This is a genomic window from Arthrobacter sp. PvP023 (assembly GCF_017832975.1).
GTDB lineage: Bacteria > Actinomycetota > Actinomycetes > Actinomycetales > Micrococcaceae > Arthrobacter.
Genome location: NZ_JAFIBI010000001.1, coordinates 4170904 through 4286246, shown reverse-complemented (window position 1 = coordinate 4286246; position 115343 = coordinate 4170904). Strand labels below are relative to the sequence as shown.

Genomic DNA, 115343 nt, shown 5'->3' with positions numbered 1-115343 from the left:
GGCAGGGGACCGCCGCCGGCGAAAGCCGGGGAGCTAGCTGCCGGAGCGGCCGGCCAGGGAACGCCACAGGAAATGCTGGCTCCGGCTCTGCAGTGCGGCCGCCTGGCGGTTATCGGAAGCGCCGGCGTGTCCGCCCTCCAGGGCCTCGTGGAACCACACATTGGGGATGCCCATGGCCTGCATGCGTGCAGCCATCTTGCGTGCCTGCACCGGACCAACCCGGTCATCGGAGGTTGCAGTCCAGATGAAGGTTTCGGGGTAGTCCACCCCGTCGCGGAGGAGGTGGTAGGGCGAGAAGGTCCGGATGAACTCCCAGTCCTTGGCCACGTCCGGGTCCCCGTATTCGGCGATCCAGGAGTGGCCTGCGGACAACTTGGTGTAGCGGCGCATGTCGAGTAGCGGCACACCGCAGGACACGGCACCGAACAGTTCCGGGTACCGGGTCAGCATGTTGCCCACCAGCAGCCCGCCGTTGGAGCCCCCCACGCAGCCAAGGCGTTCCCTGGAAGTGACTCCCCGGGAGATCAGATCCCGGGCCACGGCCGCAAAGTCCTCGAAGGCGCGGTGGCGGTTTTCCTGCAGCGCTGCCCGGTGCCAGGAGGGGCCGTATTCGCCGCCGCCGCGGATATTTGCCACCACGTATACCCCGCCGCGGGTGTGCGTCGGGCTGCCGGCGCCATCGCCGGCGGAGCCGGCGGATCCAGCGGCGCCCTGGCCTGCGTCCGGTGCGTCCGTCCTGCGTTCCAGCCAGGCCCGGCCGATCGCGCCGCTGTAAGCGGGAGTGCGGGAGACTTCGAAGCCGCCGTAGCCGGACAGCTGCGTGGGGTTCTGGCCGTCGAGCACCAGGTCCTTGGACGCCACCTGGAAGTACGGGACCCGGGTACCGTCTTCCGACATGGCGAAGTGCTGCTGGACCTCGTACGCCGCCTCGTCAAAGTAGGACGGCGAGGTACGGACCACCTCGTGGGTGCTGACCACGTCCCCGTCGCCGCTGCGGCGCAGGGTTCCCCGTGTGAGCGTGCTCGGCGTGGTGAAGCCGGTGGCAACGAGCCAGAAGTCGTTTCCAGCGCCGGGCGCCTCGCCTTCCGGCACGGGCACGTTGCCGCCTGTACCGTCGTCGTGCTCCTCAACCTCGACGCTGTCGTCCTCGTCGTCAACGGCGAAGGCGTTGACGTCGTGCAGCGGAGGGCACGCGTCCAGGAGGCTGGATGCCCAGGCGGAATCAGTCCCCGGCCGCTCCGGATCGAGGACGCGGATCTCCGAGGACACGTCCCGCAGGAGGTTCAGGAGGAGGAAGTTGCGGGTCCAGCTCCAGGACTGCAGCGAGGTGTGCGCATCCGGTGTGAACAGGACAACGAGTTCGCGGCTGCCGGCAAGGTAGTCCTCGAACTTCGCGGCGAGAAGCGAGCCGGCGGGGTACGTCGTGTCCCCGATGGCCCAGTCGCCCTGCGGCCGGAACAGCAGCCACTCGCGGTGCACGCTCAGGTTCACGTCGGTGGGGGCGTCGATCACGACCCACTGCCCGTCGCGCAGCACGGACGTCCTCTTGTTGAAGAAGCTGATCCAGTCCATCGCGAAGGTCCGCTCGTACCCCGGGGTGGAGTCATGGGCCACCAGGGCCATCATGTGGTCTTCGGGGATGTCGAACATCCGCTCGGCTGCCGGGAGCGACCCGCCGCGGGCCAGCTTCACGGCGGTGCGGGCGTAGGACGAGGAGGTCTTGGGCATGCCTTCCGCGGTGGTGGACACCAGCAGCGTGTCCCGGTCCAGCCAGGAAGCATTGCCCTTCGCTGTGGGCAGGTCGAATCCTCCCGACGCGGGGTCCACGAACGTCCGGCTCTCGACGTCGAACTCCCGGTAGCGGTTGGCGTCCCCGCCGTCGGGGGAGAGCGCCAGCAGAGCCAGCCGGTGCGGTTCGCCGGGAGCAGGACGGAGGAAGTTGGCGCCGTGGAAAACCCACTCCTCGCCTTCGGCAGCGGCCAGCGCGTCGACGTCCAGGAGAACGTCCCATTCGGGCTGCCCGCTCTTGTAGCTCTCCCAGGACGTCCTGCGCCACAGCCCCTTGGGGTTCTGCCCGTCCCGCCAGAAGTTGTAGTACCAGTCGCCGTGCTTGCCCACCATGGCGATCTTGTCCGTTGAGTCCAGCACCTCCAGGATGCGGCTTTCGAGCCTCGCGTAGTCGGCGTCTTCGAGCAGGTCCTCGGTGCGGGCGTTCTGTTCGCGGACCCAGGCCAGCGGTTCCTCGCCGTAGATCTCCTCAAGCCAGATGTTTTCGTCGGTCGGTTCGGGTGCTTTCGCGGCGGCGGAAGGGGCGCCGGAGACGGGCGGGTGATCAGCTGCTGTGGTGGTCATGCGCCCTACGAAACAGCATCGGGGCGCAGCTAGCAAGTCACATGCGGATACTCTGGAGGGCGTGGGCACATCGCAAATCATCCGGACGGTACTAATAGGGGCCGGACCCCGCGGCACCAGTGTCCTGGAGCGCCTCCTGGCCAACTGGCGGCTCGGGAACCCCTCCGCTTCCGGACCCGACGGCGTTGCGGGCCTCCACATTGACGTAGTGGATCCCTACCCGGCGGGGCCGGGCCACGTGTGGCAGCCCGGCCAGTCCCGGCTGTACCTGATGAACACCCAGTCGTTCTATCCCACGGTCATTCCCGAAGACCCTGAACTGGCTGCACCGGTGGCCGGCTGGACCTTCGACCAGTGGCGGGAAGCCCGGCAGGACAGTCCGGACGCATCGCTGACGGAGGACGAGCAGGCAGAACTTTCCGCCCTCGGGTCCCGGGATTTCCCGAGCCGTGCGCTGTACGGGCGTTACCTCAGCTCCACGTTGGACGAGCTGCTCGCGCACCTGCCGCAGGGCGTCACCGTGCAGTTCCACCGCACTACCGCCACGTCCGTCCGGCATGCCGGAAACGGAATGTTCGACGTCGAACTTGGGGACGGCGGGCCGCTCACCGCCGGTTCCGTGGTGCTTGCCCTGGGTCACCTCGAGTCCCGGCTCAACGCCGAACAGCGCGAACTGCAGGCGGGTGCCGGCCAGCTGGGACTCCTGTACCTGCCGCCGGCGGTGCCCGCCGACGTCGACTGGGCCGCGGTGCCGGCCGGCCAGCCGGTGCTGGTCCGGGGCATGGGCCTGAACTTTTTTGACGTCATGGGCCAGCTGACCGAGGGCCGCGGCGGGAAGTTCGTGGCAACGGAGGGCGACGGCACTGCGTTTCCAGGGCAGGGGAGGGCCGGGCTGGAGTACATCCCGTCCGGTGACGAGCCGCTGATCATTGCGGCGTCCCGGCGCGGGACACCGTACCGCGCCAAGGCCAATCTGGCGGGGTATTACCCGTCCGGTGTGACGCTGCGGTACTGCACCGAAGCCGCCGTCGGACGGTTCGCTGCAGCCGGAATCACCCCCGGCTTCGACCACGACCTCTGGCCGCTCCTGCAGCGCGACGCGCTCTGGGCCTATTACTCCACCCTGGTCCGGACCCGTCCGGACGCCGTCACCGAGCCGGACGCGTTCCTGGCCCTGCTCCAGGAGACGATGCGTCCCCACGCCCACAGCGTTTCCCACTGGGAAGCCGAAGCGGACGCCCTGGTCGCCAAGCACGTGGCGCCGGACCAGCGCCTGAACCTGCCGGGCCTGGCGGCGCCCCTGGCCGGGCGCAGCTTCGCCTCTCAAGCGGAAGTGGATGCCGCCGTCGTCGAATACCTGCTCGACGACGCCCGACGCTCGGTGCTGGGGGAGGACGACCCCGTGAAGATGGCCATCGGGGCGCTGCACCACGGGAGGGCGGTGCTGAAAACGGCGGTGGCCGACGGCGGCATCACCGACGAGTCCTGGGTCGCCGGACTGCGGGGCTGGTTTGAGTCGTTCGTCGAGGGACTGGCCAGCGGCCCACCGGCCATCCGGGCGGAGCAGCTTGCGGCGCTTGCCCGGGCCGGAGTGGTGAGTTTCGTGGGACCGGACCCAAAGTTTTCACTGGACCGCGCCGCCGGCACGTTCAGTGCTGCCTCGCCGTGGGTCAAGGACGGAAAGGTCCGCGCCCGCGCCATGATCGAGGCCCTTGCTCCCGCCAACCGGGTTTCAGTCAATGTGTCGCCGGTGCTGGAGCAGCTCCTGGCCGACGGCCTGGTGCGGCCCCGGCTGATGATGACGGCGGAGGGGGCTCCGGTGGAGACTTCAGGCCTGGACGTCAGCCCCCACCCCTACCGGCCGGTGGGCGCCAACGGATCCGTCACCGAAGGGCTGTATGTCCTGGGCCTGCAGCTGTCCGCAGCGCAGTGGGGCACGGCCATCGCTGCGGAGGCGCGGCCTCAGACGGGGCCGGTGTATCGCAGCGGCCAGCGGACGCTCCGCGACGCCGACGAAATAGCCCGCCACATCCTCGGCCTCTGAACCGGCCTCGGACCAACGCCCCGCCCCGGGACGCTCTCTCACTTCCTGCGCTTTTTTGCGGACGCTCTCTCACATCCTGCCGGTGAACTCCCGACGCTCTCTCACTTCCTTCAACGCAGTGAGAGAGCGTTGCAGGAGGACCGGCAGGAAGTGAGAGAGGGTCGCGGGAGGACCGGCAGGAAGTGAGAGAGCGTTGCAGGGAAACGAAACATGCCCCGCCTCCGGAGCTGGGAACCGCAAGGGTTCCCAGGCCCGGCGACGAGGCATGTTCATTCTGTGTCAGGCTGCGAAACTAGCCCTTCAGGCAGTTCTGGTACTTGAGCCAGGCCAGGCCGTACTTGATCCAGCCCGCAAAGTCGTACCACTTGGTGGGTGCTACAGGTGCCGAGCAGACCGGCGGTACCGGGCCGCTGTCGGCGACCTGGACTGAGGCCTTGACCACGGTCCCGGACTCAGCAGCGGTGAGCACCAGGGTGCCGGTGCCGGCAGCCGCGCCGGCCGGGACCTTCACGTCCACTGCCGCGGCTCCGCCGGACACCGGGATGGTGCCGAGCTGCGTCACTGTGCCGGCGGCGTCCGTAAAGGAGGCCGTCAGCGACGTGTTGACCGGGCTGCCCAGGGAGGTGAGGTCCAGCTTGGAAACCGCCAGCGTGATGGAGTCCCCGGCCTTGACCTCGGCGGCCGTGGTGTTCACGACAGCCACGGTACGGCGGGCAAAGTCCGGCGATACCGGGTTGTGCTCCTGCAGGTATTTGATCCAGGCATCCCGGTCCACCAGGCCCGAGTCCTTGGTGCCGGCACCTTCCTTGAAGATCCGGAAGTTGTCGCCGCCGGTTGCCAGGAAGCTGAAGGTGCCGATCCGGTAGGACTTGGCCGGGTCGATCAGCGAGCCGTCAACCCGGATGGACGTGACGCGGTCCCCTGCGGCGCGTGCAGCGTCGTAGGTGTAGTTGACATTCTTGGACAGCCCGAGCTGCTGGTAGGCGCGGCTCGGGACGGTGCCGTCCGGGTTGGTCTGCCACTGCTGTTCCAGGAGCGTCTTGAACTGTGCCCCGGTCAGGGACGTGGTCCAGAGGTTGTTCACGAACGGCAGGACGGCGTTCGCCTCCGCGTAGGTGATGGTTCCGTCCGGCGCGTAGTACAGCTCGTTGCGCAGGCCGCCGGGGTTTACGACGCCGATTTCGGCGGCGCCGAGGTCCGGTGCCTTGAGGGCGTCCACGAGCGAGTCCGCCACCAGGTTGCCGAGGGTGGATTCGCTGGCGCGGTCGTCGCGGGACGCCGGGCTGGTGGCCGTGGCGGGCGTGAAGGCTGTGGTGATATCAGCGGTGACCTTGCCGACCGGCTGGTTGCCGATCACGGCGGCGTCGGCGATTGCCTTGTCAACGGTCGCCTTGACGGCTGCCACCCGCGGGTACTTGGCTACGAGGTCAGCGGCCGTCTCGGTGGTGGTGGGAACGGTGCGCTTGACGTTGCCGGCCTGGTATCCGGTCACCTGCATGGTGGCGGTGTCGACTGTCAGCTGGATCTGGCCGATGAACTCGCCGTAGCTGCCGGTCTGCACGATGGGGCGCGTCTTACCGGTCGGCTGTCCGTTGGCATCGAGCACCGGAGCGTCCCAGGCGTACTGCTTGTGGGTGTGGCCGGTGAAGATGGCGTCCACCTCGGGAGACGTTTCGTTGACCAGCTTGGCGAAAGGACCGCCGGCAGCGACTTCCTGCTCCACAGTGGAGCCGTCAGGGGTGCCGGATCCGGCGCCGTCATGATCTTCCACGATGATGACGTCAGCGAGCTTTTCGGCGGTGATCTTGGCGGCAACGCGGTTGATCGCGTCCACCGGATCGCCGAACTCAAGGTCGGTGATGCCCGCCGGGGTGACCAGCGAAGGAACTTCCTGGGTGACAGTGCCGATCACCGCCACCTTGACGCCGTTCAACTCCAACACCGTGTATTCAGGCAGTGCCGGCTCCGTGGTGCCCTTCTTGTACACGTTGGCACCGAGGTAGGGGAACTTCGCGTTTGTCCCGCCGGCGATGACGCGGTCGCGGAGGTCCGCCCAGCCGCCGTCGAACTCGTGGTTGCCCACGGCGGACGTCCGCAGTTCCAGGGTGTTCAGCACGTCGATGGTGGGCTGGTCCTTGGCGACGGCGGACGCAAACAGCGAGGCACCGATGTTGTCGCCTGCGGACAGGAAGGCCGTGGCGCCGGGAGCGGCGGCCTCGCGGAGCTTTTCGATGGTGGCGGCAAACAGGACCGTGTTGGAGTCGATGCGTCCGTGGAAGTCGTTGATGCCCAGGAAGTTCAGGTCAACGCTGGGCGGCAGGACCGGTGCGGCCGGCAGATCAAGGCCCACCACCACGGGATCGTGGTCGCTGGCCCGGAACTGGTCCGGCGCATAGTAGTTGGTCACATTGTTGTTATACCGGCTGTACTCCAGCGCCACGGACTCCACGGAGTTGATGTTCCAGATGTCGGCACCGGTGACCACCGAGTTCGCACCCGGCGTGGCGAGGACGTGGTCCAGGGAACCCACTAGGCCGCCGAACAGGTACGAGTGCTTGGCTGACCCGTCGGCATTCCGGGCTTTTTCGTCCTGGTTGATGTAGCCGGCGGCCGTGAGGACGTTGATGGGGTCTTCCTTGGCGTAGGCGTTGAAGTCGCCCATCAGGAAGACCTTGTCCGTACCCTTCGAAGCCTGGAGGTCGTTGGAGAAAGCAAGGAGCGACTTGGCCTGTTCGGTGCGGGCAAGGTTCGAGGCGCCCTGGCCCTTGTCGGTGTCTTCAGGAGTTGTGGCCGAGCCCTTGGACTTGAAGTGGTTGGCAATGGCGATGAACTTCTTGTCATCGGACGCGCCGACCGGCTTGAACACCTGGGCCAGCGGCTTGCGGGCACTTGCGAAAGCCACGGTGTCGTTGTGGATGATGGATTCGCCCACCGGTTCCGCAGCTGCCTTTTTGTAGATGAACGCGGTGCGGATCATGTCCTCGTCAGCCAGCGGGGGAGCGTTGGCGGGCGTGCGGACGTAGTCCCAGATCCCCGGGGCGGGAATGTTCAGAGCGTCCACCAGCTTGGCCAGGGCGTCGTCCCGGTCCTTGCCGAACTGGGCCGAATTCTCAACCTCCATCAGGGATACAACGTCGGCGCCGGACTTGCCGACGGCCGCCACGATCTTGTCCTGCTGGCGCTTGAGGTTCTCGGCGTTGGCTGCACCGCGGGCGTCGCAGCCGCCGCGGACGGTGATGGGGTTGCCGTCGCGGTCGGTGTAGAACGTGCAGCCGGCCAGCATGTCACCGGTGGTGGGGAAGTAGTTCAGCACGTTGAAGGAGGCAATCTTCAGGGTGCCTCCGACGGCGGCGGGGGCTTCGGCACGGGTGGCGCCGAAGGTTGCCGGCTGGATGATGCCGGCGTTTTCCGGCGTCAGGTGGGTCAGCGGCTGGAACTTCCAGGAGTTGTTGGCGTAGCTGAGCACCACGTCGGTCTTGAACGTCACGGGAGACCCGACGCGGACGGGATCCGCGGTGGTGAGGTACGGCAGGACCTGCGCCTTGGTGGCGGCATCTTTCAGGAAATTGGTGGTGGCCCCGTCGTCGAGCTTGATGCCGCGGGCGGCGTTGGCCGCCACGGTTGCCGTGTATTCGGCGGAACCGTAAGGGGCGACGGCGGTGGGCTGCTCCAGCGGAGTGGTCCCGCCGGCCAGGCCGATTTCGCCGTACTGGTTCAGGGAGTAGTTGTCGGTGACCGTCACAGGTCCCTGCGGTGTCAGCAGCATGCCTTCGAGGGACTCGCGGAAGGCCTCGGTCGCCGGGAGGGCGAAGCCGGTGGACTTCACCTCCGGAGCGGCCTCGTCGAGCTTCTTCAGGCTGGCGGCATCCGCCACGTTCACCTGGGTCATCCCGTAGAACTCGGACACGGCCCCGGTGACTTCGACGTAGTCGCCGATCGCGACGGAGCCTACCGTTGCGGGCGAGTAGACGAAGATGGCGTCCGACGCCGTGTGGTTGGCCGGCGTCAGGTCGCCGCCGGTTCCGGGGGTCTGGAGGTAGAAACCAGCGAAGCCACCGGTGGGGAAGGCCGCAGTGACCTTGCCGCGGGTGGTGACGGAGGTGCCGACGAACGGGCTGGCCGCGCCGGATCCTTGGATTTCCGCGATGGTCCTGGCGGCGGGTGCCGGCGGGGGATCCACCGGATCGGGATCAACCGGATCCGCGCTGCCCCCGGCTGGGGTCGGGGTGATTGCGGCGCTGAGCGTGAAGTCGGCGGAGTTGTTGTTGGTGTCCAGGCCGGCGCTGCGGTTCAGGCTCTTGACGTCAGTGTTGCTTCCGGGTGCGGTAGCGGCCTTGGTCTCGAACGTGTTGGAGGTGCCGTAGCCCAGCAGGTCCGCGACGTTGGCAGGCTCGATTACCGAGCCGACGGCCAGCGGGTTCAGGGTGGTGGACTGCTTGGCCAGGACGATTGTGCCGCCCGCGCCCGCCGGGTTGAATCCGGTGGCGGTCACGTCTGCGGCGGGAAGATCCAGGCCGACGGTGCCGTTGCTGCCGCCCTTGAGCAGGTAGTACCCCTTGGCCGCAATGGTGCCGGCGAGGGGCGCTGTGCTGCTCGGCGCGGCCGTGCCCGTGCCGGAGCGGTACTGCAGGGACCAGCCGTCCAGGGTTACCGGCGCGTCAGAGGCGTTGTACAGCTCTACGAATTTGTTCTTGTAGGCTGCTCCGGCGCTTCCGCCGCTGAGGTAAGCCTCGTTGATGACGACGGGGGAGGTGCCTGCAGCGGCCGGTGAGACCTCCACTGCAAACGCCGGGACGGAAGCCAGAGGAGCTGCGATGAGCCCCGCTGACAACGCCGTGCCCAGCGCAATTTTCCATGGTGTGCGTTTCATCCGCTCTAACTCTCATTAGGGTGCCCCGGGTAAAGGGCTCGGTGGAATGTGTCCGGCGTTGTGGCGCGGACAAAGGGCCCGGACTTTACTCCTGGTCAAGTAGTTTCCGGCACAGCAAAACAGAGTCGAATGAACGTGCAGTAGATTCAGCGTGCATTCTGCGAGACGTCCCCCAGCGAAACGTTCGCTGCCGGCGAAGGGGCGGCATAGGCCCGGTTCCGGCAACAGTGTTTTTGGTTTTGTGCGTCTGCCGGCCCACCCCATGTGCCGGACATGCCAAAAGAATACCGGCCAGTAGCTCCGATGGAAGCCGCTGGCCGGTATTTTTTAGATCAATTTACTTAAATGAAATGCGGTGACGTTTCAGGCCCCGGTGGTATCTCCTGATTCGGCCGGATCGCCCGCTCCCTGCCCGGTGTCAGCCACGATCTTGAACATCGCCCCGGTGGGGTCGGCAAGGGTTGCCAGCCGGCCGAACGGGGTGTCGTCCGGCCCGTCGATCACCTGAGCACCGAGGCTGAGGGCTTTGTCGATCGAGGCGTCGGCGTCCTCAACGGCGAAGTAGACCTGCCAGTTGGACGGGACTTCGGCCGGAAGGTACGCGGAGGCGTCCATGATGCCTGCCTTCGCCGCGTCTCCGGCCCCCAGGGTGGTGTAACGGAACTCGGGGGTGTCGCTCATGACGTCGGTGTCCCAGCCGAAGACGTCCTCGTAGAACTTGACGGCAACGGGGTAGTCCTTGGTGTGAAGCTCGTGCCACGCCGGTGCGCCTGGTTCGGCGACAAGCTCGTAGCCGGTCATTTCGCGCGGCTGCCAGATGCCGATGGCGGCGCCGGTGGCATCGCCGAAAATTGCCATGACCCCCTGTTCGGGAACGTCCATCGGGGGCATGAAGACCTGGCCGCCGTGCTCGGTGACGGCAGCAGCCGTGGCGGCTGCGTCGTCCGAACGCAGGTAGGTGGACCAGGCATCGGGCATTCCGGCCTGGCTTTCGTCCTTCTGCATGATGCCCGCCACCGACTTGCCGTTCTTCGTGGCGGTGATGTAGCCGCCATACTTCTCCTGGTCGCCGGCCTGGAAGTCCCAGCCGAACAGTCCGCCGTAGAACTGCCGGGCCTTCTCGGTGTCAGACGTCATAAGGTCGATCCAGCAGGGTGCGCCGGGAGTGATGTCAGGGCTGGGCATAGTGGCTCCTGTCGGTTTCCGCGGCAGACGTGGCCGCGGAGAAGGCTTGGTCAGTGAAGACAAAGCAGACACTATTCCGGAGCGCCGACACTTTCAATGGTCCCGGTCCAAACTTTCCCTTAACGGAAAATGCCCCGGATCCTGATGCTTCAGGACCCGGGGCATTCTTCGCGGAAGGTAAGAGATTCGAACTCTTGGTACGGGGTTACCGCACACTGGTTTTCAAGACCAGCTCCTTCGGCCGCTCGGACAACCTTCCTTACCGAGTAGTGTTTCATAGGCAGTTGGCTGCGACAAAAACCGTCCGGAGTGTTTGCGGGCAGGCGCTGCCGCTGCACACTATTTTTTGTGGCAGGAAGCAGCTAGGAATCGGGAGTTCACCATGAAGGCCGTCTACGTTAGAGAGGCCGGCGGGCCAGAGGTGCTCGAAGTGCGCGAAGTCCCGGCACCGGTTCCCGGTCCCGGCGAAGTGCTGATCGACGTCGTCGCAGCAGGCCTCAACCGCGCCGATGTCCAGCAGCGCCGGGGTTTCTACCCGCCGCCGCCCGGGGCGTCGGAGATCCTTGGCCTGGAGGTATCCGGCCGGATAGCGGGCTTCGGCCCCGACGTGACCAAGCCGTTTTCCGTTGGGGACAGGGTGGTGGCGCTGCTGGCGGGCGGGGGCTACGCCCAGCGCGTGGCAGTCCCTGCCGAGCAGGTACTGAGAATTCCCGACGGCGTGGATCTGGTCACCGCGGCCTCCCTCCCCGAAGTGGCGGCCACCGTCTACTCGAATCTGATCATGACGGCGCAGCTGCAGCCGGGGGAGACGGTGCTGATCCACGGCGCCACCGGAGGCATCGGCACCATGGCCATCCAGCTCGCCAAAGCCTTTGGCGCCACAGTAGCCACCACGGCCGGAACTGCGGAGAAGGTTGGCACCGCCAAGGCCTTCCTCGGGGCGGACATCGCCATCAATTACACCGAAGAGGACTTTCCCGAGGCCCTCCGCGCACAAAACGGCGGACACGGTGCCGACGTCATCCTGGACGTGGTGGGTGCCAAGTATCTCCGGCAGAACGTTGACGCACTGGCGGACTACGGCCGGCTGATCGTGATCGGGCTCCAGGGCGGCACCAAAGCGGAACTGGACCTCGGGACGCTCCTGAGTAAGCGGGCCGCCATCATAGGCACGGCCCTGCGTCCGCGTCCGGTGGCGGAGAAGGGCGTGATCATGAATGCCGTCCGGGAAGCCGTGTGGCCGCTCCTTGCCGACGGGCGCATCCGGCCTCTGGTTGCCAAGACCTTCCCGCTGGACCAGGTGCGCGCAGCCCACGAATACTTCGACTCCGGCGACCACGTGGGGAAGGTCCTGCTGGTCATGTAGCCGGACATTCGGGCCCGCGGATGGATACCCGGTATTGCCTTGGCGGCTGAATAACGCTAATGTAATTCCATACGCGGTATGCACGCGTCTTGGGGGCGCGTGTATGCCGTCGTCTTTGCGACATCAGGGGGCAGCATGTCCATTCGCCATAGTCTCCTCGCCCTGCTCCAGGACAAACCCCGTTACGGGTACCAGTTGAGGGTTGAGTTCGAGGACCGCACCGGCTCCGCCTGGCCGCTGAACATCGGGCAGGTCTACACCACGCTGGACCGTCTGGAACGGGACGGGCTGGTCAGGAACGACGGCGGCGACGGCGAGGGCCATGTCATCTACAGCATCACAGACGCAGGCCGGGCCGAAGTCACGGGCTGGTTCCAGGCTCCCGTTGGCCGCGGCAACCCTCCCAGGAACGAACTCGCCATCAAGCTCGCCCTCGCCGTGACCATTCCCGGCGTGGACGTCGCAGCTGTCATCCAGGCCCAGCGCGGCGCGTCCATGAAGGCCCTGCAGGACTACACCAAGTCCCGTCGGGACGCTTCAGCCAGCCAGCGCCGGGCGGACACCGCCTGGCTGCTCGTACTGGATTCGCTGATCTTCCAGACCGAAGCCGAAGTCCGGTGGCTGGACCTTTGCGAAGCGCGGATGGCGCAGCTCAATTCCCCTTCCAACCCGTAGCTGGACCGCACTTTCGTGCCACTCAACGCTGGCGTCCGACCGTTCGGCGAGGCGCGCAGTGCACTCCGTCCCAAAGCAGTATCCGTGCGTCCCCGGCATTGGTATGGTGCGAAGGGGATATCTAATCAGCTGGGGTTCTCGAGGAGGAGACATGGGCAAAATGCCGGATGGCAAGGCGCGGACAGCATTATCGGAGGACGCGCTGGTGCCTGATCCAAAGCTTCCGCCAACATCGGTGGACGAGGCGGTCCTCGAGGCGGAAGAGCGCAAGTGGACACCCGCGAAGATCGCGATCTGGGCCGCCATCGCGCTGCTTGGCGGCGTTGCCTGGTTCATGCTGGCCATCATCCGCGGCGAAACAGTCAACGCAATCTGGTTTGTGTTCGCGTCTGTCTGTACGTACCTGATCGGATACCGCTTCTACTCCAAGGTGATTGAACGGTACATCACCAAGCCCAATGACCGCCGGGCCACACCCGCGGAATACAAAGCTGACGGCAAGGACTACGTCCGCACGGACCGCAACGTCCTCTTCGGCCACCACTTTGCCGCCATCGCCGGCGCCGGGCCGCTGGTTGGCCCTGTACTTGCGGCCCAGATGGGCTACCTGCCGGGCACCCTCTGGATCATCATCGGCGTCGTACTGGCCGGAGCGGTGCAGGACTACCTCGTGCTGTTCTTCTCCATGCGCCGCGGAGGCCGCTCGCTGGGCCAGATGGCCCGCGAGGAACTTGGGGTGATTGGGGGCACGGCAGCCCTCATCGCCACCCTGCTGATCATGGTGATCATCGTGGCCATCCTGGCCCTCGTCGTCGTGAATGCACTGGCCGAAAGCCCCTGGGGTGTCTTCTCCGTCGGCATGACAATCCCCATCGCCCTCTTTATGGGCGTTTACCTTCGCTTTCTGCGGCCCGGCAAGGTCCTGGAAGTGTCGCTGATCGGCTTCGTGCTGCTGATGGCTGCCATCATCGGCGGCGGCGCCGTGGCCGGAACCGAGTGGGGCGCAGCGTTCTTCACTCTGGACAAGGTCACCATCGCGTGGGGCCTGGTTGTTTACGGCTTCATCGCCGCCATCCTCCCGGTGTGGCTCCTGCTGGCCCCCCGGGATTACCTCTCCACGTTCATGAAGATCGGCGTGATCGTCATGCTGGCGCTGGCCATCATCGTGGTCCGCCCCGAAATCACTGTTCCGGCGTTCAGCGAATTCGCGAGCCGGGAGAACGGGCCGGTGTTCCCCGGGGCGCTCTTCCCGTTCCTGTTCGTCACGATTGCCTGCGGCGCGCTATCCGGGTTCCACGCCCTGATCGCCTCCGGCACCACCCCGAAGCTGATCGAAAAAGAACGCCAGGCGCGCATGATCGGCTACGGCGGCATGCTGATGGAGTCCTTCGTGGCCATCATGGCCCTCGTCGCAGCCATCTCCATCGACCGCGGGCTGTACTTCGCGATGAACTCCCCGGCGGCCCTGACCGGAGGCACGGTGCAAACGGCCGCCACCTGGGTCAACAGCCTGGGCCTTGCCGGTGTGAACCTCACCCCGGACCTCCTGGCCGAGACCGCCAGGAACGTCGGCGAGGAAAGCATCGTGTCGCGCACGGGCGGTGCACCAACGCTTGCTGTGGGCCTGGCCCATATCATGCAGCAGTTCATCGGCGGCACGGCGATGATGGCGTTCTGGTACCACTTCGCCATCATGTTCGAGGCGCTGTTCATCCTGACCGCCGTGGACGCCGGCACCCGCGTGGCCCGCTTTATGCTGCAGGACTCCATCGGCAACTTCATTCCCAAGTTCAAGGAACACTCGTGGCGGCCGGGAGCCTGGCTCTGCACGGCCATCATGGTGGGCGCTTGGGGTGCGGTGCTGCTGATGGGCGTCACTGACCCGCTGGGCGGCATCAATACGCTGTTCCCGCTGTTCGGCATCGCCAACCAGCTGCTCGCGGCCATCGCATTGAGTGTCTGCATGGCCATCGCCGCCAGGCGTGCCTCGTTCAAGTACCTCTGGATCGTGGCGCTGCCTCTGGCCTTTGCAGCGGTCGTCACCATCACCGCCAGCTTCCAGAAGATCTTCTCTACTGTTCCGGCCGTGGGCTACTTCGCCAACAACGCGGCGTTCGCCAAGGCACTGGCTGACGGCAAGAAGGAATTCGGCACGGCCAAGACCGTCGCAGCCATGGAAGCCGTGGTGCGCAACACCATGATCCAGGGCTGGCTGTCGGTGATCTTCGTGGTGCTGAGCATCATCGTCATCATTACGGCGGTCGTGGCAACCGCAAAGGCGTTCCGCAACGCACGGGACGGCGTCGCCCACACGGACCACGAGGACCCGGCCGTGCCTTCCCGGACGTATGCTCCAGCGGGATTCATACCCACGGCGGCCGAGCGGGAGCTCGTGGGCGAATGGAACAAACTTCCCGCCGAGCTGCGTCTCGAAAAGTCCGCACACCACTGATGGGAAGCCGGTCATGAACGCGATCCTCGAAGGGTTCCGGGGCTTCGCCCGGTACTTCGCCGGAGTGATGGGTGCGGACGCCTATGCGAAGTACCTGGAGCACCACGCGGACTCGGGACATGGGGAAGCGCCCATGACCGAGCGGGAGTTCTGGAGGGACCGCACGGACCGCCAGGACAGCAATCCCCAGGGCCGCTGCTGTTGAAGGGCCGCTAAGCACACGTGCGCCGGGGGCGCCGCCGGACCGTTAAGGTCCGACGGCGCCCCTGGCCGTTCCGGGGAACTGCCGGTTCCGTTCGGGTCAACTGGGTTCATTGACTGACGCCTGCACTGGCGGCTCGTGAGAGTATGAACCCATGAGCGATCCGAACGACACTCAGCCTGCTGTTGAGGACCCCGTAGAGGGCACCACTCTCGACGACGCGGCCGCGTCCGGTCCGGCGTTGAACCCTGAAACCGGAGCCCGGCCCAAGGGGAGCAACCTCCAGGACCTGGTGGACGAGCCTGCCAAGGTGATGCGGATCGGCACCATGATCAAGCAGCTGCTGGATGAAGTGAAGTCGGCGCCCTTGGACGAAGCCGCGCGCGGGCGCCTCGCAGCGATCCACGAACGCTCCATCAAGGAACTCGAGGACGGGCTGGCCCCGGAACTCGTCGCAGAGCTGGAACGGATCAGCCTGCCGTTTCCGGAACAGGCCACGCCGTCTGATGCCGAACTGCGCATCGCCCAGGCCCAGCTCGTCGGCTGGTTGGAGGGGCTGTTCCACGGCATCCAGACCGCCATCGCCGCACAGCACGCCGCCCGCGAACACGCTGTGGCGCAGAGGCAGCTGCGCCAGCTGCCGCCGGGCACGGTGATCGCTCCCGGCGTCGTGATCGGCGAGGACGGCGAGCCGCAGCGTGCCCGGGCACCTCATCCCGCCGGGGAACGGGCAGGAGCGCCGGAGGACCCGGACCACGGTCCCGGCCAGTACCTCTAGGTTCCGCGTGGCATTTTTCGCAGCCGCCCGCCAGGGGCGCAAAGACGACGCCGAGCTCGGCAAAGGGCTGTGGCGCCGCGCCCACGACCGTTTCCTTCGCGGGCTTGACCGGTTCCATCAGGTCCTGGAAGGCGTCGAGGACGACCAGCTGTATGCCGAGCTGGTGGAGATCGCCAACGACCTTTCCGCCCTCTCGGTCCGGGTCCGGCAGGTCTGCGTCGAAGCCCAGCGGCGTTCGCCCAGCGAGGGGCTGGACATCCCGGGGGCTTTGGCGGGCGTGCACTGATCGCTGTCCAAAGCAGGCAACTCGCTCGCCACCACGGCTGAGGCCGCGGCGATGCTCCGCCTCGCCGTCGGTCCCGTCCCGGTAGGTGCAGCCTCGGTCCGCCGCCGGGCAGAGTCGGTCTTTGAACAGATCGCCGACGCCGAGCGGCGCCTTTCCGAGCAGCGGCCGGAATCGTAGGGGACAAGGGAAGATCAGTTCCGCGAGGTGGCAGTCGGACCGGCTATTCCCGGTTAAGCGCCTAGCTTAGCCAGCCGCTTTTGCTGGCCGGACGGTGCTGCGGTTGGCAGTATGAACTAATGACTTTTTCTCCTGAACTGACTTTCAACGACGGCAACACCATTCCCCAGCTTGGCTACGGAGTGTGGCAGGTCGAAGACGACGTAGCGGAAAAGGTAGTGGTCCAGGCTTTCGAAGCCGGGTTCCGCCACATCGACACCGCCAAGATCTACGGCAACGAAGCGGGCGTGGGGCGCGCCATTGAGCGCTCCGGGCTGAAGCCGGAGGACATTTTCATCACCACCAAGCTGTGGAATGCCGACCAGGGGTATGAGTCCACCCTTGCTGCCTTTGAGGCGTCCATGGAACGCCTGGGCCTCGAAACCCTGGACCTGTACCTGATCCACTGGCAGCAGCCGCAGCAGGACAAGTACGTGGACACCTGGAAGGCGCTGATCGAGCTGCAGAAGCGCGGCCGAGTGAAGTCCATCGGCGTTTCCAACTTCACCACCGAGGGACTCCAGCGGATCATCGACGAGACCGGCGTTGTCCCGGCCATCAACCAGGTTGAGCTGCACCCGTTCTTCAACCAGGCCGAACTGCGCGAATTCAACGCGTCCAAGGGCATCCTCACCCAGGCATGGTCGCCGCTGGGCCAGGGCGGCGAGCTCCTGGAGCACCCGGCCGTCGCCGAGATCGCGGCCAAGCACAATGCCACGCCGGCCCAGGTGGTCATTGCCTGGCACCTGGCCATCGGCAACGTGGTGATTCCGAAGTCCGTCACGGAGTCCCGGATCCGCGAGAACTATGCTGCCCTGGACGTCACTTTGGACGAGGCAGACATCCAGGCGATCAACGGGCTGGACCGGACTGCTGAAGGCGCAGGCCGCATCGGCCCGGACCCCGCCGTTTCCGACTTCGCCTAGGCAGCTGCGCTTCGCCTAAGCAGCTGCGGCGCCAGATAGCTTAGCGCAGGCGCACAAGCACCAAGGGTTCCTGATCAGGAGGCCCCGCACTCACACAGTGCGGGGCCTCCTGCGTTGACTTAGGCTGCCAGCCGTCCCTGCTCCGCCGGAACGGCATCGATCACTGCCCAGCCGTCCTCGTCGGAGACGTTACGGCTGGCAAACCGCTCTGCTTCCGGCAGGGTGTCGAACGCTTCCGTACGGATCAAGCCGCAGTCGGCATCAAAGTAGGTGACGTGGAATTCCCGGTGCCCCGCGGCGTCGCCGCCGAGGTGCCCCGGAGTGGCTGCCTGGCTGGTGCTGAGGTTCTTGTCCATGAATCCAGTGTGCAACCGGCCTCTGACAGAAAAGGCCACTCAGTCCGGCGTGTTGCGAAGCCGGAGCACCCTCTCCCGGGCGAGAACCTCCGCGCGCTGCTCCTTTTCCGCGGCGCGGACTGCCAGCTGCATCCGGGCGGCAGCGGCAGCCTGCTGTTTCCTTGCCAGGTCGAATTGCTCGTCCACCTTCTTGAGGCGCTCGCGAAGGCTGCGCGCTTCTTCGCCGAGACGTGTCATTGCCTGGGCGGCCTCCTCGAATTCCGATGTGCGGTCCCGGGCTTCCTCTGCCGCCGACCGGGCAGCCTCTTCAGCTTCGGCCAGGCGCGCCGCGGCGCGTTCGACCGCCGACGGCGTGGGAGCCGGGCGCTTCGTCCCCACCGCCTTCAACCGCGGTTTTTCAGCGGAAGCTGCCGCCGGGATGCTGTCCGGCGGAGCGGCCTCCACGGACGGTCCGGCATCCGACGGCGGCTCTGCGGGCAGCGCGGGGCCGCCCGGGGCCGCCATTGCCTCCCGGAGATCCACCCGGTCCACGCCGTCCGCCGACAGCACCCTGAGCAGGCGGCCGCTCCGCACGGCTGCCGCGGCACCCTCGTCAACAGTGGCAGCCCGCAACGTCGCTTCGGCCTCCGCTGCGACGGCGGCGCTCACTTTGCGGCCCTGCTGTTCCGCCACCTCACGCAGCGTTCCCATCACGCGGCTGAGGAGCTGGCGACGCTCCTGCGAGAGCGTGCGGAGTGCGCCGGCGTCGAGGTCTTCCTGGGCCCTGCGCATGGCGGCTCCCAGCTCTGCGAGCTCGCGCAGCGAGTCCGGGCGGTGCACAGCGAGCATGTTCACCGCCCAGGCGGCCGCGGACGGCTTGGGCAGTGCACGGACAGCCTCGGCAAGGTCACGCCCGCCGTCCGCAGCAGCAGTCTTCGCCGCCGCTGTCCGGGCCGCCACGAATCCCTCGAGGGGAAGCCGGTAGAGTGCGGAGGCAATTTCCACGAATTGTTGCTCTCCCATGCGAGCATCATAGGGGTCCGGTGCAGGCGTCAGCGTGTCAGCCCATCGAACCACCGGGTATCAACGTCGTCGTGGAGGAACTCGAATGATCGAAATTGCCGGGCTGCCCGCCCATATCCTGCTCATCCACGGCGTCGTGGTCCTGGCTCCGCTCGCCGGGCTGGCGGCCATCGTGTACGCCGCGTGGCGCGCCGCGCGCCGGCATCTGGCGTGGCCGCTGGGGGTGCTGTCCCTGGGGCTGGTCCCGTTGACGCTGCTCACCGCGCAGGCAGGTGAGCAGTTGGAAAAGACCAGGCCGGCCTCGCGCCTCCTCCACGAACACGTTGAACAAGGCGACCTCCTGAAGTATCTTGCCGTGGCCTTCTTTGTGGTGGTCGCGATGACGCTGGCGGTCACCTACGAACCTTTTGCCCGGCGGCTTGACCTCCTGGGGGCCCGGGGTTTCATGGGCCGGCTGCGGAGCAACCGCGCAGTGCGGATTGCCCTGCAGGCCGCCGGAGCGGTTGCGGGAGCGGTGTTGATCTACCAGAGCATCATCACCGGCCACTCCGGGGCCGCATCGGTGTGGGCAGGCCGCTAAGTCGAATTAGGGTGGGGGCCCTTGGCCCCTTGCGCCGCCCCGGACGGTGGGCAAGTGTGGGGGCATGTGGGTGACAGCGGCATGACGGATGCTCCCCGCCAGGCGGTATCCCACGATGCCGCCCCCTGGCACCTCCGCGATGCCGTCGAGGCGGTGGCCGCTTATGGCGTTGACCCTGGTATCGGCCTCGCCTCGGACGAAGCCGCACGCCGGCTGGCGCGCGACGGTCCCAACGAACTCGAGTCCGCGCCGCCGCAACCGTGGTGGCGACGGGTCCTGTCCCAGTTCCAGGATCCGCTGATCTACCTGTTGCTGGCAGCCATCGCAATTTCAGTCGTGGCCTGGGCAATGGAAGGCGCCCGCGGCGTTCCGGTCGATGCCCTCGTGATCAGTGCTGTGGTCTTGTTCAATGCGGTACTGGGCTACGTCCAGGAGAACAAAGCCGAGAACGCCGTGGCTGCCCTGAAGGTCATGACCGCGGCCAACTCCACCGTCCTGCGCGACGGTGAGCTGAAGACGGTGCCCTCAGCCGGACTCGTCCGCGGCGACATCCTTGCACTGAGTGAAGGCGACGCCGTGGGCGCGGATGCCCGCCTGCTCACCGCCACGTCGTTACGTGTCAGCGAAGCCTCGCTGACGGGAGAAAGCGAACCGGTCTTCAAGGACCCGGGCACCTTGACCGGCAGTGTCCCGCTGGGGGACCGGTTGAACATGGTATTCAAAGGCACGGCCGTCGCCCAGGGTGTAGGCCGCGCAGTGGTGACCGGAACGGGCATGGATTCAGAGGTCGGCGCCATCGCCGGCATGCTGGAACGGACGGTCGCCGAGCCCACGCCGCTCCAGAAGGAAATTGCGGGAGTGAGCCGGCTGCTGGGCATTACGGTGATCGTCATCGCCGTCGTCGTCATGGCCACCGTGGTCGCGGTTAACGGAATTGCCTCACTGGGCGATCTGGTGACCGTCCTGCTCCTCGGCGTATCGCTGGCCGTTGCGGCTGTCCCGGAGGGGCTGCCCGCCATCCTTTCCGTAGTGCTGGCGTTGGGCGTCCAGCGCATGGCCCGCCACAACGCCGTCGTCAAGCAACTGCACTCGGTGGAGACTCTCGGCTCTGCCACGGTGATCGCCTCGGACAAGACGGGCACACTGACCAGGAACGAGATGACGGTGGGCCGGATTGTCACGGCCTCGGGCGAGGTGGAACTGACGGGGGTCGGGTACCGGCCCGAAGGCGGTGCCCGCCAGGACGGCCGCGACGAAATTGATCCGGCTGTGCTCCTTGAAGCGGGGCTGGTCCTTGCCGGGGGCACCTTCGCGAACAACGCACAGCTGAGGGAGCACGACGGCGAGTGGGAGATCCAGGGGGACCCCACCGAAGCTGCCTTCCTCGTTGCGGCCCGCAAGCTGGAAGGCGTTATCGAGCGCGTCGGCGAATACGAACGCCACGGCGAGGTGCCGTTCACCTCGGAGCGGAAGCTGATGTCCGCGGTAGCCCACCACAAGGAGCTGGGCACCCTGTCCCTCATCACCAAAGGTGCCCCTGACGTGCTGCTCGGACGCTGCACCGGGCTGCAGGTGGGGGAGCGCATTGTCCCGCTGGACGACAGGCGCCGCGAACAGGCGCTCGCGGCGGTGGATGCCTTGTCCGCACAGGCCTTCCGGACGCTCGGCGTGGCCTATCGCCGGTATGGGGACGAGGACAGGCACGAACTCGAGGTGCTGGACGAAGCTGATGAGAGCACCCTCGTCTACCTCGGAGTGGTGGGCATCATCGACCCTCCCCGGGCCGAGGCCGCCGCTGCGGTGGCCGCCGCCCAGCACGCCGGGATCCGGGTGCTGATGATCACCGGAGACCACCCGCTTAGTGCGGCACGGATTGCCGGTGACCTGGGGATAGCGCATGCGGGCGAGCGGGCTGTCACCGGGGCGGAGCTTGATGGGCTGGACGAGGAAGGGCTGCGTGCCGTCACGGCTTCCGCCTCGGTTTACGCGCGGGTGGCCCCGCAGAACAAACTGCAGATCATTGATGCCCTCCAGGCGCAGGGCAACGTTGTGGCCATGACGGGGGACGGGGTCAACGATGCGCCGGCGCTGAAGTCTGCGGACATTGGCATTGCGATGGGCATCGCCGGGACCGAGGTGACCAAGGAAGCGTCCAAGATGATCCTGGCCGATGACAACTTCGCCACCATTGTCTCGGCCGTCCGCCAGGGCCGCATCATCTTCGAGAACATCGAAAAATTCCTGCGCTACCTCCTGTCCTCCAACATGGGCGAAGTGTTCACAGTGTTCCTCGGCGTCGTTTTTGCCGGGGCGCTGGGGCTGGCCGGCGCCCCGGGAGAAGCCGTTGCGCTGCCCCTGCTCGCCACCCAGATCCTCTGGATCAACCTGGTGACGGACTCCGGGCCGGCGCTCGCCATGGGTGTGGACCCGGAGATCGACGACGTCATGGCCCGAAGGCCCCGTCAGGGCACGGAGCGCATCATCGGGCGTCGGATGTGGTCCGGAATCCTGTCGGTGGGCCTAGTCATGGGGCTTGCGTCCCTGCTCAGCATCGACATCTTCCTGCCGGGCGGGCTGGTGGAAGGCGATGATTCCCTGCAGGTGGCGCGTACCGCCGGGTTCACCACCCTGGTGTTCGCCCAGCTGTTCAATGCGTTCAATTCCCGTTCCGAGACCTCCAGCGCCTTTCACCGCCTGTTCGTCAACAAGTGGCTGTGGGGTGCGGTCGCAGTGGCCGTTGTTCTCCAGGTCGCCGTGGTTCAGGTGCCGTTTCTGCAGAGGGCCTTCGGGACGGAGTCCATGGATGCCCGCCACTGGGGAATGTGCGTTCTGCTGGCGTCTGCGGTGCTGGCTTTTGGTGAACTCCGGAAGCTGTCATTCAGGCTCCGGGCCCGGCTGCGCACCGGGGCGGCGGCGTGACCGGATGACTGTGGCTACCAGCAGAACCATCGCCACTGCCTGCAGGGCCGCCACGGCGGCAATGAGCGCAGGACGGGAGCCGTACAGCGCGCCGTACAAGGCTCCGCCGGCGAGTGCGCCGCCTCCTTCGAAGGCGGCGAAGATTCCATAGGCTGTCCCTTGCCTGGCAGGCACCACCAGATCGGCCACCAGCGCCTTGACCGTTGAGTCCTGGATGCCCGTGGCGGCGCCCCACACGAGGATCCCGGCCAGCACCGGCCCCATACTCACGGCGAACGCCAATACCGGGATCACAGCAACCAGGACCGGCAGGACCAGGAGCACGGCACCGCCGGCGCGGTCGTAGCCGTATCCGCTGGCGAGGGCTCCCAGCGCAGCCGCCGCCATGGCAGCCGCGTAAACCAGCGGGACCGCGGAAACAGGGACATCAACCGCGGCCGTCAGATGGAATGCGATGACACCGAAGGCCACCAGGCCCGCACTCCAGAAGAAGGCGGAGAGGGCGAAGAGGAGGAACACCCCGGGAAGGCGTTCCGCCGGTTTGTCAGCACGTTCCCGGGAGCCCGGGGTGTCAGGCGCCTCCGGTACTTCCTGCTCCGCCGCTCGCTGTGGTTCTGGTACGCGGGTCCGCAGCCGGAACAGAAGGGCCATGGCAAGGGCCCCGGGAACAGCCAGGACCGCAAAGGCCGGCCACAGTGATCCGGTGGCAGCGATGACCGCGGAGGCGATCAGGGGCCCTGCAAACGCACCGGCAAGGTCCAGTGACTTGTGGACGGCGAAACCTCGCCCACGCCCGATCGGCACGGCAACGGAGGCTAGCAGGACAGTCTTCGCAGGGCTGCGCACGGCCTTGCCGACGCGGTCGCCAATGATCAGGGCGGATGCCAACACCAGCCCCGCTGCACCGGCAACGGGGGTAACAGCGAGCAAGGGAACACACAGGACGGTCAGCGCATAACCGGCAATCGTGAAAGTCCAATATTTACCGGTGCGGTCCGCCCATGGGCCGAAGATCAGCCGGAGCCCCTGGGCTGCGGCTTCGGCGGCGCCTGTGACCAGTCCAACCACCAAAGCGGAGGCACCGAGCTGGGCCAGCAGGGGGCCGGCGAGGGGACGTGCGCCATCGGACACTGCATCGACGGCCAGGCTGACCAGACCGAATCCAAGCACCATTCTCCACGGCGAGCCCGGCAACGCCCGGCGGCCTGGAGCAGCCTGGCCAGAAGGATGCAGTTTCACAGCTCAAGGGTTTCGGACGGCCGGCAGGAACACAATAGCTCCTGCTTTTGCCGGTCGCTTTTGCCGGTCGCCGTTGACCGACCAGCGGATAAGATCACAGGGTGACGAACTCACCGAGTGGCGAACGCTACGTTGTCCGCCGGTGGTGGAGGAGCCGGGCGTTGCCGTGGGCGGCGTTGGTCGGAGTCTCCATCATCATGACGGGCATTTCCCTGGAACGGACAATGTTGTTCGCCTACGAACCGGTACCCGAGTTTGTAGAGCGGCTGCGAGTCGGCAGGCTGTTCATGCTCGCAGGATCGGCTGCCTCCATTGCCGCGGCCGTCTGGTCCCAGATCCGGCAGTATCCGCTCTGGGTAACGCTCTGCGTTGCGGCACCGGTGGCGCTGGTGGGCCTGGCCACGATGATCACCACGCCGCCATCGTTCGTGCCGCAGATCTTTGGCCTGTTCGCCCTCCCGGCAGCACTGGCAGGGCTCATCGGAGGGGTCACCTTCAAACGCCGGTGACGGGGCGAAACGTCTTCCGGCGCTCTGCTCAGCCCACCTCATTTCAGACCAAGCTCGACGAAAGCACCGGGCCCTGCTGAGCATGCAGTGCGGACTGCCATCAAGATTCTCGCCGTCCACGGACCATTCACCGACCAGACCCTCAGCACTCACAAGCCGACAACGCCCAGGGTTGTCGCCCGCCAACGCTGCGCGTCCGGGTGGCCAGCCAGCGGAGCCGGCAGGTGTGGGTTACGCCACCGTGCACTGGATACCGGAAGGTCCGGGACTTCGTTCCTGTCCTTGTCGAGCATGCCGCACGCCCCGGAGATTGTTATCACAATGACAATAATGCTGCTAGGGTGGATATTGTCAGCTTGATAACAATGATGGGAGCGACATGAATGCCCTGCTCGACTGGATGAACTCCGCAGCCATCCCCAACCTCCTCGGCAACCCCGTGAGCTGGATCGAGATCATCGGTTTCGTCACCGGCGCCGCCTGCGTCTACGGCGTCGCCCGGCAGAAACTGTGGAACTGGCCCATAGGCATCCTGAACAACCTGGCGTTCATCGTCCTGTTCTTGGGCGCCGGCCTCTACGGCGAAACCGTTCTGCAGATCATCTTCGCCGCCGTCGCCATCTACGGCTGGTACAACTGGATCCGTGGCAACGCCGCCACCGACGGCACGAACGACCTTCCCATCCGGGATGCCAACCCCAAGGAGATGATCCTCGGACTGGGCGCCACCGTGGCAGGTACGGCCGGGGTCGCCATGATCCTCACCCACGGCACCGACTCTGTAGTGCCCTGGCCGGACGCATTCGCCTTGACCGCCTCCCTGGTCGCCACGTACGGGCAGGCGAAGAAGATCTTTCAGCACTGGTACGTGTGGATCATTATCGACGTTGTCTCCATTCCGCTGTACTTCAGCCGCGGCCTGACGCTCACGGCAATCCTCTACATCGGCTTCCTCGCCCTCTGCATCTACGGCCTCATTGACTGGAAGCGCACACGCACCCTGGAAGCCCCGGCCGCCTCTCCCGAGCCTGTCACGGCAGGAGCCTGAGATGTACAAGAACTCCATGGTCATCGGCAAGTTCTACCCGCCGCACGCCGGCCACGCCCACCTGATCAACACCGCCGCCGCACAGTCCGAGAACGTCTCGGTCCTGGTCCTGGGAAACCGCTTCGAGTCCATCACCGTCGCCGACCGGACCACATGGCTGGCGGCCGAGTTCGAGGACATCGCCGGAGTGCACGTTATCGGGATGCCCAACGACTGCCCGGAAGACTACAACTCCGAGGAGATCTGGAAGGCGCAGAGCGAACTGATGCGCCTGGCCCTGAAGACCCGCGGGGTGACAGAAGTCGAGGCGGTGTTCAGCTCCGAAGAATACGGGGCCCAGCTCGCCCAGGCGTTCGGTGCCGAGCACGTCCTCGTGGACCAGTCACGGACCACCTTCCCGATCAGCGGGACGCTCTGCCGGGATGACCTCGGGTCCGCCTGGCCCTACATTATCGGCCCTGCCCGGCAGGGCCTGGCCACCCGGATCATCCTCGTCGGCGCCGAATCCAGCGGTACCAGCACCTTGGTCAAGGCGCTCACCGAGCACTACCGGCCACGGTTTCCCGGGATCACAGATGTCCCCGAATACGGCCGCGACTACACGTACGAAAAGTTCGACGCCCTGCGCGCAAAGATGCCGGAAGCCGTCCTTGAGGACATGGTCTGGAATGAGCAGGACTTTGGCCGCATCGCGACCCGGCAGAATGAGATGGAGAACGCCGCGGCTGATGCCTGTCCGCTGGTTATCGCCGACACCGACTCACTGGCCACCACCCTCTGGGAACGGTTCTACATCGGCGAACGCAGCTACGGTTCCTACCTCGCCGCCAGCAACCTGCCGCCCCGGGACCTGTACCTGATCACCGATCACGAAGGTGTGGAATTCGAAGACGACGGTTGGCGCGAAGGCGAACACCGCCGGGCCGAAATGACCGAATGGTTCAAGGAGGCCCTGACCGCAGAAGGCCACTCCTGGATCCTGGTCAGCGGCGACCACGAACGCCGCAAGCAGACCGCCGTCGAGATCATCGAGCTCATCCTCATGCAACGGAGCAAATTCACCTCGCCTCCCTGGGCTACCCGCACCGTCCTGGAAGGAGCAGCGGTATGAGCCGCAACTCAAAGGCCGAGAAGGAGTTCCTGGACAGCTACAAGCCCAAGGACTACCCCTCGATCGCACTGACGGCCGACCTGGTGGTCTTCGCGGTATCCGGGGGAGTGCTGCACACCGCCCTCGTCCGCCGCGGCGGCCACCCGTTCAAAGGCGCGCTGGCGCTTCCCGGCGGATTCGTCGGCCCCCACGAATCCGCTGAACAGGCCGCATACCGGGAGCTCGCCGAAGAAACCAGCCTGGATTTGGGGCAGCTGCCGGTGCACGTCGAGCAGCTGGCCACCTACACCAATCCGGACCGGGACCCCAGAATGCGGGTGGTCTCCGTGGCACATCTGGCATTACTGGCCACCGACGGCCAGGCCCTGCCGGAGATCTCCGCCGGCACCGACGCCTCATCCGCCGCCTGGCACCCGGTCCACGACGTGCTCGATAGCGGGAACCTCGCGTTCGACCACGCCGCCATCCTGCGCGACGGACTGAACCGGCTCGCCGGAAAAATGGAATACACCACCGTGGCCGCCCGGCTGCTGCCCGCCGAGTTCACCATGACCCAGCTCCGCACCGTCTACGACGCTGTGTGGAACACCACCCTGACAGCGGGGAACTTCACCCGCAAGATGATGCCCCAGCTCGAAGACACCGGCAGGAAGTCACAAGCGGCCACAGGCGCCCCGGCAGCCTTGTTCACCGCCACCGACCGGCACATCCACCCACCGCTGACCAAACCCAGGGCGGGATGATGCAGACGGTAACGTATCTTTGCCATCCTGACCGGCGCCACCATGACGCAGCCAGTGTCCGCTAGGCTGGCACTAGCCGGACGCGTCCAGCGAGATATTGGGTGAATCAGTGCGAATCGAGTTTTGGGGAGGGCTCTGCCTTGCCATCCTTCGTGAGCTGCCGCCGCCAGCCCCGCTCCTGCGCCGGTCGTGGCGCCGACACAGACGATAGAGGATGCTCTGGCTTTGGCTACCGGTCAGCGCTCGGACCAGTCCAACCCATGAAACGCAGAGAAGTCTGGGGGAGCGCCCTTATCGTCACAGCGGCTCTGTGCACCTGGGCAGACCTTGCCATCAGTGAGGCGTACGGGGCCGCCGCCCGGAAGGACCTGTTCCTCTACGTCGGCATCCCTGCGGACTCCGTCGCGTCCTGGTTCCTGATCGTGGCGCTCCTGTCTGGCGCCGTTGGATTATCTCTCCTGCTCGCGGCAATGACCGGCCGCATCACCAAAAGGGCACCACGGCGCATCATCGGCTGGACCATAGTGGCCGGGGCCGCGGCTGCCGTGCCGTGCGTCGGCCTGATCTTCATCTTCACGGCCCTGGGCGCATTCGGCATCGGGGACACCGTGAAGGTTACAGCCGCGGACGGGCAGTCCGTACTCATCAAACAGGACGGGTTCGACGGCGACAGCGTCGTCGTCTACACCGAGCACGACGAGTTCCACTACAAGCGGGCCAATAGCGCTCCTGAGCTTTCGGGCTGGCCGCGGGTCAAAGACCAGGACTGCCAGCTCGAATCCGCCGCGAACGTGCTGCAGTTGAGATGCGGAGTTAGGACAGTAACCATCCACCCAGAAGGCAACAGTTGATGACGCACATGCCTGCAAGGATGCAGCCGGCCCATCCCCTGGATTCCTGGCTCTCCCCGGACCTCGCCAGGGTCAGCCCGCCGAACGCCCCGTCCCGGCTCCGGCAACTGGCCGATGCCCAGGGAACCCTGGCGGCCGCCTGGAGCAGCGCGATCAGCGGCGGACCCGTCCTTGTCTTCACGGGCGGTTTCGTCTCAGTCCTGACCGGGAATACCGTCTGGGTGCTGGTTCTGGGCCTGATCGGCGCCGCTCTGACCGTCGCCGGGCTGCTGGCCTGGAAACGGGTCCGCGCCACCGTCCCCAGCACCGATACGGCCCTCATCACCCGAGGCCCCGGCAGCGCCCGCGGCGGCATCACCATGGTGGCCGTCCTGGCCGGCCTCACGGGCGCAGGCATGGCAGCAACCCTTCCTTCGGCCGAAGAGCGCGGCACCGTTGTTGCGCTGGTCGGTGCGTACCTGCTCCTCGTGGCCCTCCTGACGGCCTGCATTCTGGTCCCCTCGGCGGTGATGGGCCGGGCCCGCCAGTCCTTCCGCCGGCGGCTCCACACGGACCCGCACCTCCGGAGGGCTGTGGAGGGTGACCTGGCCACCTGGCGGGACCCGAACGGCAACGCCGGCTACGGTCCGCTCTAAGGATACGGAAGCTGGGATAGGCAGCCAGTGCCGGATCCCCGCAGCTGGTCCCCGGCCCTGCCGTACACATAGAATCCGAATTCCATTACCGATAGAAAGACACCGTGAAGCAGAGTATTTTCGCCCGCGTCGGCCAGCTCGCGAAGGCCAACATCAACGCCCTCCTGGATTCCGCGGAAGACCCGCAGAAGATGCTGGACCAAATGGTCCGGGACTACTCGGCGAACATCCGTGAGGCTGAGACTGCCGTCGCCCAGACCATCGGCAACCTTCGGATGGCCGAGGACGACCACGCCCGCGCCGTCAACGACGCCAACACCTGGGGTCACAAGGCGGTCGCCGCCTCCCGCAAAGCTGACGAGTTCCGGGCCGCCGGAAACGGCGTTGACGCCGACAAGTTCGACGCTCTCGCCAGGCTCGCTCTTCAGCGGCAGATGTCCGCCGAATCCACCGCCAAGGCCCAGGCGCCCGGCCTGGCCGCGCAGAACCAGGTCGTCGACCAGCTCAAGCACGGTCTGGACCAGATGAGGGGCAAGCTCGGGGAGCTGACCGCCAAACGAAACCAGCTGGTCAACCGGGCCAGGGTCGCCGCCGCGCAATCCCAGGTCAACGACGCCCTCAAGGCCCTGGACGCCGGCGACCCGACGTCGGCCATCGGCCGGTACGAAGAGAATATCCGCCGCCAGGAGGCTACGGTCCGTGGCCAGCAGGAACTCGCCGCCTCATCCTTGGAGGCCCAGTTCGCCTCTTTGGAAGACCTCGGGGAGCAGACCGAAGTGGAAGCCCGCCTCGCCGCGCTGAAGTCCATCGACCGTAAAGCCATCGAGTACTAGGGGGCGCCCACGTCCGCGCATAGGGGTGCCGGGTGACCGAGGAGCCCGTAAAGCGCCGCTTTCTGACGATCAAGCAGGCAGCCGAAGAGCTGAACGTGAAGACGAGCCTCATCCGGGGCCTGATAAAGACCGGGGAGCTGCGCGCCATCCAGGTCGGCGGCCGAGGTTCTTTTGGGCGACCCGCTGGGTTAAGGCCGGTCGTGCCTGCGACTACGCGGCAATAGGGGTGTCGTTATTCGTTTCTGTGCGGTTCGTGAGGATCGTTGGGCTGGCTTCGGTACGTTCCCCCAGTCAACATGAAGGCCGGCACTCACATGACGGGTGCCGGCCTTCCGTGTGTTTTTCTGGTGGCTCAATTTCTAGTGAACCCAGGTGTTGCGGTTGGTGCGCAGGTTTTGGCATTGCCCTGGGAGGAGGCGGCATTGCCGCCTCGGTGCAGTGTTGGGCTAAGCCCAGGACTGGTCCCGTTGGATGCATTCCGCCCCGCCATCAGACCCCCATAAAAAGATCGAAGAAATGTCGTTTTTAGCGTTGATGGCGGACAGGTTCACACGCGAGCCAGGGGGCAGGACGCCAGACCCACCTCTGTAATCGCAGTTGGCGTCTTTGTACCAGTAGAGGTGTTTGCCGGTGTTATTGATCACTGATGCGGCGTTGTTGTTGACCTGGACGCCCCATCCGTTCCGGCCAGCCGGGCCATCTGTGAACAGTTCGTTGCCCAGGCCTGCGTCGCTGTAGGCGTAGTCGGCCCGTGCGCCCTGGAAATCGGAATTGAAGTAGAAGCACACCCGTTTTGATGGGCACGCTGTACCTGTACCTGAAGCGTTGGCAGCGGGCGCGCCCGCAAGAAATGCGCTGGCCCCCAGAGCCAGAACGGCTCCGGCAGTAGCTGTTTTATGCTTCGTGAGTTTCATGATGTTCCCCAGTCACTTTTGCTAACGGACCTGTCATCCGGGTGCCCAACGGAGGCGCCTCCATCATTCTCTGGCATCCCTGTCTCTTGCAGCCATGGGGACATCTGCCCTAACCCTGCGTGGCTGGTCCGCGACGCCACGTTCAGCCTTCTGCGTCCGTTGGCTGCCACGACGGCCGCGGCCCTGGTGAGGAACCCGGCGCAGGTCGGGCCTTTCTCGTCGGGCAGTACCTCGGCGTAAGCGAGCCGGGTGTAGTCATCGACAGCGACGTGCACGTAGTCGAAGCCGACCTTTTGGGGCGATTTGCGGTGGTTGGCTCGGCTTGGCCCCTCGCGGTGCTCCACACGCTGAGTCAGGACCTCGGCAACGATGTTTGCCGGGGTGGCGTGCGGGCATGATTTTGGCCTGGAGCTGCGATCTTGAAGACCGTCCCAACCATGGGCCCGGTACCGGCTGATCCAGCGGTGGGCGCAGGTCCGGGAGATGCCCATTTCCTTGGCCACATGCGCAATCGGACGGCCGCCCAAAACGCGTTCGACGAGGATCCGCCTTCCGGTCGGGCGCCAGGCGGCGGCTCCGCCTCGAACGACCAGATAGCCCCGCCCCGGTAGACGGTGATCTCGCCTGACGTCTTCCACCGACAAACCGATGACGGCCATCCCGCAACGCTTGCGAAGAATCGAGCCCCTCCACGATGCGCTTCGAACCCGCTTCGTCCGCAGCCGAAGCCAACGTAATCTGCTCCGGGAGGTGCCTGAGTTCTCAAGCAGGGCCCTCTGCCCATTCGGCTGGCGTCGTGTCCCTAATCATGGGCTCACAGTGGCGCCGGATCCGGCAGCATGTCCTTGATGCGCGGCTAGAATCGCCCCACATTTGAAGATGGAAATCGGATGGAGGGAGACCAAAGTGTGCCATAAGTATGCCCTGGACCTACGCGAGGACTTCGGCTTAACCAGCGAAAAACCCCGGAAACCCCTAGATTTAGGGGCTGTCCGGGGTTTATCCCGAGCTTCCTATCAGAATCGAACTGATGACCTTTTCATTACGAGTGAAACGCTCTACCGACTGAGCTAAGGAAGCACCGCATGAAATTCCCGGAAGAACCGGGCGGATCATGCAAGAGACAACTGTAATAGAGTCCCTTGCCCGGGTCAAAATGAGCGGATCAGGCGCCCGCAGAATGGCCGTGGCGGACGTTGTCTGGATGTTCACCCGGCGGTCGGGGCGGGTTCAGCAACGGGTCCCGAAGGGCCCGCACTGTGGAACGACCAAATGCGGCCGCGTCGGCGGGCGCTTCTCAGCGAAGGGGCTTGGGCCATGACTCCGGACACAGCAGACACATCCGCACGGCACGCAGCCTCCGCGCTGGACCCCACGCTGCCGTGGGCCGCCCGGGATGGCCGGCAGGAAGTCCGGCTGGCCGTGCTGGCGATGGTGGGAACAACAGTTTTCGACGGCGGCCTGTTGGAGCGTGCCATGACCCGCACCCTTACCGACCAGGGCGTAGCGGAAGGATCTGTGCAGTTTGAGCGCATGCTTCGGTACGCCAGGGACACCTCGGGGATGTCAAAACTCGCCGTGTTCAACCACCTGTTCGAGGAGCGGTCGAGGGCCGCGGCAGCGAACACCTTCTTTGAGCGCAGCTGCGATGAACTGATAGCCGACGGCATCATCCGGGCGGTTCCCGGCGCCGAGGACGCCATTGGCTGGCTGCGCGAAGCAGGCATCATGGTCTGCCTTGCCACCGGGTTCGGCCGCCACACGCAGAACATGGTGCTGGAGAGCCTTGGCTGGATGGGACTGGCAGACCTGAGCCTCTGCCCCGCCGACGCAGGGCGGGGCAGGCCCTATCCGGACATGATCCTGACGGCCGTCCTGGCGCTGGACCTGGACGACGTCCGGAGGGTTGCCGTCGTGGGTGACAGCTGCGCGGACATCGAATCGGGACTGCGCGCCGGCGCCACCACTGTGGCCGGGGTCCTTACCGGGGCGCACCGGGAGCCGGCGCTGCGCGCGGCGGGTGCCACCGCCGTCGTGCAGTCCATCTGTGACGTGCCGCAGCTGCTGGCGCGACGTTCCGCGTAGCCCGTTACGCCAGGGCGGCAGGCACCCGGCCTAGCACTGCGTGTTGTCCGCGGGGGCCTCGCCGGTCAGGAAGTAGCCGTCCACGGCATCGGTGACGCAGCTGTTCGAGCGGCCGTAAGCGGTGTGCCCTTCGCCTTTCCATGTCACCAGGGAAGCGTTGCCCAGCTGCTTGCGGAGAGCGCCGGCCCATTCCACCGGGGTCGCGGGATCACCGGTGGTGCCCACCACCACAATGGGTGCCGAGCCCGGGTACTCCACGGGTGCCGGCGTGCGGATGCTCTTATAGGGCCAGTCCTGGCAGTTGGTGCCGCCGTACGCGAAGAAGTAGCCCAGGGTGGGGGATTCCTGCCGCAGCTTCTGCTCTTCTGCCCGCATGGCGGCGGGGTCCGTCACCATGGGGTAGTCAAGGCAGTTGATGGCGTTGAAGGCGAAGGCGCTGTTGGACGTGTACTTGCCGCTCGGATCGCGGTCCGCGCCGAAGTCGGCGAGCCGCAGCATCGGTGAGGGATCGCCCTTGAGGGCCGCGTCCAGCGCCTGGGTGAGCAGGGGCCAGTTGTCGTCGTTGTAGAGCGGGAGGATCAGGCCGCTGACGAAGGCGGACCCGGTGACCAGCCTGCCGTCCTGGGCGCGCTGCGGGTTGGCGTCCACGGCCTGCACCACGTCACGGATCTGCTGGACACCGCTGTCCACGGTGCCGCTCAGGGGGCAGTCTTTGTCCCCGAGGCACTTCTGCACGTAGGCGCGGATTGCCTTCTCAAAGGCTCGGGCCTGGCCGCTGGTGAGCTCCTCGTTGCTGAGCGAAGGGTCCAGCGCTCCGTCAAGCACCATGCGGCCCACGTTGTCCGGGAACAGGGAAGCGTAGGTGGAACCCAGGAAGGTGCCGTAGGAGTAGCCCAGGTAGTTCAGTTTGGTGTCGTTGACCACGGCCCGCAGGATGTCCAGGTCCTTGGCGGCGCTGACGGTGTCCACGTGCGCCAGCACCGGGCCGGTCTTTTCGGCGCACTTGGCCGCAGTTGCCTTGTTGTCGGCGAGGGCGGCCGCCAGGCCTGCGTCCGAGCTGAGGTCGTAGTTCTTTGCGCGGGATTCGTCGCGTTCCTGGTCAGTGAGGCAGGTGACGGGGGATGACCGCTTCACGCCGCGGGGGTCGAAGCCCACCAGATCGTACTTGGCGCGCACTTCACTGGAAATGTTCGTCGCGCCGGCATCCTTGACGAAGTCGTAGCCGGAGCCGCCCGGGCCGCCGGGGTTGACCAGCAGGCTGCCGGTCTTTTTGCCTGTTGCCTTCATTTTGAGGACCGCGATCTCGATGCTGTCGCCCTCGGGCTTGCTGTAGTCCACGGGCACCTTGATTTTGGCGCACTCGAGCTTGTCCTCGCAGGACGTCCAAGAGACCTCTTGGGAGTAGAAGCTCCGGAGCTCTTCAGGAGCCGCCTCGGCGATGGAAGGGTCGGCCTTGCCTGTGCTCCCGCCGGCTGATCCGCCGTCGGACTGGCCCAACAGGGTGCAGCCCGTCAACGCGAGCAATACGGCCAGGGTGCCAGCAGCTGCCTTGGCCGCGGTCGATCCGGACCGGGACCGTAGGGGCAGACGTCGGGCAGGCTTCATGCAGGGCTCCTTGAGGGACTTGGCGTGGACTCGGGGGACATGCGGCGGCACTAGATCAGGCTCGCGGCCATGGATTCAATGGCCAGCAGGGGCGCAACGTTGGTGGTGGTGATCCGCTGCCGGGCCTTGTTGATCGCATCCATGCGGGCCAGTGTTGCCTCCGGACCTGAACGGGCGGCAAACTCAGCCAGCTCGCTCTTGAGTTCAACGTTCACCAGTTCCACGGCGTTCCCCATCTGGATGATCAGCACGTCACGGTAGAACGAGAGCAGGTCCGTGAGCGTCCGATCAAGCGAATCGGTGATGGAGCGCTTCGCGCGCCGCTTCTGGTCATCCTCCAGCTGTTTGATCTGGCTTCTCATGGCCGGCGGCAGGGTGCCGCTCTCCGGAGCGCCGAGCGTGGCCAGGAGCGCTGCCTTTTCTTCGGCGTCGCGCACTTCGTTGGAGCTGTTGGCTTCCTCGGTGGCGATTTTCACCAGCTTTTCGGCCATCAGGACCGCTGCGGTGATGCCCCGCAGTCCCAGCGGGAAACGGACGGTTTCCATGCGCCGTTCGCGGGCGTCGGCGTCGCGGGCGAGGCGGCGGGCAATGCCGACGTGGCTTTGCGCCGCGCGGGCGGCGCGCTCGGCGAGAGCCGGATCCACGCCGTCGCGCCTCACCAGCAGAGCCGCGACGTCGGCGGCCGGTGGGAGCCGCAGCGCCACCGGCCGGCAGCGGGAACGGATGGTGACCAGGACGTCCGCCGGGGACGGCGCACACAGCATCCATACGGTGCGGGGAGTGGGCTCTTCGATGGCCTTGAGCAGCACATTCGTGGTCCGTTCCGCCATGCGGTCGGCGTCTTCCACAACGATGATCCGCCACCGTCCGGATGAGGGCCGGTTTCCGGCGGTCGAGACCAGTTCCCGGGCTTCGTCAATGGTGATGGTGACTTTTTCGGTGCGGACGAACGCCACATCCGAATGAGTTTCCCCAAGGATGGTCAGGCAGGCCGCGCATTCGCCGCAGCCGCGCCTGGTCACGTCCTCCTGGTCGCAGTTGAGGGCGGCGGCAAAGGCCTTGGCGGCGTTGGACCTGCCGGATCCGGGCGGGCCGGTGAACAGCCAGGCGTGGGTCAGGCCTTCGCCCTGCGCGGCCTGGCGGAGCTGGGCGACGACGGCGGGTTGGCCCTGCAGGTCATCCCAGACGGTCACGGGGCCACGCCTTCTGTGCTGACCTGCCTGGAAAGCTGCCGGGACCCTATCAGCGAGTCCACCCGTGCCAGGATGAGCCCGGCAATCTCGGCGACCGGCAGGTGGGCCGGAAGCACCAGGTAGTGCTCGGGGCGGTCGGCGGCGAGGTCCAGGAAAGCGGTGCGGATCTTGGCGTGGAATTCGTCGGCTTCTGATTCCATCCGGTCTTCGGCGGCGTCGCCCGCGGTCCGGCGGAGGCGGCCGAGATCGGGGTCGACGTCGAGCAGCACGGTGAGGTCCGGCTGCAGGCCGGAGGTGGCCCATTCGTTCAGGTCCCGCACCGCCGCGGTTCCGAGGTCCCGTCCTGCGCCCTGGTAGGCCACCGAGGAGTCGATGTAACGGTCGGTGAGGACGATCTCGCCGCGCTCGAGGGCGGGGAGGATGACCTGGTCCGCGTGGGCAGCGCGGGACGCGGCAAAGATCAGGGCTTCGGTGCGGGCATCGATGTGGCCGTGGCCGTGGTCCAGCACCAGGGACCGCAGCTTTTCGCCGATCGGCGTGCCGCCCGGTTCACGCGTGCGCAGCACCCGGAAGCCGCGCGAATCAAGGGCCCCGGCCAGTGCTGCGGCCTGCGTGGACTTGCCTGCGCCGTCGCCGCCTTCGAAGGCAATGAACAGTCCGGGGTTCTGGGTAGTCACATGACCAGCCTACCGACAATCACCGACACCGTAGGTGCCGGACCGTAACGCCTTTCCTGCGTTGTGGGCCTCCCACGTACTCTGTGACCATGAGTCTTTCCGAACAGCAGGCTGCCGCGCTGTCGGCTGAAACGGTGGTTGTGGCCGCCGGCCGCCCGCCCCGCAAACGCGATGCGCCAGTCAACCCGCCCATCGTCCTGTCCTCCACTTATTTCGGGACCGGACCGCTCGCAGACGGCGACCGCGGCTACGGGCGTTATTCCAACCCCACCTGGGACCCGTTGGAAGAAGCACTGGGCCAGCTGGAGGGGGCGTCCCTCCCAGGGCTGCTGTACGCCTCCGGACTGGCCGCCGTCAGCTCGGCACTGTCCCTGATCCCCGCAGGGGGAGTGCTGGTGATGCCCTCGCACAGCTACGCCGGTTCATTGGTGATGGCAACGGAACTCGCGGAGAAGGGATTGTTCGAACTTCGCACCGTGGACATCGCGGACACCGACGCCGTGAAGGCACTGCTGGCTCCGGCGGAGGGCAAGCCCGCCAGCATGCTGTGGCTGGAAAGCCCCACCAACCCGATGCTCGGCATCGCGGACATCCGGGCCCTGACCGCCGCAGCCCACGCGGCAGGTGCCATTGTTGTCACCGACAACACCTTTTCCACGCCCCTGGTCCAGCAGCCGCTGAGCCTGGGGTCCGACGTCGTCCTCCACTCCGTGACCAAATACCTGGCCGGGCATTCCGACGTCGTCCTCGGCGCCCTGGTGACCTCCGACGCTGCGATCCGTGCGACGCTGCTGCACCACCGCATCATCCACGGCGGCATCGCCGGACCGTTCGAGGCCTGGCTTGCACTGCGCGGGCTGCGGACCCTGGCGCTGCGCATCGAGCGTTCGCAGGCGTCGGCGGCCGTCCTTGCCGGGCGGCTGAGCAACCATCCCCGGATCGAGAGCATCCGGTTCCCGGGGCTGGAAACGGATCCCGGACACGAACGCGCCAAGTCGCAGATGAAGGGCTTCGGTTCCATCCTGTGCGTGCAGATCGCCCCTGCCGGCGGCCTCAACGGGGCCGACGCTGCGGACAAGCTGGTCCGCGCCCTGCACCTGTGGCTGCCCGCCACCTCGCTGGGCGGGGTTGAATCCCTGATTGAACGACGACGCCGCCATACGGCCGAGCCGGTCAGCGTGCCGGACAACCTGGTCCGCCTGAGCGTCGGGATTGAAAACGTTGAAGACCTCTGGGCCGATTTGGAGCAGGCCTTGGACACGTTGGGCGGCTAGGCTGGGGACGTGGACGGAAAACTGTTGATTCTCTTCGTCGAGACCTGGGTGTATTTCATCCTTGCGCTCGTGGCTTTTGGTCTTGAAGTATGGGCGTTCTTTGATTGCCTGCGCCACAAGGCGAACGCCTTTGAGGCTGTTTCCAAGCGGACCAAGACGTTCTGGCTGGCATTGACCGGCGGTGCTGTGGCCATTGGCGGCCTTTCGCTCTTCGGCGGCGGAGGCGGCGGTTTCGGCACCCTGGGCCTGTTCGGGCTCGCGGCGGTCACCGCAGCCTCCGTGTACCTCGCTGACGTGCGACCCGCAGTGAAGGACGCCGGCCGCGGCGGCAGCCGCAACATGGGCCCCTACGGCCCCTGGTAGCAAACGGCCGTGTAACGAGATAACCCTAGGCGGGCGCCACAGCGTCCCAACCCACCGTTAACTCGCCAAGCCGCCAACGGGCCGGTCCATCCTGGACCGGCCAGCCGCCGTCGAGCATTGAACGGCACATGGCGGTCCACCGTTGCCTGTTCCCGAAAGCGGCCAGCGGCGCTGCGTCCAGCCAGGCCTTGTCCAGTGCTTGCAGGAAAGCATGTATTTTCTCCCCGGGCACGTTCCGGTGGATCAGGGCCTTCGGCAGCCGCTCGGCAATCTCCGAGGGCAGTGCGAAGCCGCCGAAGCGCATGGAGATGCTCAGGCTCAGTGGCCCGCCGGCGTCCAGCGCCACCCACGTCACACGCCGTCCAATCTCGTCGCAGGTGCCGTCGATGAACAGCCCGCCGGGGCCGAGCCGGCCCCGGACCAGTGCCCAGATGGCCTCAACGTCCGCTTCCTCGTACTGCCGGAGGACGTTGAACGCCCGGACTATCACCGGGCGCCCGGGCACGGGAATCTCGAATCCGCCTACGTGGAAGCTCAGCCCGTCCCGTTCCAGGGCTTTGGCCGCCCGGACCCGCGCCGGCTCGATTTCTATCCCGGCCAAACGGACATCAGTGCGCACGGTGGACAAACGCTCGAACAGTTCGACGGCGGTGGCCGGCGAGGCGCCGTACCCGAGGTCGATGACGAGCGGATCAGCTGCCCGTCGCAGTCGCCAGGCCTGCGTCCCCGTGAGCCACCGGTCCAGGCGCCGCATCCGGTTGGGGTTGGTGGTGCCGCGGGTGACGTTGCCCACCGGTCTGCCGCCTCTGCCGACGGCGCCACCGCCTCCGCCCCTGGTTCCGCTCCCGGTCCGGGCGGCGGCCACCCGTTCAGCTTTCTGCACCACCGGACAAGCCTAACGGTCCCGCCCCCGGCGTCCCGCCCCGGTTACGCCCACCCGATGTAACGCTCGGCGGTGCCGCAGTCTGCTCGGCTAGGATGAAAACCATGACTTACAAGCTGATTCTGCTGCGCCACGGCCACAGCGAATGGAACGCCAAGAACCTGTTCACCGGCTGGGTGGATGTTGACCTCAACGACCAGGGCCGCGAGGAAGCGGCTCGCGGCGGTGAGCTCCTGGTCGAGAACAATGTTCTCCCGGACGTCCTCTACACCTCCCTCCTGAAGCGGGCCATCAACACGGCAAACATCGCCCTGGACAAGGCCGACCGCGGCTGGATTCCGGTCAAGCGCGACTGGCGCCTGAACGAACGCCACTACGGCGCCCTGCAGGGCAAGGACAAGGCCCAGACGCTGGCCGAATACGGTGAAGAGCAGTTCATGGAGTGGCGCCGTTCCTACGACACCCCGCCGCCGCCCCTGGACGACGACAGCGAGTTCTCCCAGGCGCACGACCCCCGCTACGCAGACCTCGGCGAAGCCCTCCCGCGCACCGAATGCCTGAAGGACGTCCTCATCCGCCTGATGCCCTACTGGGAATCGGACATCAAGGAAGACCTCAAGGCCGGGAAGACCGTCCTGGTCACCGCGCACGGCAACTCCCTGCGCGCCCTCGTCAAGCACCTCGACGGCATCAGTGACGAAGCTATCGCCGGACTGAACATCCCCACCGGAATCCCGCTGGTCTACGACCTCGACGAGGACTTCAAGCCGCTGAACCCCGGCGGCACCTACCTCGACCCCGAGGCCGCTGCCGAGTCCATCAAGGCAGTCGCGAACCAGGGTAAGAAGTAAGCGAACGACGGCGGGCCGGTCACCTCAGGTGACCGGCCCGCCGTCGTTATTTCCCCGTACCGGAGTTTTTGTCCAGATAATGGCACCAAAGCGCCCGCCAAAGGCCGTTATCTGGACAAAAACTCGGAGCCGGTCAGCTGATTTCGGTGCTGTGCGGGTGCCACGCGCCCGTGACCAGGTAGGTGACTTTCTGGGCGACGGAAACGCCGTGGTCCGCGAAGCGTTCAAAGTAGCGGCTGGCAAGGGCAACGTCCACCGTGGTGGCCGGCGACTCGTTCCAGTCGCTGCGGGCGATGGCCTTGAAGACGCTCAGGTGGAGGTCGTTGACGGTAGCGTTCGCCTTGAGGATGTCGCGGGCAACTTCGAGGTCGCGTGTTTCCAGGAGTTGTGTGAGCTTGTCCGCGATCAGCTGGTCCTGCTCGGCGAAGCTCTTGAAGGTATCGGCGAGCTGCGGCGGAATCACGTTGGCCGGGTAACGGAGCCGCGCGAGCTGGGCGATGTGCCGGGCGAGGTCTCCCATGCGCTCCAGCGAGGCACTCATCCGCAGGGAACCCACGATCATCCGAAGGTCGCTGGCAACGGGTCCCTGGAGAGCCAGGATGTCGATGGCCCGCTCGTCCAGGCTGTTCTGCAGGAAGTCGATCCTGGCATCAGCGGCGATGACATCCTGGGCGAGGTCGACGTCAGCCCCCTCGAAGGCAGTCGTGGCCTTGGCGATGGCCTCACTGACCAGCTTTGAAATCTCAACGAGCTGCTCGCCCACCTGTGTGAGCTCCTCCTGAAAAACCTTGCGCACTACGCGTCCTTTCCTTGGAAATCCGTGCCCCCACCGCAGTGGCAGCCGGATTTCGTGTCACCGCTCTGCAGTCCAACTAATAACTCTGCCAGCGTCCGGTGAACTGTTACGCACCTATAGGTGAACGTTAGCTGAACCCGGAGGCGAAACCCATCAGATTCGCTTCCGGCGCCCGGGGCAGAGCATAAGCTGGAGCCGTGGATCCTATGCTCATCGGTGTCATCGCAGGCCTCATCGGTCTGTCATTCGGCATCTTTGGCGTGCTCGCCTTCCGGGTCAGCGAACAGCAGCGCAAACTGGTGGATGTTGAATTCGACGAACCGGCGCTGCCGCCCGGCGCCGCGGAGGTGCTCGCCGTCGTCGGCCGTGCCTTTGTGGTGGTGGACGCGATCGACGGTGTGGTGCGGGCAAGTCCGGCGGCATACGCCTTTGGCCTCGTCCGCGGACACACGGTGGTCCACAAGCAGCTCCTCGATATGACGGCGAGGGTGCGGCGAGACGGTGTGATCCTCGAGAAGCAGTTCGAACTGCCTCGCGGTCCGTTGGGGCAGGGGACCATCATCGTCCAGCTCCGGGCGGCCATGCTCGGTGAGGAATACATCCTGCTGCTGGCGGACGACCGGACCGAGATCACCCGCACCGAGGAGATCCGCAACGACTTCGTGGCCAACGTCTCCCACGAGCTCAAAACTCCGGTCGGCGCCATTTCACTGCTGGCAGAGGCCCTTGAGTCATCAGCAGACGACGAAGAAGCCGTCCGCCGCTTTGCCAAGCGCATGCAGAAGGAATCGACACGGCTTGCTGCGCTGGTGCAGGACATCATTGAGCTTTCCCGGCTGCAGGGCGCCAATGTGGCACAGCAGGGGCACCCCGTGGACATCAATTCCGTCATCACCGAGGCCGTGGACCGTTCGCAGCTGCCGGCCGAGACCAAGAATATTTCCATCGTGGTCGGCGGCCATGTGGACGCCATGGTTTATGGAGACCAGGACCTGCTCGTCACGGCGCTGCGAAACCTGATCGACAACGCCATCCGCTATTCGCCGGAGAACACACGGGTGGGGATCGGCGTGCGCGCCAAGGAAGGCCTGATCTCCATTTCCGTCACCGACCAGGGTGACGGCCTGAGCCCGGAGGACCAGGAGCGGGTCTTTGAGCGCTTCTACCGCGTGGACGCCGCGAGGTCGCGGCAGACCGGCGGTACCGGCCTGGGCCTGAGCATCGTGAAGCACGTTATTTCCAACCACGGCGGCGAAGTGACACTGTGGTCGCAGCCCGGCCAGGGGTCCACTTTCACCATCAGGCTTCCAGAGATGGAGGGGCAGGACGACGGCGACGCCTCCGCGGCGCCGGCACCGGCCGCCCGCAGCACCTCACCCCACAGTGACGACGCCACCGGCGTCCATGAGCAAGGAGCCAGCGCTTGAGCAGGATTCTCATAGTCGAGGACGAGGAGTCGTTCAGCGACCCGCTGTCCTACCTTTTGGGCAAGGAAGGATTCGAGGTGGAGGTCGTGGACAACGGCCTGGACGCCATCACGGAGTTCGACCGCAACGGCGCTGACCTGGTGCTCCTGGACCTCCAGCTGCCCGGCCAGTCCGGCACGGAAGTGTGCCGGCAGCTGCGCCAGCGCTCCTCGGTCCCTGTCATCATGCTGACCGCCAAAGACGCTGAAATCGACAAGGTTGTGGGGCTGGAACTCGGGGCTGACGACTACGTCACGAAACCGTATTCATCCCGGGAACTCGTTGCCCGCGTCAGGGCGGTCCTCCGCCGGCAGGGCGAGCCGGAAGAGCTCATCACCAATACGGTCCAGGCGGGCCCCGTCAGGATGGACGTCGAACGCCACGTGGTGAGCGTGGACGGCGAACAGGTATCGCTGCCGCTGAAGGAATTCGAACTGCTGGAGATGCTGCTGCGCAATTCAGGCCGCGTGCTGACCCGCGGCCAGCTGATCGACAGGGTCTGGGGATCCGACTATGTCGGCGACACCAAGACCCTGGACGTCCACGTCAAAAGGCTGCGCAGCAAGATCGAGCCGGATCCGTCAGCCCCGAGGTACCTCGTGACGGTCCGCGGCCTCGGCTACAAGTTCGAGCCCTAGGCGCATCGGCCCAGGGTGTGCCGGTCGGCGAAACCGGCACGGCAAAACCGGACAACAAAAAGGAGGGCTCCCGCGCGGCGGGAGCCCTCCTTTCCGGTGTTGCGGGCTAGTGGCTTTCGCTGCTCGTGGGAGTCGGCGTAGCGGTTTCCGAGGGGGTGGGCTCGCTGCCTTCCGGCAGGTACTCCTTGTACTCGGGCAGCGTGGCGTCCAGGACGGGCACCTTGACCTTGGCGGTCTGGTTGGTGCCGTCCTCGGAGATCGTGACCTCGGACAGGGAACCCGGGATGGCTCCCGTGGTGCTGAGGATCGCCGGATCCGTGGATTCGTTGAGCAGGGTGTAGGAGTTCTGCTTCACAGACACCTGCGTCTGTGAACCGCGTGCACCGTTGATAGTCAGCTTTACGTCGCTGGACGAGGAGTTGTAAACGGCACCGACCACGCGTCCCGGCTTGTCCTCGCCGGAGGAAACGATCATGAAGTTACGGAGCTGGAGGGGGCCGAGATCTTCCCTGGTGCCGTCCGACGCCGAGTACTGCTCAGAAGTTTGCTGCGGGTTGATGTAGCCGCAGCCGGTCACGGTCAGCAGGCCGATGGCAAGTGCTGCCGTTGCCATTGCCAGCTTGCCGCGCTGGCCCCGGTTCATCGCAGTGAAACGCACGTCACGCACTCCTTGAGAGTCTTGAAACATTATTCAGCCATAGCCTATCCTCAAACGGTCTCAAACAAGGATTCGGGCCGTACACATTAGCGACCGGAAACCCGTCCCGCCTGACCGCTCCGTACCCCGTCGACTGCGCCGCAACCCTGGCCGTCGGCTGCCTCCCGCTGCCCTTGGCACACCCCTCCCGATGCACTAATATCTGCATCCGTCAAGGGGTTGGAGGGGGTTGATTGGCCCCATTTTCCTTGTATTTACTGGGTTCGAGGCCCCGATCCGTGCCAGTTGTATGCCTGAATCGTGATAAACTGGTCTGCGGGAAAGGGGAAAGTCCACATGGTTTTTGAGGTCGGCGAGACAGTAGTTTACCCTCACCACGGTGCAGCAAAAATTGAAGAAATCAAGATGCGCACCATCAAGGGCGAAGAGAAAATGTATCTCAAGCTCAAGGTGGCCCAGGGTGATCTGACCATTGAAGTTCCAGCAGAGAACGTTGACCTTGTTGGGGTTCGCGATGTAGTGGGCAAAGAAGGTTTGGAGCATGTCTTTGACGTGCTGCGGGCCGAGTTCACTGAAGAGCCTACCAACTGGTCGCGTCGTTACAAGGCAAATCTGGAGAAGCTTGCTTCCGGGGACGTCATCAAGGTGGCAGAGGTCGTTCGCGACCTGTGGCGCCGTGATCACGACCGCGGCCTTTCCGCAGGTGAGAAGCGTATGCTGGCCAAGGCCCGCCAGATTCTGATTTCAGAACTGGCGCTGGCTGAAAAGACGGATGAAGAGAAGGCTGCAAGCGTTCTCGACGAAGTCTTGGCTTCCTAAGAATTGAACCCCGGTGGCTCACCAGCCGCCGGGGTTTCTTTTTGCCCTTTTTTGGGCGAATCCCGGAATTTTGCCCCGCCCGGGGAGGGTTTGGCCACGTAGTGTTGTGCCCATGAGTGCACGAGAACCTTCCGCCGGATCCGGGCCGGAATCCGGGGACCACGGTCCCCGCCCCGTCGTAGCAGTTGTGCTGGTCGCGGCCGGATCGGGCCAGCGGCTGGGTTACGGCATGCCCAAGGCGAGGGTCCCCCTCGGCGGGGAGCCCATCCTGATGCATGCCCTGCGCGGGATAGTTACCTCTGGCGTCGCGCAGCAGGTGTGCATTGCGCTGCCGCCGGGCGACGGCGCCCTCCGGAAGATGTGCGATGACTTCAAGGGCGAACTTGCCGACGGCGGCCCGTTGCTGACGATCGTGGACGGCGGTGCGACGCGCACTGAATCGGTCCGTTCGGCCTTGGCGGCACTGGAAGAGGGGACCCAGGCGGTGCTGGTCCACGACGCCGCTCGTGCCCTGACGCCGGAGTCCGTCTTCCACCGCGTGGTCGACTCCCTGGCGGCCGGCGCGTTGGCAGTCATTCCCGTGATCCCCGTAGTGGATACCGTCAAGACCGTCGAAGCAACGAGTGATGAGGACGCCCGCATTGCGCCGGAGGTGGTGGTGGGCACGGCGCCGCGGGAGAAACTGCGCGCAGTGCAGACCCCGCAGGGATTCGACCTTGGCACGTTGATGAAGGCGCACCGGGAGGCAGCCGGTTTCGACGAAGCCCAGGCCGCCGCCATAACGGATGACGCCATGCTGGTGGAACGCCTGGGTGTCCCCGTCCATGCTGTCCGCGGCGCCAGCCAGTCGCTGAAGATCACCACTCCCTTGGACCTCATCATTGCCGAAGGCCTGCTGGAAGGCCCGCTGGGCGCACGATGGGTGGAGGGCTGAACATGGCACCTCCCCTCATTCCGAGGACCGGCATCGGCATCGACGTTCATGCTTTTGCCTCGCCGGACAACCCGCGGGCGCTCTGGCTGGGCGGGCTCCTGTGGGAAGGCGAGCAGGGCCTGGCCGGACACTCCGACGGGGATCCCGTGGCCCACGCCGCGGCAGATGCACTGTTTTCGGCCGCGGGGATCGGGGACCTGGGCACGCATTTCGGCACGGACCGTCCGGAGTTCGCGGGTGCCTCCGGCGTCACCCTCCTTGCCGAGGCGGCCCGTATTGTCCGGGCGGAAGGGTTCGAGATCGGCAACATTGCGGTGCAGTTCGTCGGCAACAGACCCAAATTCGGCCCGCGCCGGGAGGAGTCCCAGGCGGTCCTGAGCGCAGCGGCGGGTGCCGCCGTCAGCGTCAGCGCCACCACCAGCGACGGCCTTGGCTTCACCGGCCGCGGGGAGGGCATTTCCGCCCTGGCCACCGCACTGGTGTACCGGGCGGGCTGAACCGGGTCCCGCGTTTCGCCTAGGCTTAAGGAAGCCATTCCTCTGCCGAACATTCCAGGAGACCCCTCGTGAAGAAGCCGCTTGCCGCCGTCGTACTCGTTGCCGGGATGCTGCTGAGCGGCTGCGGCACTCCGAAGATGAGCGTTGAGGAAAGCTGCAGGTTCCTTAACGGGGACACCTTTGTCCCCAACGGAAACCAGCAGCAGCAGGCTGACCAGATCGCCAAGCATTACCAGGAAGTGGCGGACAAGGTAGCTCCCGAGGTCGCCGAGCCCATCCAGAAAATGGCGGACATCATGAAGAAGGTCGCCGAAACCTCACTGGGCACCAAAAGCTCCGAACAGACTGCGCAGCTGAGCGAGCAGAACAACAAGATCGGCGAAGTCTGCAAATAGCGCTTGACGGGCACTGCCGCAGCCGGTGGGCCCGTGGCAAGGCCATCGGCTAATCTGGAGCGGTGACCCTGCGCTTTTACGACACAGCATCCGCCGAAGTCCGCGACTTCGTCCCTCTGATACCGGGCAAGGTGAGCCTGTATTACTGCGGTGCGACGGTGCAGGGCCTGCCGCACGTGGGGCACATCAGGTCGGCCATTGCCTTCGACCAGCTCACCCGCTGGCTGGAATACCGCGGATTTCGCGTCACCGTGGTCCGCAACGTCACCGACATCGACGACAAGATCCTCGCCAAGTCCGCCCTCTCCTTTGAACGGGACTTCGAGGAAGGCCCGGACGAGATCCGCGAAGAGGAGTGGTGGGCGCTGGCCTACCGTTACGAGCAGGCGTTCCTCAAGGCCTACGACACGCTCGGCGTTTCCCGCCCCACCTACGAGCCGCGCGCCACCGGCCACATCCCGGAAATGCACGCGCTGATCCAGCGCCTGATCGACCGCGGCCATGCCTACCCCGCCCTCGACGACTCCGGCGATGTGTACTTCGACGTCCGTTCCTGGGACCGCTACGGCTCGCTCACCCGTCAGAAGATCGACGACATGCAGGGAGCGCCCGACGCCGACCCCCGGGGAAAGAAGGACCCGAGGGATTTTGCGCTATGGAAGGGACACAAGGACGGGGAGCCGACGTCGGCCAGTTGGGTTTCGCCTTGGGGCGCCGGCCGTCCGGGCTGGCACCTGGAGTGCTCGGCCATGGTCACCAAATACCTCGGCACCGAGTTCGACATCCATGGCGGCGGCCTGGACCTCCGGTTCCCGCACCATGAGAACGAAATGGCCCAGTCGCAGGCGGCCGGCCACGCCTTCGCCAACTTCTGGATGCACAACGGCATGGTGACATACCAGGGCGAAAAGATGTCCAAGTCCATCGGCAATACTGTCAGCCCTGCGGAAATGCTGGAGTCCGCTTCACCGCGCGTTGTTCGGTACTACCTCGGCCAGGCGCAGTACCGCTCGGTGCTGGACTACCAGCCCACTTCGCTGCAGGAAGCGGCCGCCGCAGTGGAACGGATTGACGGGTTCATCGCCCGCGCCGTACGGACCCTTGTCGGTGCTGACGGCGGCACCACGGCAAGCTACGGCTTCGCCAGCTACGGCGAGGTTCCGGACGCCTTCGCTGCGGCCATGGATGACGACCTCAATGTTCCGCAGGCGCTGGCTGCCCTGCATGACACCGTGCGGGCCGGGAACACCGCCCTGACTGCCGGCGATGACTCCGCGGCCCGGACAGCGCTGCACTCCGTCACCGACATGCTGCGCGTCCTGGGCCTGAATGACGTCGCGGCGCCCGCCCGGGATGAGCAGGCTGACACAGCCCTGGGGGTCCTTGTCGAAGCCCAGCTGGGTGCGCGGGCACAGGCGCGGGCCACCAAGGACTGGGCCGCTTCGGATGCCATCCGGGATACCCTGGCGGCGGCGGGCGTCGTTGTCGAGGATGGTCCGGATGGTGCCAGCTGGAGCCTCAAGCGCGGCTGAGCTGCTGCAGTCCGAAGGCGGGGCGGGAGCTTGGGCCGGCGATTTACCCTGAGTAAGTAGACTGGAGGTCAGACTTACTCAACAAAGCAAGGGTGAAACTCATGGCCAACAACGGTCGCCGGTCGGTCAAAGCAAAGAAGGGCCCCACCATCGGAACGGGTGGCCACGGCCGCAAGGCCCTCGAAGGCAAGGGCCCCACTCCCAAGGCGGAGGACCGCCCCTACCACAAGGCGCACAAGAACAAGCAGCTCGCCGAGCGGTCGGCCGCCAAGCGTCCGGGCGCAGCCCGCGGTGCCGGCGCCCGCTCCGGCCCGAAGGGCCGTGCCACGGAGGAAGTCGTCACCGGCCGCAACTCCGTCGTCGAAGCGCTCCGCGCCGGAATCCCGGCCAAGGCGCTCCATGTCGCCATCCGCATTGAAATGGATGACCGCGTCAAGGAGTCACTCAAGCTCGCGGCCGAACGCGGCATTCCGCTGATGGAAACCGGCAAGCCGGAACTGGACCGAATGACGGACGACGCCATCCACCAGGGTCTAGTGCTGCAGATTCCGCCCTACGAATACCAGGACGCGTACGAGCTGGCCGAGGAAACCGTGGAGAGCTGGAAGAAGGGCCACGTTGCCAACGCGCCCCTCTTCGTCGCCTTGGACGGCATCACGGACCCGCGCAACCTCGGTGCGATCATCCGCTCCGTCTCGGCCTTCAGCGGCCACGGCGTGATCGTCCCGGAGCGGCGCTCCGTCGGCGTGACTGCCTCGGCCTGGAAGACCAGCGCCGGCGCGGCAGTCCGGGTTCCCGTGGCACGAGCCGCTAACCTGAACAACACGCTCAAGGCCTTCAAGAACATGGGCATCTACGTGCTTGGCCTCGACGGCGACGGCGACGTTTCGCTCCCGGACCTCAGCCTGGCCAAGGAACCCGTGTGCATCGTGGTCGGTTCCGAGGGCAAGGGCCTGAGCCGCCTGGTCCGCGAGAACTGCGACCAGATCGTTTCCATCCCGATCGACTCCGCGATGGAATCGCTCAACGCGTCGATGGCCGTCGGCATCTCCCTGTACGAAATTTCCAGGCAGCGCGCCGCCAAGTAGAGGCGGGGCTCACACGCGACGCTCTCTCACTTTTGGCGGTTTTTTACGAAACGCTCTCCCACCTTGAACCAGTTCATTCGGTGGGGGAGCGTTTCCGTTTTTTCAGAATTTGTGGCGGTTGGCCAGGACCGGGAGTTTCGCCCGGGCCTCCTTGACGACGGCGGCGTCCAGGTCGGCGAACATCAGTCCGGTCCCGGCGTCGAGCTCTTCCAGGACCTCGCCGAGCGGCGAGACGACGGCGGAGTGCCCCACACCGGTGGGCGCGGATCCCTTGGTTTCGATGCCTTCGATGCCTTCGGTGGCTGGGTCGGCCTGTCCGCACGCCAGCACGTAGGTGGTGGTATCCACGGCGCGGGCGCGGGCCAGCAGACGCCACTGATCGACCTTCCCCGGACCGGATCCCCAGGATGCACACACGATGTTGGCGTCGGCGCCCAGATCGGCGTTGGCTGTGAACAGCGCCGGGAACCGGATGTCGTAGCAGGTGGCCAGCCCGAATCTGATGCCGCCGAGCTCGAAGGTGGATGCCCGCGTTCCGGCATCCACTGTGTCCGATTCGGCGAAGCCGAAAGCGTCGAACAGGTGGATCTTGTCGTAGCTGGCCTCCACTCCGGGACCGGTGACCAGGAGGGTGTTGCGTACCTTCCTGCCATCACCGGGGGTGAACATTCCCGCCACGATCACGATGTCCGCTGCCCGGGCTATGCGGCGCACCCGGGTCGCCCACGGACCGTCCAGCGGTTCGGCGATGTCGAGGAGCGAATTCCCGAAGGCGCGCATGGTGGCTTCCGGGAAGACCACCAATTCGGCGCCGCCTTCTTTCGCTTTGCGGGCATACTTTTCCACGATGTCCAGATTCCCGGAAATGTCTCGGCCCGTAACTACCTGAGCAAGTGCAACTCGCACAATTACCTCCAACTTGGCGTGTCCTTTCAGTATGGCAACGCTGAACAAGGCCAGCCCATTTCCCGACACATAGCGCCGAATATCGGACATTTGTGTGGCACAGCTAATATTTAAGCAATGGTCATGCCACTCCTAGACACAGCCTCCACCGTGGACGCCTCCCGGCCGTTTCCACTGGGTATCAGCGTTCCGCGCACGGGGTCACCGGCAACGGACGATCCTCAGAGTGCCTGCGCCAACGTCGCGGTCTACGCCCCCGGCGTGGACACGCTGGAAATCGCCTACTGCGCGCCCGGCGGAACGTGGCAGCTGAAGACCCTGCCGAACATCACCAACGACGTCCACCACGGCATCGTGGACGGCTTCCCCGTGGGATCGCGGTACGGCTTCCGCTCCTCGCCGGAGGATGATGCCCTGCCGGTGTCAGTGCCCACCGTGGCGTTCGACGACGATGGCCAGCAGCCGCTGCTGCTGGACCCTTACGGCCGGGCCGTGGATCAACGCGACGGGTTCCTCACGAATGTCCGTATGTCCGGCGGATTCGACTGGGGCGGCGACCGCAATCCGCACGTCTCGTGGCGCAACACCATCATTTACGAAGCCCACGTCCGCGGCCAGAGCATGCTCCATCCGGACATCCCCGAGGAGCTCCGGGGCACGTACGCCGGCATGGCGCACCCGGCAATGATTGAGCACCTCACCGGCCTGGGCATCACCTCGGTCCAGCTGTTGCCCGTCCATTTCCACCTGGACGAGCCGCATCTCCAGAACCTGGGCATGACCAATTACTGGGGCTACAACACGGCGGCGTTCTTTGCGCCCCATCCGGCCTACGCCACGCAAGCCGCCCAGGCGGCAGGACCGCAGGCGGTGCAGGACGAATTCAAGGGCATGGTCAAGCTCCTGCATGCGGCGGGCCTGGAAGTGATCCTGGACGTTGTGTACAACCACACGGCCGAGGGAGGTCGAGACGGGCAGACGCTCAGCTTCCGCGGTCTGGGGGAGATGCAGTATTACCGCAATGACGGCCACGGCAGGTATGTGGATACTACCGGGTGCGGCAACAGCCTGAACTTCGGCCACCCCCGCGTGGTCCAGCTGGTCCTTGATTCGCTGAGGTACTGGGTGGACGAGTTCCACATCGACGGCTTCCGCTTCGATCTCGCGGTAACACTGTGCCGCAACGCCGCGAATGACTTCGACCCGCACCATCCCTTCCTCGTGGCCGTTGCCGCGGACCCGGTGCTGTCCTCCGTCAAGCTGATCGCCGAGCCGTGGGACGTGGGCTACGGCGGCTGGCAGACCGGACGTTTTCCGCCCGGCTGGGTGGACTGGAACGACCACTACCGTGACGCCCTGCGCTCGTTCTGGCTCAGCGACCGGGCCGCGATCGAGGCTGGCGGCCAGGGTGGTTCCGTTGCCCGTCTGGCCGACTCCATTTCCGGCTCGGCAAGCCTTTTCGCGGAATCCGGACGTTCCCGGATGGCCTCCGTCAACCTCGTCACCGCCCACGACGGCTTCACGCTGGCCGACCTCGTGTCCTACGACCGCAAGCACAATGAGGCCAACGGTGAGCAGAACCGCGACGGCCACGGGGACAACCGCAGCTACAACCACGGTTTCGAGGGACCGACCGAAGACGAGGAGATCCTGGCGCTCCGGGCCCAGACCAGCCGCAACCTGATGGCCACCCTGATGGTGTCCATGGGCATCCCCATGATCACCGCCGGCGACGAAATCGGCCGCACCCAGCAGGGCAACAACAACGCCTACTGCCAGGACAACCACATCACCTGGCTCGACTGGACCAGCACGCCCGAATCCCATGCCATGCTTCGGAGCACCAAGCGCGTCATCCGGCTCCGGAAGGAGTTCCTGGCCGGGCAGCCGCACCACTACCCCACGCGGGACAAACAGGCCTACCTGCACTGGTTCGACGAACACGGCAAGCCCATGTCCATGGACCGCTGGAACGATCCGCAGCACCGGGTGGTCCAGTTGCTGCTGGGCTCGGACGACGGCCAGGTGGACGGACTCGTGGTGGTGAACGGCAGCGCCCACGACATCAAGATCACGCTGCCGGACGTCAGCAATGACGACGGCACGGGCAAGCGGCTCTTCGAACTCCGGTTGACCACGTCGGAACTCCACGACCGCCGCCAAGGTGTCAGGGTTGCCGCCGGCGAACGTGACGTGGTGCAGTCCAACACCATCAGCATCTACCGCACGTAGGCCCGGCACATGGGGAATGCATGAGGGGGATCGCGAGGCTCCTGGTCCTGGCCGGGGTCCTGGTGCTCGTGGCCGCCCTGGGCCTGGTCCTGTCCGATACACCGGGGAGCCCGGTCAGTCCGGATATCACGGCGGGTTCGACGGCGGCGCCCGCCCCGGCCGTCGAGGGTACCGCCCCTGCCGGTCCCGACGTGCAAAACACCTCGGGCCTGGAAGCCGTCGCCGCGTCCGCCCTTCCGCCGGAGGCACGCTCGACCCTGGCCCTGATTGCCCGCGGCGGGCCGTATCCGTATGCGCGTGACGGCGCTGTCTTCAGCAATTTTGAGCGACTGCTGCCCCGGAAGCCGGCCGGCTACTACAAGGAATTCACGGTCAGGACCCCCGGCGAATCGGACCGGGGCGCCCGCCGGATCGTCGTCGGAGGGTCCGCCGAGAAGTATTACACGCCCGATCACTACGAATCGTTTTTGCTTATTCTGGAAGGCAAATAGAGGCACGCATGAAGATTTACTCCGCTGATACCTGGACCGTCGAGGAGCTCCGCGAGCAGGCGTCTGATGCCGGCCGCCGAGTGCTGGTGATTCCCGCTGCCGACACGAAAAGAGCAGTGCTCCAGACGTTCGGGGAAGTGCTGGATTTCCCCGAACACTACGGAGTGAACCTCGACGCGCTCAACGACTCGCTGCACGACTTCGCGGACACCGTCACGGACGACGGCAAGGAACCTCTGACGTTCATCTGGCAGGTCCCGGCCGCCTTCCGTTCGGACCGGTCCTTCGGCATCATCTGCGAGATCCTGCAGGACGCGGAGAGCTATGCGGGCAAGAGCCTGTCGGTGATCACCGTCTGCCTCTAGCCGGACGCTCTCTCACCTCCTGCCGCCTAAACCCAAACGCTCCGTCACTTTTCGCCGTTAAAAACGAAACGCTCCCTCAGCGAGGGAGCGTTTCGTTCGACGGCGGATCAGGCGTTGACGATAAGCCCGAGTTCCGCCCGCGAGGCGAGGGCCGAATGTTTGGGCAGTACACGCACCGTGTAGCCGAAGGACCCGGAACGATCGATCAGCAGCGAGCCGCTGAAGAGGAAGCGTCCCTTGCCGAGGTCCTCCTTTGGCACCAGGTCCGCCACCGTGACGTCGGCCAGTTCGTCGCTTTCCTCGGCCCGGCCATACGCCACTTCCACGGCGACGTCGTCCGGATCGAGGTCGTGCAGCGCGATGTAGGCGTTCACCTGGAGCGTGTCGCCGATCTGCGGGTCCTCGGACACGCCAACCGAATCGACGTGCTCCACCTGGATCTGCGGCCACGCAGCACGGATCTGTGACGTCCAGGCCGCCAGGGACTTCGACTGGGCGAAGTTGTCCGCGACGGCGCTCCGTCCGGCGATCGCAGCGGGGCGGTAGAGGATGTTCACATAGTCCTGCAGCATCCGCTCAGCGGACACGGCCGGACCCAGGTGCGCCATGGTGTGTTTGATCATCGATACCCAGTGGGTGGGCACTTTCTGCGGTCCGGGCTCCGATGGTCCTGCGGCTCCGGCGCCGTCGGACACGGTGAGTCCGTAGAAGCGGGGTGCCACCTGCGTCTCGAGGAGCTCGTACAGCGCCGCTGCTTCAATGTCGTCCCGTTCCTCGGGCGACGCGTTGTTGTTGGCCGTGGGGATGGCCCAGCCGTTTTCGCCGTCGTACATCTCATCCCACCAGCCGTCCAGCACCGAGAGGTTCAGCGAACCGTTGATGGCCGCTTTCATTCCGGACGTACCGCAGGCTTCGAGCGGGCGCAGCGGGTTGTTCAGCCATACATCGCAACCGGGGAAGAGCGTACGCGCCATGGCGATGTCGTAGTTGGGCAGGAACGCGATCCGGTGGCGCACTTCAGGATCGTCGGTGAACCGGACGAGGTCCTGGATCATCTTCTTACCGGCATCATCCGCCGGGTGGGACTTACCCGCGATCACCAGCTGGATGGGGTGTGTCTCGTGCAGCAGCAGGGCCTTGAGCCGGGCGGGTTCCCGGAGCATCAGGGTAAGCCGCTTATACGTGGGCACGCGGCGGGCAAAACCGATGGTGAGCACGTCCGGGTCCAGCACGGAATCGGTCCAGCCGAGCTCCGCGTCTGCCGCCCCGCGCTTCTTCCAGGCCGCGCGCAGCCGCTTGCGGACGTCCTCCACGAGCGAGACACGCATCTCGCGCCGGAGAGCCCAGACGTCCTCGTCGCTGACGTTGTAAGCAAGGTCCCAGCGGCCCATGGCTTCCGCCTCGGCACCGAACTGCTCGCGGGCCAGCTTGGACACGCGGCTGTCCACCCACGTGGGGACGTGGACTCCGTTGGTCACGGAGGTGATGGGAACTTCCGAGTGGTCGAATCCCGGCCAAAGGGCCGAGAACATCCCGCGGGACACCACCCCGTGGAGCTTGGCCACGCCGTTGGCGCGCTGTGCCAGGCGCAACCCCATCACGGCCATGTTGAACACCGAGGGGTTGCCGTCCGCAAAGTTTTCGCGGCCCAGGTCCAGGATCCGGGACACCGGAACGTCGGGAGCCAGTCCGCCCTCGAAGAAGTGCTGGATCTGGGAAACTTCGAAACGGTCGATGCCCGCTGGTACCGGGGTGTGCGTGGTGAAGACGGTGGAGGCACGCCCCGCCGCGAGGGCTTCCTCCCAGCTCAGCGGACTGTCCGACGACATCAGCTCCTGGATGCGCTCAACACCCAGGAAACCGGCGTGGCCCTCGTTGGTGTGGAACACCTCCGGCGCTGCGCAACCCGTGAGGCGCTGGTAGACGCGCAGCGCCTTCACGCCGCCCATTCCCAGCAGCAGCTCCTGCTGGAGGCGGTGGTCGCCGCCGCCGCCGTACAAACGGTCCGTAATGCCGCGGGCGGCGTCGTCGTTGCCCGGCACATTCGAATCGAGCAGCAGCAAGGGAACACGCCCGACGTCGGCACGCCAGATGTGTGCCAGCAGCCGGCGCCCGTGGGGGAGCGGCAGCGAGATCTGGATGGGCTTGCCATTGCCGTCGGGGGTCTCCTCGCGCAGGAGGGTCAACGGGAGCCCGTCCGGGTCTAGGACAGGGTACGTTTCCTGCTGCCAGGCGTCCCTGGACAGGGACTGCTTGAAATAGCCGGCCTGGTAGAGCAGGCCGACGCCGATGAGCGGCACACCGAGGTCCGATGCCGCCTTAAGGTGGTCGCCGGCCAGAATTCCCAGGCCGCCGGAATACTGCGGCAAGACTTCGGTGATTCCGAATTCCGGTGAGAAATACGCGATGCAGGACGGAGCGTCGTCGCCCAGGCTCTGGTACCAGCGGGGCTGGTCCAGGTAGCGGTCCAGGTCTTCGGCGGCGGCGTGCACGCGGCGGACAACGTCCTGGTCCGCGGCCAGCCGCTGCAGTTCCTCGCGGCTCACGAGGCCCAGGAAAGTGACGGGGTCGTGTGCGCTCTCATCCCAAATAGCGGGGTTCAGTCCTTCAAAAAGTTCCCGGGTGGGCCGGTGCCATGACCACCGCAGGTTGGTGGCCAACCGGGCCAGCGGCCGGATAGATTCCGGAAGAACGGTTCGGACGGTAAATCTGCGGATAGCCTTCACCTGCGTCACACTAACGGACAAGATGGGCCGCCGGAACAGGTTTAGGTTTCTTTTAGGTAAATGACGGATTGCTTGGGGAAAAACGAAAGTTCCCTTAGCAAAATGGGGGATTTCTCGATAACGTCGAGTTTGTGACGACTAATACGCGAACCAGTGCCGGATCCAGCAAAAAGCCTAAGGCCCTGATCACGGAAGGCCTGCAGTTTGGCAGGTTCCCGATCACCGCCGTACAGCCAGTAGTGGACGGAGGTAGGTTTCCGGCGAAGGCGCTGCCCGGTGAAGGGCTCGTAGTCGGCGCGACGGCATTCCGCGAAGGGCACGATCAGCTCGGAGTCAGCGCGGTGCTGTTTGATCCCAAAGGCAAGGAGCGTCAGCGCGTTCGGCTGGCGCCGCCCCGCGGCGACCGCGGCAAGGGGACCGACAGGTGGGAAGGCATCATCACGCCGACCGGTACCGGCAACTGGTCGTTCGCCATCGAGGCATGGCATGACCGGTACGGGACCTGGCACCACAACGCCGAGGTCAAGGTCGAGGCGGGCATCGACGTCGAACTGATGCTGGCCGAAGGTGCCGCACTGCTGTCCCAGGCGGCCGAAGACCCTGCCCGTCCGTCCGCCGACAGGCGGACCCTGCGAACCGCCGTCGTGGTCCTGTCGAACACGTCGCTGTCCCCGGAGGAGCGGCTCGCTGCCGGATTCGGATCCGAGGTGACTGACGTCGTCGAACGCCAGCCCATCCGCGAACTGGTCACAGTCTCGGAACGCTTCCCCCTTCTCGTGGAACGCGATCTGGCCGGCCGCGGCGCCTGGTACGAGTTCTTCCCCCGGTCCGAGGGTGCCGTCCGCAACCACACCACCGGGGAGTGGCAGTCAGGCACGTTCCAGACTGCTGCGAAACGGCTCGACGCAGTCGCGGAAATGGGTTTCGACGTCATCTACATGCCGCCCATCCACCCGATCGGCATCCAGCACCGCAAGGGACCCAACAACACACTGATTGCCGGACCGCACGATCCCGGTTCGCCCTGGGCCATCGGTGCCAAGGAAGGCGGCCACGACGCCATCCACCCGGACCTCGGCACTTTCGAGGACTTTGACGCCTTCGTGGCCCGCGCCCGGGAACTCGGCCTCGAGGTTGCCCTGGACCTTGCCTTGCAGGCGGCCCCGGACCACCCGTGGGTGGAGTCGCACCCGGAATGGTTCACCACCCGCGTTGACGGCAGCATCGCCTACGCCGAGAACCCGCCGAAGAAGTACCAGGACATTTTCCCGTTGAACTTCGACAACGATCCCGAGGGCCTGTCCAAGGAGATTCTTCGGATCGTGCTGCTCTGGGTGAGCCACGGCGTCAAGATCTTCCGGGTGGACAACCCGCACACCAAGCCGGTGTGGTTCTGGGAATGGCTGATTGCCAAGGTCAACAAGAAGCACCCCGAGGTTGTCTTCCTCGCGGAGGCCTTCACCCGGCCGGCCATGATGCACGCGCTGGGACGTGCCGGTTTCCAGCAGTCGTACACGTACTTCACCTGGCGGAACACCAAGACGGAGCTTGAGGAGTACTTCACCGAAGTCAGCCAGAAGTCCCCGGCATATTTCCGGCCGAACTTCTTCGTGAACACACCGGACATCCTGACCGAGTACCTGCAGTACGGCGGTCCGGCCGCGTTCAAGATCCGTGCCGCCTTGGCAGCAACGGCCAGCCCGCTCTGGGGCGTCTACGCCGGCTACGAACTCTACGAGCATGTGGCCCGGCCCGGCGCCGAGGAATACATCGACAACGAGAAGTTCGAATACAAGGCCCGCGACTGGGACGCTGCGGCGGAATCCGGCCGGACGTTGGCTCCGTACCTCACCCGGCTCAACGAAATCCGCCACACCCACCCGGCGCTGGGGGACCTGCAGAACCTGACGCTGCACCACAGCACCGATGACGCCACGATCGTCTACTCGAAGCACAAGACGCTTCCGGATGGCACCAAGGACACCCTGATCATCGTGGTGAACGTCGACCCGCACAGCACCCGGGAGAGCACCGTTTCCCTGGATCTGGCCGCACTTGACCTCGACCCGGCCGACCTCACGCATAACGGCGGCTTCAGGGTGGATGATTTGCTGACCGGCGAGAGCTGGGAATGGGGCGAATACAACTACGTGCGGCTTGACGCCCACGTGGAGCCGGCACACATCCTGAACATCCGGAGGTAGCATACGTGAGTTTTAGTCCGCAGAACCCGAGCCAGCATTTCACCCCCAAGGGCACGTTCGAACTCAACGCCCCCGGCCTGCAACACGATCCCCTGTGGTACCGCAAAGCAGTGTTTTACGAAGTCCTGGTCCGCGGCTTTGCAGACGGAAACGGCGACGGGTCGGGCGATTTCCACGGGCTCATCGAAAAACTGGACTACCTGCAGTGGCTGGGCGTCGACTGCCTCTGGCTGCCGCCGTTCTTCCAGTCGCCGCTCCGTGACGGTGGCTACGACATCTCGGACTACAACTCTGTCCTGGACGAGTTCGGCACCATCAGCGACTTCAAGCGGCTCGTGGCCGAAGCCCACGCCCGCGGCGTGCGCGTGATCATCGACCTGCCGCTGAACCACACCTCGGACCAGCACCCGTGGTTCCAGGAGTCCCGCAAGGACCCTGACGGACCGTTCGGCGACTTCTACGTCTGGAGCGATACCGACGAGAAGTACCAGGATGCCCGCATCATCTTCGTGGACACCGAAGAATCCAACTGGACCTTCGACCCCATCCGGCGGCAGTTCTTCTGGCACCGGTTCTTCAGCCACCAGCCCGACCTGAACTTTGAGAACCCGAAGGTCATCGACGCTCTTTTCGACGTCGTCCGGTTCTGGCTGGATCAGGGGATCGACGGTTTCCGCGCAGACGCCATCCCGTACCTGTTCGAGGAAGAGGGCACCAACTGCGAGAACCTGCCCGCCACTCACGATTTCCTGCGCAAGCTGCGGAAGATGGTGGACGAGAACTACCCGGGCAGGGTCATCATTGCCGAGGCCAACCAGCCGCCGGTCGAGGTAGTGGAGTACTTCGGCACCGAGGAAGAACCCGAGTGCCACATGGCCTTCCACTTCCCGATCATGCCGCGCCTCTACTACGCGCTGCGGGACCAGAAAGCGGCGCCCATCATCGAGACGATGAAGGACACCCCTGACATTCCCGAAGGCGCCCAGTGGGGAACCTTCCTGCGCAACCACGACGAACTCACTCTGGAAATGGTCACTGCCGACGAACGCGCGGCCATGCTCGGCTGGTACGCACCGGACCCCCGCATGCGAGCCAACATTGGCATCCGCCGCAGGCTGGCACCACTGCTGGATAATTCCCGGTCCGAGATTGAGCTCATCAATGCCCTGCTGCTTTCGCTGCCAGGGAGCCCGTTCCTGTATTACGGCGATGAAATCGGCATGGGCGACAACATCTGGCTTGAGGACCGCGACGCCGTCCGCACCCCCATGCAGTGGAACCCGGACCGCAATGCGGGCTTCTCGCACGCGGATCCGGGCAAGCTCTACCTGCCGGTCATCCAGTCGCTGGTGTACAACTACGGCATGGCCAATGTGGAGGCCGAGGCCGCGCACTCCGGCTCGCTGCTCCGGTGGACCCGGCAGATCCTCAGCGTCCGGAAGAACCACCCCGCTTTCGGGCTTGGCACGTTCAAGCACGTCGAGGCGGATCACGACGTCGTGCTTGCCTACCTGCGGGAGCTGGGCCCGGACAACGCGGCGGGTGAAGACGCCGAATCGATCCTGTGCGCCTTCAACCTCTCGCAGCATCCCGTGGCCACCACGCTGCGGATTCCGCAGTATGCCGGCCGCGGCCTCCGGGACGTTTTCGGCGGCCAGCCGTTCCCGGCCATCGGCGACGACGGACGTCTTACGCTGACGCTCGGCAGCCACGATTTCTTCTGGCTGCGGATCCGATCCGCTGCTTCCAACCCGGCCTCGCCGTTTACCCAGGCCATGCCGGTCCTGTCCATCGAAGGCTGAAATGACCCAATCCACACTCCACCCCTCTCTCGCCGAACTGCTCCGCGGCTGGCTGCCGCGCCAGCGCTGGTTCCCCGTCAAGACGGGTGACTTCACGCTGTCACCCGTCGGCGGGGTGCGCCTGGACGACGGCAGCGGCGAGGTGGGCCTTGAGGTGTTCCTCGCGGCTGTCACCTATTCCACGGCCGACGGCGGCAGCCGCACCGATGTTGTACAGGTCCCGCTCAGCTATCGCGTTGAACCCCTGACCGGCAAGGAGGCGGCGCTGGTCGGCGAGGGCGGCGACGCCGCCCATGAACGGCGCTGGATCTACGACGCCGTCCATGACCCCGTGTTTGTCTCGGCGTGGCTGGAACTGATGCGAAGCGGCGGGACCTCGCCGGAAGGAAAGGCCGTTGGCCACCTCGTGCCCTCCGACTACCGGCTGCCCACCGCCACCGGGACCGTGAAGGTCCTCTCCGGTGAGCAGTCAAACAGTTCGGTGATAGTGGACGACGGCGGCTCCGCGGCGATCGTCAAATTCTTCCGTGTGCTGTCCGAAGGACGGAATCCGGAAGTGGAAATCGGTGCTGCCCTCACCCAGGCCGGGACCTCCGAAGTGCCCGCCACTCTCGGCTGGGTCACGGGCGAGTGGCAAGATCCGCTGGACGCCGCCGCGGACAATCCGCGGACCGTTGAAGGCGAACTGGCTGTCGCCCATGAGTTTCTGGCCGGCGGCCGGGACGCCTGGCGGCTGGCCGTCGATGCCGCAAGTTCCGGCACTGACTTCACTTCCGAAGCCCATTCCCTGGGCGTAGCAACCGCGACAGTGCACCGCCGCCTGGCAGAGGCGCTGGGCCTGGCTGCGGAATCCGCGCCGGGAAAGGACATAGCTCCCGGAGTAGCCCAGCGCGTACGTCAGTCGTGGGCGGAAGCCGGTCGCGCCGTCGGGCAGTACGACGACGCGCTTGCCGGCCTGCTCACGCAGCTGGAAGGGAGCAACGCCGGGGCGCTGCAGCGGATCCACGGTGACCTCCACCTGGGGCAGATCCTGCAGGTGCCGGGGCACCCGGGGGAGCCGGAACGCTGGGCCATCCTGGACTTCGAAGGTGAGCCGCTGAGGCCCATCGCGGAACGCAACTTCCCTGACGTGCCGCTGCGCGACGTCGTCGGCATGCTGCGGTCCTTCGACTATGCCGCCGGTGCCGCCGAACGCGAGCGGGAAGGCGTGCATGTACCCGGTTCGTGGGTGGACGACTGCGCCGAAGCGTTCCTTGCGGGGTATGGCGAAATTACGCCCGGGACCATTGACCGCGGCTCGCCCCTGTTTGTGGCATTGTGGCTGGACAAGGCGTTGTATGAAGTTGTTTATGAGTTGCGGAACAGGCCCGGATGGCTGGACATTCCGGTGAATGCCTCACGACGTCTCCTCAGCAGTACAGGTTCCGGCGCTTCAGCCGGAGCCGCAGCGGAAGGTAACAAAATGACAGGCTCAGCACGTACAGACCGGCCCGGTTCGCCCCTCCAGGTGGACGCGGAGACGCTTGCAAAGGTGGCGTCAGGCGAATACCACGCCCCGCACTCCGTGCTGGGCGCGCACCTTGACGACCACGGTCATGTCACCGTCCGCACCGTGAAGCACCTTGCCTCCGCCGTGTCCGTGGTGACCGCCGCCGGGTCGGTACCCATGACGCACGAGGCCGACGGCGTCTGGGCTGCCGTGCTCGAACCCCTCCAGCCGGGCCACGTTCCCGACTACCGGCTGGAAGTAACCTACGAGGGTGTGCCTCCGCAGGCTACGGACGATCCGTACCACTACCTGCCCACGGTCGGTGAAGTGGACCTGCACCTGATCGGTGAAGGCCGCCACGAGAAGCTGTGGGAAGTCCTGGGCGCGCACGTCCAGCACTACAAGTCTTCGCTCGGCGACGTGGACGGCGTTTCGTTCGCCGTGTGGGCGCCGAATGCACAGGCTGTCAGGGTCAAGGGTGACTTCAACGCCTGGGACGGCCGGGAAAACTCGATGCGCTCCCTAGGCTCATCCGGCGTCTGGGAACTCTTCATCCCGGGCGTTTTAGCAGGGGCGTGCTACAAGTTTGAAATCAAGACCAAAGCCGGCCACTGGGTGGAAAAAGCCGACCCCCTGGCATTCGGAACCGAGGTCCCGCCGCTCACGGCGTCGCGTGTCGTTGAGTCCGCATACGCCTTCAAAGACGAGGACTGGATGGCGGCCCGCGCCGAGCGGGACCCGCACAATTCGCCGATGAGCGTGTACGAGGTCCACCTTGGATCCTGGCGGCTCGGGCTGGGGTACCGGGAGCTGGCCAAGGAACTCGTGGAGTACGTCAAGTGGCTCGGCTTCACCCACGTGGAGTTCATGCCGGTGGCGGAGCACCCCTTCGGCGGCTCGTGGGGCTATCAGGTGACGTCCTACTTCGCTCCCACGTCCAGGTTCGGCCACCCCGACGAATTCAGGTTCCTCGTGGATGCCCTGCACCAGGAAGGAATCGGCGTCCTTCTTGACTGGGTGCCGGCCCACTTCCCCAAGGACGCATGGGCCCTGGCCCAGTTCGACGGCGAGCCATTGTACGAGCACGCCGACCCTAACCTTGGCGAGCACCCCGACTGGGGCACGCTGATCTTCGACTTCGGCCGGACGGAAGTCCGCAACTTCCTGGTATCCAATGCGCTCTACTGGCTGGACGAGTTCCACATCGACGGCCTCCGGGTGGATGCCGTGGCATCGATGCTGTACCTCGACTACTCACGCGAGGAAGGCCAGTGGCAGCCCAACAGGTACGGCGGCCGCGAGAACCTTGAGGCCATCTCCTTCCTGCAGGAAGCGAACGCTACGGTCTACAAGACCCACCCGGGCGCTGTGATGATCGCGGAGGAGTCCACCGCATTCCCCGGCGTGACCGCCCCGACCAGCGTCGGCGGCCTGGGCTTCGGCCTCAAATGGAACATGGGCTGGATGCACGACTCGCTCAAGTACACATCCGAAGATCCGATCAACCGCAAGTGGCACCACGGAACGGTGACCTTCTCGCTGGTATACGCATTCACGGAAAACTTCCTGCTGCCCATCAGTCACGACGAAGTTGTGCACGGCAAAGGCTCCATGCTCCGGAAAATGCCCGGTGACCGCTGGCAGCAGCTGGCCAACCTCCGTGCGTTCCTGGCGTACCAGTGGGCTCATCCCGGCAAGCAGCTGATCTTCATGGGCACTGAATTCGGCCAGGAAGCGGAATGGTCCGAACAGCACGGCCTGGACTGGTACTTGGCGGACATCCCCGCGCACCGCGGCGTCCAGCTGCTCACCAAGGACCTGAACGAGCTCTACTCATCGACTCCGGCACTTTACGAACGGGACAACGAACCGGGCGGATTCCAGTGGATCAACGGTGGGGACGCCGACCGCAACGTCCTGTCGTTTATCCGGTGGGATACCGATGGCAATCCGCTGGTGTGCGCGATCAACTTCTCCGGCGGCCCGCACCAGGGCTACACCCTGGGCGTACCTGCGGCGGGGGCCTGGCAGGAAGTCCTCAACACGGACCACTCCAGCTACGGCGGTTCGGGAGTGCTGAACCAAGGCGCACTCACGGCTAGCACCGAGGGGCAGGACGGCCAGCCGGCGACGCTGACCGTTACGCTGCCTCCGCTCGGCGCCGCGTTCTTCAAGCTGGCCAGCTGACCTGACGGCAGTCTGTCAGCTGATCCGGCGGCGTTGAGTCGCTGGGAAAGCCCGGAATCCTTGTGATTCCGGGCTTTTCCCATGCTTGTGGGATACGGCTTTGTATCCTCGCCGAACTGGTGGTAGAGTTTATTTCCGCGCTGCTCCCCGGAGTTGGCCAGCCCAGACAACACGGAATGCCACAAGCACTGTGAGTCGGGATGGCCGAATTGACTCGGGTGAAGCGAGCGGGTAAGTTAGACAAGTTGCTCCGGAGCGATCCACGGCTGGGATGTTGTGGTGGTGCCGGGTGTGTCTGTTGTTTGAGAACTCAATAGTGTGCCAAGTTTGTTGATACCAATTTATTTTATGGATTGGTTGAATTGACTGGATCCGCCACCCCGTGGTGTGGTCTGGTTTTTACAGCTGGTTTCAAATTTTGTGCAGTCTGGTTCCGCGTTTTCCCGTGGTGCCTGGTTGTGTCTGTTTTTGTTTTACTTCAACGGAGAGTTTGATCCTGGCTCAGGATGAACGCTGGCGGCGTGCTTAACACATGCAAGTCGAACGATGAACCTCACTTGTGGGGGGATTAGTGGCGAACGGGTGAGTAACACGTGAGTAACCTGCCCTTAACTCTGGGATAAGCCTGGGAAACTGGGTCTAATACCGGATATGACTCCTCATCGCATGGTGGGGGGTGGAAAGCTTTTTGTGGTTTTGGATGGACTCGCGGCCTATCAGCTTGTTGGTGAGGTAATGGCTCACCAAGGCGACGACGGGTAGCCGGCCTGAGAGGGTGACCGGCCACACTGGGACTGAGACACGGCCCAGACTCCTACGGGAGGCAGCAGTGGGGAATATTGCACAATGGGCGAAAGCCTGATGCAGCGACGCCGCGTGAGGGATGACGGCCTTCGGGTTGTAAACCTCTTTCAGTAGGGAAGAAGCGAAAGTGACGGTACCTGCAGAAGAAGCGCCGGCTAACTACGTGCCAGCAGCCGCGGTAATACGTAGGGCGCAAGCGTTATCCGGAATTATTGGGCGTAAAGAGCTCGTAGGCGGTTTGTCGCGTCTGCCGTGAAAGTCCGGGGCTCAACTCCGGATCTGCGGTGGGTACGGGCAGACTAGAGTGATGTAGGGGAGACTGGAATTCCTGGTGTAGCGGTGAAATGCGCAGATATCAGGAGGAACACCGATGGCGAAGGCAGGTCTCTGGGCATTAACTGACGCTGAGGAGCGAAAGCATGGGGAGCGAACAGGATTAGATACCCTGGTAGTCCATGCCGTAAACGTTGGGCACTAGGTGTGGGGGACATTCCACGTTTTCCGCGCCGTAGCTAACGCATTAAGTGCCCCGCCTGGGGAGTACGGCCGCAAGGCTAAAACTCAAAGGAATTGACGGGGGCCCGCACAAGCGGCGGAGCATGCGGATTAATTCGATGCAACGCGAAGAACCTTACCAAGGCTTGACATGGGCCGGACCGGGCTGGAAACAGTCCTTCCCCTTTGGGGCCGGTTCACAGGTGGTGCATGGTTGTCGTCAGCTCGTGTCGTGAGATGTTGGGTTAAGTCCCGCAACGAGCGCAACCCTCGTTCCATGTTGCCAGCGCGTAATGGCGGGGACTCATGGGAGACTGCCGGGGTCAACTCGGAGGAAGGTGGGGACGACGTCAAATCATCATGCCCCTTATGTCTTGGGCTTCACGCATGCTACAATGGCCGGTACAAAGGGTTGCGATACTGTGAGGTGGAGCTAATCCCAAAAAGCCGGTCTCAGTTCGGATTGGGGTCTGCAACTCGACCCCATGAAGTCGGAGTCGCTAGTAATCGCAGATCAGCAACGCTGCGGTGAATACGTTCCCGGGCCTTGTACACACCGCCCGTCAAGTCACGAAAGTTGGTAACACCCGAAGCCGGTGGCCTAACCCCTTGTGGGAGGGAGCTGTCGAAGGTGGGACTGGCGATTGGGACTAAGTCGTAACAAGGTAGCCGTACCGGAAGGTGCGGCTGGATCACCTCCTTTCTAAGGAGCACCTACAGCAACCCTGCCCCGTGTATGCGGGTGTGGTGGTGTTGTCAGGAGTACGCCCGTTGCGCAGACGATAGTTCTGCGGCGGGTGCTCACGGGTGGAATATCAGCAAATAGCGGCCGCATGGTTTTGTCCTTGCCCAGTACGGATGCTCTTGAGTGTCCTGGAACGGCGGGGGCGGGGCGCAGGCGGTTTAGTGTTTGGCACACTGTTGGGTCCTGAGGCAACAGGACCGGGAGGGTTTCTTCCCGGGTTTTGTTTGTTTCTGGTTTCCTGGCTGCACCGATCACACGGTTGTTGTCCCTTTGCGGGGGTGCGTGTGTGGGGTGTGTGGTACGGGGTTGTTGTTTGAGAACTACATAGTGGACGCGAGCATCTTTTATAAGAAGCAATTTCCAAGAATATGAACCTGGATCTGGTTCTTCGCCTTTCGGGGTGGGGGATTGGTTTCTGTGGTTCTCTCGAAAATTAGCGTTTTTGATCTTTTGTGGTCAAGTTTTTAAGAGCACACGGTGGATGCCTTGGCATTAGGAGCCGAAGAAGGACGTAGGAATCTGCGATAAGCCTGGGGGAGTCGATAACCGGACTGTGATCCCAGGGTGTCCGAATGGGGAAACCCCGCCAGGGACGCGAGTTGCCTGGTGACCCGCATCTGAACACATAGGGTGCGTGGAGGGAACGCGGGGAAGTGAAACATCTCAGTACCCGCAGGAAGAGAAAACAATAGTGATTCCGTTAGTAGTGGCGAGCGAACGCGGATCAGGCTAAACCGTTCCATGTGTGATAGCCGGCGGGCGTTGCATGGTCGGGGTTGCGGGACTTTCCGTGCTGTCTCTGCCGGGACAGCGAGGTGTGATGTGCAGGCATAGGTGAACGGTCTTGAAAGGCCGGCCAGAGAGGGTGTGAGCCCCGTAACCGTAATGTTGTGTACCGCCTGGGAAGTATCCCAAGTAGCACGGGGCCCGAGAAATCCCGTGCGAATCTGTCAGGACCACCTGATAAGCCTAAATACTCCCTAATGACCGATAGCGGACCAGTACCGTGAGGGAAAGGTGAAAAGTACCCCGGGAGGGGAGTGAAACAGTACCTGAAACCGTGTGCTTACAATCCGTCGGAGCCAGTCTGATTCTGGTGACGGCGTGCCTTTTGAAGAATGAGCCTGCGAGTTAGTGTTACGTCGCGAGGTTAACCCGTGTGGGGCAGCCGTAGCGAAAGCGAGTCTGAATAGGGCGTTGCAGTGGCGTGATCTAGACCCGAAGCGAAGTGATCTACCCATGGCCAGGTTGAAGCGACGGTAAGACGTCGTGGAGGACCGAACCCACTTCAGTTGAAAATGGAGGGGATGAGCTGTGGGTAGGGGTGAAAGGCCAATCAAACTTCGTGATAGCTGGTTCTCCCCGAAATGCATTTAGGTGCAGCGTTGCGTGTTTCTTACCGGAGGTAGAGCTACTGGATGGCTAATGGGCCCTACAAGGTTACTGACGTCAGCCAAACTCCGAATGCCGGTAAGTGAGAGCGCAGCAGTGAGACTGTGGGGGATAAGCTTCATAGTCGAGAGGGAAACAGCCCAGACCACCAACTAAGGCCCCTAAGCGTGTGCTAAGTGGGAAAGGATGTGGAGTTGCGAAGACAACCAGGAGGTTGGCTTAGAAGCAGCCATCCTTAAAAGAGTGCGTAATAGCTCACTGGTCAAGTGATTCCGCGCCGACAATGTAGCGGGGCTCAAGTACACCGCCGAAGTTGTGGCATTCACATTTTATCCAAGCCGCCTCCTTGTGGGGTTGGTTCAGGAGTGTGGATGGGTAGGGGAGCGTCGTGTGGGCAGTGAAGTCGCGGTGTAAACCAGCGGTGGAGCCTACACGAGTGAGAATGCAGGCATGAGTAGCGAAAGACGGGTGAGAAACCCGTCCGCCGAATGATCAAGGGTTCCAGGGTCAAGCTAATCTGCCCTGGGTAAGTCGGGACCTAAGGCGAGGCCGACAGGCGTAGTCGATGGACAACGGGTTGATATTCCCGTACCGGCGAAAAACCGCCCATGCTGAACAGGGGATACTAACCGCCCGAGACCTGCCCGATCACCCTTGTGGTGTGAGGGTTTTGGTGGAGCGCGGGACCTGATCCTGGGAGGTAAGCGTATTAACAGGTGTGACGCAGGAAGGTAGCCGAGCCGGGCGATGGTTGTCCCGGTCCAAGGATGTAGGGCGAACGGTAGGCAAATCCGCCGTTCATGATGCCTGAGACCTGACGGGACCCCTTTAGGGGGGATTCGGTGATCCTATGCTGCCTAGAAAAGCATCGACGCGAGGTTTTAGCCGCCCGTACCCCAAACCGACACAGGTGATCAGGTAGAGAATACTAAGGCGATCGAGAGAATTATGGTTAAGGAACTCGGCAAAATGCCCCCGTAACTTCGGGAGAAGGGGGGCCCCAACCTTGATGGACACACGCTGTCCGGAGGGGATCGGGGCCGCAGAGACCAGGGGGAAGCGACTGTTTACTAAAAACACAGGTCCGTGCGAAGTCGCAAGACGATGTATACGGACTGACTCCTGCCCGGTGCTGGAAGGTTAAGAGGACCGGTTAGCCGCAAGGCGAAGCTGAGAATTTAAGCCCCAGTAAACGGCGGTGGTAACTATAACCATCCTAAGGTAGCGAAATTCCTTGTCGGGTAAGTTCCGACCTGCACGAATGGAGTAACGACTTCCCCGCTGTCTCAACCATAAACTCGGCGAAATTGCAGTACGAGTAAAGATGCTCGTTACGCGCAGCAGGACGGAAAGACCCCGAGACCTTTACTATAGTTTGGTATTGGTGTTCGGAGTGGCTTGTGTAGGATAGGTGGGAGACGTTGAAGCCCGGACGCCAGTTCGGGTGGAGTCATCGTTGAAATACCACTCTGGTCACTTTGGACATCTAACTTCGGCCCGTAATCCGGGTCAGGGACAGTGCCTGATGGGTAGTTTAACTGGGGCGGTTGCCTCCTAAAAAGTAACGGAGGCGCCCAAAGGTTCCCTCAGCCTGGTTGGCAATCAGGTGTCGAGTGTAAGTGCACAAGGGAGCTTGACTGTGAGAGAGACATCTCGAGCAGGGACGAAAGTCGGGACTAGTGATCCGGCGGTACATTGTGGAATGGCCGTCGCTCAACGGATAAAAGGTACCTCGGGGATAACAGGCTGATCTTGCCCAAGAGTCCATATCGACGGCATGGTTTGGCACCTCGATGTCGGCTCGTCGCATCCTGGGGCTGGAGTAGGTCCCAAGGGTTGGGCTGTTCGCCCATTAAAGCGGTACGCGAGCTGGGTTTAGAACGTCGTGAGACAGTTCGGTCCCTATCCGCTGCGCGCGCAGGAAATTTGAGAAGGGCTGTCCTTAGTACGAGAGGACCGGGACGGACGAACCTCTGGTGTGTCAGTTGTACTGCCAAGTGCACCGCTGATTAGCTACGTTCGGATGGGATAACCGCTGAAAGCATCTAAGCGGGAAGCTCGCTTCGAGATGAGATTTCCATACACCTTGTGTGTGAGAGGCCCCCAGCCAGACCACTGGGTTGATAGGCCGGATGTGGAAGCGAGGACTAACGACTCGTGAAGCTGACCGGTACTAATAGGCCGATAACTTACACCACACACCCCTTTCGTGAACGGATTCAAAAGACGTTCACACCATGAAAGGGGTAAAAAGAAAACAAGACTGCTTGCGTCCACTATGTGGTTCCCAACCAACAAACCCGTTGCGTTGCAGGAACAAAACCACAACAAAATAACAACACCACACCTGCCCTGACCGGCAGGAGCATGTTGTAACCACTGATTTCCCAACCCCGGGCGCATGCCGGGGGTCCGGGTAGAAGGGTTACGGCGGTCATAGCGTGGGGGAAACGCCCGGTCCCATTCCGAACCCGGAAGCTAAGACCCACAGCGCCGATGGTACTGCACCCGGGAGGGTGTGGGAGAGTAGGTCACCGCCGGAACATCATTCAGGTCGAGAGCCCCAACCAGGCAACTGGTTGGGGCTCTCCCACGTTAACCACCAAAACCCCCACCCCACACCCACACCCTCTCCCACATCCAGATCCTCTCTCAGATCCGGCACCCCTCCCGACACACCCTCTCTCAGATCCGGCACCCCTCCCGACACACCCTCTCTCACTACCTGCGCCTTCCGGGCACCCGGCCCGGGCACCCGAACCAGGCACCGCCCTCGAACCCCCGCCACCACCGAGAGAGCATCCCGAAACAACCCGCCACAACTGAGAGAGCGTCCGGAAACAACCCGCCACAACTGAGAGAGCGTCCGGAAACCACCCGCCACAACTGAGAGAGCGTCGCCCGGGGGAGTGCGAAAGGTGAGAGAGCGCCCGGGTAAAGTTGGTGAGCATGGATAACCTCTTCAGCCACGCATTCCCTGCGGACGAAGCACCCGATCCCGTGGATGGCCTCGACGCCGTGGTGCACACTGTGGTGGTGCCCGGTCCGGTCTCCAAGGCGTTCATTGGGTTCACCGAACACACCCACCTCTGGTGGCCGCTCGAGGACCACAGTGTCTTCGGTACGGGTTCTTACGTGGAGTTCGAAGAGAACCTGGTCATGGAAACCGCGGATGATGGCCGGACCGCGGTGTGGGGAATGATCGACGACTGGCAGCCGCCGTTGTCTTTCCATGCCAGCTGGCACCCGGGGACCACTGCGTTGTGGGCTACCGAGCTCCGCGTGGCTTTTAGGGCAGTGGACGGCGGCACAGGGCTTCGCCTCGTCCACGACGGCTGGGAGGGTGCCGAAAACCCTGCCGTAACACGCGCTGAATACGATGCCGGCTGGCCGGACGTACTGGCCCGCTTTGCCCGGTTCATGGGTGGTGTAGTTGGCTAGGGTACGGCGCATGGCTGAGGGGGAGTGGGCATCCTTGCGCGCCGTGAGGCTGGAAATGCTGGCCGATACCCCAACGGCTTACGTTGAATCCCTGGCGTCCGCCCAGGCGCAGACCGAGGGCCAATGGCGGAGCCGCGCCGCTGCGATGACCGCTCCCGGAAGTGTGACGTTCGTTGCTGAGGACGGTTCGAGGACCAATGTGTTCTGTGGCCTGATGCGTGTGGTGGTGAAGCATTCCCAGGAGCCTAATCGGCAGCGCCAAGCCATGCTCATTAGTGTTTATGTGGCCGTACCGTATCGGGGAAGCGGCCTCGCCGACGAGATGCTCGGCAGGTCGGTCGAGGCCGCAGCAGGTGAGCTTGAGTGCGGACTGCTGCAGCTCGGCGTCCACGAAGACAATACCCGTGCCCTGGCTTTCTACGCGCGCCACGGCTTCGGTGACACGGGGCGGCGGGAAGCCTATGCGCTCGATCCCGGGAAGAAAGAGATCATCATGGAGCGGGAGCTGTACTCGCGCGCGCCGGCCGCCTAGCGATACCCTCGGAGACGTCAGCGCTGCGCAGCGTCTGCCGGTGGCACGGAGGTGCTGGACCTGACCACGAAGTTCGTGGGGAACTCCGTATCGGTTGCACCGCCGTCGGCTGCGTCCTCAAGGCCCGCCAGCAGGAGACGGACCGCCAAGGCTCCCTGTCCACGGGCGTCCTGGTCGAAGGTGGTGAGGCCGAATACTTCACCAAGCTCATGTCCGTCGATTCCAATGACGGACAGGTCATAGGGGATCCGCAGACCGAAGTCCCGTGCGGCCAGGATGGTTCCGATGGCCATCTCGTCTGAAGCCGCGAACACCGCCGTGGGGCGTTCGGACGTGCCCCCGAGCAATTGCCGGGCACTCGCGTAGGCGCCCTGGATGGTGAAGTCGGCGGAGACCTGCCATTCCGGACGGACGGGAACCCCGGCAGCCGCCATGGCTTTCTCGAAGCCGCCTTGACGCGTTCCGGGGAGCCGGAAATCCTGCTGGTAGGAGGCGTCGCCGGTCATGTGGGCGATCCGGGTGTGCCCCAGCCTGATGAGGTGGCTGGTTGCTGCTTCGGCGATTCCCGGGTCGTTAATCCTGATCGTGGAGGCACCGGGCAAGGGGCCGCCGATTCCCACGATCGGGCGGTGGATGGCGAGCAGTTGCCGTATTTCGGCTTCACTGAGTTCGAGTGACACCGCAATGACCGCATCCACGCGTTTTCGCAGCAGGAAGTCGTTCAAGACGCTGTGCCGGCGGTCAGGCCCTTCACTGACGTTGTACAGGGTCAGGTCGTACCCGGCGTCGAGCAATGTGGCCGAAACCCCTTCCACCACCGAGGAGAAAAACCAGCGGTGGACGGAAGGGACAACAACACCCACATTGTGGTTCCGGCCTGATGCCAGGCTGGAGGCGTGGTACGACAAGACGAAACCGAGTTCGGCTGCGGCCGCCTGCGCACGTTCGCGGCTGCGGGCGGACACATTCCCTTTGCCGCTGAGTGCCCGTGACACAGTAGCGATGGACAGGCCCGCTCGCTCAGCTACGTCCTTGATGCCGGGCATATTCAGTTCTCCGTGTTCTTAACCGCCAATTCCAACGACTGCCGGATCACCCAACCTCAAGGTTCAGCCAGACCGTCTCACCCGAGCCTAGCTGATGACCGCCAGAGTTCGTCTCAGCTGACTCCGGGGAGCTGCGCAGCAGCACCCGGCCTGCCGGGAGTTCCAACGGTCCATGTCCTGTGTTCATGACCACAAGGGTGGTGCCGTTGACGTAGGCCAGGGACGTATCGCTGCACCAGCTTTCCAGCCATGCCAGCGAGCCCCGGCCGAGGTCCAGCTCCCTCCGCATTGCCAGCATCCGGCGGTAGAGGTTCAAATGCGACGTCGGCTGTTCAGCCTGCGCATCACGCGCCAGTTCGCTGAAGCTCTGCGGCTGCGGCAGCCAGGGAGCTTGTCCCGAGCCGAAGCCGGCGTGCAGTTCGGCGGCACGCCAGGGAAGGGGCACCCGGCAGCCGTCGCGGCCCAGCCGTTCTCCGCCGGTGCGCGCGAACGTGGGGTCCTGGCGCTGGCTGTCCGGGATGTCGATTCCGTCCGGCAGGCCCAGTTCTTCGCCCTGGTAGAGATACGCCCCGCCGGGAAGCCCCAGCATGAACATGGAGGCGGCGGCAGCCCGGCTCCTGCCCAAGGCAAAGTCGGGCTGCCGGTCAAAGGTGCCGATCCCGTCGCCGTCGCGCGGTCCCGGGCCGTCGTAGCCGAAGCGGGTGGCGTGGCGGACGACGTCGTGGTTGGACAGTACCCACGTGCTTGGCGCGCCGACGGCGTCCAACGCCACCAGGGAGTCCGTGATGACACCGCGTAGGCGGTGGACGTCCAGGCCCGCATGGAGGTAGGGGAAATTGAACGCCTGGTGCATTTCGTCCGGGCGGACCCAGTCAGCCAAACGTGGCAACGGGTCCACGTTGGCTTCGGCACAGAGGATGCGGTCCGGACCGTACTCGGCAAGAATCCGGCGCCACGCCCGGTAGATGTCATGCAGGGCCGGCTGGCCGAACATCGGTGCGTCATGGCCGGGGTAGCCGTCGCAGCTGTTGCCGTCGGCCCTGCCGCCCCACTCCGGCAGGCCGGGAGCCTTCACCAGCGCGTGGGCCACGTCCACGCGGAATCCGGACACGCCCCGGTCCAGCCAGAAACGCAGCACCCGCTCGAATTCATCGTGGACTGCCTGGTTGTCCCAGTTGAAGTCGGGCTGGGAGGCGTCGAAAAGGTGCAGATACCACTGCCCGGGCCGGCCGTCCGGCTCCGTGATGCGTGTCCAGGCGGGTCCGCCAAAGTGCGACTGCCAGTTGTTGGGAGGCTCTTCACCATAGGTTCCCAGGCCGTCCCGGAAGATGAACATGTCACGTTCCGCACTGCCGGCGGGGGCGGCAAGGGCAGCCTGGAAAGCGGCGTGCTGGTCCGAGCAGTGATTCGGAACAAGATCCACGATCACCCGCAGGTTCAGGCGGGTTGCCTCCACCATCATGGCGTCGAAGTCGGCCAGGGTGCCGAACAGCGGATCGACGTCGCAGTAGTCGCTGACGTCGTAGCCAGCGTCCTTTTGCGGTGAGCGGTAGAACGGCGACAGCCAGACGGCATCCACATCGAGTTGGGCCAACTGGGGCAGCTCTGCAGTGATGCCGGCAAGATCGCCGATGCCGTCTCCGTTCAGGTCCCGAAAGGACCGCGGATAGACCTGGTAGATGACGGCGGACCGCCACCAGCCGGAAGCTTCATCAGCAGTGTGGACCAGGGTCAGTGGCCCCGCCGCGACGGCGGGGGCTTTGAGCATTGAGTCAACGGACATGCCGGTAATCGTAGAACGGAACAAGCCAGAATTGAAAACGCTTCCAATTGTGACGTAGGACTCATTGCCTGCGGATGGTCTGCTACCCGGCCCTTGGATTGCAGGCTCTCAGGAGTAATGAAGCCTCCGGGCAGGGTCGGTGCCCCGCTTTGCGTACCAGGCTACTGCCGAGTAGGGTGACTTTCCATCATGGGTCATCCCGTGTACTTTGGAAGCGCTTGCAGCTGTGAGCCACATCACCGACGATGCCACAGGGCCCAGGGGGCCGACGCGTGGATGCAGGATTTTTTATGAAAGGGACACCAATGAAGGTGCAGAACACCCTCACGAGCGGGACCAGCCGCCGCGTCTTCACGGCGGGCGCGCTCTCCGTCGTGGCAGCCTTGGCGCTCAGCGCCTGCGGTGGCGCATCGGCCACCGCACCGGCAACCGCTACCGCTAAGCCGGACCTGAAGTCTGCCGGTGCAGGCACCATCACCATGTGGGTCGACGCCGAACGGTCGCCGGCGCTGAAGGACATCACCGCCAAGTTCCAGGCCGATACCGGCATCGAGGTCAAACTCGTCGTCAAGGACTTCGCCGCCGTCCGCGATGACTTCATCACCCAGGTCCCCACGGGCAAGGGCCCGGACCTGATCGTCGGACCGCATGACTGGGTCGGCAAGTTCGTCCAGAACGGCGTCATTGCTCCGATCGAACTCGGGGACAAGTCGTCGGCATTCCAGGGTTCCTCTATCAAGGCCATGACCTTCAACGGCTCCGTCTATGGTGTCCCGTACGCCATCGAAAACATCGCGCTGCTGCGCAACACCGATCTGGTGGCCGAGAGCGCGGAAACGCTGGACGAAGTAGTTGCCAACGGCAAGAAGGCAGTGGCGGACGGCAAGGCCAAGTTCCCGTTCCTGGTGGGCATGGATCCCAAGCAGGGCGACCCGTACCACCTCTACCCGCTGCAGGCCTCCATGGGTTCGCAGGTCTTCGGCCAGTCTGCCGACGGTGGTTACGATCCCAAACAGCTCCTCATCGGTGATGCCGCCGGCGTCGAGTTCGCCAAGAAGCTCGTGGCCTGGGGCGACGCAGGTGAAAAGATCATCAACTCCAACATCACCGGGGACATTGCCAAGGAGAAGTTCCTGGCAGGCGAATCCCCCTACTTCCTGACGGGCCCCTGGAACGTTCCGGATGTCCAGAAGAAGGGCATCAAGTTTGCTGTGGACGCCCTGCCGACGGCCGGTGACAAGCCCGCCCAGCCGTTTATCGGCGTCAACGGCTTCTTCATCAGCGCCAAGAGCGCCAACGCCCTTGCCACCAATGAATTCGTCACCAACTACCTCACCTCCGAAGCGGCACAGGATTCCATGTACAAGGCCGGCGGCCGCCCGCCGGCGCTGAAGGCCTCCTTCGAGAAGGCAGCCAGCGATCCCGTGGTGGAAGCATTCGGCAAGATCGGTGCCACCGGCGTGCCCATGCCCGCCATTCCGGAAATGAGCGCAGTCTGGGCCGACTGGGGAGCCACTGAACTCGCGCTGATCAAGGGCCAGGGCGATCCCGCTGCAGAGTGGGCCAAGATGGCTGCCAGCATCAAGGCGAAGATCGCCGGCTGACGCCGCCCGCCGGCTGACGCCGCCCGCCGGCTGACGCCGCCCGCCGGCTGACGCCGCCCGCCGGTTCACTCCGGCCGGCTGACGCCGCCCGCCGGTTCACTCCGGCCGGCACGGGCCGGGCAGCTTTGCCGCTGCCCGGCCCGTTGCTGCAGCGCCCGTTGCCGCAGCGCCCCGCACTTTCCACGGCCCCGATTCTCCCAAGGACCATAGACAGCCATGCCCAAAACAGATCTTTTCCAGGATTCCCCGCCGCCCCCGTCGTCGGGAGCCGGACCAACGTCGGGAGCCGAGCCGACGCCGGGTACCTCGCCATCATTGGGCGGCCGCACCTCGGGCCGCCGGCCGGGGTTGCCAAACCGTCGCTCCCGCCAGGATTCCCTCAAGGGGACCGTGGCCAAGATCGTGCTCCTGGGCCTCGTTGACGCCCTGGCCGTCTATGTCCTGATGATGCTCTTCCTGAGCCAGTCCTGGGGTGCCCTCGCGGTCTCCTCCGCCGTCGTACTGGCCATTAACTGGATCTACCTCCGCAAGGGGGGACTGCCCGCAAAATACCTGGCGCCGGGCGTGCTGTTCCTGCTTGTGTTCCAGGTCTTCGTAGTGCTCTTCAGCGGTTACATCGCATTTACCAACTACGGAGACGGGCACAACAGCACCAAGGACGACGCAATCGCGGCCATCCAGCTCACGGCCCAGAAGCGTGTCCCTGACTCACCGGCCTACAAGGCAGCGGTCCTCACCAAGGGCAACGACTTCTACCTGCTGTTTACCGATCCGGATGGCAAGGCTTCCATCGGCAGCACCGGTTCGCCCCTGCAGGAAGTGCCCGGCGCCGGCACCGACTCCACCGGCAAGGCCAACTCCGTTGACGGCTACCGGACGCTGAACTTCCAGGAAATCGTGGCAAACCAGCAGGACATCCTGGCCATCACCGTGCCCGTCTCGGAGGACCCGGCGGACGGCACCCTCCGCACGGCGGACGGCAGCAGCGCCTACGAGTTCAAGCCGGCCCTGACCTATGACGCGGCGGCCGACACGTTCACCGACACCGACACGGGAGCCGTCTACCGGGACAACGGCAAGGGGGCCTTCGCGGACAGCAACGGCCAGACCCTCACCACGGGCTGGAAGATCGACGTCGGCATGGAGAACTTCGCCCGCGCCTTCACCGATCCCAGCCTGCGAGGTCCGCTGCTGGGTGTCATCCTCTGGACCTTCACCTTCGCCGTCGCCTCTGTTGCGCTGACCTTCGCGCTTGGCCTGTTCCTGGCCATCACCTTCAACCGCGAGGACCTGCGTGGCAAAAAGGTCTACCGGATCCTGATGATCCTGCCCTACGCCTTCCCGGCGTTCCTGTCCGGACTGGTCTGGTCCGGCATCCTCAACCCGCAGTTCGGCTGGCTCAACCAAACGCTGCTGGGCGGCGCCACCATCGGCTGGCTCACGGACCCGGTCCTGGCCAAGATCAGCGTCCTGGTGGTCAACCTGTGGCTCGGCTTCCCGTACATGTTCCTGGTCTGCACCGGCGCCCTCCAGTCGCTGCCCACCGAGCTCGACGAGGCTGCGCGGATGGACGGCGCCGGCCCGTGGCGCGTCTTCCGGTCCATCAAGCTTCCCCTGCTGCTGGTCTCGATTGCCCCGCTGCTGATTTCCTCCTTCGCTTTCAACTTCAACAACTTCAATGTGATCTACATGCTCACCGGCGGCGGGCCGCGCTTCGCGGACACCGACCGTGACATTGGAGCCACGGACATCCTGATCACGCTGGTATACAAGGTGGCTTTCGGGCAGGGTACCGGCCGCGACTACGGCCTGGCCAGCGCCCTGGCCATCATCATTTTCATCATCGTGGCCACCGTGTCGGCCATCAGCTTCAAGCAGACCAAAGCACTCGAGGACGTGAACTCATGAACGGGTCAACGACACGCACCGGTACGACGGCGGCACCCGCCACAGGCTCCGCCGTCACCGGAGCAGGCACCGCAGCAGACACTACCGTCGAGCAGCTGAAGCAGCTGCACCGGCGGCGCACGTTCGGTGTCTGGTTCAAGGACAAGGGCTGGCGGCACCTCGTGGGAGTCGCCGTGACCATCTTCGCGATCTTTCCGCTTCTCTATGTACTGTCCGCCGCGTTCAACTCCACGGGCACGCTCGTGGGCTCGAACGCACTCTTCAGCAAGCTGGACCTCGGCAATTTCACCGCCTTGTTCAACGACCCGTCACGGCCCTTCGGCCGCTGGTTCGGCAACACCATGGTGGTGGGCGTGGTGACCTCCGCAGCGACGGTGTTCCTGGGAGCCATGGCCGCCTACGCGTTCTCCCGCATGCGGTTCAAGGGGCGCCGGATCGGGCTGCTGAGCCTTCTCCTGCTCCAGATGTTCCCGCAACTGCTTGCCGTGGTGGCCATCTTCCTGCTGCTCAGCGGGATCTCCGAGGTCATTCCGGCCCTGGGCCTGGGCAGCCAGCTCGGCCTGATCATGGTGTACCTTGGCGGTGCACTGGGAGTGAACACGTACCTCATGTACGGCTTCTTCAACACCGTCCCGCAGTCCCTGGACGAGGCGGCCAAGATCGACGGCGCCAGCCACGTGCAGATCTTCTTCGGCATCATCCTGCGCCTGGTCACCCCGATCCTCGCAGTGGTGGGGCTGCTCGCCTTCATCGGAATCTCCAGCGAATTCGTGATAGCCAGCGTGGTGCTGACCGACCCGGACAGCCAGACACTCGCCGTAGGGCTCTACTCCTTCGTCGCCCAGCAGCGTTCGGAGAACTGGGGGGTCTTCGCCGCCGGCGCAGTGCTCGCGGCCGTCCCGGTAATGGCGCTGTTCCTGTTCCTTCAGCGCTACATCGTCAGCGGCCTCACCCAGGGCTCGGTCAAGGGCTAAGCATGCCGGCAATCCTCCCGCGCTGCCCCCTCCCGCACCACGACGGTTCGCCGCTGCACGTCCCGCGGCGCGCCGGGCTTGGCGATGCCGCCGGGCTCCGCGTGCGGATCCCCGCGGCCTGGGGCCGTGCCGCCCGGGTCTGGGTGCGGTCGGTCCAGGACGGTGAGCCCCGGTACGACGCCGCGCACAGCCTGGGGGAGTTTAACGGCTGGGTTTGGTGGGAAGCGAAGATGACCGTCACCAACCCGGTGGCCCGGTACCGCTTCCTCCTGGAAGTTGCGGAAAGCGAGCACGACGACGGTACTCCAGACAGCGGACAGGCGGGCAGCACGCCGGGGTACTGGAGCCTCAACGCCCAGGGGCTGTTCCGGCGCGACGTCTCCGACTACGCGGACTTCCGGCTGACCACCTTCCCGGCTGCGCCGCAGTGGCTGCGCCGGGGAACGATGTACCAGGTGTTTCCGGACCGCTTCGCGCGCTCTGCCGACGCCGGGCCGCTTCCGGTGCCTGACTGGGCCATCCCGTCCGGATGGGACCACACGCCAGTGCAGGGAACCGGACCTGCCACACCCTTCCAGTTCTATGGCGGCGACCTCACCGGGGTGGCCGAAAGACTGGACCATATCCAGCAACTCGGCGCCGACGTCATCTACCTGACGCCCTTCTTCCCGGCCCGTTCCAACCACCGCTACGATGCCTCCACCTTCAACGAAGTGGATCCGCTCCTGGGCGGGGATGATGCCCTCGTGAAGCTGGTGGAAGCGGCCCATGCGCGCGGGATCAAAGTGATGGGCGACCTCACGGCCAACCATTCCGGCGATGCCCATGAGTGGTTCAGACAGGCGCTGGCGGATCCCGCATCCGCCGAAGCCGGCTACTACTACTTCAATGCGGAGCACACGGAGTACGAAGCCTGGTACGGCGTGGCCTCGCTGCCCAAGCTCAACTGGTCTTCCGAGGACCTGAGGGTCAAGTTCGTCTTGGACGATGACTCGCCCGTGGCGCGCTGGCTCAGGCCCCCGTTCAACCTGGACGGCTGGCGGATCGACGTCGGCAACATGACCGGCCGGCTGGGCGCCACTGACCTCAACCGCGAGGTGGCCTGCCTGATCGCGGACCGGGTCAGGGACATCAACCCGGAAGCAGCATTGCTGGCCGAAGCCACCAACGATGCCGCGCCCGACTTCACCGGCGAACACTGGCACGGGGCCATGACCTACGCCAACTTCACCCGCCCACTGTGGTCCTGGCTGGCAGGCGACGCCGCGCACGTCAATTTTTTCGGTACCCCCCTGGCCGGCCCCAACCGGATGGGAGCCGAGGATTTCCTCGCCACCCACCTGGACCTTGCGTCGGCCTTTAGCTGGGACCTTCGGCTCCAGAACATGAACGCCTTGAACAGTCACGACACCGCCCGTGCAGCCACCGTGATGATCGACGGCGGGCAGTTGCTCGGGGCCGTCATGATGTTCACGATGCCCGGTGTTCCCGTGGTCTTCGCCGGGGACGAGTTCGGCCTCAAGGGGTACAACGGCGAAGACGCCAGGACGCCGATGCCCTGGAACGACCCCGCCCGGATCGAATCGGACCTTCGTCCCGGTTATTCGGTCCTGGCAGCCCTGCGGCGGCAGCAGCCGGCGCTCACCGAGGGCGGAATCCGCTGGCTGTATGCCGACGGCGACGCGCTCACCTATATCCGCGAGACAGCAGAGAGCGCCGTCCTGGTGTTCGTGGCCCGCGCCTCCGCCCGGGCCGACCTCGCAGCCGGCGCACTGTCTCCGGCGCAGTACGCCGCCCTGGCCGCAGATCCCGCGTTCTGCACGGGTGACCTACGAACCGACGTGGCGGACCGGAGTGCCGGCACCCGGATCAGCGCGGGCGAAGCGGCGGCCGCTGTGTGGGTCCTTCCAGGAACCCGGACACCGTAAGTCGCAGCAGGTCCCGGCAGTGCTGCCGGGACGCCGGTATCCGCCGTCTAGACTGAAGGCCGGATTCGACGGACCTGGAGGCCGCATGAGCAGCATTGTTGACGAGCTCAAAACCATCCTGGAGCCCGGCAAGCTGGCCGTGGACGACATGACCCTGGCGGCCTACGCCGTGGACCAGGCACCCGTGCTCGACTACCAGCTGCCGCTGGCTGTGGTGAGGGCCGAAACGGTGGCGGACGTCCAGGCCGTAGTCAGTGCGTGCGCCAAGCACAGCGTGCCCATCGTTGCCCGTGGCGCCGGCACCGGTGTGTCCGGCGGCGCCCACGCCAGCCAAGGGTGCATCGTGCTGAGCCTCGAACGGATGAACCGTATCCTGGACCTGAATCCGGATGACGAGACCGCCGTCGTCGAACCCGGCGTCATCAATGCCGACCTCAACGACGCCGCCGCCGTCCACGGGCTGATGTACGCGCCAGACCCCGCGAGCTTCCGGATGTCCACCATCGGCGGCAACGTGGCCACCAACGCCGGCGGCCTGCGGTGCGCAAAATACGGCGTCACCCGCGATTCGGTCCTGGCCCTCGACGTGGTGCTGGCGGACGGTTCCCTGATCCACACCGGTCACCAGACGTTCAAGGGCGTTGCCGGCTATGACCTGACCGGGCTGTTCGTCGGATCGGAGGGAACACTCGGAATCGTGGTGGGGGCGACAGTGCGGCTGAAGTACCTGCCCCGCGAAGTCCACACCATCGCCGCGTTCTACCCGGACTTCCGCAGCGCCGCGGCGGGCGTCCTGGCCGTGGGTAAGGCCCGCGTCCAGCCCGCCATCATGGAACTGCTCGACGGCGGCTCGCTGCATCAGCTCGACGAAATCCATGGCTCGGACCTGAGCTCGCGGGGAGCCTCGCTCCTGCTGATCCAGACGGACGGCTTCGGGGCAGCCGCGGAGGCTGAGGTGGTCCGCGAAGTCCTTGCCGCCGGCGGAGCAACAGTGACCACCGAGGCCAGCGCAGAAGCCGAACAGCTGGTGGAACTGCGGCGCAACAGCCGCGGCGTTGAAGTGGATGACGAATACAGGGTGGGGGAGGACGTGGCCGTGCCGCGCTCGCGGCTGGTGGACTACATCGGCGAACTTGAAGCCATGGCTGTGGCCCACGGTGTGCAGCTCAAAGTCGTGGCCCACGCCGGCGACGGCAACCTGCACCCCACCTTCTGGGTGGACCGCCTGGACAACCAGGTGGACGCCGATGCAATGCGGCGGCTGGGCGAGGCCCTGGACAGGTCAATCACCGTGGCTCTGGCCATGGGTGGGACCATCACCGGCGAGCACGGGATCGGGCAGTACAAACTGCGGTGGCTGGGCCTGGAACAGCCCGAACCCGTACGGGAGCTGCAGCGCCGGATCAAGCACCTCTTTGATCCGGCCGGCATCCTGAATCCCGGAAAAGCGATCTAGCTAGTCATCGGAGTCCGGGTACTCGTCGATGTCTTCATCGCCGTACCGGGACTGCTCGGTTTCCACCTCCAGGATCTTGAGCAGTTCCGTGTCCGGGTTGAGCATGATCGCTGCCTCGTCGCGGCGGTGCCGGAGGATGGAATCGATGTAGGACTGCACGGCCTCGGCCAGCGGAATGTGCCGTTCCTGCTTCTCTGACATGTACCAGCGGTGTTCCAGCACTTCGTGGACGGCCTCCGCCGGTTCGAGTTTGCCGGAGAGGTCGCGCGGAATCGAACGGACAATGGGCTCGAAGATCTGGCTGACCCACAGGTGGGCGCTGTATTCCTCATCCATGGCGGGGTTGTTGTCCGCACGGAACGAGTCCATGTCGTTGAGCAGGCGGCGGGCCTGGTTCTCCTGGGCGTCCAGTCCGGTCAGCCGCAGCAGCCGGCGCTGGTGGTGGCCTGCGTCCACCACCTTGGGCTGGAGCTGGATGGTGGAGCCGTTCTGGGTGGTCTTGATCGCGTATTCCTCAACATCGAACCCCAGTTCGTTGAGTTTCCGGATACGGGCGGCCACGCGCCAGCGTTCGCCGATCTCGAAGGATTCCTTCTCCGTCAGCTCGGTCCAGAGCCGCCTGTAGCTGTCCATGATGAGTTCGCTGGTGGCCACCGGGTCCACCTTTTCTTCGATCAGGCCGCCGTCCAGCAGATCCATCAGCTCACCGGCGATGTTGACCCGGGCGATCTCGAGATCGTACTCGCGCTGGCCGGTGGACAGGTCCGGATACAGCTCGCCGGTCTCGGCATCCACCAGGTAGGCGGCGAAGGCGCCGGCATCGCGGCGGAAGAGGGTGTTGGACAGAGAGACGTCGCCCCAGTAGAAACCGATGAGGTGCAACCGCACCATCAGCAGGGCCTGGGCGTCGATCAGGCGTGTGAGGGTGTCCTTGCGCAGCATCTGGGAGAAGAGCGCCCGGTAGGGCATGGAGAACTTAAGGTGGCGGGTGACCAGCACCGGATTCAGCGGCCTGCCGTCCGGCGTGGTGCGGCCCGTTATGACGGCCACAGGCTCAACGCAGGGTACGTCCAGGCGCGCCAGCTTGCGGAGCATGTGGTACTCGTGACGGGCCACGTGTTCGGACGTTTCCTTGATGGCGATCACGGAGCCGCCCAGGTGGGCGAACCGCACGATGTGCCGGGAAATGCCGCGGGGGAGGGCAGCGAGGAATTCAGCCGGCCAGTCCTCCAGCGCAACGTGCCACGGCAGGTCCAGAAGTTCGGGATCAGCCGAGGCGGCGGTGATGCTCAGGTTGCTGGAGACGCTGGAATTCTTGTCGTCGTTGGCGCTGGCCGCTTCAAACCGAGGCAGTTTGCCGATCTGGCCGTAGTCGGTGGGTTCGTCGTGCCATTGGGCATTGCTTTCCTCGGTCATGTGCCAATTCTTCCGTACGTAGGGGCAGGCCGCCTAAACAAAGTCAGGGAACCGCGCTTAAATCGCGACGGCGGCCCGTCCTGTTGAGGAGGGGCCGCCGTCGGTCAGTGCTGCAAGGTGCCGGTCAGGTGCTGGCTGCTGCTGCAACCACCCGATTCAGCTCCGCAACCGGAAACTAGTCGCCGAGGCGCAGGCCGGTCTTGGTGTCGAACAGGTGCACATGTCCGGACTGCGGGCGAACGTAGATGGACTCGCCCTTCATCGGGGGGCGACGACCGTCGACGCGGGCCACGATGTCGTGGCTCTTGCCGTCCAGCGTGGTGTGGCCGTAGACGTAGGCGTCGGCGCCGAGTTCTTCGACGACGTCGACCTCAACCTGGAGGCCTTCGCCTGCGGCGACCTGCTCGAGGTCCTCCGGGCGTGAACCCAGCGTGACGGTGCGGCCGTGTGCTTCTTCGAGGACATCGCGGGGAACCGGGTACACGGTTCCGCCGAACTGGACGCCGCCGTCGACGACGGGGAGTTCCAGCAGGTTCATGGCCGGGGAGCCGATGAAGCCGGCTACGAAGACGTTCTTGGGCTTGTCGTAGAGGTTGCGCGGGGTGTCAACCTGCATCAGCAGGCCGTCCTTCAGCACAGCCACACGGTCACCCATGGTCATGGCCTCGACCTGGTCGTGGGTCACGTAGACGGTGGTGACGCCCAGGCGACGGGTCAGGGACGCGATCTGCGTACGGGTCTGGACGCGGAGCTTGGCGTCAAGGTTTGAAAGCGGCTCGTCCATGAGGAAGACCTGCGGGTTACGCACGATGGCGCGGCCCATGGCAACACGCTGGCGCTGACCGCCGGAGAGTGCCTTCGGCTTGCGGTCCAGGTACGGTTCGAGGTCAAGGAGCTTGGCTGCTTCGCGGACACGCTCCGCGCGCTCTTCCTTGCTGACGCCGGCGATCTTCAGCGCGAAGCCCATGTTGTCCGCAACGGTCATGTGCGGGTACAGGGCGTAGTTCTGGAAGACCATCGCGATGTCGCGGTCCTTCGGGGGAACATCGGTGACGTCGCGGTCGCCAATGAGGATACGGCCTGCGTTGACGTCCTCAAGGCCTGCGAGCATGCGCAGGGAGGTGGACTTACCGCAGCCGGAGGGTCCAACGAGGACCAGGAATTCGCCATCGGCGATGTCGATGTTGAGCTTATCGACGGCGGGCTTTTCGGTGCCCGGGTACAGACGTGTTGCGTTATCAAAAGTAACTGTTGCCACAGTTATCAATCCCTTCACCGGCAGGTACGTGCCGGACGATCCGTTGTGAATGGTTCATGTTTATTCAGTTGTTCACGGTTTTCCAGCCGTGTACTCCCCGGCCGAAGCCGAGGAGTATCGCGTGACGCCGCACGGTGTCTGTGCGCCACATCACAAACAGAGTATGTCAGATTTTATGCATTTGGGTGCAAATGTTACGGGCGTCACATGTGAGATTCGTAACCGGGGACCGGCAGGCCCGCCAATTGAGGCGGATTTACGGGGTTTCCCCAACAGCGAGGGTCCGCTCCCGGAGCAACGTCTCCAGCAGTTCGGCGATGTGCACGGGCGCTTCGACGCGGAACTGAGCCTGGGTGAAGTCCAGCCCCACTTTCACGCCCACGTCGCCGGGATACAGGCGTCCCAACGCGTCCTCATCCGTGGTGTCGTCGCCGGCGAACACCACCGCGGTGGCGTCGGTCGCCTGGCGGAGGAATGCCATGCCCTCGCCCTTGGAAGCGTGGACCACGGACGTCTCGAGTACCCGGTTGCCGTTCTTCAGATGCACGTCGGGCCGGCCCTGCAGTGCCGCGCGTGCAGCAGCGACGGCGTCCTCGGCCACGTCGTCGGCGGCCAGGCGGGTGTGCAGCACCACGCCTGCCGGTTTGTCTTCCAGCAACGTGCCCGGCGCCTGCTCCACGATTTCCTCAAGGATCCGCCGGACGTCTGCCAGCAGGGTCAGCTGGTCAGGGTCAAGCGTCAGTTCCGACGAGCCTGGTCCCAGCCAGGCTTCGGCCCCGTGGCTGCCGATGAGGAGGGTCTCCGGGGGCGGCGAAGCGACAGCCCGGAGGCTTTTCAGGGCCCGGCCCGAGATGAGTGCCGTCGTCGTCCGCGGGAGCGCCGCGAGGGCGGCGAAGGCTGCGGCGGACCGGGGGAGTGGGCGGGCGTCAGCAGCGTGGTCAACCAGCGGCGAGATTGTTCCGTCAAAATCCATGGCCACCAGGAGGTGCTCGGTGGCGGCAACCTTCTTGAGTGCCGCCAGGAGTTCAGGCTGGAGGGTGCGGGGGGCCTTGCCCGGGGCTGCATCAGGTGTCATCGCGGACCACTTTCTCTTTGAGTGCTGCAAGGAACTCGGCTGACCAGTGGTCGACGTCGTGGTCGAGGATCTGCTTTCGCATGGACCGCATCCGGCGGGCTGCCTCGGCCGGCTGCATGTTGACGGCCCTCATGATGGTGTCCTTGAGTCCGTCGATGTCGTGCGGGTTCATCAGCAACGCCTGCTTGAGTTGGTCCGCGGCGCCGGCGAATTCACTCAGTACCAGTGCGCCGTCGTTGTTGGTGCGTGCGGTCACGTATTCCTTGGCAACCAGGTTCATGCCGTCCCGCAGTGCCGTCACCAGCATGACGTCGGCCGCCAGGTACAGCGCCACCATTTCGTCGATGGGGTAGCTGTGGTGCAGGTAGCGGACGGCGGTGTTCTGCATGGTGTCGTAGGTGCCGTTGATGTGGCCCACGGTGCCCTCAACCTCTTCGCGGAGGAGGCGGTATTGCTCCACCCGCTCCCGGCTCGGGCTCGCCACTTGGATCAGTGCCGCGTCTTCCACGGTGACCTTTCCGTCCGCCAACAGTTCCTCGTAGGCCTTGAGCCGGTGGCGGATGCCCTTGGTGTAGTCGAGGCGGTCGACGCCCAGGAGGATGGTCTTGGGGTTGCCAAGGTCCCGGCGGATCTGCCGGGCGCGTTCGATGATTTCGGGCTTGCGGGCCAGCTCGCTGATCTGCTTGACGTCGATGGAGATGGGGAATGCCTGCGCGCGGGCAATGTGGGTGGTCTGGCCGTCAGGGCCCTTGACGTGGACCTGCTGCTGCTTGACGCTGGCACCCAGGAAACGCCGGGCGGAGCGCATGAAGTTGCCGGCATCGCTGGGGCGCTGGAAACCCACCAGGTCGGCGCCAAGGAGTCCGTCAATGATGGCCCGGCGCCACGGGAGCTGGGCGAAGATTTCCGGCGGGGGGAAGGGGATGTGGTTGAAGAACCCGATCTTGAGGTCCGGGCGTGCTTCGCGGAGCATCTTGGGAACCAGCTGCAGCTGGTAGTCCTGCACCCAGACGGTGGCTCCGTGGTCGGCGTGGCGCACGACGGCGTCGGCGAACCGCCGGTTGACCTTCCGATATGAATCCCACCACGTGCGGTGGAATTCCGGCGGCGCGATGACGTCGTGGTAGAGCGGCCAGAGGGTGGCGTTGGAAAAGCCCTCATAAAAAAGTTCGACGTCGTCCGTGCTCAGCTGCACCGGGACCAGGTCCATTCCGCCGTGGCTGAAGGGCTTGACGGTTTCATCCGGGGCGCCGTGCCAGCCCACCCAAGCGCCGTCGGTTTTGGTCATCATCGGGGCCAACGCGGTCACCAGGCCGCCGGGCGACCGCCGCCAACCGTCCTCGCACCCACTGTCTTCCGGGGCGCAGCGGTCAACCGGAAGACGGTTGGACACCACCATGAAGTCATAGAGCGCGTCAGCCGCGTGGCTGCCGCCGCGCGCGGGTTTTCCTTCGGCGCTTGCTTCGGATTTTTCACGGTGCGTAGTCTGCATTGGTGCCCCTTGGGTAGCTAATGGCTCGAAGTCAACCCTAGTCGGCCGGAATCTTCCGGGCCATTCATCCGTTGGGCAAACGGACAGAAACTTGAAGGCGCAAGCTCTCAGGTTTCTCCCCTAAACTGACAAAGTTGCCACTGATGTGGTCCGCACCTGGCCGATCGACCCGAGGAACTGATGAGCGCCGCAAACGAACCCCGCAAGTCCAAAGCAGAACGCACTGCCGAGGCCCGCGAGAAAGCCCGTGAGATCCGTGAGGTGCAGCTGAAGAAGGACAAGCGCAACAAGCTCCTGATCGGTTGGGGCATTGTGGTGGCAGTCGTTGCCATCCTCGCGATCGTCGCCCTGGTAGTCAGTTCCAACATCAGGAACAACGCACCGGTGGCGGACGAAGGCCCCACCCCGGCCAACGGCAACATCCACGGCGGTGTGACACTGCTGGCCAACTCTGAGGTCGTGAAGTCGGACCCCGCCACTGTCAACGTGAAGGACGTCCCGACCAAGCCGGAAACGGCTCCCGCGGAAGTTAAGGCTCCCGGCGCCGAGGCGGAAGCCGGCAAGCCCGTGAAGGTGGTCGTCTACATCGATTTCATCTGCCCCGTCTGCAAACGGTTCGAAACCACCTATAACGAGCAGCTGACCAGCCTCCGCAACGAAGGCAAGATCTCGCTGGAGTACCGTCCGCTCGGCTTCCTGGACCAGCAGTCCACCACCAACTACTCTTCCCGCGCCGCCAACGCAGCCGCCTGCGTGGTCAATGAATCCCCGGAAAAGTACTCTGACTTCCTCAATGCACTCTTCGAGAAGCAGCCTGCAGAAGGCAGTGCTGGCCTCTCGGACAACGACCTGAAGAAGCTGGCCACGGACGTCGGAGCCAAGAGCATCGATTCATGTGTGGAAGAGAAGAAATTCAGGCCTTATGTCAAGGTGGCCACCCAGGAAGCAGCGGCCATCGGTGTGACCGGCACTCCGACTGCTTTTGTGGACGGCAAGCAGTGGGGCAAGGGCGACTCCGCCAACACTGACCTGATCCCGTTCATCCAGGCCGCCATCGACGCCAAGGGCTAGCACCGCCTGACCCGTGCGGCATTCCAGTGGCCAGGTTCCGGAACCCCGGAACCTGGCCACTGCCGTTTTTACCAGCGGGGCGTCCTTGGGCTAACCTTATCTAGCACTGCACCCAGTGCCGCCTGTTGCGCCGGATACCTCCGGCAGAAACAGGCACGCCTCCTTAGCTCAGTTGGCCAGAGCACCGCTCTTGTAAAGCGGGGGTCGTCGGTTCGAATCCGACAGGGGGCTCCACGAACCCCTATCAGTGGTGGGCTAAGCCTGTTTCGGCGCCCATGGTTCAGGCAATCTGTGTCTCGGTGGCCCTGCGGAACGTCTTCAGTGTTACCCAAGGACACCCCATTGCGTCTGCCGCTCTTCGCCACGTTTTGCCGGCAATCTTCGAATCACACAATTTTGCCGTGGACGAGGGAAAGACCAGTCCCCACGATTTACCGCTTCAGGTGTCGCGCAGGATTGGGCAACATGACCGGATGCCGGTTCATGACAGGGCGTCTGGCTGGTTCAAGGGATTCAGCCCGTCGTTTGAGTGTCAGTGGCGCGTCACCGCGGTGCTTCGCATTCCGCTGTAGGCTGCCACGACCCCTACCAGGAAGATGAGGACGGCGAGGTAGATCAGGCCGAGGTGCCCAAGGGTGGCCAGACCCCATGGGTAGTGCGCGGGGAGGGCAACGGCGAGTCCAACAACCGGGACGATAACGGCTGTGGCGAAGGCCCACCGTTCTCCGCGGCGCACCCCATACCAGGACAGGCCTGCGACGGCCAGCCCGGTCGCAGCGATGAAGCCGCTGACCGCGATGTGCAAATGGCTGATGTAGTGATACAGCTGCGGGCTGAACGCCTCGATGTCCGCCTTCCCTTTGTCCACTTGATCGGGGCCGATGCCCAGCTCAAGGAAGGCGTCCGTGAAGTTGAGCACCAAGAAGATTACGGCGTACCCCACGAAGGCCAGCCCGGCCAGCGTCATGAGAGCGGCTCCTGTCCGGAGGCGGGACTGTTCTCCTTGGGGAGTTTGGATGGTGGACACGGCCACCACCCCCTTTCTTAATTTAAGTAGGTACTTGAATAAGAGTCCCCTGACGGTAGGCTTGTCAAGAGAACTCTTGAGTAGGAGGCGCGAGTGGGGGACCAGCAGGAAAAGGATGCGCTCTTCGACGCCCTCGTAGAAGCTGCCAAGGCGTTGGGGAACGGCAGAAGGGCGCAGCTGATCGATGTCCTTGGGCAGGGCGAGCGGTCGGTTGACGAGCTTGCCGCGGAGATCCACCAGAGTATGGCCAACACATCCCAGCACCTGCAGCGCTTGCTGCGTGCCGGCATCGTCCACTCGCGACGCTCGGGGACGCGGATCTACTACTCCCTTGCCAGCCCGGCAGTGGAGCGGCTATGGCGAGCACTTCGGGAGACAGCCGAAGCGCACTCGGGGGAGCTGGGCGACCTCGTCCGTGCCTACATCGGCGATCGCGCCGACCTGAACATGATCACGCGTGACGAACTGCTGCTGCGGCTGCGGCAGGGCGACGTCGTTGTGCTGGACGTGCGGCCGCAGCCAGAGTACGAAGCCGGTCACATCCCGGGGGCGCTTTCCGTGCCCTTCTCGGACGTCAAGTCTCGACTGCGCGAGGTTCCCCAGGGGAGTGAAATCGTCGCTTACTGCCGCGGACCATACTGCCTGTATGCGGACGAGGCCGTGAGGCTGCTCACGGACGAAGGGCGCCTCGCCACAAGGCTTGAGGATGGCTTCCCCGAGTGGAAGGCGACAGGGCTCCCGATAGAACAGTCGGCCACGGCCCGGAATCCAGAGCCCCGGCCCTGATCCAGTGGTGCCACACCGCCGACGTGGACACTGCGTTCATAGACCCGTGATCACCCTGGCAGAACGGCTTCGCCGGATCCTTCAATGTCCAGTTCAGAAGGGAACAACTCTCCGGAGAAATATGGACACCATGGCCGAAGCGAAATATTAGGCCACCGTGTCAGTGATGGTCGAAAACTGAGCCGTTTCGCCCAACCGCCGTTGGCAAAGGTCGGCAGCCGACCCGCGAGTTTCGGCGACTTCACTGCCCGCCCGTAGGCGAGGCCCTTGCCGTCCTTCAAACGCTGCTCGCACTCCTCCCCGAACAACCCTGCCAGGCGGCCATCGTTCGCGCCTATTGCTGGCTCCGTGTGAGGCCTACACTGTGTTGCATCCAGCGGTGCAATGCACGAAGGAGGGCGTCATGGCCATCATTGAACACGTGCGTGAAGGAATGCACGTGGTAGCACCGGATGGTAAGAAGATCGGCAAGGTCGAGGACCTGAAAATGGGTGATCCTGAGGCGGTTACTTCGGACGGCCAGACAGATGCTGAAACAGGAGGCCTGGTTAGCACGGTGATCGACAATTTCGCGGAGACCTCCAGGCTGCCTCGCCACACCGCGGAGAGGCTGCTGCGGATCGGTTATGTAAAGGTTGACAGATCGGGTCTTTTCGCCGGGCACGCGTACCTCGCCTCGGATGAGCTTGACCGGGTTGAGGGCGACACGCTGTGGCTCAAAGAGGGCGTGCGCGCCGATCACTGAGCTGACGCGCGCGCTGTTGCGGATGCACTAGTGAAGAACGGTTCCGGTCACGGCGCAGGGCCCCGGCTCCGGGTCCTTCGACCCTTGGCTGCAGCGCTCGCTTCGCGGATGGTTGGCGTATGAGCCAAGACAAAACAGGAGTCCGGCTGGTCCAGCGCCCCGAACAGCCCACCGCCGTCATCCGCGAAAAAGTGCCCATGAACGAGCTGCAGGGATTTTTTGGCCGTGCCTTTGGCGCCGTCATGGCGGCAGCCCGGGACCAGGGCGTACAGATATCCGGGCCCCCTTTTGGCCTGTACCGGGGCATGCCCACTGACACTGTTGACGTCGAGGCGGGCTTTCCCGTGACGGCGCCAGTCAGCGCGTCGGCAGGGGTGGAAGCGGGAACCCTCCCCGCGTGCCGGGCTTTCGAAGCCACCCACACCGGTCCTTACGACACACTGGTCACCACTTACGACGCCATCCAGGAACGGATGACGGAAGAGGGGTTCACGCCGGCTGATTCAATGTGGGAGTACTACCTCAGCGACCCCGCCAAGGAGCCGGATCCCGCCACGTGGAAGACCTTGGTGGTGTGGCCCGTGGCTTGAGTCGTAGCGCCCGGGGTGTCGTGCTGAGTCCCAGCGCCTAGTCCTCTGCGTCAATCTTTTCGAGCAGGTCCTTGGCGGCCTTTGCGATGTCATCGTGGTCATATTGCGCAGCCCTGCTTTCCAGGGAAACAACAGCGCAACGGTGGACTTTCTTAAAATCGCCAAAAGGGAAACTCACACTGCCCTTGGTTCCCTCCGTCTCGTCAGGGTCCACGCCGAGGTGCCATTTGGAGAATTCCGAAAAGCCGTGCTTGTCGATATAGGCATTTTCCTGGTCCGTCGACGGTGCGTGCTCGCTCCAGTCGTCCCGGGTGTCACGGACAACCTTTCCGTCCTTCACGAGGCTGCGCGCGTGTTCGAGCGCCTTCTTGTTCAGTTTCGTGGCCATGACATACCTCCGGGGGGCGCGGATGTTGTGTGCGTCAAGGCTAGATCCACGGTGCGCGGACCGCCAGTGGCCGGCCGCTCCCGAAAAAGTAACGCCGTGGAGACTGCGGCGAAACCTGCCCACAACATGGGGCGCCTACTTTGGGCCTATGACTACACGCCTGCTCACCAGAATCGCCTCGTGGTTCGAGGCCAGTCCCACGCCGGCCGCTGCATCCTCCGCGGGCCGCGGCACCTGGGAACAAGGGAACGCCGCCATCGCCGATGTCACCAGATGGGGCTGGCTGCCGGCGCTGAGCGGAGTGTCGATTGCTGCCGACCACGCGGCGACGGTGCACCGGGAAACGGCTGCCGCGGCCAGCAAGGGATAACCGCCGGCCTGCTGCTCGGGAAGCCTGGTCTCCGCCGTCCGGCGAAGTAATTTGTCGGGTTGAACACACTTTTCTTCAACTACCGGCATAATGACCTAAACTGCTTCACTGAGGTGCCTGAAATGGCGCTGAGCAGCAACGAAAGTGAACCCCCAAATGGCTACCGATTACGACGCCCCACGCAAGACAGAAGAAGAGTCTCCGGCTGAATCCCTGGAGGCCCTTCAGGCGTCCCGCGGTGGCGGAGCCCAGACCGCCGTTATCGATGTTGATGAGAACGATACGGCCGAGGGCATCGACCTCCCCGGAGCGGATCTTTCCGGCGAGGAACTTACGGTGACTGTTGTCCCCGAACAGTCCGATGAATTCACTTGCTCCTCCTGCTTCCTGGTCCGCCACCGGTCCCAGGTTGCGCGCGAAAAGAATGGCATGAAGTACTGCCGCGACTGCGAAGGCTAAGAAGCTCCCGGCGCGCACCACAATTTCACACGCACGGCGTCACGAGGCGCCGGCGGCCCGCAGGGGCTGCCGGCGCCTCGCTGTATGCTGCCCGGAAGCAGGCTAACGGTTGGGCGCCGAAGGCATTTCGGCCCTCGTTTTCGCCTGTCAGGCCTCCTACCCTTGAGGTATCTCATCACTTCCAAGGGTGGCTGAAATGAAGAAGTTCCAAGTGTGGCTGGCGGCAATCCTGGTGGCAGCGGGACTGGGCCTGGTGGCGCCTGCGCCGGCGTCCGCCTCCTATTGCGGACTGGTGTGGGGATCGCTGGCGAAGTCCGAGGCGGCCATGAGCACCGCGAAGGTCACCAACGTGCGCACCGGGCAGCACTACTGCTTCGACCGCCTGGTGGTAGACCTCAACGGTCCGGTGGAGGGCTACACGGTCAGGTATGTCCCCACGGTGGTGCAGGACGGTTCGGGCTTGCCGGTTCCACTCAGGGGCCGGGCGTTCCTCCAGATCACCGTCAATGCCCCCGCCTATGACGACAGCGGAAACTCCACCTACAATCCGGCCGACCGGAATGAACTGTCCAACGTTGGCGGCTACCAGACCTTCCGCCAGGTGGCCTGGGCCGGGAGCTTCGAGGGTTATTCGACCATGGGCCTTGGCGTCCGCGGACGCCTTCCCTTCCGGGTGTTCAGCCTGGACGGGCCCGCGACAGGATCCCGCCTGGTCATTGACGTGGCCCATTATTGGTGACCCGCCGGAACAACCTGACCGGTCCTACTCCGGAACCACCAGGGCAGGGGTGTCCTTGCGGATGGTTTCGCCGCGGAAGAAACCGGGATTCAGCCTGGCCATGAGCAGCATGAATACCGCCCCCAGCGCGAGGATCCCCACCCCGAGGACGAAGACCAGTCCCACGCCGAAGATCTCCGATCCGCTGCCGAACTCCGGTGCTAGGCTGTCCGCGGCAGTCTGCAGGAACACCACCAGCAGACCCAGCCCGCCCAGCAGCGGGCAGAGCAACCGCAGGATGAAGTTCCGGACGCTGCTGAAGACGGTGTTGCGGAAGTACCACGCGCACGCGAACGCCGTCAGCCCGTAGTAGAAGCAGATCATCAGCCCGAGGGCCAGGATGGTGTCGTTCAGGACGTTTTCGCTGACCACATGCATCACTGCGTAGAACCCTGCGGAGAGGACGCCCGCTGCGATCGTTGCGAAGCCCGGCGTCGCAAACTTCTTGCTCATGTGGCTAAAAGGCTTTGGCAAGGCCCCGTAGTGGGCCATGGCCAGCAGGCTCCGGGACGGCGAGGTAAACGTGGACTGCAGCGAAGCCGCCGAGCTGGACAGGACCGCCAGCGACATGAGGATGGCGAACGGGCCCATGACGGGGGACGCCAGCGCGGTGAAGATGTTTGCGTGGTTCTCTTCGTTGTTCAGTCCGACGCCCTCGGTGCCCACACCGGCGAACATCATGGTGGCGATGCTGACCAGGAGGTAGATGCCCAGGACCACGACGGCGGTAAGGGTGCCGGCGATGCCCGCCGTCTTTTTGCCATTGGCCGTTTCCTCGTTCACGGTGAGGCAGACGTCCCAGCCCCAGTACACGAAGATGGACAGCGAAATTCCGGCGGCAATCTGGCCGAAAGTCTCGATTTTGGTGACGTCAAACCATTCCCAGCTGAACGGGATGGAGGTTTCCGAGGAAGACCAGTTGGCAAAGGCCATGGCCACGAACAGTCCGAGCACCAGCAGCTGGAAACCCACCAGGCCGTACTGCACAATCTTGGTGGTGTGCAGGCCGCGGTAGCTGATCCAGACGGCCAGCGCCACAAACACGACGCAGGTGGCGACGTTCAGCACCTTGTCGGCGGCGAGGTCCGCCAGCTCCGGCACGCCCGTGAGCTGGGCGAGGAACAAATAGAAGAAGTCCACCGCCACTGCGGCCAGGTTGGATAGCACGATGATGTTCGCGGCGAGGAGCCCCCAGCCTCCCATCCATCCCACCCATGGGCCGAAGGCCTTGGTGACCCAGGTGAAGGTGGTGCCGCTGTCCGGCGAATCTGCGTTGAGTTCCCGGTAGGCCAGGGACACCAGGATCATGGGGATGAAGCCGATGAGGAAGATGACGGGCAACTGCAGCCCGGCCTCGTTCACGGTGGGGCCAAGGGCGCTGGTGAGCGTGTAGGCCGGTGCAATGGTGGAAATGCCGAGGACGACGACGGCGAGGAGGCCCAGTTGCCCGCCCTTCAGTCCCTTTCCGGTAATGCCGTGCGGGGTGCCGGGTGCGTCAGTGCCTGCTAATGCCGTGCCGGCAGCACCGGCCGCGGAGCTGTGGCGGATGGTTTGGGTCATGTCAGGCCCTTTCTGGGTGGTCCGTACGTTTTAGGAGGCAGCGGGCTGCTGCTGGGTGATGCAGTGGATGCCGCCGCCCCTGGCGAACAGTTCGCGGGCGTCGATGCCCACGATGCGGCGGCCGGGGTAGGCATCGGCGAGGATCCGGAGGGCCTTTTCGTCGTTGGGGTCGCCGAAGGTGCAGGCAATTACGCCGCCGTTGACCACGAGGTGGTTGATGTAGCTGTAGTCCACAAAGCCCTCCGGGTCACTGAGTGCCACGGGAGCGGGGACTTCGATGATGTTCCACTCGCGGCCGGCTGCGTCCTGGGTGGCCGAGAGGAAACTGATGATTTCGCGGCTGACCTCGAAATCGGGATGTTCCGGGTCCTGCTGGGAGTGCACCAGTAGCGTGCCGGGAGACGGGATGGCGACCACTATGTCCACGTGGCCCCGGGTGCCGAACCGCTCTGAGTCCCTGGTCAGGCCGCGGGGAAGCCAGATGGCATGGGTGGCGCCGATGGTGCGGGCGAGCTCTGCTTCCACGTCGGCCCTGGACAGCCCGGGGTTGCGTCCCGGATCCAGCTGCACGGTCTCGGTCACCAGCACGGTGCCTTCGCCGTCCACCTGGATGCCGCCGCCTTCATTAACGAGGGCGGAGGCAATGTGCCGGGCGCCGGACCGGCCGGCGACTTCCGCGCCGATCAGCGAGTCCTTGTCCCAGCGGGCCCAGTCCTGCCCGCCCCAGCCGTTGAAGACCCAGTCGACGGCGCCGAGGCGACCGGCGTCGTCGAGGACAAAGGTGGGGCCGATGTCCCGCATCCACGCATCGTTCAGGTCCGCGGTGAGCACCTCGACGGCGGGATCCAGGTAGCGCGCGGCTGTGCCGACGTCGTCGGGGGTCACCACCATGGTGACCGGCTCGAACTCGACGGCGGCGTTGGCGACGGCGGACCACACGGTCCGCGCGGCGTGTGCCTCTTGGGGGGTGTCGCCGAGGGTGTAGCCGCCTGTGGGGAAGGCCATCCAGATGCGCTCCTGCGGAGCCGTCTCGGCGGGCATGCGCCAGCGGCTCACGCGGTCACCTCCAAGTAGACGGGGGCAGGACCGCCGAGCGGTTGTTCGGGCCGCACCGGTTCGGTGAGCCGGGCGTAGGTGTCCGGGCGGCGGGTGGCAAGGAACGGGAACAGCGTGAGCCAGTCCTTGCGCTGGTCCAGGTCCAGGTCGGCGACGAGGACGGCGGATTCGTCGCGTGGAGCCTGCGCCAGGATCCGGCCGTAGGGGTCCGAGATGAAGGAGGAACCGTAGAAGTTCAGCGTCCCCTCACTTCCCCAGCGGTTCGGCGCCACCATGAACAGGCCGTTGGCGATGCCGTTGCCGACGATCACCTGCTGCCAGAGCGGCCGGGTGTCGAAGTCCGGGTGGTCGGGTTCGGAGCCGATGGCCGTGGGATAGACCAGGATTTCCGCGCCACCCAGGGAATACAGGCGCGCGAGTTCCGGGAACCATTCGTCCCAGCAGGTGGGCATGCCCAGCCGGGCGCCGCCCAGTTCGGCGGGGGAGTGGACCTCGTAGGCGTCCTCCACGGCCGGGCCCGGGCGGAAGAACTTGTCCTCGTAGTAGCCTGCGGTCACCGGGATGTGAAGCTTATGCGTGCGGGCCAGCAGTTCGCCCTCGGGGGACACCAGGATGGACGTGTTCAGTCCCAGGCCGTCGTCCGAACCGTCGGGGTTCTCCGCGCGCTGGTACAGGGAGGCGTGGACGGTGATCCCGTGCCGGCGTGCGGCCCCGGCGGCGAACCGGAACGTGGGGCCGGTCAGCAGGTCCTCGGCGAGGTCCGACGGGCGGGGACGGGCGGCCCACGAACGGGACGTGTCGTTGTCAGGGAGCGTATCCGCCGGGTAGCGGGACAGCGTGAGTTCCGGCAGGAAGACGACAGTGGCTCCCAGCCGGGCGGCCCGTCCGATGCCCTCATCAAGTTCGAGGCGGAGTTCCGCGGGGTCGGCGTGCCAGCGGTGCTGGACCACGGCGATCCTCAGGGCGGGACGGGCAGAGGGCTGGGTCCGCGCCAGGGAAACGGGCGGTTCGAGGCAGGTGATTTCAATCATGGTGAATACTCCAGTGAGACGGTCGTCACTAAATGAATGACGTTCATTTAGTATTCACGCGGAGATGCCTCATGGCAAGGGAAAGTGAGGAATATTCATTTTGTTAAGCCGCCCGCGAGATTCGGTGGCGCCGCTGTGGCGGCTGGGATAGTTTCGGATTACCCGAGAAACCGCTGACACCAGGAGGATCAATGAAGGCATCACCGACGCTGACGAATAATCTGCAGGCTGTGCTCGCGGACCTGATTGAACTGCATATCCAGGGCAAGCAGGCCCACTGGAACATCGTGGGAACGAACTTCCGCGACCTCCACCTGCAGCTGGATGAAATCATCGACGCCGCCCGGAACTTCGCCGATGACATGGCGGAGCGCATGCGTGCACTCCATGCCCTGCCGGACGGCCGTAGTGCCACGGTTGCCGAGACCACGAGCCTTGCGCAGTTTCCGCAGGGGCTGATCAGCACCAAGGGCGCCGTGGACCGCATTGTGGCGGCGCTCGAAGCGGCTGTGGGCACCATGCGCAAGGTCCACGATGAAGTCGACGAGGAAGATCCCACGACGGCGGACCTTCTCCACGAGTTCATCGCCAAGCTCGAACAGTACGCCTGGATGGTGGGCGCGGAGAACATGAAGGCCTCGGCCAGCGTGACCACTCCCGACAGCAAGTAGGGCCGGCAGTACGTGAGCCCGGCACCGGATGACTCCGGTGCCGGGCTTTCTGTTTGGCGGGGTGCGGGCGAAGGCTGGTGGCCTGCCGGCGCTATGTGGCCTTGGGTACTCCGCGGAGTACGACGGCGACGAGGGCTGCCGCCCCCGCCATCAGTACCAGCCCGATGGAGGCCGTCACGTGGACGCCCGATTCAAACGCAATCCGGGCGGCGGACGTCAGGGCGTCCGCCAGCGGTGCGGGGAGCGAATGAGCGAGTTCTATGGCCCCCGCCAGGGTTTCGCGGGCCTGCGTGATCCCCTCCGCGGCGCTGCCGGGGCCGGCGCCTGCAATGCTCTCCGGCAGGACCAGGTTCCGCTGGTAGGAAGCCGTCAGGATTGAGCCGAGGATGGCCGTGCCGAGGAGTGAGCCGATCTCATAGCCGGTCTCCGAAATGGCAGCTGCCGCCCCCGACTTTTCCGGCGGGACCGACCCCAGGATCAGGTCGTTGGAAATCGTTTCGGCTGCTCCCACGCCGAGGGCCAGGACCAGTAGGGCGCCCAGCAGGACGGCCGGACCGCCCGAGTGGTCCCCGAAGGCCACCATGAAGTAGCCGGTGGCGCTGAGGGAAAGGCCTCCGGCCACCACGAATCCCGGCCGGACTTTCCGCACCAGCGGGACCACGAACAGGCCGGCAACCACGGTGGCAACCAGGGCCGGGATCATGGCGATTCCGGCCTCCGTGGGCCGCTGGCCCTCCAGTAGCTGGAGGTGCTGGGCCAGGAACAGGATGAAGCCGTTGAAGGAAAAGAGTGCCAGGACGTTGGCCGTGATGGCCGTGCTGAAGATCCTGTTTCCGAAGAGGCTCATGTCCAGCAGCGGACTGGACAGCCTCCTCTGGCGCCGGACGAAGACGTAGCCCATGAGCAGTCCGAAGCCGATGGCCGCTGCCGGCATGGGATGGAAGCCCTCCGTTGCCAGCGATTTGATGCCGTAGACCAGCGGAACCATTGTCAGCAGCGAAAGGGCGATGCTGGCACCATCCACCGCTCCTGGCCGGGGGTCCCTGGACTCGGGAATCAGGGCCGGGCCAAGCAGCAGGATGGGCAGCATGATGGGCACGGCCACCAGCAGGATTGCGCCCCACCAGTAGTGCTCCACGAGCCAGCCGCCAAAAATCGGCCCCAGTGCGGCGCCGCCCGAGAACCCCGCCGCCCAGATGGCGATAGCCAGCCTGCGCCGGTTGGGGTCCGGAAAGATGTTGCGGATCAGGGACAGGGTGGACGGCATGAGCATCGCACCGAAGAATCCGAGTGCTGCGCGGCCGGCGATCAGCCATTCTGCGCTGGGGGCGAAAGCAGTGGCCGCCGACACCGCGGCAAAACCGGTGCTTCCGATCAGCAGGAGCCGCCGGCGGCCGATCCTGTCGCCGAAACTTCCCATGGCAACCAGGAGGCCGGCAAGGACCAGGGGGTAGGCGTCAACAATCCACAGCAGCTGGACGCCGGTGGGCTCGAGGCTGCCGGCGATGGCGGGCAGCGCGAACGTCAGCGCGGTGTTGTCCACGGCGACCAGAAGTACCGGGAACATCAAAAGCGCCAGGGCCAGCCAGTCGCGCCCCCGCTTCGGAATCGGGGAGCGGCTGCCGACAGCCGCGGGCGCTGCGGAAGTGAGGCGCTGCATGGCCGGCGTCGAAGGTGACTGCGAGTTTCCCATGAATATAACTGTACCGTCTGGACGGTATAGTTAAGAAATGAGCCCGGGCCACCGGGCATGATAGGAACCATGGCCAGAAAACCCGTTGCCCGCGAGGCTGTGCTCGACGCCTTTGAATCCCTGCTGATCGAGGTGGGTGAACGCGCCGCCACACTGGATGCTGTGGCCCGGCGGGCAGGGGTTTCCAAGGGCGGGCTCCTGTATCACTTCCCGAACAAGGAAGCCATGATTTCCGCCCTGCTCGAGCGCATGGACCGGCTCGTTGCGGGGGATTTGGACGCCATGGCCAAAGCTCCGGAGGGGGCCGCGGTCTATTTCATCAGGTCCTCGCTCTGGGCGGACACTCCGCTGGACCGGGTCTTTGTGGCTGCCACCCGGCTCGCCGAAGTCGCGCACCAGGAAACGCTGCATCGTTTCGCGGCCGTCCAGGGGAGCTGGCTGGAACTTCTGGCCGGAGACGTCGGCCCGGCCATGGCCAAGGCCGTGCTGTACATGGGTGACGGCCTCTACTTCAATGCCATGCTGGCCAGCGGACCCGGCGCCGCCCCGTCCGAAATGGGCGGCGACGTCGACAGCCTGCTGGCCGCCGTCGAACGCCTTCGCGGCTGACGGTGCCACGAGGGCGGAGGCCTGCCTTCCGGCACCACCGCGACCCGGGCCGTAACGCGGCGTCGGCCTGGTTGCGGAGTTTGCAGACTGGACCTGCACGTAGGACAATTGACGCTGTGACTGTTGTCACCGCTAACTAAATATGCCTTTGATCTGCGGCGGGAGAGTTCTGCAAGTAGGTACAAGCAGGCGCCGTAGGAGCAAACCCTCCCCAGGAATCTCTCAGGCCCATGTACCGCCGTGGCAAGGCAACTCTGGAAAGCAGCATGCTGTCCGTTTGTGTCCCAACCATGTTGGAGGCAACAAGCCAGGACACGCGATGCTCACCGACGGTGCAAGCGGAGCTGTGCGAGAGCACGGTCCTGCGGAAACTCTCAGGTCCAATACAGAGCGGGGAGGAACCCGGACCACTGCGGCGTACCCTGCGCCGCCATTAGTAATGGAGTTCCTTCGTGACGGTTAGTTCAGCCTCCACCACCTTCGTCGACCGGCATATTGGCGCCCGCCGCCAGGCCGACATCGACACCATGCTCAAGTCCGTCGGCTACGACACCGTGGACTCGCTGGTAGACACCGCGGTCCCCAAGGACATCCGCCAGGAAGTCGCCCTGACGTTGCAGGACGCCCTGAGCGAGGTCGAGGTACTGGCCGAACTGCGCAAGCTGGCTGCCAAGAACAAGACGGCAGTACAGATGATCGGCCAGGGCTACTACGACACGGTGACCCCGGCAGTGATCCGCCGCAACATCCTCGAATCCCCGGCCTGGTACACCGCCTACACCCCCTACCAGCCGGAAATCTCTCAGGGCCGCCTTGAGGCACTCCTGAACTTCCAAACCATGGTCCAGGACCTCGTGGGCCTGCCCATCGCCAACGCCTCCCTGCTGGACGAAGCCACCGCCGTGGCTGAAGCAGTCCTGATGATGCGGCGTGCCAACAAGAACAAGGCCGCCCATGACGGCAAGACGGTCCTGGACGCCGATGTCCTGCCGCAGACCATCGCCATCGTCAAGGGCCGTGCCGAGGCGCTCGGCTTCGAGGTTGAGGTGGCGGACCTCTCCAAGGGGCTTCCCGACGGCGTCATCAACGGCATCGTTCTGCAGCAGCCGGGCGTTTCCGGCCGGGTCTTCGACCACGCCGCCGTAATCGCCGCCGCGAAGGAACGCGGCGCGCTGGTCACCGTGGCGGCCGACCTCCTCTCGCTGACCCTGATTACCCCTCCGGGTGAGCAGGGCGCGGACATCGCCGTCGGCTCCACCCAGCGCCTGGGTGTGCCGCTGTTCTTCGGCGGCCCGCACGCCGCCTACATGGCCGTCCAGAAGGGTCTTGAGCGTTCCATGCCCGGCCGCCTGGTGGGTGTGTCCAAGGACAACGCCGGCACCCCGGCCTACCGCCTTGCCCTGCAGACCCGCGAGCAGCACATCCGCCGCGAAAAGGCCACATCCAACATCTGCACCGCACAGGCACTGCTGGCCATCGTTTCGTCGATGTACGCCGTCTACCACGGCCCTGACGGACTGAAGTCGATCGCCGAGACCGTCCACCAGAACGCGCGCAGCCTGGCGGCGTCCCTGCAGGGCGCAGGCCTCGAGATCCTGCACGGCAGCTTCTTCGACACCATCACCGTCCGCGTGCCGGGCAAGGCCGCCGACATCGTCGCCGCCGCCGAAGCCAGGGGCATCAACCTGCGCGGCATCGACGCCGACACCGTCGGCATCTCCGCTGACGAAACCACGACGCCGGAAACCGTCGCCGCCGTTGCCGCCGTCTTCGGCGCCGAGGTTGCCTCGGACGACGCAGGCTTCGCCCTCGAGGCCGCCGTCGAGCGTTCGTCGGACTACCTGCAGCACCCGGTCTTCAACACACACCGCTCGGAAACCCAGTTGCTGCGCTACATCCGCAAGCTCTCGGACCGCGACCTCGCGCTGGACCGCACCATGATCCCGCTGGGTTCATGCACCATGAAGCTGAACGCCACCGCCGAGATGGAAGCCATCTCCTGGCCGGAGTTTGCCTCCATCCACCCCTTCGCCCCGGACTCCCAGACCGAAGGCTGGCGTGAACTGATCGAGGGCCTGGAAGCGGACCTCGCGGAGATCACCGGCTACGACCAGGTCTCCATCCAGCCGAACGCCGGCTCGCAGGGCGAGCTCGCGGGCCTGCTGGCGATCCGCGGCTACCACCTGTCCCGCGGCGATGACCAGCGCAACGTCTGCCTGATCCCGGCCTCGGCGCACGGCACCAACGCCGCGTCCGCCGTCCTGGCCGGCATGAAGGTGGTCGTCGTGGCCACCGCGGCCGACGGCACCATCGACCACGCCGACTTCCAGGCGAAGATCGAAACCCACAAGGACGTCCTGTCCGCGATCATGATCACCTACCCGTCCACGCACGGTGTGTACGACGCCGACGTCCGCGAAATCTGCGACTCGGTGCACGCGGCCGGCGGGCAGGTCTACGTTGACGGCGCCAACCTGAACGCCCTGGTGGGCCTGGCGCAGCCGGGCAAGTTCGGCGGCGACGTGTCCCACCTGAACCTCCACAAGACCTTCTGCATCCCGCACGGCGGCGGCGGGCCGGGCGTCGGCCCGGTAGCAGCCAAGGCCCATCTTGCGCCGTTCATGCCGGGCGATGCCAACAAGGCTGCCCACGAAGACGGTCACGGCGTGGCAATCTCGGCCTCGCGCTTCGGTTCCGCCGGGGTGCTCCCGATCTCCTGGGCCTACGTGAAGCTGATGGGCGGTACCGGCCTGACCGAGGCCACCAAGTCCGCGCTGCTGGCGGCGAACTACATCGCTTCCCGCCTGAACGAGTTCTTCCCGGTCCTGTATACCGGCGAAGGCGGACTCGTGGCGCACGAGTGCATCCTGGACCTGCGTGCCCTGACGGCCAAGACGGGAGTCACGGCGGAAGACGTGGCCAAGCGCCTCATCGACTTCGGCTTCCACGCCCCCACGCTGGCATTCCCGGTTGCCGGCACGCTCATGGTGGAGCCCACCGAGTCCGAGGACCTCGTGGAGATTGACCGCTTCATCGATGCCATGATCACCATCCGCCAGGAAATCGACCAGGTGGCCAACGGCGACTTCACGGTGGAGAACTCCCCGCTGCGCAACGCACCGCACACCGCGGCCGCCGTCGTCTCCTCCGACTGGAGCCGCGAATACCCGCGCGAGCAGGCCGCCTTCCCCGTCCACCACCTCAAGCAGGACAAGTACTTCCCGCCCGTGGGCCGCATCGACGGCGCAGCAGGGGACCGCAACCTGATCTGCTCCTGCCCGCCCATCGAAGACTTCGAAAACTAAGGATTCCCGCGATGACTGAGAACTACACCGCGCTCTATGAAGAGCACAAGAAGCTCGGCGCGTCCTTCACCGATTTCGGTGGCTGGCAGATGCCCCTGAAGTACTCCTCCGAGCTGGCCGAGCACCACGCCGTCCGCAAGTCTGCCGGACTGTTCGACCTCTCCCATATGGGCGAAGTCTGGGTCACCGGCCCGGACGCCGCAGCCTTCCTGGACTACGCTCTGGTCGGCAAAATTTCCGCCATGTCCGTGGGCAAGGCCAAGTACTCGCTGATCTGCCAGGAAGACGGCGGCATCATCGACGACCTCATCGTTTACCGTCGCCCGGCGGCGGACGCCGCAGGAAACAGCACGGACAAGTTCCTGGTGGTGCCCAACGCCGGCAACGCCGCTGTGGTCGCCGCCGCCCTCGCCGAACGGGCTGCGAAGTTCGACGTCGTTGTGGAGGACGCTTCCGCAACGACCTCGCTGATCGCCGTCCAGGGTCCCAAGGCCGAAGCCATCCTGCTTCGCCTGGTTCCGGCGGCACAGCACGAGCTGGTTACCGGACTGAAGTACTACGCCGCCGTCGAAGTTCCCTTCCTGGTGGCCGGCGCCCCCAAGGACCTCCTGCTGGCCCGGACCGGCTATACGGGTGAGGACGGCTTCGAGATCTTCGTGGACAACGACGACGCCGCAGCCCTGTGGCAGGCCATAGCGGCCGTCGCCGAGGAGGGCGAGCTCGTGCCCGCCGGCCTGGCATGCCGCGACTCGCTGCGCCTGGAAGCCGGAATGCCGCTCTACGGCAATGAGCTCTCCCGCGAAGGCAACCCCTATGCAGCAGGCCTCGGTCCGGTAGTCTCACTCGCCAAGGAAAGCGACTTCGTGGGGCGTGCGGCGCTCGAAGCACTCAAGGCCGGCGGCGCCGGTGCCACGAGCGGACGCAAGCTGGTGGGCCTCAAGGGCCTGGGCCGGCGCGCGGGGCGCGGCCATTACCCGGTGCTCAAGGACGGCGCAGTTGTTGGCGAAGTGACCTCCGGCCAGCCGAGCCCCACGCTGGGCTACCCCGTGGCCCTGGCCTATGTCGACGTCGAATTCTCCGAGGTGGGCACCGCCCTGGACATCGACCTGCGCGGCAAGGCAGAGCCTTTCGAAGTCGTCGCACTGCCTTTCTACAAGCGCCAAAAGTAGCTTTTGGGTTGCGTTGGGCCTGAGATCCGCTGCGTGCTGCTCCTTCGTCGCTCTGACGCACGCTGCCGGATCCCAGCCCCGACGCTCTCTCACTTCCTGCAGTGTTTGGGCCAACGCTCTCTCACTTTTCGCAAACCAATCTGAAGGAAAAACACATGGCAAAAGTAGCCGCTGAACTGCAGTACTCCGACGAGCACGAGTGGGTGGCCCGCGAGGCCGGCAACCTGGTCTCGATCGGCATTTCCGCCGTGGCCACGGACGCCCTCGGCGACATCGTGTACGTTGACCTGCCCGAGGTCGGCTCCACCGTGACGGCAGGGGAGACCTGCGGCGAGGTCGAGTCCACCAAGTCCGTTTCGGACCTGTACTCCCCGGTCACCGGCGAGGTCACGGAAACCAATTCCGCCGTCGTCGACGACCCCGCACTGATCAACAGCGATCCGTACGGTGCCGGCTGGCTCTTCAAGGTGGCCGCGGATTCCGACGGCCCGCTGCTCTCCGCCGAGGAATACGCTTCCAAGAACGGCGGCGAACTGTGAGCGGCGCAACCGCGGGCGCAGGCACCGGAACTGTCGCCTTCGAGCAGGTAGTCTCCCCGTCCCTGGATGCGGACCTGTCCGCACTGGACCCTGAGATCGCGGCGAAGATCGACGACGAACTGGCCCGCCAGCGCACCGGCCTGGAAATGATCGCCTCGGAGAACCACACCGCCAAGGCTGTCATGCAGGCACAGGGCTCCGTGCTGACGAACAAGTACGCCGAGGGCTACCCGGGCAAGCGCTACTACGGCGGCTGCGAACACGTTGACGTGATCGAGCAGCTGGCTATCGACCGGGTGAAGGCCCTGTTTGGAGCGGAATACGCCAACGTGCAGCCGCACTCCGGCGCGCAGGCCAACGCCTCGGTGATGCACGCGCTGATCAAGCCGGGCGACACCATCATGGGCCTGAACCTGGCCCACGGCGGCCACCTGACCCACGGTATGCGGATCAACTTCTCCGGCCGGCTGTACAACGTGATCCCGTACCAGGTCCGCGAAGAGGACCACCGGATCGACATGGCCGAGGTGGAGCGCCTGGCCCAGGAGCACAAGCCGCAGCTGATCGTCGCCGGCTGGTCCGCCTACGCCCGCCAGCTGGACTTCGCCGAGTTCCGCCGCATCGCCGACTCCGTGGGCGCTTACCTGATGGTGGACATGGCGCACTTCGCCGGTCTGGTTGCAGCCGGGCTGCACCCCTCACCCGTGCCGCATGCGCACGTCACCACGTCCACCACGCACAAGACCCTCGCCGGTCCCCGCGGCGGCATCATCCTCTCCAACGACGCCGACATCGCCAAGAAGATCAACTCGGCAGTGTTCCCCGGTCAGCAGGGCGGTCCGCTGGAGCACGTCATCGCCGGCAAGGCCGTGGCGTTCAAGATCGCCGCGTCCCCGGAATTCAAGGAACGCCAGGAACGTGTCCTCGCCGGTGCCCGGATCCTGGCGGACCGCCTGGTCCAGCCGGACGTCACCGCCAAGGGGATCAACGTGATCTCCGGCGGCACCGACGTCCACCTGGTCCTGGTGGACCTGCGCAACTGTGAGTTGGATGGCCAGCAGGCAGAGGACCGCCTCGCGGAAATCGACATCACCGTCAACCGCAACGCCGTGCCCTTTGACCCGAGGCCGCCGATGGTCACCTCGGGTCTGCGTATCGGAACCCCGGCCCTCGCGACCCGCGGTTTCGGCGAAGCCGCCTTCGCCGAGGTTGCCGATATCATCGCTGAGGCCTTGATTGCCGACGCCGGGGCGGACCTGTCCGGCCTGCGCTCCCGCGTGGAGGCGCTGGCCGCCGCCCACCCGCTCTACCCGTCGGTTGCGAACCTCGGCTAGAGCACGTATTACAGAAGTACAGATCACGACGCCGGGCGGCCGCCACAAGCTGCCGCCCGTCGTTGTGCATCCGGCAGGACGACCGCCCACCGGCGGTTGCACCGCCCTCCGGCAGGACCATCTGCCGGGCCACAGCTACACCTAGTTAGGAACCGACCATGGCCGTTGGTGTCTTTGATCTTTTTTCCATCGGGATTGGGCCTTCGAGTTCGCATACGGTGGGTCCGATGCGGGCTGCCGCGGTGTTCGCCGAGGAGCTTCGGGCGTCCGGGGACCTTGAGAAGGTGGCCGGGTTGCGGGTGGATTTGTATGGTTCCCTTGCTGCGACGGGGCATGGTCACGGGACCATGACGGCGATCCTGCTGGGGTTGGAGGGGTACCACCCGGAGAAGATCCTCCCGGCTGAGGTGGAGGAGCGGCTCGCGGCGATCGCGGAGACCGGGACCCTGGAGCTGGCGGGTGCGGTTTCGCTGCCGTACGGGGTGAAGGACATGGTGCTGCGGCCGTTGACGATCCTGCCGCGGCATACGAACGGGATGACGTTCACGGTCACGGATGCTGCCGGGGAGGTCCTGCATGCGGCGACGTTCTTTTCTGTGGGCGGCGGCTTCATTGTCCGTGAGGGCGAGGAGGACGCGGCGCAGCAGGAGCTGGAGGAGTCGAAGAAGGAGCTGCCGCTGCCGTTCCGGACCGCGGCGGAGCTGCTGGGCCGGTGCCAGTCCAAGGGCCTGTCCATCGGGGAGATCATGTTCGTCAACGAACGCGCCTCCCGCTCGGAGCAGGAGATCCGCGAGGGCCTGCTGCACATCTATTCGGTGATGGAGGAGTGCGTCGCGGTGTCCCTGAAGCGGGAGGGGTTGCTGCCGGGCGGGCTGAAGGTCCGCCGTCGGGCCCCGGACTGGCACGAACGCCTGTTGAAGGAGAACCGCGGCCAGGACCCCGCCTACCGCGATCCGAAGTACTGGCAGGAGTGGGTGAACCTGATCGCGCTGGCGGTCAATGAGGAGAACGCTTCCGGTGGCCGGGTGGTTACGGCGCCGACGAACGGGGCTGCCGGGATCATCCCGGCGGTGCTGTATTACGCGTTGCATTTCGCGCCGGGCATGGACCGGGCCAGCCAGGGGGACCGGGACGATGTGGTGGTGAAGTTCCTGCTCGCTGCCGCCGCGGTGGGGGTGCTCTATAAGGAGCAGGCCTCGATCTCGGGGGCGGAGGTGGGTTGCCAGGGCGAGGTGGGTTCGGCGTCGTCGATGGCGGCCGCTGGCCTGGCGGAGGTGATGGGCGGGACGCCGGCGCAGGTGGAGAATGCCGCGGAGATCGCGATGGAGCACAATCTGGGGCTGACGTGTGATCCGATCGGCGGGCTGGTGCAGATCCCGTGTATTGAGCGGAACGCGATCGCGGCGGCGAAGGCGATCAACGCCGCGAAGATGGCGTTGTGGGGGGACGGCACGCACCGGGTGTCCCTGGACGAGGTGATCGTGACCATGCGCGAAACCGGCAGGGACATGTCCTCCAAATACAAGGAAACCGCGATGGGCGGCCTCGCCGTCAACGTCGTGGAATGCTGAGCCCGCAGTTCAATGGCTGAGGGTACAGTGCCCGGGCCTGTCGGGACCTAGTTGTGCAGGGCCGCCCACCAGTTCAGGCTGGTGGCGAAAACCAGCCATGAGATATAGGGCAGCAGCAGGAGGCCGGCGGTTCGGCTGATGGGGCCGAAGTACAGGACAGTCACGGTCACGGCGATGATCAGGGAAATGATGATCGCAAGCCCCAGCCACAGCGCCGCCGTGCCCATGACCGGATAGAGGCCGAAGAACACCGGCGTCCACAACAGGTTCAACCCCAGCTGCATCCCGTACGCCCTCAGGGCGGGGCCGGTGCGCTGTCCGCCGCGCCGCCAGACGAGCCATGCGGCCACTGCCATGGCAGTGTAGAGCACTGTCCAGGCCGGACCGAAAACCCAGTTCGGCGGGGACCACGGGGCCTTGTCCGCTGTGGCGTACCAGCCGTCCACACTGCCCAGGGTGGCGAAAGCACCCAGCCAGGCAACCAGCGCGGAGGCTCCCAGGAAAACGGCCAGACCGAGCAGCTGCGCACCCGTACTGCGGCTTCCGGGGCGGGCGCCAGACCCGCCGCCAGACCCGCCGCCGTCAGCGGCGCCTGCCATGGACCGTTCGTGCGGAGCCTTCATGCTTCAACCCTTGCCAGTCCGGCCCCTCGAGTCAAGCGTCAGCCCGGAGCCACGCCGCCGGCGGTGACGTGCGCACGTCATGCCCTGGCCAGCCCCGCTGTCTACCACTCTGGTCACCCTGCGGGTGGAGTGCCACTATGGAGCTATGACTGGGGGATATGACCGGGACTTTCTGCGGGCACGCCTTGAGCTGCCCAGTCCGTCGGCAGCAACGGTTCTACTTGACTACATCCACTTTTCCGTCCGGCTGCGCACGGCGCGCAAGCTGGCCGCCGTCGTCGGCGTCAATATTCACGGACGCGAGCTGGTGCCGCTGGCCCGCGAGGGGACCTGGCATTTCGATCCCCGGATCCCGAAGGAGCAACAGGCAGGTCCGGAGGTGTACAAGAACAACGCCTTTGACCGGGGGCACCTTGTGCGGCGCCTGGATCCGGTGTGGGGCGATGAGGCGACGGCCAGGGCAGCCAACCAGGACACCTTCGCGTTCACCAATGCCGCGCCCCAGGTCGACGACTTCAACCAGGGCAAGGAACTGTGGGTGGGCCTGGAAGACCATGTGCTCAGCCACGCAGACCTCAACGATGCCAAGCTCAGCGTGTTCACGGGGCCGGTCCTGGAGGACGACGACCTGCCCTACCGGGGAGTACAGATTCCCCGGATGTTCTGGAAGATCGCGGCCTGGACCATGGACGGAAAACTCGCTGCTGCCGGATTCCTGCTGGACCAGTCCCCGCTGCTGGGGAAAGTGGAGCTCAAGAAGGCTATCCGGGAACGGCTCCTGGCCGATGAACCGCCGCCGCTGGGCCCCTTCCGCACCTTTCAGGTTCCGGTGGCCCGGATCGCCGAATTGACCGGGCTGAGCCTGTCCCGGCTCGAAAATGCGGACCGGCTGGCCAAGAGCCAACGAGCCCTGGGCAAGGAACCCCTGGCCGTGCGACTCAAGTCCATGGAGCAGATCCGGCTCTGAACCCGGACACCGCGGGGGAGCCAACCGGTCAGCGCCCTCCTAGGGAGGGCCGATAGACTTGTGGCTTGCATGCCCGGCATGCAGCCGAAGCACCGACCGCAAAGATTGGACACCGCGCACTTGCGAGAATTCACCGCCCGCTTTGCCTCCGCCGAGGAGGTCGCCAACTGGGACAACCACGTCATCGCGAACCCGAACGGCGGAAACCTGCTTCAGTCCGAGGCCTTCGCCGAGGTCAAACAACACTTTGGCTGGAAGCCCCTCCACATGGTCTACGAAACCGCGGACTACACGAGCTACAACCTGGTGCTGCAGAAGTCCTTTCCTGTGCTGGGCAAGCTGTGGTACCTCATCAAGGGGCCGGACGTGGCGGCCGTCGAGGATATCCCTGGCATCGCCGCCGCGAACGCGGAGTTCGTGAAGCGCGCGAAGCTGGGCGTCTTTGCCATCAAGATCGAGCCGGACATCATCCTTTCCGAGGACGCAAAGCGGGTGCTCGAGGGCGCGGGCCTGGTGAAGACGCACAACCTGCAGCCCAATGACTCCACCGCGTTGTTGGACATCGCGCCGGAGGAGAACCAGCTGCTGCGGAACCTGCACTCCAGGGGACGCAACGCTGTCCGCCGGGCCATCCGGGAGGGCGTGGAAGTCCACAACGTCGATCCCACGGAGGAGAACTTCCGGTCCATGTACGCGCTCATGACCACCACGGTGGAAGCGAAGTCGCAGGTCAGGGTCCGTGAGTACGACTACTACCGGCAGTTCTGGACCAACTTCATTAACCGCGGGCAGGGCCGGCTGCTGTTCGTCTATGAGAACGGCGTTCCCTCCGTGGGCGCGTTTGTGATCAACTACGGCCGGAAGGGGACGTACAAGGACGGCGGCTCGCTCCAGAAGCGCAGCCAGTACGGCGACTCCCACCTGGTCCAGTGGACGGCCATCAACCAGGTCAAGGAACTCGGCTGCACGGAATATGACTTCTGCGGCACCCCTCCGAGCGACAAACTCAAGGACACTTCGAACCCGTTCCACGGGCTGGGCTTGTTCAAGACCAGCTTCAGCAAGACGGTCACCGACTTCGTAGGCTGCTACGACCAGGTGCTCAACCCGCTGAAATACAAGGCCTGGATGGCCGTCGGCGAACGTGTGGCACGCCAGCTGTACACCAGGCGAACAGGCCAGCAGTTCTACTAAATCCCTTTGTGAAGCCCTTGAGGAGGCCGCAATGACCAAAGCACCCGACGGTCGCCGCAGGCCGCCCACGGCGGCGCTGCCCCCGACCCAACCGCTCACCGCGTCCCAGGTACGGCAGAACGCCGCAGCCAAGCGCATGCTTCGCAGGCTGGTGCAGGGCGAAAACCCGCCCACCGCCCCCATGAGCATTGTGGACCGGCTCGCAGGCAGCCCCTATGCCAACCCCATGATCCAAGTGGGGGGAGTGGATACCTCCGCGCGGAAAACCATCGACTTTGCGCTCCACCTGGCCGAGTCCATGTTCCGATACGGCGCCGGCGCCCTGGAAGTGGAAACCAGCATTATTGCGATCACCGCTGCCCTTGGCCTGAAACACATCGAAGTGGACATCACCAACCAGTCGGTGGCCATCAACTACGCACCCAAGGACCAGACCCCCATTTCCCTGCTCAGGGTAGTGCGGTCCTGGACTAACAACTATGCGGGCCTCGCACAGGTGCACCAGCTGGTTACGGACATTGTGGCCGGCGGAGTTGGCCGGGACGAGGCAGTGCGCCGCCTGGACGAAATCATCCGCAGCTCCAAGCCTTTTCCGCGCTGGATGGTCACCGTGGCCTTTGCGGTGTTCGCCGCGGTTTTCGTAGGCGTACTGGGCGGGGGCCCCGGCGCTTCGGCCGTCGCGTTCGGTTCGAACATCCTGGTGAGCCTGCTCGCCCGGCAGTTGAGCCGATGGCGGGTTCCGGACTTCTTCGCCACGGCATCATGTGCATTCCTGGTGACGTTCATCGCCCTGCTGCTCTGGCGGTTCGGCAGCCCCGTGGGCATCCAAATCGCGCCCGCGATCGTCGTGGTGGGCGGCATCCTGCTGCTCCTGCCCACCGGCCGGCTTGTCTCGTCGGTGCAGGACGCCATCAACGGATTCCCCGTCACGGCGGCGGGCCGGTTCCTGTCCACCATGCTGACCTTCGGTGCACTGGTGTCCGGCATCTCCGTCGCCTTCGTGCTGGGTTCGAAGATGGGTATGGAGGAAATCGACGTCACGGAAACATTCCCGCCGGCGTATCCGCTGTGGGCGCTCATCATCCTGGTGGCAATAGCGGTCGTAGCAATTGGCATCACGGAACAGACCGCCTGGAAGCTGCTCCTTCCCACCGCGGCGGTGGGCGTAGTGGGCCATCTTGTGCTGCTCGGCGCGGACCTGATCGGCATGGGTGCGCGGTTTTCCCCGGCCGTCGCCGCGGTGGTCATCGGCCTTCTGGCCAGGGTGGTCGCCTTGAAGATGGGCGCCCCCCAGCTCGTGGTGGCCGTTCCTGCGGCCCTGATCCTTCTACCCGGCCTGACTATATTCCGCTCGATGTATGTCTTGACCATTGAAGAGTCGGAGATCCTGATGGGTGCCGGAGGCATGCTCAATGCCGGTGCGATCGTCCTCGGGGTGGCGGCCGGAATCGTCCTCGGTGACACCCTTGCCCGTCCGCTGACCCGAAGCCTGGCCAGCAACGAACGCCGCCGCGCCCGGCGCCGCTAGCCGGCCCGGTGCCGCCGCAGCCTGATCGGCCGGGTGCGGATGTCCTAGATCTGGCCGATGGGGAGCTTCTTTTCGGCCTGGAAGTCGTCCTCCACCCGGCCCTTGGCCCAGTAGCCGGACAACGATACCTGCGCGCGCTCCAGGCCGCGCTCACGGTAGAGGACCTCGCGGAGGGACTTCATGTAGCCCCGCTCGCCGTGGGCGAAGACCTGCACCCGGCCGCCGGGCCACTCGGCATTCCGTACGGCGCTGACCAGGAGTTCGCTGCTGCCCGCAGGAACGCCGTTCCGCGGCAGCCAGTGGACCTGGAGTCCGGCGGGGGCCTGGATGGGCTGGACCTCGGCATCGCTGTCCACTTCCAGGAACGCAAGTCCCCGGGCTTCGGGCGGCAGTGACTCGATGGCTGCGGAAATGGCAGGCAGGGCGGCCTCATCGCCGGCGAACAGGTGCCAGTCGGCCGCGGGATCGGGGTTGTAACCGCCGCCCGGGCCGGTGAACACCAGGCTGTCGCCGGGCCGGGCGTTGGCCGCCCAGGGGCCAGCCAGGCCCTCGTCACCGTGAATCACGAAATCGATGGCCAGCTCGCGCGCCGCTTCATCCACCCAGCGGACGGTGTACGTCCGGGTGTACGGCCACTGCTCGCGTGGCAGGGTTTCCCGGATGGCCCAAAGGTCGAGGGGGAGCGGGTACTCGACGCCGGGCTGCGGGAAGGCGATCTTCACGTACCTGTCTATGTATTCGTTGTTCACATAGCTGGCGAAGCCTTCGCCGCCGGCCACGATCCGCACCATGTGCGGCGAGAGTTCCTCGCGCCGGAGGACCGTGAGGTTCGTCTGGGGGCGCGATTTTCGGCTGGCTGACGTAGCAGCGGGAAGGGAAGTCATGGAAGTAAGCCTAGGCTAAGCAACGGGGGGAAGTTCCCAGTCAACGGGCTCCGAACCCTGGGCCCGAAGGAGTTCGTTTGCCCTGCTGAACGGCCTGGACCCAAAGAATCCGCGCGCGGCCGACAACGGGCTGGGATGGGCGCTGGCGAGCACCGGAGTGTCTCCAAGCAGCGGGCGGACGCCCTCGGCATCCTTGCCCCACAGCACCGCCACGAGCGGCGCTGCCGTCCCGTCTGCAGCGCGGCGGCCGGCGACGGCGGCGATTGCCGCCGTCGTGATCGGTTCCCAGCCTTTGCCCCGGTGGGAACCCGCCGCCCCGGCCCGGACCGTAAGGACGCGATTCAAGAGCAGGACGCCCTGGTCCGCCCAGCGCGTGAGGTCCCCGTGGACACGGGCCGGAAGGCCGAGATCGGATTCGAGTTCCTTGTAGATGTTCGCGAGGCTGCGGGGAATCGGCCTGGTGTGCCCTTCCACTGCGAAGGACAACCCGATCGGATGGCCCGGCGTCGGGTAAGGGTCCTGGCCGACGATGAGGACCTTGACGCCGGCCAGCGGCTGTTGGAATGCGCGCAAAACGTTCGACGGCGACGGCAGCACCTGGTGCCCGGCGCCCACTTCACCAGCAAGGTTCTCCAGGACGCTCCGCAGCTCCGCATCCACGGGAGCCAGCGCCGCAGCCCAGTCTGCAGCCATGAGGCGGTCCAGCGGCATGTGTGCCATCTCGGCAAAGTCAGCCCCCTCCACGGCAGGCTCCAACTCGAACAAGGCTTCAGAATCAAACACGAGTCCATTCTCGCAGTGTTGGGCTCCAAGAGGCTGGCGGGCCGCATCGCCCGGCAGGGCGCCACTGTCTTTTGTGCGGGCGTACCTTGCTGTTACCCGACTCCCCGCTGCCGCGTCATACTGCGTAAATGACAGGCGTGTTATTCGCCCGTACCATGGAAAGAGACTTTGACCGGATCAAGTGGAGGATTTTGCCGTGGCCGAACCAGTGCGCGATGACCTGTCACTTGCGGACACCGGCAGCGAAACCGTGTCCGGTGCAGACCTTACGCCGGCTCCGCAGCCGGGCTCACGGCTGAGTGAGCGGGACCAACAGATGCTGGCCCTCGAACGGCAGTGGTGGAAGTACGCAGGGGCCAAGGAACAAGCCATTCGAGAGCTGTTCGACCTCTCCGCCACGCACTACTACCAGATCCTCAACACGCTGATTGACACCGAGGACGCCCTGGCCCACGACCCCATGCTCGTAAAGAGATTGCGTAGACTACGTACGTCACGCCAACGGGCACGCACGGCGCGCCGATTGGGCTCTGACGCTTAGACGTCGGGGCCGGGCAATCAGCAAGAACCAACAAGGACATCGTTTTACCATGACCAAATATGCTCGGGATGAATTCGACAGGGTCCCTGAGGCCTCCTCGCGACAGGGTGTCCATAGGGTCGCCTCCGGGGCTCCCAGGCGCCGGCTGGGACCAATCCTGACCGTGGGCGTGGCGGCGCTGGCCATTGGACTGGTGGCCTTCCTGTTCCTTCCCAAGCTCGGATTTGCTCCTGCCGGCAGCCCGCTGATGGCGGCGGGGTCCGCCCTGGTCAGCCCCTCCGCATCCCCTTCCGCCGAGGCGCCGCAAGGCACCGCGTCTCCTGGCGCTGAGGCCGGTTCCGAGCCGAGCGCGGCTCCTTCCGCCAGCGAGACGCCCGCTGCCAGCAGCTCGCCCTCCGCGGTTCCTTCCGCCGATGCGCCGGCTGTTGATAAAACCCAAGCCGTGGCGGTCTACAACGGGACCACCACCGCGGGACTTGCCGGCCGCGTGAGCAGTATCGTCGCCGGTGACGGCTGGACGCTGGGACCCGTGGGGAACTGGGGCGGAATGCCGCAGCAGTCCTCCGTCATCTACTACAGCGGGGCCTTGCAGAAAGCGAACGCGGAGGCTCTGGGGGAACTCCTGAATATCACGTCGCTGGTGGACTCTGCCGAGTTCCAGTTGCCGGTGGTTGTGGTTCTCGGGCCCGGCTTCCAGTAAGGAATTTCGGTTACGCCTGAATAACTATTGGGGGCTCGCAGGGCCTGGTCCTGCCCCCGGCAAATGGCAATGGCTAAAGTGATTCCGGGTGCCGCGCCTCAACGCGGACCGTCCCGACGGCGCACAGTGAGGTGGGCCGGACACAGAGCAACCGGAAAGTGTGGGCAACATGGCATTGGGAACCGTTAAGTGGTTCAACGCCGAAAAAGGCTATGGCTTCATCACTGTTGACGACTCCGGAGACGATGTCTTCGTCCACTGGTCGGCCATCGAGGGGGAAGGCTACCGGGCTCTGGACGAAGGGCAACGGGTGCAGTTCGAGGTAGGAGAAGGCGAGAAGGGTCCCCAGGCAGAGAACGTCCGGACGGCCTGATGCCATCCGCCGCGGCAATGCATGGCACAGGCAGCCCCGCCCGGTTCGGACCCGCGCGGCCGCGGTTCACCGCAGCAGCGGTTCTTGCGGCGGGAACGGCGCTCCTGCTGGCCGGTTGCTCCGGCCAGGCCGGCAACGCCCGTGTTGATGCAGTCGACGCCGGCGGCGATGGCACCTTGCGGATAGGCCTGCTGCTGGACAACACGGGGAAGCAGTCCTTCCTCAACGCCTCGCAACTCGCCGCGGCCAAGCTGGCGGTTCAGGAGGTCAATGCCGCGGGGGGCCACAAAGGCCGGCCGGTACAGCTGTTGCCTGAAAAAATCAGCGAGGACACCGCCTCGCAGGCCAAGGAACTGGTGGCCGCAGGGGCGGATGTCGTCATCGGTCCCACGGATTCGAGCCGCGCCCCGGGGGCAATTGATGTCCTGTCGCGGGCCGAGGTGGCCATCATCTCTCCGGCGAATGCCGCGCACGGCCTCACGCGTTACAGGAGCGGCGGATATTACTTCCGTACGTCAGCGGCAGACACGGCCCAGGCGCCCGTGCTGGTGAAACTGGCCAAGGACAGCGGCGCCCGGACAATAGCGATCGTCCACGAGGACGGGATGTACGGCAAGGATGTCTCTGTGGCCGTTGCCGCGGCAGCGAAAGCTGCCGGCCTTGGAACGGTGGCTGAGGCCGCCTTCACTGCCGGCCAGGCGCAACAGGCGGCAGCTTCCGCCAAGGCAGCGGGTCCGGATTCAGTCATTCTGGTGGCCCGGGCCGGCGCCCAGGGCGCAATCGCGGAGCTCAACAACGCGGGGGTGGCAGGCAGCAAGCTGATTCTCAGCGACGGCGCCATCAACCAATACGGTTCCGCCCTCGGGTCCAAAGCACTTGAGGGCGCGCGCGGGATCCTGCCCGGTATCTTCCCTTCGGCGCACTTCCAAGGGGAACTGGTAGCTGTTGATCCCGGGCTCAAGGACATGACGTTCGCAGCGGAAACTTACGACGCCGTGAACCTGGCCGCCATCGCCGCGGCCGCTGCCCAGGACGACGCCGGATCATCCATCGCGGCGAAGCTGATCGCGGTTTCCGGGCAGCACGGCGCGGAAGCGGTTCAACCCTGCAGGAGCTACAAAGAATGCGGGGATGCCATCAAGGCCGGTAGGCCGGTGGATTACGACGGCGAATCGGGGCCCATCGGCTTTGATTCAAACGGGGACGTCACCACCGCCCACTACATGGTGTTCACTTACGCCGCGGACAACACCGCCCGAATGAGTGGAAGCGAAACTGCCGCCCGGGCGGGCAGCTGATCGCTCCTAGCGTAGTGCGGGCCGCAGGAGGGCCTTTCGGCGCAATCCCTGCTTGCACTCTCCCCGGGGGAGTGCTAATTATTGACTTAGCACTCCCACGGAC

Annotated in this window: 94 protein-coding genes, 3 tRNA genes, 3 rRNA genes, 4 pseudogenes and 1 riboswitch; of the genes and pseudogenes, 70 read left to right on the top strand and 34 right to left on the bottom strand. The window is 65.0% G+C overall.

The window, feature by feature from the left end; all coding sequences use genetic code 11:
* Window positions 1–33 precede the first annotated feature (33 nt).
* On the bottom strand, window positions 34–2352 hold the full coding sequence (locus JOE31_RS19385) for a prolyl oligopeptidase family protein (protein ID WP_209747358.1): 2319 nt from the start codon (window positions 2350–2352) through the stop codon (window positions 34–36).
* Window positions 2353–2413: 61 nt separating this feature from the next.
* Here JOE31_RS19385 and JOE31_RS19380 point away from each other — a divergent pair, with 61 nt between their 5' ends.
* Complete coding sequence (locus tag JOE31_RS19380) at window positions 2414–4396, top strand: FAD/NAD(P)-binding domain-containing protein (RefSeq protein WP_209747356.1); 1983 nt, start codon at window positions 2414–2416, stop codon at window positions 4394–4396.
* A gap of 292 nt (window positions 4397–4688) precedes the next feature.
* On the opposite strand, the gene JOE31_RS19375 is transcribed toward JOE31_RS19380, so the two are convergent.
* From JOE31_RS19375 to JOE31_RS19365, 3 genes are all read right to left on the bottom strand, one after another.
* Window positions 4689–9266: an ExeM/NucH family extracellular endonuclease gene (locus JOE31_RS19375; protein WP_209747354.1), complete on the bottom strand. Its 4578-nt coding sequence runs from the start codon at window positions 9264–9266 to the stop codon at window positions 4689–4691.
* A gap of 363 nt (window positions 9267–9629) precedes the next feature.
* A complete protein-coding gene (locus JOE31_RS19370; RefSeq protein WP_209747352.1) occupies window positions 9630–10451 on the bottom strand; it encodes a VOC family protein in 822 nt (273 codons plus the stop codon).
* Between the two features lie 171 nt (window positions 10452–10622).
* Window positions 10623–10710 (bottom strand) — tRNA-Ser (locus JOE31_RS19365).
* Window positions 10711–10833: 123 nt separating this feature from the next.
* On the opposite strand from JOE31_RS19365, the gene JOE31_RS19360 reads away from it, so the two are divergent.
* The 7 genes and pseudogenes from JOE31_RS19360 to JOE31_RS19330 all read left to right on the top strand — a co-directional run bounded on the left by JOE31_RS19360 (window position 10834) and on the right by JOE31_RS19330 (window position 17352).
* On the top strand, window positions 10834–11817 hold the full coding sequence (locus JOE31_RS19360; RefSeq protein WP_209747350.1) for an NAD(P)H-quinone oxidoreductase: 984 nt from the start codon (window positions 10834–10836) through the stop codon (window positions 11815–11817).
* A gap of 135 nt (window positions 11818–11952) precedes the next feature.
* Complete coding sequence (locus tag JOE31_RS19355) at window positions 11953–12492, top strand: PadR family transcriptional regulator (RefSeq protein ID WP_209747348.1); 540 nt, start codon at window positions 11953–11955, stop codon at window positions 12490–12492.
* A gap of 151 nt (window positions 12493–12643) precedes the next feature.
* On the top strand, window positions 12644–14944 hold the full coding sequence (locus JOE31_RS19350) for a carbon starvation CstA family protein (protein WP_209747346.1): 2301 nt from the start codon (window positions 12644–12646) through the stop codon (window positions 14942–14944).
* 13 nt (window positions 14945–14957) lie between these two features.
* Window positions 14958–15149: a YbdD/YjiX family protein gene (locus JOE31_RS19345; RefSeq protein WP_209747344.1), complete on the top strand. Its 192-nt coding sequence runs from the start codon at window positions 14958–14960 to the stop codon at window positions 15147–15149.
* A gap of 151 nt (window positions 15150–15300) precedes the next feature.
* Window positions 15301–15924 carry a bacterial proteasome activator family protein gene (locus tag JOE31_RS19340; protein ID WP_209747342.1) on the top strand — a complete coding sequence of 208 codons (624 nt, stop codon included), beginning with the start codon at window positions 15301–15303 and terminating at the stop codon, window positions 15922–15924.
* Window positions 15925–15931: 7 nt separating this feature from the next.
* A pseudogene (locus tag JOE31_RS19335) lies at window positions 15932–16387 on the top strand (hypothetical protein).
* Window positions 16388–16506: 119 nt separating this feature from the next.
* Entirely contained in the window at window positions 16507–17352 is an 846-nt protein-coding gene (locus JOE31_RS19330) for an aldo/keto reductase (RefSeq protein WP_209747341.1), read from the top strand.
* Between the two features lie 119 nt (window positions 17353–17471).
* Here the strand turns inward: JOE31_RS19330 and JOE31_RS19325 are convergent, their stop codons facing one another.
* Window positions 17472–17708 carry a hypothetical protein gene (locus tag JOE31_RS19325; protein ID WP_209748708.1) on the bottom strand — a complete coding sequence of 79 codons (237 nt, stop codon included), beginning with the start codon at window positions 17706–17708 and terminating at the stop codon, window positions 17472–17474.
* A gap of 39 nt (window positions 17709–17747) precedes the next feature.
* A complete protein-coding gene (locus JOE31_RS19320) occupies window positions 17748–18710 on the bottom strand; it encodes a hypothetical protein (RefSeq protein ID WP_209747339.1) in 963 nt (320 codons plus the stop codon).
* An 85-nt stretch (window positions 18711–18795) separates the two neighbouring features.
* Here JOE31_RS19320 and JOE31_RS19315 point away from each other — a divergent pair, with 85 nt between their 5' ends.
* Together JOE31_RS19315 and JOE31_RS19310 are read left to right on the top strand one after the other, a co-directional pair.
* A complete protein-coding gene (locus tag JOE31_RS19315) occupies window positions 18796–19290 on the top strand; it encodes a hypothetical protein (RefSeq protein WP_209747337.1) in 495 nt (164 codons plus the stop codon).
* A gap of 81 nt (window positions 19291–19371) precedes the next feature.
* Window positions 19372–22209, top strand: a complete 2838-nt coding sequence (locus JOE31_RS19310; protein WP_209747335.1) for a cation-translocating P-type ATPase — start codon at window positions 19372–19374, stop codon at window positions 22207–22209.
* Here the strand turns inward: JOE31_RS19310 and JOE31_RS19305 are convergent.
* Window positions 22165–23382: an MFS transporter gene (locus JOE31_RS19305; protein WP_209747333.1), complete on the bottom strand. Its 1218-nt coding sequence runs from the start codon at window positions 23380–23382 to the stop codon at window positions 22165–22167. The two genes, JOE31_RS19310 and JOE31_RS19305, sit on opposite strands and share 45 nt — an antisense overlap.
* Window positions 23383–23549: 167 nt before the next feature.
* Here JOE31_RS19305 and JOE31_RS19300 point away from each other — a divergent pair, with 167 nt between their 5' ends.
* The 9 genes from JOE31_RS19300 to JOE31_RS21760 all read left to right on the top strand — a co-directional run bounded on the left by JOE31_RS19300 (window position 23550) and on the right by JOE31_RS21760 (window position 29402).
* Complete coding sequence (locus JOE31_RS19300; protein ID WP_209747332.1) at window positions 23550–23957, top strand: hypothetical protein; 408 nt, start codon at window positions 23550–23552, stop codon at window positions 23955–23957.
* 200 nt (window positions 23958–24157) lie between these two features.
* Complete coding sequence (locus JOE31_RS21985; protein ID WP_374100865.1) at window positions 24158–24340, top strand: three-helix bundle dimerization domain-containing protein; 183 nt, start codon at window positions 24158–24160, stop codon at window positions 24338–24340.
* On the top strand, window positions 24337–25005 hold the full coding sequence (pnuC, locus tag JOE31_RS19295; protein ID WP_209747330.1) for a nicotinamide riboside transporter PnuC: 669 nt from the start codon (window positions 24337–24339) through the stop codon (window positions 25003–25005). The genes JOE31_RS21985 and pnuC overlap by 4 nt, the downstream gene beginning before the upstream one ends.
* Before the next feature lies 1 nt (window position 25006).
* Complete coding sequence (locus tag JOE31_RS19290) at window positions 25007–26116, top strand: AAA family ATPase (RefSeq protein ID WP_209747328.1); 1110 nt, start codon at window positions 25007–25009, stop codon at window positions 26114–26116.
* Window positions 26113–26859 (top strand): NUDIX domain-containing protein, encoded by a 747-nt coding sequence (locus tag JOE31_RS19285; protein ID WP_209747326.1) that lies wholly within the window; start codon window positions 26113–26115, stop codon window positions 26857–26859. Before JOE31_RS19290 ends, JOE31_RS19285 begins: the two co-directional genes overlap by 4 nt.
* Before the next feature lie 260 nt (window positions 26860–27119).
* A complete protein-coding gene (locus tag JOE31_RS19280) occupies window positions 27120–27710 on the top strand; it encodes a hypothetical protein (RefSeq protein WP_209747324.1) in 591 nt (196 codons plus the stop codon).
* Window positions 27710–28345, top strand: coding sequence for a hypothetical protein (locus JOE31_RS19275; protein WP_209747322.1), 636 nt, complete (start codon window positions 27710–27712; stop codon window positions 28343–28345). Before JOE31_RS19280 ends, JOE31_RS19275 begins: the two co-directional genes overlap by 1 nt.
* Window positions 28346–28449: 104 nt before the next feature.
* Entirely contained in the window at window positions 28450–29178 is a 729-nt protein-coding gene (locus tag JOE31_RS19270; protein ID WP_209747320.1) for a PspA/IM30 family protein, read from the top strand.
* A gap of 32 nt (window positions 29179–29210) precedes the next feature.
* Complete coding sequence (locus JOE31_RS21760) at window positions 29211–29402, top strand: helix-turn-helix domain-containing protein (RefSeq protein WP_209747318.1); 192 nt, start codon at window positions 29211–29213, stop codon at window positions 29400–29402.
* A 222-nt stretch (window positions 29403–29624) separates the two neighbouring features.
* Here the strand turns inward: JOE31_RS21760 and JOE31_RS19260 are convergent, their stop codons facing one another.
* From JOE31_RS19260 to JOE31_RS19250, 4 genes and pseudogenes are all read right to left on the bottom strand, one after another.
* Window positions 29625–30092, bottom strand: coding sequence for a peptidase inhibitor family I36 protein (locus JOE31_RS19260; RefSeq protein ID WP_209747316.1), 468 nt, complete (start codon window positions 30090–30092; stop codon window positions 29625–29627).
* 155 nt (window positions 30093–30247) lie between these two features.
* Window positions 30248–30382 (bottom strand): annotated as a pseudogene (locus JOE31_RS21980) (IS481 family transposase); the annotation flags it as partial.
* A gap of 66 nt (window positions 30383–30448) precedes the next feature.
* Window positions 30449–30751: pseudogene (locus JOE31_RS21975) on the bottom strand (helix-turn-helix domain-containing protein); the annotation flags it as partial.
* 348 nt (window positions 30752–31099) lie between these two features.
* Window positions 31100–31172, bottom strand: a tRNA-Thr gene (locus tag JOE31_RS19250).
* 237 nt (window positions 31173–31409) lie between these two features.
* Between JOE31_RS19250 and JOE31_RS19245 the strand changes: the two genes are divergently transcribed.
* Complete coding sequence (locus JOE31_RS19245; protein WP_209747312.1) at window positions 31410–32177, top strand: HAD family hydrolase; 768 nt, start codon at window positions 31410–31412, stop codon at window positions 32175–32177.
* A 30-nt stretch (window positions 32178–32207) separates the two neighbouring features.
* On the opposite strand, the gene JOE31_RS19240 is transcribed toward JOE31_RS19245, so the two are convergent.
* From JOE31_RS19240 to tmk, 3 genes are read right to left on the bottom strand one after another with little or no spacing between them, the layout of a single operon-like run.
* On the bottom strand, window positions 32208–33782 hold the full coding sequence (locus tag JOE31_RS19240; protein ID WP_209747310.1) for an alpha/beta hydrolase: 1575 nt from the start codon (window positions 33780–33782) through the stop codon (window positions 32208–32210).
* A 50-nt stretch (window positions 33783–33832) separates the two neighbouring features.
* Complete coding sequence (locus JOE31_RS19235) at window positions 33833–34975, bottom strand: DNA polymerase III subunit delta' (protein WP_209747308.1); 1143 nt, start codon at window positions 34973–34975, stop codon at window positions 33833–33835.
* A complete protein-coding gene (gene tmk, locus JOE31_RS19230; protein ID WP_209747306.1) occupies window positions 34972–35652 on the bottom strand; it encodes a dTMP kinase in 681 nt (226 codons plus the stop codon). The genes JOE31_RS19235 and tmk overlap by 4 nt, the downstream gene beginning before the upstream one ends.
* Window positions 35653–35741: 89 nt before the next feature.
* Here tmk and JOE31_RS19225 point away from each other — a divergent pair, with 89 nt between their 5' ends.
* Both JOE31_RS19225 and JOE31_RS19220 read left to right on the top strand, forming a co-directional pair.
* Window positions 35742–36926: a PLP-dependent aspartate aminotransferase family protein gene (locus JOE31_RS19225; RefSeq protein ID WP_209747304.1), complete on the top strand. Its 1185-nt coding sequence runs from the start codon at window positions 35742–35744 to the stop codon at window positions 36924–36926.
* A gap of 9 nt (window positions 36927–36935) precedes the next feature.
* A complete protein-coding gene (locus JOE31_RS19220; protein WP_209747302.1) occupies window positions 36936–37289 on the top strand; it encodes a DUF2516 family protein in 354 nt (117 codons plus the stop codon).
* 25 nt (window positions 37290–37314) lie between these two features.
* Here JOE31_RS19220 and JOE31_RS19215 read toward each other — a convergent pair whose 3' ends face one another.
* Window positions 37315–38175, bottom strand: a complete 861-nt coding sequence (locus tag JOE31_RS19215) for a class I SAM-dependent methyltransferase (protein ID WP_374100864.1) — start codon at window positions 38173–38175, stop codon at window positions 37315–37317.
* 101 nt (window positions 38176–38276) lie between these two features.
* Here JOE31_RS19215 and JOE31_RS19210 point away from each other — a divergent pair, with 101 nt between their 5' ends.
* Window positions 38277–39023, top strand: a complete 747-nt coding sequence (locus JOE31_RS19210) for a phosphoglyceromutase (RefSeq protein WP_209747301.1) — start codon at window positions 38277–38279, stop codon at window positions 39021–39023.
* A gap of 133 nt (window positions 39024–39156) precedes the next feature.
* Here JOE31_RS19210 and phoU read toward each other — a convergent pair whose 3' ends face one another.
* Window positions 39157–39819: a phosphate signaling complex protein PhoU gene (gene phoU, locus JOE31_RS19205; RefSeq protein ID WP_209747299.1), complete on the bottom strand. Its 663-nt coding sequence runs from the start codon at window positions 39817–39819 to the stop codon at window positions 39157–39159.
* Between the two features lie 206 nt (window positions 39820–40025).
* Between phoU and JOE31_RS19200 the strand changes: the two genes are divergently transcribed.
* Window positions 40026–41246, top strand: a complete 1221-nt coding sequence (locus JOE31_RS19200) for a cell wall metabolism sensor histidine kinase WalK (RefSeq protein WP_209748638.1) — start codon at window positions 40026–40028, stop codon at window positions 41244–41246.
* Entirely contained in the window at window positions 41243–41923 is a 681-nt protein-coding gene (locus tag JOE31_RS19195; protein ID WP_011690590.1) for a response regulator transcription factor, read from the top strand. Before JOE31_RS19200 ends, JOE31_RS19195 begins: the two co-directional genes overlap by 4 nt.
* A gap of 106 nt (window positions 41924–42029) precedes the next feature.
* On the opposite strand, the gene JOE31_RS19190 is transcribed toward JOE31_RS19195, so the two are convergent.
* On the bottom strand, window positions 42030–42566 hold the full coding sequence (locus JOE31_RS19190; RefSeq protein ID WP_209748636.1) for a hypothetical protein: 537 nt from the start codon (window positions 42564–42566) through the stop codon (window positions 42030–42032).
* 351 nt (window positions 42567–42917) lie between these two features.
* Between JOE31_RS19190 and JOE31_RS19185 the strand changes: the two genes are divergently transcribed.
* The 6 genes from JOE31_RS19185 (at window position 42918) to rlmB (ending at window position 47846) form a co-directional block, all read left to right on the top strand.
* Entirely contained in the window at window positions 42918–43400 is a 483-nt protein-coding gene (locus tag JOE31_RS19185; RefSeq protein WP_011690592.1) for a CarD family transcriptional regulator, read from the top strand.
* A gap of 112 nt (window positions 43401–43512) precedes the next feature.
* Window positions 43513–44334: a 2-C-methyl-D-erythritol 4-phosphate cytidylyltransferase gene (ispD, locus tag JOE31_RS19180; protein WP_245199271.1), complete on the top strand. Its 822-nt coding sequence runs from the start codon at window positions 43513–43515 to the stop codon at window positions 44332–44334.
* Between the two features lie 2 nt (window positions 44335–44336).
* The gene (ispF, locus tag JOE31_RS19175) at window positions 44337–44831 is read left to right on the top strand and encodes a 2-C-methyl-D-erythritol 2,4-cyclodiphosphate synthase (RefSeq protein WP_209747297.1); all 495 of its coding nucleotides are present in this window, start codon (window positions 44337–44339) and stop codon (window positions 44829–44831) included.
* Between the two features lie 68 nt (window positions 44832–44899).
* Window positions 44900–45226, top strand: coding sequence for a hypothetical protein (locus JOE31_RS19170; RefSeq protein ID WP_209747295.1), 327 nt, complete (start codon window positions 44900–44902; stop codon window positions 45224–45226).
* Between the two features lie 62 nt (window positions 45227–45288).
* On the top strand, window positions 45289–46758 hold the full coding sequence (gene cysS / locus JOE31_RS19165) for a cysteine--tRNA ligase (RefSeq protein ID WP_209747294.1): 1470 nt from the start codon (window positions 45289–45291) through the stop codon (window positions 46756–46758).
* Between the two features lie 101 nt (window positions 46759–46859).
* The gene (rlmB, locus tag JOE31_RS19160; RefSeq protein WP_209747292.1) at window positions 46860–47846 is read left to right on the top strand and encodes a 23S rRNA (guanosine(2251)-2'-O)-methyltransferase RlmB; all 987 of its coding nucleotides are present in this window, start codon (window positions 46860–46862) and stop codon (window positions 47844–47846) included.
* Between the two features lie 102 nt (window positions 47847–47948).
* Here the strand turns inward: rlmB and JOE31_RS19155 are convergent, their stop codons facing one another.
* Window positions 47949–48752, bottom strand: a complete 804-nt coding sequence (locus JOE31_RS19155; protein ID WP_209747291.1) for a carbon-nitrogen hydrolase family protein — start codon at window positions 48750–48752, stop codon at window positions 47949–47951.
* A gap of 117 nt (window positions 48753–48869) precedes the next feature.
* On the opposite strand from JOE31_RS19155, the gene glgX reads away from it, so the two are divergent.
* From glgX to JOE31_RS19140, 3 genes are read left to right on the top strand one after another with little or no spacing between them, the layout of a single operon-like run.
* On the top strand, window positions 48870–50984 hold the full coding sequence (glgX, locus tag JOE31_RS19150; RefSeq protein ID WP_209747289.1) for a glycogen debranching protein GlgX: 2115 nt from the start codon (window positions 48870–48872) through the stop codon (window positions 50982–50984).
* A gap of 20 nt (window positions 50985–51004) precedes the next feature.
* Complete coding sequence (locus JOE31_RS19145; RefSeq protein WP_209747287.1) at window positions 51005–51475, top strand: ribonuclease domain-containing protein; 471 nt, start codon at window positions 51005–51007, stop codon at window positions 51473–51475.
* 8 nt (window positions 51476–51483) lie between these two features.
* Window positions 51484–51840, top strand: coding sequence for a barstar family protein (locus JOE31_RS19140; protein WP_209747285.1), 357 nt, complete (start codon window positions 51484–51486; stop codon window positions 51838–51840).
* A gap of 107 nt (window positions 51841–51947) precedes the next feature.
* On the opposite strand, the gene glgP is transcribed toward JOE31_RS19140, so the two are convergent.
* Window positions 51948–54566, bottom strand: a complete 2619-nt coding sequence (glgP, locus tag JOE31_RS19135) for an alpha-glucan family phosphorylase (protein ID WP_209747283.1) — start codon at window positions 54564–54566, stop codon at window positions 51948–51950.
* A gap of 131 nt (window positions 54567–54697) precedes the next feature.
* Here glgP and JOE31_RS19130 point away from each other — a divergent pair, with 131 nt between their 5' ends.
* From JOE31_RS19130 to JOE31_RS19095, 8 genes are all read left to right on the top strand, one after another.
* Window positions 54698–56770 (top strand): alpha-1,4-glucan--maltose-1-phosphate maltosyltransferase, encoded by a 2073-nt coding sequence (locus tag JOE31_RS19130; RefSeq protein WP_307864452.1) that lies wholly within the window; start codon window positions 54698–54700, stop codon window positions 56768–56770.
* 5 nt (window positions 56771–56775) lie between these two features.
* A complete protein-coding gene (treS, locus tag JOE31_RS19125) occupies window positions 56776–58572 on the top strand; it encodes a maltose alpha-D-glucosyltransferase (protein WP_209747281.1) in 1797 nt (598 codons plus the stop codon).
* A 1-nt stretch (window position 58573) separates the two neighbouring features.
* Window positions 58574–62248 (top strand): 1,4-alpha-glucan branching enzyme, encoded by a 3675-nt coding sequence (locus JOE31_RS19120; RefSeq protein WP_209747279.1) that lies wholly within the window; start codon window positions 58574–58576, stop codon window positions 62246–62248.
* Between the two features lie 478 nt (window positions 62249–62726).
* Window positions 62727–64250: ribosomal RNA gene (locus JOE31_RS19115) — 16S ribosomal RNA — on the top strand.
* A gap of 496 nt (window positions 64251–64746) precedes the next feature.
* Window positions 64747–67882, top strand: a 23S ribosomal RNA gene (locus JOE31_RS19110).
* 228 nt (window positions 67883–68110) lie between these two features.
* Window positions 68111–68227: ribosomal RNA gene (gene rrf, locus JOE31_RS19105) — 5S ribosomal RNA — on the top strand.
* The 16S, 23S and 5S rRNA genes sit together here, the layout of an rRNA operon.
* A gap of 406 nt (window positions 68228–68633) precedes the next feature.
* Window positions 68634–69125: an SRPBCC domain-containing protein gene (locus JOE31_RS19100; RefSeq protein ID WP_209747277.1), complete on the top strand. Its 492-nt coding sequence runs from the start codon at window positions 68634–68636 to the stop codon at window positions 69123–69125.
* 10 nt (window positions 69126–69135) lie between these two features.
* Window positions 69136–69657, top strand: a complete 522-nt coding sequence (locus JOE31_RS19095) for a GNAT family N-acetyltransferase (protein WP_209747275.1) — start codon at window positions 69136–69138, stop codon at window positions 69655–69657.
* A 17-nt stretch (window positions 69658–69674) separates the two neighbouring features.
* Here JOE31_RS19095 and JOE31_RS19090 read toward each other — a convergent pair whose 3' ends face one another.
* Both JOE31_RS19090 and JOE31_RS19085 read right to left on the bottom strand, forming a co-directional pair.
* Window positions 69675–70703: a LacI family DNA-binding transcriptional regulator gene (locus JOE31_RS19090; protein WP_209747273.1), complete on the bottom strand. Its 1029-nt coding sequence runs from the start codon at window positions 70701–70703 to the stop codon at window positions 69675–69677.
* Window positions 70704–70749: 46 nt separating this feature from the next.
* Window positions 70750–72486, bottom strand: coding sequence for an alpha-amylase family glycosyl hydrolase (locus JOE31_RS19085; protein WP_245199268.1), 1737 nt, complete (start codon window positions 72484–72486; stop codon window positions 70750–70752).
* A gap of 305 nt (window positions 72487–72791) precedes the next feature.
* Here JOE31_RS19085 and JOE31_RS19080 point away from each other — a divergent pair, with 305 nt between their 5' ends.
* From JOE31_RS19080 to JOE31_RS19060, 5 genes are all read left to right on the top strand, one after another.
* Window positions 72792–74090, top strand: a complete 1299-nt coding sequence (locus JOE31_RS19080) for a maltose ABC transporter substrate-binding protein (protein WP_209748629.1) — start codon at window positions 72792–72794, stop codon at window positions 74088–74090.
* A 216-nt stretch (window positions 74091–74306) separates the two neighbouring features.
* Window positions 74307–75998, top strand: a complete 1692-nt coding sequence (locus JOE31_RS19075; RefSeq protein ID WP_209747272.1) for an ABC transporter permease subunit — start codon at window positions 74307–74309, stop codon at window positions 75996–75998.
* Entirely contained in the window at window positions 75995–76972 is a 978-nt protein-coding gene (locus tag JOE31_RS19070) for a sugar ABC transporter permease (RefSeq protein ID WP_209747270.1), read from the top strand. Before JOE31_RS19075 ends, JOE31_RS19070 begins: the two co-directional genes overlap by 4 nt.
* Window positions 76973–76974: 2 nt before the next feature.
* Window positions 76975–78900 carry a glycoside hydrolase family 13 protein gene (locus JOE31_RS19065; RefSeq protein WP_209747268.1) on the top strand — a complete coding sequence of 642 codons (1926 nt, stop codon included), beginning with the start codon at window positions 76975–76977 and terminating at the stop codon, window positions 78898–78900.
* 85 nt (window positions 78901–78985) lie between these two features.
* The gene (locus tag JOE31_RS19060) at window positions 78986–80356 is read left to right on the top strand and encodes an FAD-binding oxidoreductase (protein ID WP_209747266.1); all 1371 of its coding nucleotides are present in this window, start codon (window positions 78986–78988) and stop codon (window positions 80354–80356) included.
* Here JOE31_RS19060 and JOE31_RS19055 read toward each other — a convergent pair whose 3' ends face one another.
* The 4 genes from JOE31_RS19055 to JOE31_RS19040 form a co-directional block, all read right to left on the bottom strand.
* Complete coding sequence (locus JOE31_RS19055) at window positions 80357–81772, bottom strand: DUF4032 domain-containing protein (protein ID WP_209747264.1); 1416 nt, start codon at window positions 81770–81772, stop codon at window positions 80357–80359.
* A gap of 175 nt (window positions 81773–81947) precedes the next feature.
* Window positions 81948–83030 (bottom strand): ABC transporter ATP-binding protein, encoded by a 1083-nt coding sequence (locus JOE31_RS19050; RefSeq protein ID WP_209747263.1) that lies wholly within the window; start codon window positions 83028–83030, stop codon window positions 81948–81950.
* Window positions 83031–83286: 256 nt separating this feature from the next.
* A complete protein-coding gene (otsB, locus tag JOE31_RS19045; RefSeq protein ID WP_209747261.1) occupies window positions 83287–84105 on the bottom strand; it encodes a trehalose-phosphatase in 819 nt (272 codons plus the stop codon).
* Entirely contained in the window at window positions 84095–85597 is a 1503-nt protein-coding gene (locus tag JOE31_RS19040) for a trehalose-6-phosphate synthase (protein ID WP_209747260.1), read from the bottom strand. Before JOE31_RS19040 ends, otsB begins: the two co-directional genes overlap by 11 nt.
* 180 nt (window positions 85598–85777) lie before the next feature.
* Between JOE31_RS19040 and JOE31_RS19035 the strand changes: the two genes are divergently transcribed.
* Together JOE31_RS19035 and JOE31_RS19030 are read left to right on the top strand one after the other, a co-directional pair.
* Window positions 85778–86668 carry a DsbA family protein gene (locus tag JOE31_RS19035; protein ID WP_209747258.1) on the top strand — a complete coding sequence of 297 codons (891 nt, stop codon included), beginning with the start codon at window positions 85778–85780 and terminating at the stop codon, window positions 86666–86668.
* Between the two features lie 157 nt (window positions 86669–86825).
* Window positions 86826–86902, top strand: a tRNA-Thr gene (locus JOE31_RS19030).
* A 298-nt stretch (window positions 86903–87200) separates the two neighbouring features.
* Here the strand turns inward: JOE31_RS19030 and JOE31_RS19025 are convergent.
* Window positions 87201–87695 (bottom strand): hypothetical protein, encoded by a 495-nt coding sequence (locus JOE31_RS19025; RefSeq protein WP_307864451.1) that lies wholly within the window; start codon window positions 87693–87695, stop codon window positions 87201–87203.
* A gap of 93 nt (window positions 87696–87788) precedes the next feature.
* Between JOE31_RS19025 and JOE31_RS21880 the strand changes: the two genes are divergently transcribed.
* The 4 genes and pseudogenes from JOE31_RS21880 to JOE31_RS19005 all read left to right on the top strand — a co-directional run bounded on the left by JOE31_RS21880 (window position 87789) and on the right by JOE31_RS19005 (window position 89816).
* On the top strand, window positions 87789–88481 hold the full coding sequence (locus tag JOE31_RS21880; RefSeq protein ID WP_209747254.1) for a metalloregulator ArsR/SmtB family transcription factor: 693 nt from the start codon (window positions 87789–87791) through the stop codon (window positions 88479–88481).
* A pseudogene (locus JOE31_RS19015) lies at window positions 88451–88629 on the top strand (integrase core domain-containing protein); the annotation flags it as partial. The gene JOE31_RS21880 and the pseudogene JOE31_RS19015, both read left to right, overlap by 31 nt.
* Window positions 88630–88884: 255 nt before the next feature.
* Window positions 88885–89226 (top strand): hypothetical protein, encoded by a 342-nt coding sequence (locus tag JOE31_RS19010; RefSeq protein WP_209747252.1) that lies wholly within the window; start codon window positions 88885–88887, stop codon window positions 89224–89226.
* Between the two features lie 119 nt (window positions 89227–89345).
* Entirely contained in the window at window positions 89346–89816 is a 471-nt protein-coding gene (locus JOE31_RS19005; protein ID WP_209747250.1) for a GyrI-like domain-containing protein, read from the top strand.
* 37 nt (window positions 89817–89853) lie between these two features.
* Here JOE31_RS19005 and JOE31_RS19000 read toward each other — a convergent pair whose 3' ends face one another.
* Window positions 89854–90204, bottom strand: coding sequence for a hypothetical protein (locus JOE31_RS19000; protein ID WP_209747248.1), 351 nt, complete (start codon window positions 90202–90204; stop codon window positions 89854–89856).
* Window positions 90205–90352: 148 nt separating this feature from the next.
* Here JOE31_RS19000 and JOE31_RS18995 point away from each other — a divergent pair, with 148 nt between their 5' ends.
* From JOE31_RS18995 to JOE31_RS18985, 3 genes are all read left to right on the top strand, one after another.
* A complete protein-coding gene (locus tag JOE31_RS18995; protein ID WP_245199267.1) occupies window positions 90353–90574 on the top strand; it encodes a hypothetical protein in 222 nt (73 codons plus the stop codon).
* A gap of 156 nt (window positions 90575–90730) precedes the next feature.
* Window positions 90731–91033 carry a DUF4193 domain-containing protein gene (locus JOE31_RS18990; RefSeq protein WP_011690622.1) on the top strand — a complete coding sequence of 101 codons (303 nt, stop codon included), beginning with the start codon at window positions 90731–90733 and terminating at the stop codon, window positions 91031–91033.
* Window positions 91034–91229: 196 nt separating this feature from the next.
* Entirely contained in the window at window positions 91230–91772 is a 543-nt protein-coding gene (locus JOE31_RS18985; RefSeq protein WP_209747247.1) for a hypothetical protein, read from the top strand.
* Window positions 91773–91796: 24 nt separating this feature from the next.
* Here JOE31_RS18985 and JOE31_RS18980 read toward each other — a convergent pair whose 3' ends face one another.
* Genes JOE31_RS18980 through JOE31_RS18970 form a run of 3 tightly spaced genes read right to left on the bottom strand, consistent with a single transcriptional unit; the run spans window position 91797 to window position 95458 of the window.
* Window positions 91797–93371 carry an APC family permease gene (locus JOE31_RS18980; RefSeq protein ID WP_245199266.1) on the bottom strand — a complete coding sequence of 525 codons (1575 nt, stop codon included), beginning with the start codon at window positions 93369–93371 and terminating at the stop codon, window positions 91797–91799.
* Between the two features lie 30 nt (window positions 93372–93401).
* Window positions 93402–94427, bottom strand: a complete 1026-nt coding sequence (locus JOE31_RS18975; protein WP_307864450.1) for an agmatine deiminase family protein — start codon at window positions 94425–94427, stop codon at window positions 93402–93404.
* Window positions 94424–95458 (bottom strand): nitrilase-related carbon-nitrogen hydrolase, encoded by a 1035-nt coding sequence (locus tag JOE31_RS18970; RefSeq protein ID WP_209747245.1) that lies wholly within the window; start codon window positions 95456–95458, stop codon window positions 94424–94426. The genes JOE31_RS18975 and JOE31_RS18970 overlap by 4 nt, the downstream gene beginning before the upstream one ends.
* A 191-nt stretch (window positions 95459–95649) precedes the next feature.
* Here JOE31_RS18970 and JOE31_RS18965 point away from each other — a divergent pair, with 191 nt between their 5' ends.
* Complete coding sequence (locus JOE31_RS18965; protein WP_209747244.1) at window positions 95650–96129, top strand: Dps family protein; 480 nt, start codon at window positions 95650–95652, stop codon at window positions 96127–96129.
* Between the two features lie 91 nt (window positions 96130–96220).
* Here the strand turns inward: JOE31_RS18965 and JOE31_RS18960 are convergent, their stop codons facing one another.
* Entirely contained in the window at window positions 96221–97822 is a 1602-nt protein-coding gene (locus JOE31_RS18960) for an MFS transporter (RefSeq protein ID WP_209747242.1), read from the bottom strand.
* A gap of 69 nt (window positions 97823–97891) precedes the next feature.
* Here JOE31_RS18960 and JOE31_RS18955 point away from each other — a divergent pair, with 69 nt between their 5' ends.
* The 6 genes from JOE31_RS18955 (at window position 97892) to JOE31_RS18930 (ending at window position 106349) form a co-directional block, all read left to right on the top strand.
* The gene (locus JOE31_RS18955; protein ID WP_209747240.1) at window positions 97892–98431 is read left to right on the top strand and encodes a TetR/AcrR family transcriptional regulator; all 540 of its coding nucleotides are present in this window, start codon (window positions 97892–97894) and stop codon (window positions 98429–98431) included.
* A gap of 149 nt (window positions 98432–98580) precedes the next feature.
* Window positions 98581–98679, top strand: a riboswitch (glycine riboswitch).
* 204 nt (window positions 98680–98883) lie between these two features.
* Window positions 98884–101736 (top strand): aminomethyl-transferring glycine dehydrogenase, encoded by a 2853-nt coding sequence (gene gcvP, locus JOE31_RS18950; protein ID WP_209747238.1) that lies wholly within the window; start codon window positions 98884–98886, stop codon window positions 101734–101736.
* An 11-nt stretch (window positions 101737–101747) separates the two neighbouring features.
* On the top strand, window positions 101748–102905 hold the full coding sequence (gene gcvT / locus JOE31_RS18945; RefSeq protein ID WP_209747236.1) for a glycine cleavage system aminomethyltransferase GcvT: 1158 nt from the start codon (window positions 101748–101750) through the stop codon (window positions 102903–102905).
* Window positions 102906–103060: 155 nt separating this feature from the next.
* On the top strand, window positions 103061–103444 hold the full coding sequence (gcvH, locus tag JOE31_RS18940) for a glycine cleavage system protein GcvH (protein WP_011690632.1): 384 nt from the start codon (window positions 103061–103063) through the stop codon (window positions 103442–103444).
* Window positions 103441–104778: a serine hydroxymethyltransferase gene (glyA, locus tag JOE31_RS18935; protein ID WP_307864449.1), complete on the top strand. Its 1338-nt coding sequence runs from the start codon at window positions 103441–103443 to the stop codon at window positions 104776–104778. Before gcvH ends, glyA begins: the two co-directional genes overlap by 4 nt.
* Before the next feature lie 158 nt (window positions 104779–104936).
* Entirely contained in the window at window positions 104937–106349 is a 1413-nt protein-coding gene (locus JOE31_RS18930) for an L-serine ammonia-lyase (protein WP_209747234.1), read from the top strand.
* 47 nt (window positions 106350–106396) lie between these two features.
* On the opposite strand, the gene JOE31_RS18925 is transcribed toward JOE31_RS18930, so the two are convergent.
* Entirely contained in the window at window positions 106397–106972 is a 576-nt protein-coding gene (locus JOE31_RS18925) for a TspO/MBR family protein (RefSeq protein ID WP_209747232.1), read from the bottom strand.
* Window positions 106973–107117: 145 nt separating this feature from the next.
* Here JOE31_RS18925 and JOE31_RS18920 point away from each other — a divergent pair, with 145 nt between their 5' ends.
* From JOE31_RS18920 to JOE31_RS18910, 3 genes are all read left to right on the top strand, one after another.
* Window positions 107118–107939 carry a DNA/RNA non-specific endonuclease gene (locus JOE31_RS18920; RefSeq protein WP_209747230.1) on the top strand — a complete coding sequence of 274 codons (822 nt, stop codon included), beginning with the start codon at window positions 107118–107120 and terminating at the stop codon, window positions 107937–107939.
* Window positions 107940–108059: 120 nt separating this feature from the next.
* Complete coding sequence (locus tag JOE31_RS18915; protein ID WP_209747228.1) at window positions 108060–109133, top strand: peptidoglycan bridge formation glycyltransferase FemA/FemB family protein; 1074 nt, start codon at window positions 108060–108062, stop codon at window positions 109131–109133.
* A gap of 31 nt (window positions 109134–109164) precedes the next feature.
* On the top strand, window positions 109165–110661 hold the full coding sequence (locus JOE31_RS18910) for a threonine/serine exporter ThrE family protein (protein WP_209747226.1): 1497 nt from the start codon (window positions 109165–109167) through the stop codon (window positions 110659–110661).
* Window positions 110662–110705: 44 nt separating this feature from the next.
* Here the strand turns inward: JOE31_RS18910 and JOE31_RS18905 are convergent, their stop codons facing one another.
* Both JOE31_RS18905 and JOE31_RS18900 read right to left on the bottom strand, forming a co-directional pair.
* The gene (locus JOE31_RS18905) at window positions 110706–111545 is read right to left on the bottom strand and encodes a siderophore-interacting protein (RefSeq protein ID WP_209747224.1); all 840 of its coding nucleotides are present in this window, start codon (window positions 111543–111545) and stop codon (window positions 110706–110708) included.
* Between the two features lie 15 nt (window positions 111546–111560).
* Entirely contained in the window at window positions 111561–112328 is a 768-nt protein-coding gene (locus JOE31_RS18900; RefSeq protein WP_209747222.1) for a uracil-DNA glycosylase, read from the bottom strand.
* A gap of 250 nt (window positions 112329–112578) precedes the next feature.
* Here JOE31_RS18900 and JOE31_RS18895 point away from each other — a divergent pair, with 250 nt between their 5' ends.
* The 4 genes from JOE31_RS18895 (at window position 112579) to JOE31_RS18880 (ending at window position 115240) form a co-directional block, all read left to right on the top strand.
* Complete coding sequence (locus JOE31_RS18895; RefSeq protein WP_307864474.1) at window positions 112579–112869, top strand: DUF3263 domain-containing protein; 291 nt, start codon at window positions 112579–112581, stop codon at window positions 112867–112869.
* Window positions 112870–112918: 49 nt separating this feature from the next.
* The gene (locus tag JOE31_RS18890) at window positions 112919–113569 is read left to right on the top strand and encodes a LytR C-terminal domain-containing protein (RefSeq protein WP_209747219.1); all 651 of its coding nucleotides are present in this window, start codon (window positions 112919–112921) and stop codon (window positions 113567–113569) included.
* A gap of 169 nt (window positions 113570–113738) precedes the next feature.
* Window positions 113739–113942, top strand: a complete 204-nt coding sequence (locus tag JOE31_RS18885) for a cold-shock protein (protein ID WP_209747217.1) — start codon at window positions 113739–113741, stop codon at window positions 113940–113942.
* Window positions 113942–115240, top strand: coding sequence for an ABC transporter substrate-binding protein (locus JOE31_RS18880; protein WP_209747215.1), 1299 nt, complete (start codon window positions 113942–113944; stop codon window positions 115238–115240). The genes JOE31_RS18885 and JOE31_RS18880 overlap by 1 nt, the downstream gene beginning before the upstream one ends.
* The last annotated feature ends 103 nt before the right edge of the window (window positions 115241–115343 follow it).

Coding starts and splice junctions, on each gene's coding strand:
- JOE31_RS19325 (WP_209748708.1), bottom strand. CDS start 17,708: ATGGACAAGAACCTCAGCACCAGCCAGGCAGCCACTCCGGGGCACCTC.
- JOE31_RS19010 (WP_209747252.1), top strand. CDS start 88,885: ATGGCCATCATTGAACACGTGCGTGAAGGAATGCACGTGGTAGCACCG.
- JOE31_RS19275 (WP_209747322.1), top strand. CDS start 27,710: ATGACGCACATGCCTGCAAGGATGCAGCCGGCCCATCCCCTGGATTCC.
- JOE31_RS18990 (WP_011690622.1), top strand. CDS start 90,731: ATGGCTACCGATTACGACGCCCCACGCAAGACAGAAGAAGAGTCTCCG.
- JOE31_RS18965 (WP_209747244.1), top strand. CDS start 95,650: ATGAAGGCATCACCGACGCTGACGAATAATCTGCAGGCTGTGCTCGCG.
- ispF (WP_209747297.1), top strand. CDS start 44,337: ATGGCACCTCCCCTCATTCCGAGGACCGGCATCGGCATCGACGTTCAT.
- JOE31_RS19085 (WP_245199268.1), bottom strand. CDS start 72,486: ATGTCCGTTGACTCAATGCTCAAAGCCCCCGCCGTCGCGGCGGGGCCA.
- JOE31_RS19315 (WP_209747337.1), top strand. CDS start 18,796: ATGATCGAAATTGCCGGGCTGCCCGCCCATATCCTGCTCATCCACGGC.
- JOE31_RS19035 (WP_209747258.1), top strand. CDS start 85,778: ATGAGCGCCGCAAACGAACCCCGCAAGTCCAAAGCAGAACGCACTGCC.
- gcvH (WP_011690632.1), top strand. CDS start 103,061: ATGGCAAAAGTAGCCGCTGAACTGCAGTACTCCGACGAGCACGAGTGG.
- JOE31_RS19095 (WP_209747275.1), top strand. CDS start 69,136: ATGGCTGAGGGGGAGTGGGCATCCTTGCGCGCCGTGAGGCTGGAAATG.
- JOE31_RS19005 (WP_209747250.1), top strand. CDS start 89,346: ATGAGCCAAGACAAAACAGGAGTCCGGCTGGTCCAGCGCCCCGAACAG.
- JOE31_RS19145 (WP_209747287.1), top strand. CDS start 51,005: ATGAGGGGGATCGCGAGGCTCCTGGTCCTGGCCGGGGTCCTGGTGCTC.
- JOE31_RS18960 (WP_209747242.1), bottom strand. CDS start 97,822: ATGGGAAACTCGCAGTCACCTTCGACGCCGGCCATGCAGCGCCTCACT.
- JOE31_RS19140 (WP_209747285.1), top strand. CDS start 51,484: ATGAAGATTTACTCCGCTGATACCTGGACCGTCGAGGAGCTCCGCGAG.
- JOE31_RS19385 (WP_209747358.1), bottom strand. CDS start 2,352: ATGACCACCACAGCAGCTGATCACCCGCCCGTCTCCGGCGCCCCTTCC.
- JOE31_RS18925 (WP_209747232.1), bottom strand. CDS start 106,972: ATGAAGGCTCCGCACGAACGGTCCATGGCAGGCGCCGCTGACGGCGGC.
- JOE31_RS19280 (WP_209747324.1), top strand. CDS start 27,120: ATGAAACGCAGAGAAGTCTGGGGGAGCGCCCTTATCGTCACAGCGGCT.
- JOE31_RS19060 (WP_209747266.1), top strand. CDS start 78,986: ATGAGCAGCATTGTTGACGAGCTCAAAACCATCCTGGAGCCCGGCAAG.
- JOE31_RS19075 (WP_209747272.1), top strand. CDS start 74,307: ATGCCCAAAACAGATCTTTTCCAGGATTCCCCGCCGCCCCCGTCGTCG.
- JOE31_RS19310 (WP_209747335.1), top strand. CDS start 19,372: ATGACGGATGCTCCCCGCCAGGCGGTATCCCACGATGCCGCCCCCTGG.
- JOE31_RS19100 (WP_209747277.1), top strand. CDS start 68,634: ATGGATAACCTCTTCAGCCACGCATTCCCTGCGGACGAAGCACCCGAT.
- JOE31_RS19065 (WP_209747268.1), top strand. CDS start 76,975: ATGCCGGCAATCCTCCCGCGCTGCCCCCTCCCGCACCACGACGGTTCG.
- JOE31_RS19355 (WP_209747348.1), top strand. CDS start 11,953: ATGTCCATTCGCCATAGTCTCCTCGCCCTGCTCCAGGACAAACCCCGT.
- JOE31_RS18880 (WP_209747215.1), top strand. CDS start 113,942: ATGCCATCCGCCGCGGCAATGCATGGCACAGGCAGCCCCGCCCGGTTC.
- JOE31_RS19225 (WP_209747304.1), top strand. CDS start 35,742: ATGAGTCTTTCCGAACAGCAGGCTGCCGCGCTGTCGGCTGAAACGGTG.
- JOE31_RS18890 (WP_209747219.1), top strand. CDS start 112,919: ATGACCAAATATGCTCGGGATGAATTCGACAGGGTCCCTGAGGCCTCC.
- JOE31_RS19070 (WP_209747270.1), top strand. CDS start 75,995: ATGAACGGGTCAACGACACGCACCGGTACGACGGCGGCACCCGCCACA.
- JOE31_RS18905 (WP_209747224.1), bottom strand. CDS start 111,545: ATGACTTCCCTTCCCGCTGCTACGTCAGCCAGCCGAAAATCGCGCCCC.
- JOE31_RS18885 (WP_209747217.1), top strand. CDS start 113,739: ATGGCATTGGGAACCGTTAAGTGGTTCAACGCCGAAAAAGGCTATGGC.
- JOE31_RS18920 (WP_209747230.1), top strand. CDS start 107,118: ATGACTGGGGGATATGACCGGGACTTTCTGCGGGCACGCCTTGAGCTG.
- JOE31_RS19345 (WP_209747344.1), top strand. CDS start 14,958: ATGAACGCGATCCTCGAAGGGTTCCGGGGCTTCGCCCGGTACTTCGCC.
- JOE31_RS19185 (WP_011690592.1), top strand. CDS start 42,918: ATGGTTTTTGAGGTCGGCGAGACAGTAGTTTACCCTCACCACGGTGCA.
- JOE31_RS19090 (WP_209747273.1), bottom strand. CDS start 70,703: ATGCCCGGCATCAAGGACGTAGCTGAGCGAGCGGGCCTGTCCATCGCT.
- JOE31_RS19190 (WP_209748636.1), bottom strand. CDS start 42,566: ATGAACCGGGGCCAGCGCGGCAAGCTGGCAATGGCAACGGCAGCACTT.
- JOE31_RS18955 (WP_209747240.1), top strand. CDS start 97,892: ATGGCCAGAAAACCCGTTGCCCGCGAGGCTGTGCTCGACGCCTTTGAA.
- JOE31_RS19200 (WP_209748638.1), top strand. CDS start 40,026: ATGCTCATCGGTGTCATCGCAGGCCTCATCGGTCTGTCATTCGGCATC.
- glgX (WP_209747289.1), top strand. CDS start 48,870: ATGGTCATGCCACTCCTAGACACAGCCTCCACCGTGGACGCCTCCCGG.
- JOE31_RS19055 (WP_209747264.1), bottom strand. CDS start 81,772: ATGACCGAGGAAAGCAATGCCCAATGGCACGACGAACCCACCGACTAC.
- ispD (WP_245199271.1), top strand. CDS start 43,513: ATGAGTGCACGAGAACCTTCCGCCGGATCCGGGCCGGAATCCGGGGAC.
- JOE31_RS19360 (WP_209747350.1), top strand. CDS start 10,834: ATGAAGGCCGTCTACGTTAGAGAGGCCGGCGGGCCAGAGGTGCTCGAA.
- JOE31_RS18970 (WP_209747245.1), bottom strand. CDS start 95,458: ATGATTGAAATCACCTGCCTCGAACCGCCCGTTTCCCTGGCGCGGACC.
- JOE31_RS19210 (WP_209747301.1), top strand. CDS start 38,277: ATGACTTACAAGCTGATTCTGCTGCGCCACGGCCACAGCGAATGGAAC.
- JOE31_RS18980 (WP_245199266.1), bottom strand. CDS start 93,371: ATGACCCAAACCATCCGCCACAGCTCCGCGGCCGGTGCTGCCGGCACG.
- JOE31_RS19120 (WP_209747279.1), top strand. CDS start 58,574: ATGACCCAATCCACACTCCACCCCTCTCTCGCCGAACTGCTCCGCGGC.
- JOE31_RS19245 (WP_209747312.1), top strand. CDS start 31,410: ATGACTCCGGACACAGCAGACACATCCGCACGGCACGCAGCCTCCGCG.
- JOE31_RS19375 (WP_209747354.1), bottom strand. CDS start 9,266: ATGAAACGCACACCATGGAAAATTGCGCTGGGCACGGCGTTGTCAGCG.
- JOE31_RS19305 (WP_209747333.1), bottom strand. CDS start 23,382: ATGGTGCTTGGATTCGGTCTGGTCAGCCTGGCCGTCGATGCAGTGTCC.
- JOE31_RS19330 (WP_209747341.1), top strand. CDS start 16,507: ATGACTTTTTCTCCTGAACTGACTTTCAACGACGGCAACACCATTCCC.
- JOE31_RS19080 (WP_209748629.1), top strand. CDS start 72,792: ATGAAGGTGCAGAACACCCTCACGAGCGGGACCAGCCGCCGCGTCTTC.
- JOE31_RS18930 (WP_209747234.1), top strand. CDS start 104,937: ATGGCCGTTGGTGTCTTTGATCTTTTTTCCATCGGGATTGGGCCTTCG.
- gcvT (WP_209747236.1), top strand. CDS start 101,748: ATGACTGAGAACTACACCGCGCTCTATGAAGAGCACAAGAAGCTCGGC.
- JOE31_RS18985 (WP_209747247.1), top strand. CDS start 91,230: ATGAAGAAGTTCCAAGTGTGGCTGGCGGCAATCCTGGTGGCAGCGGGA.
- JOE31_RS18995 (WP_245199267.1), top strand. CDS start 90,353: ATGACTACACGCCTGCTCACCAGAATCGCCTCGTGGTTCGAGGCCAGT.
- JOE31_RS19340 (WP_209747342.1), top strand. CDS start 15,301: ATGAGCGATCCGAACGACACTCAGCCTGCTGTTGAGGACCCCGTAGAG.
- JOE31_RS19285 (WP_209747326.1), top strand. CDS start 26,113: ATGAGCCGCAACTCAAAGGCCGAGAAGGAGTTCCTGGACAGCTACAAG.
- otsB (WP_209747261.1), bottom strand. CDS start 84,105: ATGACACCTGATGCAGCCCCGGGCAAGGCCCCCCGCACCCTCCAGCCT.
- JOE31_RS19320 (WP_209747339.1), bottom strand. CDS start 18,710: ATGGGAGAGCAACAATTCGTGGAAATTGCCTCCGCACTCTACCGGCTT.
- JOE31_RS19370 (WP_209747352.1), bottom strand. CDS start 10,451: ATGCCCAGCCCTGACATCACTCCCGGCGCACCCTGCTGGATCGACCTT.
- JOE31_RS19260 (WP_209747316.1), bottom strand. CDS start 30,092: ATGAAACTCACGAAGCATAAAACAGCTACTGCCGGAGCCGTTCTGGCT.
- JOE31_RS19240 (WP_209747310.1), bottom strand. CDS start 33,782: ATGAAGCCTGCCCGACGTCTGCCCCTACGGTCCCGGTCCGGATCGACC.
- JOE31_RS19350 (WP_209747346.1), top strand. CDS start 12,644: ATGGGCAAAATGCCGGATGGCAAGGCGCGGACAGCATTATCGGAGGAC.
- rlmB (WP_209747292.1), top strand. CDS start 46,860: ATGGCCAACAACGGTCGCCGGTCGGTCAAAGCAAAGAAGGGCCCCACC.
- pnuC (WP_209747330.1), top strand. CDS start 24,337: ATGAATGCCCTGCTCGACTGGATGAACTCCGCAGCCATCCCCAACCTC.
- JOE31_RS19000 (WP_209747248.1), bottom strand. CDS start 90,204: ATGGCCACGAAACTGAACAAGAAGGCGCTCGAACACGCGCGCAGCCTC.
- JOE31_RS18910 (WP_209747226.1), top strand. CDS start 109,165: ATGACCAAAGCACCCGACGGTCGCCGCAGGCCGCCCACGGCGGCGCTG.
- JOE31_RS19040 (WP_209747260.1), bottom strand. CDS start 85,597: ATGCAGACTACGCACCGTGAAAAATCCGAAGCAAGCGCCGAAGGAAAA.
- JOE31_RS19290 (WP_209747328.1), top strand. CDS start 25,007: ATGTACAAGAACTCCATGGTCATCGGCAAGTTCTACCCGCCGCACGCC.